This is a genomic window from Pseudomonas fortuita (assembly GCF_026898135.2).
GTDB lineage: Bacteria > Pseudomonadota > Gammaproteobacteria > Pseudomonadales > Pseudomonadaceae > Aquipseudomonas > Aquipseudomonas fortuita.
This window is the reverse complement of the sequence record NZ_CP114035.2, coordinates 396,133-511,475: the sequence shown is the minus strand read 5'-3', so window position 1 is coordinate 511,475 and position 115,343 is coordinate 396,133. Positions and strand designations below refer to the sequence as shown.

At 61.7% G+C, this 115,343-nt stretch carries 96 protein-coding genes, 1 tRNA gene and 3 pseudogenes (2 of these 100 only partly in view); 61 read left to right on the top strand and 39 right to left on the bottom strand.

Annotated features, from left to right (window positions below; translation table 11 throughout):
• The 5 genes from OZ911_RS02255 to OZ911_RS02235 form a co-directional block, all read right to left on the bottom strand.
• On the bottom strand, positions 1–169 hold the 5' portion of the coding sequence (locus OZ911_RS02255) for an ABC transporter permease (RefSeq protein ID WP_016484624.1). It extends 1,079 nt beyond the left edge of the window; 169 of the gene's 1,248 nt are visible here — the first part of the coding sequence; it begins with the start codon at positions 167–169; its stop codon lies off the left edge, out of view.
• Between the two features lie 202 nt (positions 170–371).
• A complete protein-coding gene (locus OZ911_RS02250; protein ID WP_016484623.1) occupies positions 372–1,406 on the bottom strand; it encodes an ABC transporter substrate-binding protein in 1,035 nt (344 codons plus the stop codon).
• A gap of 40 nt (positions 1,407–1,446) precedes the next feature.
• Entirely contained in the window at positions 1,447–2,571 is a 1,125-nt protein-coding gene (locus OZ911_RS02245) for an ABC transporter ATP-binding protein (protein ID WP_016484622.1), read from the bottom strand.
• 295 nt (positions 2,572–2,866) lie between these two features.
• Positions 2,867–3,499 carry a response regulator gene (locus OZ911_RS02240; RefSeq protein WP_172455960.1) on the bottom strand — a complete coding sequence of 211 codons (633 nt, stop codon included), beginning with the start codon at positions 3,497–3,499 and terminating at the stop codon, positions 2,867–2,869.
• Between the two features lie 7 nt (positions 3,500–3,506).
• Positions 3,507–5,894, bottom strand: a complete 2,388-nt coding sequence (locus tag OZ911_RS02235) for a PAS domain-containing sensor histidine kinase (protein WP_023048198.1) — start codon at positions 5,892–5,894, stop codon at positions 3,507–3,509.
• A gap of 95 nt (positions 5,895–5,989) precedes the next feature.
• Here OZ911_RS02235 and OZ911_RS02230 point away from each other — a divergent pair, with 95 nt between their 5' ends.
• Positions 5,990–6,985 (top strand): alpha/beta hydrolase family protein, encoded by a 996-nt coding sequence (locus tag OZ911_RS02230; protein WP_016484619.1) that lies wholly within the window; start codon positions 5,990–5,992, stop codon positions 6,983–6,985.
• 134 nt (positions 6,986–7,119) lie between these two features.
• Here the strand turns inward: OZ911_RS02230 and OZ911_RS02225 are convergent, their stop codons facing one another.
• The 3 genes from OZ911_RS02225 to OZ911_RS02215 are packed head-to-tail and all read right to left on the bottom strand — an operon-like array spanning position 7,120 to position 9,576.
• The gene (locus OZ911_RS02225) at positions 7,120–7,887 is read right to left on the bottom strand and encodes a TerB family tellurite resistance protein (RefSeq protein ID WP_016484618.1); all 768 of its coding nucleotides are present in this window, start codon (positions 7,885–7,887) and stop codon (positions 7,120–7,122) included.
• A gap of 1 nt (position 7,888) precedes the next feature.
• Positions 7,889–8,560, bottom strand: a complete 672-nt coding sequence (gene murU, locus OZ911_RS02220) for an N-acetylmuramate alpha-1-phosphate uridylyltransferase MurU (RefSeq protein ID WP_023048200.1) — start codon at positions 8,558–8,560, stop codon at positions 7,889–7,891.
• Positions 8,557–9,576 carry an aminoglycoside phosphotransferase family protein gene (locus OZ911_RS02215; protein WP_023048201.1) on the bottom strand — a complete coding sequence of 340 codons (1,020 nt, stop codon included), beginning with the start codon at positions 9,574–9,576 and terminating at the stop codon, positions 8,557–8,559. The genes murU and OZ911_RS02215 overlap by 4 nt, the downstream gene beginning before the upstream one ends.
• 130 nt (positions 9,577–9,706) lie before the next feature.
• On the opposite strand from OZ911_RS02215, the gene OZ911_RS02210 reads away from it, so the two are divergent.
• From OZ911_RS02210 to OZ911_RS02160, 11 genes are all read left to right on the top strand, one after another.
• Positions 9,707–12,514, top strand: a complete 2,808-nt coding sequence (locus tag OZ911_RS02210) for an LPS-assembly protein LptD (RefSeq protein ID WP_024717956.1) — start codon at positions 9,707–9,709, stop codon at positions 12,512–12,514.
• The gene (gene surA / locus OZ911_RS02205; RefSeq protein ID WP_033731906.1) at positions 12,495–13,814 is read left to right on the top strand and encodes a peptidylprolyl isomerase SurA; all 1,320 of its coding nucleotides are present in this window, start codon (positions 12,495–12,497) and stop codon (positions 13,812–13,814) included. Before OZ911_RS02210 ends, surA begins: the two co-directional genes overlap by 20 nt.
• A complete protein-coding gene (pdxA, locus tag OZ911_RS02200) occupies positions 13,811–14,800 on the top strand; it encodes a 4-hydroxythreonine-4-phosphate dehydrogenase PdxA (RefSeq protein ID WP_016484613.1) in 990 nt (329 codons plus the stop codon). The genes surA and pdxA overlap by 4 nt, the downstream gene beginning before the upstream one ends.
• Positions 14,797–15,597 (top strand): 16S rRNA (adenine(1518)-N(6)/adenine(1519)-N(6))-dimethyltransferase RsmA, encoded by an 801-nt coding sequence (rsmA, locus tag OZ911_RS02195; protein WP_016484612.1) that lies wholly within the window; start codon positions 14,797–14,799, stop codon positions 15,595–15,597. The genes pdxA and rsmA overlap by 4 nt, the downstream gene beginning before the upstream one ends.
• A gap of 205 nt (positions 15,598–15,802) precedes the next feature.
• Complete coding sequence (gene apaG / locus OZ911_RS02190) at positions 15,803–16,183, top strand: Co2+/Mg2+ efflux facilitator ApaG/CorD (protein ID WP_016484611.1); 381 nt, start codon at positions 15,803–15,805, stop codon at positions 16,181–16,183.
• Positions 16,183–17,058 (top strand): symmetrical bis(5'-nucleosyl)-tetraphosphatase, encoded by an 876-nt coding sequence (locus tag OZ911_RS02185; protein WP_016484610.1) that lies wholly within the window; start codon positions 16,183–16,185, stop codon positions 17,056–17,058. Before apaG ends, OZ911_RS02185 begins: the two co-directional genes overlap by 1 nt.
• Positions 17,059–17,063: 5 nt before the next feature.
• Complete coding sequence (glpE, locus tag OZ911_RS02180) at positions 17,064–17,396, top strand: thiosulfate sulfurtransferase GlpE (protein WP_016484609.1); 333 nt, start codon at positions 17,064–17,066, stop codon at positions 17,394–17,396.
• Between the two features lie 284 nt (positions 17,397–17,680).
• A complete protein-coding gene (locus tag OZ911_RS02175; protein ID WP_016484608.1) occupies positions 17,681–19,603 on the top strand; it encodes a PrkA family serine protein kinase in 1,923 nt (640 codons plus the stop codon).
• Between the two features lie 141 nt (positions 19,604–19,744).
• Positions 19,745–21,019 (top strand): YeaH/YhbH family protein, encoded by a 1,275-nt coding sequence (locus OZ911_RS02170; protein WP_016484607.1) that lies wholly within the window; start codon positions 19,745–19,747, stop codon positions 21,017–21,019.
• Positions 21,016–22,584 carry a SpoVR family protein gene (locus tag OZ911_RS02165; RefSeq protein WP_023048249.1) on the top strand — a complete coding sequence of 523 codons (1,569 nt, stop codon included), beginning with the start codon at positions 21,016–21,018 and terminating at the stop codon, positions 22,582–22,584. Before OZ911_RS02170 ends, OZ911_RS02165 begins: the two co-directional genes overlap by 4 nt.
• A gap of 55 nt (positions 22,585–22,639) precedes the next feature.
• Complete coding sequence (locus OZ911_RS02160; protein WP_016484605.1) at positions 22,640–23,746, top strand: multifunctional CCA addition/repair protein; 1,107 nt, start codon at positions 22,640–22,642, stop codon at positions 23,744–23,746.
• Between the two features lie 48 nt (positions 23,747–23,794).
• On the opposite strand, the gene folK is transcribed toward OZ911_RS02160, so the two are convergent.
• Together folK and folB are read right to left on the bottom strand one after the other, a co-directional pair.
• Positions 23,795–24,304 (bottom strand): 2-amino-4-hydroxy-6-hydroxymethyldihydropteridine diphosphokinase, encoded by a 510-nt coding sequence (gene folK / locus OZ911_RS02155; protein ID WP_023048250.1) that lies wholly within the window; start codon positions 24,302–24,304, stop codon positions 23,795–23,797.
• Entirely contained in the window at positions 24,295–24,651 is a 357-nt protein-coding gene (folB, locus tag OZ911_RS02150) for a dihydroneopterin aldolase (RefSeq protein WP_016484603.1), read from the bottom strand. The genes folK and folB overlap by 10 nt, the downstream gene beginning before the upstream one ends.
• A gap of 74 nt (positions 24,652–24,725) precedes the next feature.
• Here folB and plsY point away from each other — a divergent pair, with 74 nt between their 5' ends.
• Entirely contained in the window at positions 24,726–25,295 is a 570-nt protein-coding gene (gene plsY / locus OZ911_RS02145; protein ID WP_016484602.1) for a glycerol-3-phosphate 1-O-acyltransferase PlsY, read from the top strand.
• A gap of 17 nt (positions 25,296–25,312) precedes the next feature.
• Here plsY and tsaD read toward each other — a convergent pair whose 3' ends face one another.
• A complete protein-coding gene (gene tsaD, locus OZ911_RS02140) occupies positions 25,313–26,338 on the bottom strand; it encodes a tRNA (adenosine(37)-N6)-threonylcarbamoyltransferase complex transferase subunit TsaD (protein WP_016484601.1) in 1,026 nt (341 codons plus the stop codon).
• Between the two features lie 204 nt (positions 26,339–26,542).
• Here tsaD and rpsU point away from each other — a divergent pair, with 204 nt between their 5' ends.
• From rpsU to OZ911_RS02090, 11 genes and pseudogenes are all read left to right on the top strand, one after another.
• Entirely contained in the window at positions 26,543–26,758 is a 216-nt protein-coding gene (rpsU, locus tag OZ911_RS02135; RefSeq protein WP_003255575.1) for a 30S ribosomal protein S21, read from the top strand.
• 303 nt (positions 26,759–27,061) lie between these two features.
• Positions 27,062–29,047 (top strand): DNA primase, encoded by a 1,986-nt coding sequence (gene dnaG / locus OZ911_RS02130; protein WP_016484600.1) that lies wholly within the window; start codon positions 27,062–27,064, stop codon positions 29,045–29,047.
• A gap of 67 nt (positions 29,048–29,114) precedes the next feature.
• Positions 29,115–30,965 carry an RNA polymerase sigma factor RpoD gene (rpoD, locus tag OZ911_RS02125; RefSeq protein WP_016484599.1) on the top strand — a complete coding sequence of 617 codons (1,851 nt, stop codon included), beginning with the start codon at positions 29,115–29,117 and terminating at the stop codon, positions 30,963–30,965.
• A gap of 229 nt (positions 30,966–31,194) precedes the next feature.
• Entirely contained in the window at positions 31,195–34,938 is a 3,744-nt protein-coding gene (locus OZ911_RS02120; protein WP_016484598.1) for a bifunctional diguanylate cyclase/phosphodiesterase, read from the top strand.
• Between the two features lie 16 nt (positions 34,939–34,954).
• A tRNA-Ile gene (locus OZ911_RS02115) sits at positions 34,955–35,031 on the top strand.
• 126 nt (positions 35,032–35,157) lie between these two features.
• Complete coding sequence (locus OZ911_RS02110) at positions 35,158–36,249, top strand: site-specific integrase (protein ID WP_023048251.1); 1,092 nt, start codon at positions 35,158–35,160, stop codon at positions 36,247–36,249.
• Between the two features lie 206 nt (positions 36,250–36,455).
• Positions 36,456–36,674 (top strand): helix-turn-helix domain-containing protein, encoded by a 219-nt coding sequence (locus OZ911_RS02105; RefSeq protein ID WP_028633554.1) that lies wholly within the window; start codon positions 36,456–36,458, stop codon positions 36,672–36,674.
• Between the two features lie 113 nt (positions 36,675–36,787).
• Positions 36,788–37,573 carry a helix-turn-helix domain-containing protein gene (locus OZ911_RS02100; RefSeq protein ID WP_175444008.1) on the top strand — a complete coding sequence of 262 codons (786 nt, stop codon included), beginning with the start codon at positions 36,788–36,790 and terminating at the stop codon, positions 37,571–37,573.
• Positions 37,574–37,590: 17 nt separating this feature from the next.
• Positions 37,591–37,833, top strand: a complete 243-nt coding sequence (locus OZ911_RS28855) for a TraK family protein (protein WP_158002890.1) — start codon at positions 37,591–37,593, stop codon at positions 37,831–37,833.
• A gap of 303 nt (positions 37,834–38,136) precedes the next feature.
• Entirely contained in the window at positions 38,137–38,262 is a 126-nt protein-coding gene (locus OZ911_RS02095) for a hypothetical protein (protein ID WP_256549402.1), read from the top strand.
• A gap of 106 nt (positions 38,263–38,368) precedes the next feature.
• A pseudogene (locus OZ911_RS02090) lies at positions 38,369–38,549 on the top strand (phage integrase); the annotation flags it as partial.
• On the opposite strand, the pseudogene OZ911_RS02085 reads toward OZ911_RS02090, so the two are convergent.
• Positions 38,504–38,878, bottom strand: a pseudogene (locus OZ911_RS02085) (hypothetical protein); the annotation flags it as partial. The pseudogenes OZ911_RS02090 and OZ911_RS02085 sit on opposite strands and share 46 nt — an antisense overlap.
• Positions 38,879–39,357: 479 nt before the next feature.
• On the opposite strand from OZ911_RS02085, the gene OZ911_RS02080 reads away from it, so the two are divergent.
• From OZ911_RS02080 to OZ911_RS02060, 5 genes are all read left to right on the top strand, one after another.
• A complete protein-coding gene (locus tag OZ911_RS02080) occupies positions 39,358–40,554 on the top strand; it encodes an IS256 family transposase (RefSeq protein WP_087534779.1) in 1,197 nt (398 codons plus the stop codon).
• A gap of 294 nt (positions 40,555–40,848) precedes the next feature.
• Positions 40,849–41,394: a hypothetical protein gene (locus OZ911_RS02075; RefSeq protein ID WP_023048254.1), complete on the top strand. Its 546-nt coding sequence runs from the start codon at positions 40,849–40,851 to the stop codon at positions 41,392–41,394.
• A gap of 11 nt (positions 41,395–41,405) precedes the next feature.
• Positions 41,406–42,524: a hypothetical protein gene (locus OZ911_RS02070; RefSeq protein ID WP_031312040.1), complete on the top strand. Its 1,119-nt coding sequence runs from the start codon at positions 41,406–41,408 to the stop codon at positions 42,522–42,524.
• Positions 42,491–42,820, top strand: coding sequence for an AAA family ATPase (locus tag OZ911_RS02065; protein ID WP_311124159.1), 330 nt, complete (start codon positions 42,491–42,493; stop codon positions 42,818–42,820). Before OZ911_RS02070 ends, OZ911_RS02065 begins: the two co-directional genes overlap by 34 nt.
• A gap of 15 nt (positions 42,821–42,835) precedes the next feature.
• Positions 42,836–44,290: a hypothetical protein gene (locus tag OZ911_RS02060; RefSeq protein ID WP_268968559.1), complete on the top strand. Its 1,455-nt coding sequence runs from the start codon at positions 42,836–42,838 to the stop codon at positions 44,288–44,290.
• Between the two features lie 380 nt (positions 44,291–44,670).
• Here the strand turns inward: OZ911_RS02060 and OZ911_RS02055 are convergent.
• Positions 44,671–44,852: pseudogene (locus tag OZ911_RS02055) on the bottom strand (serine acetyltransferase); the annotation flags it as partial.
• A 169-nt stretch (positions 44,853–45,021) separates the two neighbouring features.
• Here OZ911_RS02055 and OZ911_RS02050 point away from each other — a divergent pair.
• Positions 45,022–45,483, top strand: a complete 462-nt coding sequence (locus OZ911_RS02050; protein ID WP_016484597.1) for an Lrp/AsnC family transcriptional regulator — start codon at positions 45,022–45,024, stop codon at positions 45,481–45,483.
• A 4-nt stretch (positions 45,484–45,487) separates the two neighbouring features.
• On the opposite strand, the gene OZ911_RS02045 is transcribed toward OZ911_RS02050, so the two are convergent.
• Positions 45,488–45,778, bottom strand: a complete 291-nt coding sequence (locus tag OZ911_RS02045) for a hypothetical protein (protein ID WP_016484596.1) — start codon at positions 45,776–45,778, stop codon at positions 45,488–45,490.
• 635 nt (positions 45,779–46,413) lie between these two features.
• Between OZ911_RS02045 and OZ911_RS02040 the strand changes: the two genes are divergently transcribed.
• The 10 genes from OZ911_RS02040 (at position 46,414) to OZ911_RS01995 (ending at position 57,605) form a co-directional block, all read left to right on the top strand.
• On the top strand, positions 46,414–48,096 hold the full coding sequence (locus tag OZ911_RS02040; protein ID WP_070086409.1) for a flavin monoamine oxidase family protein: 1,683 nt from the start codon (positions 46,414–46,416) through the stop codon (positions 48,094–48,096).
• A 14-nt stretch (positions 48,097–48,110) separates the two neighbouring features.
• Entirely contained in the window at positions 48,111–48,905 is a 795-nt protein-coding gene (locus OZ911_RS02035; protein ID WP_016484594.1) for a carbon-nitrogen hydrolase family protein, read from the top strand.
• Between the two features lie 57 nt (positions 48,906–48,962).
• On the top strand, positions 48,963–51,251 hold the full coding sequence (gene pqqF, locus OZ911_RS02030; RefSeq protein ID WP_070086410.1) for a pyrroloquinoline quinone biosynthesis protein PqqF: 2,289 nt from the start codon (positions 48,963–48,965) through the stop codon (positions 51,249–51,251).
• A gap of 171 nt (positions 51,252–51,422) precedes the next feature.
• Positions 51,423–51,494 (top strand): pyrroloquinoline quinone precursor peptide PqqA, encoded by a 72-nt coding sequence (gene pqqA / locus OZ911_RS02025; protein WP_008365141.1) that lies wholly within the window; start codon positions 51,423–51,425, stop codon positions 51,492–51,494.
• Positions 51,495–51,573: 79 nt separating this feature from the next.
• Entirely contained in the window at positions 51,574–52,485 is a 912-nt protein-coding gene (gene pqqB / locus OZ911_RS02020; protein WP_016484592.1) for a pyrroloquinoline quinone biosynthesis protein PqqB, read from the top strand.
• A gap of 73 nt (positions 52,486–52,558) precedes the next feature.
• Complete coding sequence (gene pqqC / locus OZ911_RS02015) at positions 52,559–53,314, top strand: pyrroloquinoline-quinone synthase PqqC (protein ID WP_012270176.1); 756 nt, start codon at positions 52,559–52,561, stop codon at positions 53,312–53,314.
• Positions 53,311–53,586 carry a pyrroloquinoline quinone biosynthesis peptide chaperone PqqD gene (pqqD, locus tag OZ911_RS02010; protein WP_016484591.1) on the top strand — a complete coding sequence of 92 codons (276 nt, stop codon included), beginning with the start codon at positions 53,311–53,313 and terminating at the stop codon, positions 53,584–53,586. Before pqqC ends, pqqD begins: the two co-directional genes overlap by 4 nt.
• Positions 53,558–54,718, top strand: a complete 1,161-nt coding sequence (gene pqqE / locus OZ911_RS02005; protein WP_023047100.1) for a pyrroloquinoline quinone biosynthesis protein PqqE — start codon at positions 53,558–53,560, stop codon at positions 54,716–54,718. The genes pqqD and pqqE overlap by 29 nt, the downstream gene beginning before the upstream one ends.
• On the top strand, positions 54,684–56,522 hold the full coding sequence (locus OZ911_RS02000) for a S9 family peptidase (protein ID WP_070086411.1): 1,839 nt from the start codon (positions 54,684–54,686) through the stop codon (positions 56,520–56,522). The genes pqqE and OZ911_RS02000 overlap by 35 nt, the downstream gene beginning before the upstream one ends.
• 156 nt (positions 56,523–56,678) lie before the next feature.
• Positions 56,679–57,605 carry a heparin lyase I family protein gene (locus OZ911_RS01995; protein ID WP_016484588.1) on the top strand — a complete coding sequence of 309 codons (927 nt, stop codon included), beginning with the start codon at positions 56,679–56,681 and terminating at the stop codon, positions 57,603–57,605.
• 64 nt (positions 57,606–57,669) lie between these two features.
• On the opposite strand, the gene OZ911_RS01990 is transcribed toward OZ911_RS01995, so the two are convergent.
• Positions 57,670–57,828 carry a YqaE/Pmp3 family membrane protein gene (locus OZ911_RS01990; protein ID WP_003177654.1) on the bottom strand — a complete coding sequence of 53 codons (159 nt, stop codon included), beginning with the start codon at positions 57,826–57,828 and terminating at the stop codon, positions 57,670–57,672.
• Positions 57,829–57,980: 152 nt separating this feature from the next.
• Complete coding sequence (locus tag OZ911_RS01985) at positions 57,981–59,261, bottom strand: aspartate aminotransferase family protein (RefSeq protein ID WP_023047099.1); 1,281 nt, start codon at positions 59,259–59,261, stop codon at positions 57,981–57,983.
• A 210-nt stretch (positions 59,262–59,471) separates the two neighbouring features.
• Between OZ911_RS01985 and OZ911_RS01980 the strand changes: the two genes are divergently transcribed.
• Positions 59,472–60,395, top strand: a complete 924-nt coding sequence (locus OZ911_RS01980; protein ID WP_016484586.1) for a LysR family transcriptional regulator — start codon at positions 59,472–59,474, stop codon at positions 60,393–60,395.
• Positions 60,396–60,675: 280 nt separating this feature from the next.
• Here OZ911_RS01980 and OZ911_RS01975 read toward each other — a convergent pair whose 3' ends face one another.
• From OZ911_RS01975 to bioB, 9 genes are all read right to left on the bottom strand, one after another.
• Complete coding sequence (locus OZ911_RS01975) at positions 60,676–62,454, bottom strand: acyl-CoA dehydrogenase C-terminal domain-containing protein (RefSeq protein ID WP_023047098.1); 1,779 nt, start codon at positions 62,452–62,454, stop codon at positions 60,676–60,678.
• 124 nt (positions 62,455–62,578) lie between these two features.
• Positions 62,579–63,862, bottom strand: a complete 1,284-nt coding sequence (locus OZ911_RS01970) for a GGDEF domain-containing protein (RefSeq protein ID WP_016484584.1) — start codon at positions 63,860–63,862, stop codon at positions 62,579–62,581.
• A gap of 177 nt (positions 63,863–64,039) precedes the next feature.
• Positions 64,040–65,845, bottom strand: coding sequence for a phenylacyl-CoA dehydrogenase (locus tag OZ911_RS01965; RefSeq protein ID WP_016484583.1), 1,806 nt, complete (start codon positions 65,843–65,845; stop codon positions 64,040–64,042).
• Between the two features lie 288 nt (positions 65,846–66,133).
• Positions 66,134–66,430 carry a hypothetical protein gene (locus OZ911_RS01960; protein WP_016484582.1) on the bottom strand — a complete coding sequence of 99 codons (297 nt, stop codon included), beginning with the start codon at positions 66,428–66,430 and terminating at the stop codon, positions 66,134–66,136.
• Positions 66,431–66,622: 192 nt separating this feature from the next.
• A complete protein-coding gene (bioD, locus tag OZ911_RS01955; RefSeq protein WP_016484581.1) occupies positions 66,623–67,303 on the bottom strand; it encodes a dethiobiotin synthase in 681 nt (226 codons plus the stop codon).
• A 10-nt stretch (positions 67,304–67,313) separates the two neighbouring features.
• Positions 67,314–68,132 carry a malonyl-ACP O-methyltransferase BioC gene (bioC, locus tag OZ911_RS01950; protein ID WP_016484580.1) on the bottom strand — a complete coding sequence of 273 codons (819 nt, stop codon included), beginning with the start codon at positions 68,130–68,132 and terminating at the stop codon, positions 67,314–67,316.
• Positions 68,125–68,856, bottom strand: coding sequence for an alpha/beta fold hydrolase (locus OZ911_RS01945; protein WP_016484579.1), 732 nt, complete (start codon positions 68,854–68,856; stop codon positions 68,125–68,127). The genes bioC and OZ911_RS01945 overlap by 8 nt, the downstream gene beginning before the upstream one ends.
• The gene (gene bioF / locus OZ911_RS01940) at positions 68,849–70,021 is read right to left on the bottom strand and encodes an 8-amino-7-oxononanoate synthase (RefSeq protein ID WP_023047097.1); all 1,173 of its coding nucleotides are present in this window, start codon (positions 70,019–70,021) and stop codon (positions 68,849–68,851) included. The genes OZ911_RS01945 and bioF overlap by 8 nt, the downstream gene beginning before the upstream one ends.
• A gap of 1 nt (position 70,022) precedes the next feature.
• The gene (bioB, locus tag OZ911_RS01935) at positions 70,023–71,081 is read right to left on the bottom strand and encodes a biotin synthase BioB (RefSeq protein WP_016484577.1); all 1,059 of its coding nucleotides are present in this window, start codon (positions 71,079–71,081) and stop codon (positions 70,023–70,025) included.
• A gap of 89 nt (positions 71,082–71,170) precedes the next feature.
• Here bioB and OZ911_RS01930 point away from each other — a divergent pair, with 89 nt between their 5' ends.
• The 4 genes from OZ911_RS01930 (at position 71,171) to rarD (ending at position 74,816) form a co-directional block, all read left to right on the top strand.
• Positions 71,171–71,902, top strand: coding sequence for a ComFC family protein (locus OZ911_RS01930; protein ID WP_070086412.1), 732 nt, complete (start codon positions 71,171–71,173; stop codon positions 71,900–71,902).
• Between the two features lie 58 nt (positions 71,903–71,960).
• The gene (locus OZ911_RS01925; protein ID WP_016484575.1) at positions 71,961–72,725 is read left to right on the top strand and encodes a TOBE domain-containing protein; all 765 of its coding nucleotides are present in this window, start codon (positions 71,961–71,963) and stop codon (positions 72,723–72,725) included.
• Positions 72,726–72,889: 164 nt separating this feature from the next.
• Positions 72,890–73,864: an SrkA family protein kinase gene (locus OZ911_RS01920; protein ID WP_070086413.1), complete on the top strand. Its 975-nt coding sequence runs from the start codon at positions 72,890–72,892 to the stop codon at positions 73,862–73,864.
• 64 nt (positions 73,865–73,928) lie between these two features.
• Positions 73,929–74,816, top strand: a complete 888-nt coding sequence (rarD, locus tag OZ911_RS01915; protein ID WP_016484573.1) for an EamA family transporter RarD — start codon at positions 73,929–73,931, stop codon at positions 74,814–74,816.
• 249 nt (positions 74,817–75,065) lie between these two features.
• Here the strand turns inward: rarD and OZ911_RS01910 are convergent, their stop codons facing one another.
• On the bottom strand, positions 75,066–75,584 hold the full coding sequence (locus OZ911_RS01910; RefSeq protein WP_016484572.1) for a glycine cleavage system transcriptional repressor: 519 nt from the start codon (positions 75,582–75,584) through the stop codon (positions 75,066–75,068).
• A 449-nt stretch (positions 75,585–76,033) separates the two neighbouring features.
• Here OZ911_RS01910 and OZ911_RS01905 point away from each other — a divergent pair, with 449 nt between their 5' ends.
• The gene (locus tag OZ911_RS01905) at positions 76,034–78,211 is read left to right on the top strand and encodes a malate synthase G (RefSeq protein WP_023047096.1); all 2,178 of its coding nucleotides are present in this window, start codon (positions 76,034–76,036) and stop codon (positions 78,209–78,211) included.
• Positions 78,212–78,331: 120 nt separating this feature from the next.
• Here the strand turns inward: OZ911_RS01905 and OZ911_RS01900 are convergent, their stop codons facing one another.
• Complete coding sequence (locus OZ911_RS01900; RefSeq protein WP_024717961.1) at positions 78,332–78,775, bottom strand: response regulator; 444 nt, start codon at positions 78,773–78,775, stop codon at positions 78,332–78,334.
• Between the two features lie 213 nt (positions 78,776–78,988).
• Between OZ911_RS01900 and OZ911_RS01895 the strand changes: the two genes are divergently transcribed.
• The 8 genes from OZ911_RS01895 (at position 78,989) to OZ911_RS01860 (ending at position 90,125) form a co-directional block, all read left to right on the top strand.
• Positions 78,989–80,926 carry a DUF294 nucleotidyltransferase-like domain-containing protein gene (locus tag OZ911_RS01895; protein WP_070086414.1) on the top strand — a complete coding sequence of 646 codons (1,938 nt, stop codon included), beginning with the start codon at positions 78,989–78,991 and terminating at the stop codon, positions 80,924–80,926.
• Positions 80,923–81,633, top strand: a complete 711-nt coding sequence (locus OZ911_RS01890) for a 3'-5' exonuclease (RefSeq protein WP_016484568.1) — start codon at positions 80,923–80,925, stop codon at positions 81,631–81,633. Before OZ911_RS01895 ends, OZ911_RS01890 begins: the two co-directional genes overlap by 4 nt.
• A gap of 235 nt (positions 81,634–81,868) precedes the next feature.
• Positions 81,869–82,387, top strand: a complete 519-nt coding sequence (locus OZ911_RS01885; RefSeq protein ID WP_016484567.1) for an RNA polymerase sigma factor — start codon at positions 81,869–81,871, stop codon at positions 82,385–82,387.
• Complete coding sequence (locus OZ911_RS01880; protein WP_016484566.1) at positions 82,384–83,340, top strand: FecR domain-containing protein; 957 nt, start codon at positions 82,384–82,386, stop codon at positions 83,338–83,340. The genes OZ911_RS01885 and OZ911_RS01880 overlap by 4 nt, the downstream gene beginning before the upstream one ends.
• 148 nt (positions 83,341–83,488) lie before the next feature.
• Positions 83,489–85,921 (top strand): TonB-dependent siderophore receptor, encoded by a 2,433-nt coding sequence (locus tag OZ911_RS01875; RefSeq protein WP_016484565.1) that lies wholly within the window; start codon positions 83,489–83,491, stop codon positions 85,919–85,921.
• A 55-nt stretch (positions 85,922–85,976) separates the two neighbouring features.
• Entirely contained in the window at positions 85,977–87,089 is a 1,113-nt protein-coding gene (locus OZ911_RS01870) for a PepSY-associated TM helix domain-containing protein (protein ID WP_016484564.1), read from the top strand.
• Positions 87,086–87,271: a hypothetical protein gene (locus OZ911_RS01865; RefSeq protein ID WP_016484563.1), complete on the top strand. Its 186-nt coding sequence runs from the start codon at positions 87,086–87,088 to the stop codon at positions 87,269–87,271. Before OZ911_RS01870 ends, OZ911_RS01865 begins: the two co-directional genes overlap by 4 nt.
• A gap of 67 nt (positions 87,272–87,338) precedes the next feature.
• Entirely contained in the window at positions 87,339–90,125 is a 2,787-nt protein-coding gene (locus OZ911_RS01860) for a dermonecrotic toxin domain-containing protein (RefSeq protein ID WP_070086415.1), read from the top strand.
• An 18-nt stretch (positions 90,126–90,143) separates the two neighbouring features.
• On the opposite strand, the gene OZ911_RS01855 is transcribed toward OZ911_RS01860, so the two are convergent.
• From OZ911_RS01855 to glnE, 8 genes are all read right to left on the bottom strand, one after another.
• On the bottom strand, positions 90,144–91,586 hold the full coding sequence (locus OZ911_RS01855) for a lipopolysaccharide kinase InaA family protein (protein WP_023048017.1): 1,443 nt from the start codon (positions 91,584–91,586) through the stop codon (positions 90,144–90,146).
• Positions 91,586–92,338 (bottom strand): lipopolysaccharide kinase InaA family protein, encoded by a 753-nt coding sequence (locus tag OZ911_RS01850; RefSeq protein WP_016484560.1) that lies wholly within the window; start codon positions 92,336–92,338, stop codon positions 91,586–91,588. Before OZ911_RS01850 ends, OZ911_RS01855 begins: the two co-directional genes overlap by 1 nt.
• On the bottom strand, positions 92,335–93,069 hold the full coding sequence (locus OZ911_RS01845; RefSeq protein ID WP_016484559.1) for a lipopolysaccharide kinase InaA family protein: 735 nt from the start codon (positions 93,067–93,069) through the stop codon (positions 92,335–92,337). Before OZ911_RS01845 ends, OZ911_RS01850 begins: the two co-directional genes overlap by 4 nt.
• Positions 93,069–93,875 (bottom strand): lipopolysaccharide core heptose(I) kinase RfaP, encoded by an 807-nt coding sequence (rfaP, locus tag OZ911_RS01840; RefSeq protein ID WP_023048018.1) that lies wholly within the window; start codon positions 93,873–93,875, stop codon positions 93,069–93,071. The genes OZ911_RS01845 and rfaP overlap by 1 nt, the downstream gene beginning before the upstream one ends.
• Complete coding sequence (locus OZ911_RS01835; RefSeq protein WP_016484557.1) at positions 93,872–94,996, bottom strand: glycosyltransferase family 4 protein; 1,125 nt, start codon at positions 94,994–94,996, stop codon at positions 93,872–93,874. Before OZ911_RS01835 ends, rfaP begins: the two co-directional genes overlap by 4 nt.
• Positions 94,996–96,054: a lipopolysaccharide heptosyltransferase I gene (gene waaC / locus OZ911_RS01830; RefSeq protein WP_016484556.1), complete on the bottom strand. Its 1,059-nt coding sequence runs from the start codon at positions 96,052–96,054 to the stop codon at positions 94,996–94,998. Before waaC ends, OZ911_RS01835 begins: the two co-directional genes overlap by 1 nt.
• On the bottom strand, positions 96,055–97,104 hold the full coding sequence (gene waaF / locus OZ911_RS01825) for a lipopolysaccharide heptosyltransferase II (RefSeq protein WP_016484555.1): 1,050 nt from the start codon (positions 97,102–97,104) through the stop codon (positions 96,055–96,057).
• Between the two features lie 226 nt (positions 97,105–97,330).
• The gene (glnE, locus tag OZ911_RS01820; protein WP_060518010.1) at positions 97,331–100,264 is read right to left on the bottom strand and encodes a bifunctional [glutamate--ammonia ligase]-adenylyl-L-tyrosine phosphorylase/[glutamate--ammonia-ligase] adenylyltransferase; all 2,934 of its coding nucleotides are present in this window, start codon (positions 100,262–100,264) and stop codon (positions 97,331–97,333) included.
• A gap of 383 nt (positions 100,265–100,647) precedes the next feature.
• Here glnE and aceE point away from each other — a divergent pair, with 383 nt between their 5' ends.
• From aceE to OZ911_RS01795, 5 genes are all read left to right on the top strand, one after another.
• Positions 100,648–103,293: a pyruvate dehydrogenase (acetyl-transferring), homodimeric type gene (gene aceE / locus OZ911_RS01815; protein ID WP_016484553.1), complete on the top strand. Its 2,646-nt coding sequence runs from the start codon at positions 100,648–100,650 to the stop codon at positions 103,291–103,293.
• 13 nt (positions 103,294–103,306) lie between these two features.
• Complete coding sequence (aceF, locus tag OZ911_RS01810) at positions 103,307–104,947, top strand: dihydrolipoyllysine-residue acetyltransferase (protein ID WP_016484552.1); 1,641 nt, start codon at positions 103,307–103,309, stop codon at positions 104,945–104,947.
• A 313-nt stretch (positions 104,948–105,260) separates the two neighbouring features.
• A complete protein-coding gene (locus OZ911_RS01805) occupies positions 105,261–107,948 on the top strand; it encodes a putative bifunctional diguanylate cyclase/phosphodiesterase (RefSeq protein ID WP_016484551.1) in 2,688 nt (895 codons plus the stop codon).
• A gap of 167 nt (positions 107,949–108,115) precedes the next feature.
• Positions 108,116–108,784, top strand: a complete 669-nt coding sequence (gene msrA, locus OZ911_RS01800) for a peptide-methionine (S)-S-oxide reductase MsrA (protein ID WP_016484550.1) — start codon at positions 108,116–108,118, stop codon at positions 108,782–108,784.
• A 3-nt stretch (positions 108,785–108,787) separates the two neighbouring features.
• Entirely contained in the window at positions 108,788–109,411 is a 624-nt protein-coding gene (locus OZ911_RS01795) for a glutathione S-transferase (RefSeq protein ID WP_016484549.1), read from the top strand.
• A 142-nt stretch (positions 109,412–109,553) separates the two neighbouring features.
• Here the strand turns inward: OZ911_RS01795 and creD are convergent, their stop codons facing one another.
• The 4 genes from creD to rloA2 form a co-directional block, all read right to left on the bottom strand.
• Positions 109,554–110,882, bottom strand: a complete 1,329-nt coding sequence (creD, locus tag OZ911_RS01790) for a cell envelope integrity protein CreD (RefSeq protein ID WP_023047809.1) — start codon at positions 110,880–110,882, stop codon at positions 109,554–109,556.
• A gap of 107 nt (positions 110,883–110,989) precedes the next feature.
• Positions 110,990–112,426: a two-component system sensor histidine kinase CreC gene (gene creC / locus OZ911_RS01785; protein ID WP_060518016.1), complete on the bottom strand. Its 1,437-nt coding sequence runs from the start codon at positions 112,424–112,426 to the stop codon at positions 110,990–110,992.
• Positions 112,426–113,106 (bottom strand): two-component system response regulator CreB, encoded by a 681-nt coding sequence (gene creB / locus OZ911_RS01780; RefSeq protein WP_023048955.1) that lies wholly within the window; start codon positions 113,104–113,106, stop codon positions 112,426–112,428. Before creB ends, creC begins: the two co-directional genes overlap by 1 nt.
• A 92-nt stretch (positions 113,107–113,198) precedes the next feature.
• On the bottom strand, positions 113,199–113,699 hold the full coding sequence (gene rloA2, locus OZ911_RS01775; RefSeq protein ID WP_016484545.1) for a retropepsin-like aspartic peptidase RloA2: 501 nt from the start codon (positions 113,697–113,699) through the stop codon (positions 113,199–113,201).
• A gap of 182 nt (positions 113,700–113,881) precedes the next feature.
• On the opposite strand from rloA2, the gene yihG reads away from it, so the two are divergent.
• On the top strand, positions 113,882–114,769 hold the full coding sequence (yihG, locus tag OZ911_RS01770) for a 1-acylglycerol-3-phosphate O-acyltransferase, YihG family (RefSeq protein ID WP_016484544.1): 888 nt from the start codon (positions 113,882–113,884) through the stop codon (positions 114,767–114,769).
• A 242-nt stretch (positions 114,770–115,011) separates the two neighbouring features.
• Positions 115,012–115,343, top strand: the 5' end (the start) of a protein-coding gene (locus OZ911_RS01765; protein ID WP_268968555.1) for an APC family permease. Its footprint extends 1,018 nt past the window's final position; the window shows 332 of its 1,350 coding nt (coding positions 1–332); the start codon lies at positions 115,012–115,014; its stop codon lies beyond the right edge, outside the window.

Below are 115,343 nucleotides of genomic sequence, written 5' to 3'. Positions count from 1 at the left end.
CACTCTTGTACAGCAGCGCCGCAATCGGCACCAGGAACACCAGCAGAAGAAACAGCGCCAGCGGCGCGATCAACGCCTGCGCCTTCCAGCGGTTGACCCGCTCGGCGTGTTTCAGGCGCTGCTTGAGACTTGGACCTGCGCCTTCGTTGAGGGGCACTGCAATGGCCATGGCGAACTCCGCGATACGAACTGAAAATGGGGCTGCTGTGCAGCCCATCGCCGGCAAGCCAGCGCCCACAGGAACTGCACCGGCTTCAAGACTTCTGATCCCTGTCCCTTACAGGCACTGCACCGGCTTGGGGGATTACACGTTCCCTGTGGGAGCTGGCTTGCCGGCGATGGGCCGCATGGCGGCCCTGCTTTGCGGTTTGTTACTTCTTCGCCGCCCAGGCGTTGAAGCGTTGCTCCAGCTGCTCGCTGTTGTCGGCCCAGAAGGCCACGTCGATCTGCACCTGATTGGCGATGTTTTCAGGCGTGGTCGGCATGTCCTTCTTCACCTCGTCCGACAGCAGGCTCACGGCCTTGGAATTGGCCGGGCCATAGGCGATGTTCTCGGAGTAGATCTTCTGCTGCTCGGGCTTGACGCTGTAGGCGATGAATTTCTTCGCCTCTTCGACGTTTTTGGCACCTTTAGGAATTGCCCATGCGTCAAAGTCGTAGATGCCGCCGTTCCACACCACCTTGAGGTTGCTCTCTTTCTGCACAGCGGCAATACGGCCGTTGTAGGCAGAGCTCATGACCACGTCGCCTGAAGCCAGGAACTGCGGTGGCTGTGCGCCAGCTTCCCACCACTGGATGCTGGGCTTGAGTTCATCGAGCTTCTTGAACGCGCGGTCTTGGCCTTCCTTGGTCGCCAGCACTTTGTAGACGTCCTTGGGCGCAACGCCATCGGCCATCAATGCGAATTCCATCGTGTATTTGGCGCCCTTGCGCAGGCCACGCTTACCTGGGAACTGCTTGGTGTCCCAGAAATCGGCCCAACTGGTAGGTGCGGTCTTGAGTTTGTCGGCGTTGTAGGCCATGACCGTGGACCAGACGAAGAAGCCAACGCCGCAAGGCTGGATGGCACCCGGTACATAATCGGCCTCGTTGCCGAACAGGGCGGGGTCGAGCTCTTCGAACATGCCCTCATCGCAACCGCGCGCCAGCTCTGGCGACTCAACCTCTACCAGGTTCCACGACACGCTCTTGGTGTCGACCATGGCCTTGACCTTGGCCATTTCGCCGTTGTATTCACCGGCGACGATCTTGCCGTTACCCGCCTTCTCCCATGGCTCGTAGAACGCTTTGACCTGGGCGGCCTTGTTGGCGCCTCCGAACGAGATCACGGTAAGGTCTGCGGCCATGGCCTGGCCAGCGGCGAACAGCCCCAGGGCCAGGGCGGTCAATTTCAACTGCTTGCGCATTCTTATTCTCTCCACAGTACAGGGTTGGTGAAGCAATCCATCAATGGGCTTCGGCAATCGGATCGAGCGCGCGGGCGTGCTCCACCTCCCAGCCCAGCGGTACCACATCGCCCACGGCCAGGGCCGGGTCGAGCTCGGCAATCGGCTGTTTCACGAAGAAATCGGCCTTGCCGCAAACTTCCAGACGCACCCGCACGTGGTCGCCCAGGTAAATGAATTCGGCCACCCGGCCAGAGAAGCGGTTGACGCAGCTCTCGCTGTGGCCATTCAGGCGCACACGCTCCGGGCGGATCGACAGGGTGACCGGCTCGCCGGCCTGGCCGACGTTCACCGCCAGCGCCTCGACCCGCTCGCCACGCGGCAGCTGCACCTGGCAGCGCTTGCCATCGCTGGCCAGCAGGGTGCCGTTGATGCGGTTGTTCTCGCCGATGAAGTTTGCAACGAAGGTATTGCAGGGTTCTTCGTACAGCGTGCGCGGGTCGGCGATCTGCTGGATCTCGCCCTGGTGGAACACCGCCACGCGGTCGGACATGGTCAGCGCTTCGCCCTGATCGTGGGTCACGTACACCACGGTCACACCGAGGCGCTGGTGGATGTGCTTGATCTCCATCTGCATGTGTTCACGCAGTTGCTTGTCCAACGCGCCGAGCGGTTCGTCCATCAGCACCAGTTGCGGCTCGAACACCAGCGCACGGGCCAAGGCCACCCGCTGCTGCTGGCCACCGGAAAGCTGGCCGGGGTAGCGCTTGGCGAAAGCATCAAGCTGGACCATGTTCAGCACGCGTTTGACCCGCTCGCTGACGTCGGTCTTGCTCAGGTTGCGTACGGTCAGCGGAAAGGCCAGGTTCTCGGCCACGGTCATGTGCGGGAACAGCGCGTAGTTCTGGAACACCATGCCGATGTCGCGCTTGTGCGGCGGCACGTTGTTGATCGAGCGCCCGGCCAGCTGGATTTCACCGGCGGTAGGGGTTTCGAAGCCGGCCAGCATCATAAGGCTGGTGGTCTTGCCGGAGCCGGACGGGCCAAGCAGGGTGAGGAACTCGCCCTTGCGGATGTCCAGGTTGAGGTCTTTGACGATCAGCGACTCGCCGTCGTAGCTCTTCTGCACACCACGGAAGCTGACCAGCGTTTCGCTGGTTGCAGCGTTCGACTTCGCCTCGCTCATGCCTGCACCTTCTTGTTGGATGACTGCGTAGGCCAAAGCGTAGAAGAGGCGCAAGCGCCCGGAAATCGGGGGCACTGAGAGAATGCCATCATCCGGATGGAAGATTTGTTGTAGGGATTGCCCTACAAAGATGGCGGGATTGGAATGCCCTTGCGAGCCAACCACTAAACCTGTGGGAGCGGGCATGCTCGCGAAGAGGCCGGCTCAGCCATAGAGATCAGCAGGCCAGGCCCTTTCGCGGGCATGCCCGCTCCCACGGAGGGTTCGGCAAGCTTCGGGCACGGGGATGTCGCAATCAGACCAGCTTGTGTTCCATGGCGTACTTCACCAACTCCGCCAGCGAGTTCACTTTCAGCTTTTGCATCAAGCGCGCCTTGTGGGTGCTGATGGTCTTGCTCGACAGCGCCAGCTGCTGGGCAATGTCGTTGACGTTGGCCCCTTGGGCCAGGCGCTCGAACACCGAGAACTCCCGCTCCGACAACAGCGTGTGCAATGGTCGGGACTCGGTCAGGCCCACTTCGAACACCATGCGGTCGGCCAGCGACGGGTCGATGTAACGCCCACCCCCCGCTACCCGGCGAATTGCAGTCAGTAGCAGCGCCGGGTCACTGTCCTTGGTGGCATAGCCCGCTGCACCGGCTTTAAGCGCCCGCGCCGCCATCTGGGCCTCGTCGTGCATCGACAGCATCAGGATTGCCGGGGCATCGTGCAATGCACGGATCCGCGGGATCGCCTCCAGGCCGTTCACACCTGGCATCGAGATATCCAGCAGCACCACCTCGCACGGTGTGTAGCGCAGGGTTTCGAGCAGTTGCTCGCCATTCCCGGCCTCCCCTACCACCTGCATGTCCTTGGCCAGGCCAATCAACTGCTTGATGCCTTCACGGACAATGGTGTGGTCTTCGGCCACCAGTACTCGAATCACGATTGCTCTCCTACTCCAACGGAATGGCCACACTCAGGCTGGTGCCTTCGCCTGGTTCACTGTCCAGCACCATGCTGCCCCCCAGCATCAGCACCCGCTCGCGAACACCCACCAGGCCAAATGAAGTGGGCCGGGTCTGCTCGCGGCAAAAGCCTCTGCCATCATCGCTGACCGTCATACGCAGCCGCCCCTCTTCACGCACCAGTTCGATCTCCACGCTGTGCGCCTGAGCGTGACGCATCACGTTCGTCAGCGCCTCCTGCAGGATACGAAACAGGCCGGTGGCCTTGGCATCGCTCAATGCTGGCAGATTATCCGGCACTTGTACCAGGCAGGGTATCTGCGTGCGGGCTTCGAAGCGCCGTGCCTGCCATTCGATGGCCGAAGCAATGCCGGCGTCGAGGATCGGCGGACGCAAGGCAGTGGCAACATCACGTACCAGCTGGAACAGCTGGGCGATCAAGCGCTTCATGCTTGCCAGGCGCTCATTCAGGCCGGCGTCCAACTCGGCAAACGCCAGCTCGCACATCGACACCTCCAGCTTGAGCACAGTCAGCATCTGCCCCAGCTCGTCATGCACTTCCCGGGCGATGCGGGCTTTTTCTTCCTCGCGCACGCTTTCCAGGTGGGCCGACAGCTCGCGCAACTGTTCCTGGGAACGGGCCAGTGCCAGTTCTGCCCGTTTGCCCTGAGTGATGTCCCATACCACACCGTCCCATACCACCTGGCCGTTGGCCAGTCGCCGGGTACTGGCCTTGATGTCCGCCCAGCGTTGTTCACCCTGGCGAGTCAGGATGCGCCCCTGCCAGGACCAGTCCTGGTCGCTGGCCAAGGCCAGGTCCTGGACGCGGTGGTAATCGGCGCGGTCTTCGGGGTGAACCAGGTTGCGCAGGCCCATCTGTGGGTGCTGGATCTCGGCCGGCGCATACCCCACCAGCGCCTCGCTGCCCTCACTGATGTAGGGGAATTCCAGCTCGCCCTCGGCCGGGTCACGCTCCAGGCGAAACACCAGCCCCGGCACGTTGCCGGCAATGCCCTTGAGCCGCGCCTCGCTTTCTCGCAGTGCCGCCAGGGCGCGGTGGCGCTCGGTGACATCGGCAAGGTAGACCACCAGATATTCGGAATCACGAAAGCGCAGAAAGCTCAGGGACAGCTCGACCGGCAACAGGCTGTGGTCGGCCCGCCGGCACTGCGCCTCGAACTGGCCGACACCGCCCTCCCCCGTGCGAGCGCCTTTCCACAACTCCAGCCAACGGTCCATGGTCAGGCTTGGCTCAAAGGCGCTCAGCGGCCGCTCCAGCAGCTCGCCGTCGCCATAACCCAGCATGCGCTCGGCGGCATGGTTGGCGTAGCGTACGTGGCTGTCCCAGTTGACCCAGAGGATGCCCACCGTGCTCTGGTCGATGGCGAACTGGCTCAGGCGCAAGGCCTCTTCACGCACCTGTCGCTCCGCCAGGCTTTCCCGCGTGGCCAGCAGGCTGCGCTCCAGCTGGCGCTGCTGCCGGCGTTGCCACACCAAGGTGGCCAAGGCACACAACAGCAACAAACCGAACAGCAACGCCAGGTTCTGCCAGAAGCCCGGCGACTCACTCAGGCGTGGGTATTTCGGCTGTAGCCAACGTTGGTGCAGCTGCTCCAGCTCTTTCGCCGGCAGCGCCTGCAGGCCACGTTCGAGCACATCGGCCAGCAGCGGCCAGTCGCGTCGCGAGCCGATGCGCAGCAGCTGCGGCAGGCCGATATCGCCGACTACCGCCAGCTCACTGAACTCACTCTCGCGCGACAAGCGGCTGAGCTGGGCTTCATCCAGCACCGCAAAACTGGCCTGGCCACCCACCACCAGTTGCAAGGCCTCGCGCTCGTTGGGCACCCCCTGCAGGTTGAGGTTGCTGTAGTTGCCGCGCAGGTAATCGGCCAGCTGGCTTGGCATGCGCACGGCCACCCGCTGCTCGGCTTCAAGCTTTTCCAGCTCCACCGCCATGGCGCCGGTGCGCGGCCCCACCACCAGCTGCGGCACGCGCATGTACGGGTCGCTGAACAACCATAGGCGCAGGCTGGCCGGCGTCTGGGTAAGGCCAGGGGCGAAGTCGATTTCACCGCTCTGCAGGGCGTGTTCAAGGCTGGCCTGGTCGTTGAAGTTGCGCCAGGTGAGGTCCAGGTGCAGTGCCTGCGCCAGGCTGTTCACCAGTTCTACGTTGGCCCCGTACAGTTGCTGCAGGCGCCGGTCGAACTGGGCGTAGGGTGCCTGCAGCACCAGGCCGACGCGCACGTTGCGGTGCGCATCCAGCCACTGCTGCTGCGCAGGCTCCAGCGTAACGGTGGGCACCGCCTCGGGCCTGGCCAATGCAATCAAGGGCAGCCACAAGCAGCCGATAACCAACAGGCGACGTACTCGCTTCATCTAAACGCTCGTCTTGGCAAAGGCGGCCATGCAGCATGGCCGTCACGGGCAAATACTATTAGGCTGCCGGTATCATTCTGGCCCTGGGTTGACTCATGTCCACACTTTATCGCACGACGCTGGCAATGTGCTGCCTGGCCTCGATCCTTCCACTCGGCGCCTTGGCCGCCGATGCCGAAAAAACCACTACCACCGAGGCTCCAGCCGCCGAAGCCCCGCGCCCGCCCCTGCTGGAGCGCAGCCAGGAAGATGCCCAGGCGCTGGAGCGGCTGGTGCCAAAGGCTGAGCAGCAGACCCTGCAGGCCGGTGCCGACAGCTTTCTGGCCCTGTGGAAACCGGCTAACGACAACGACCCGCAAGGGGCCGTCATCATCATCCCAGGTGCAGGCGAGACCGCCGACTGGCCCAATGCGGTCGGCCCGCTGCGGCAGAAATTCCCTGATGTCGGCTGGCACAGCCTGAGCGTCAGCCTGCCCGACCTGCTCGCCGACAGCCCGCAAGCGCGGGTCGAGGCCACCCCGCCTGCCGAGCCTGCGAAAGACCAAGGCGAAAGCGCCCCGGCCAAGGACGTGCCGGCCGATGCCAATGCCAACGTCGCCCAGGCCACGGCGGCCGATGCCGATGCGGCAGAAAGCACTGACGCCGAACAGGCCAGCGAGCAGGCGGACCCTGCAGATGCCGAGCGTATCTTCGCCCGCCTGGATGCCGCCGTGGCGTACGCCCAGCAACACAACGCTCGCAGCATCGTGCTGATCGGCCATGGTAGCGGTGCGTATTGGGCGGCCCGCTATCTGAGTGAGAAGCAGCCACCCCAGGTACAAAAACTGGTGATGGTGGCCGCACAGACACCGGCGCGGGTTGAGCATGACCTGGAAAGCCTGGCGCCGACCTTGAAGGTGCCGACGGCCGATATCTATTACGTCACCCGCAGCAGCGACCGCAACGCGGCCGCGCAGCGTCTGCAAGCCAGCAAGCGGCAGAAGGACAGCCAGTACCGGCAGTTGTCGTTGATTGCCATGCCGGGGAACAAGGCTGCGGAACAGGAGCAGTTGTTCCGCCGGGTGCGGGGGTGGATGAGCCCGCAGGGTTGAGCTGAAACCGATGGGGTGCCGTGCACCCCCATCGCGACACAAGGCCGTTCCCACAAGTACTGCGCCCCCTCGGGCTTTGCGCGAACTTGTGGGAGCGGCCTTGTGTCGCGATGGGCCGCACAGCGGCCCCATTTTCACAGGCCCCGGCGCTTACGGATCATGGCGTAGGCCTGATGCAACTCACGGGTACGCTCGGTCGCCTCACGCACCTGCACCTCGCTGGCACCGGTACCCGCCAGCTTGTCCGGGTGATGCCGGCTGACCAGCCGGCGATACGCCTGCTTGACCTTGTCCACATCCGTGTCCGCCTCAACTGCCAGCAAGCGCAACGCTGCGGCATAGGTCATGGCTACCCCTTCCGTTCCGGCTACCTTGCGCGGCTCGTACTCCAGCGACATCGCCTGCACCTGGCGCCGGCTGAGGCCCAGCTTCTGCCCCCAATCCAGCAGCAACTCACGTTCCTTGTTGCCCATCTTGCCGTCGGCCCAGACCATGCGCCAACACGCACGCAGGGTGCCTTCAGCCGCATGCGGCTGCTGGCGAATGCGGCGCAAATGGCTGCCCAGCCGGTCCTTGCCTGCCTTGCCGCGATTGAACGCGGCTATCGCGCGTAGCCGGGCCGCTTCGGCCAGGTCCAGGCGCACCATTTCTTGGCGCGCCTGCCGGATATGCTGCTCGACCACCCGGCCATCGCACTTGGCCAGGCGCCCGAGCATCACGAACAGCAGCTCGTCGTCGCGCAACGCCGAGCGACCGCCCAGGCGTTCGCGCATGTCTTCCCAGCCTTGCAAGCGCAGGCGGCGGTCCATGGCTTGCCCTAACAGCCCCCCGAGCAAGGCCCCCGGAATGCTGGCAACAGCAAAACCGGCACCCATTCCAATCACCGTGCCTGGCCACCACATGTCAGGCGCGCTCGCCAATCAAACGCTCAGCCTCGGCCAGGCGCTCAGGCGTGCCAACATCTACCCAGTGTCCACGGTAGTGCTCGCCAGTGACCTTGCCCTGCGCCATGGCCTGACGCAGCAGCGGCGCCAGCTTGAAGGCACCCGGCCGACAACCGTCGAAGAGCGCCGGGTGCAGCACCGAAAGGCCACTGAAGGTCAGCGTGCCCGGTGCGGCATCACCATCGACAACCTGCTCGCCTACCAGGCAGAAGTCACCGCGCCCGTGATGGCCAGGGTTGTCGACCAGTACCAGGTGAGCAAGGCCTCGCAAGGGGGCCTGCAGGCCTTTGAAGTCGTAGTCGCTCCAGACATCGCCGTTAACCAGCAGGAACGGCGCGTCACCCAGCAATGGCAAGGCCTTGAAGATGCCGCCACCGGTTTCCAGCGGCTCGCCCTCGGGTGAATAACGGACACTCAACCCGAAGCGGCTGCCATCGCCCAGGTGGTCTTCGATCTGCTGGCCGAGCCAGGCATGGTTGATCACCACCTCGGTAACGCCCGCCGCGGCCAGGGCGTGCAGGTGGTACTCGATCAGCGGCTGGCCGGCGACCGGGATCAGCGGTTTGGGGGTATGCAGGGTCAACGGGCGCATGCGCTCGCCTTTGCCCGCTGCCAGGATCATTGCCTTCATGCACGCGCTCCGGCCTGCAACTCGGCAATCAGCTCACCCAGCTCCGCCAATTCGGGCCGGCGGCCGATCACTTCTTCTATATAGGCGAAGAAACGCGGCACGTCGCCCAGGTAGCGTGGCTTGCCATCACGGTGGCAAATGCGGGCGAAAATGCCGATGACCTTCAGGTGGCGCTGCACCCCCATCAGGTCGCTGGCACGCTGGAATGCTTCAAAGTCACCCTGCACCGGTATGCCGGCTGCCTTCGCCCGCTGCCAGTAGTCTCGCAGCCAGCCTTCGACCCGTGCTTGCGGCCAGCTGAGGAAGGCGTCCTTGAACAGGCAGGTGATGTCGTAGGTGACGGGGCCGTACACCGCGTCCTGGAAGTCCAGTACACCGGGGTTGGGGGTGCTTTGCATCAGGTTGCGCGGCATGTAGTCGCGGTGCACCAGCACTTGGGGCTGGGCCAGGGCGCTGTCGATCAGCAACTGGCTGACGCGCTGCCAGGTGGCTTTCTGTGCTTCGCTCAAAGCTACGCCAAGCTCCCGCCCCACGTACCACTCGGGGAACAGCTCGACTTCACGGCGCAGCAGGGCATCGTCGTAGCTGGGCAGCGGCGCGCCCATTGGCAGGCGCTGGAAGGCAAGCAAGGCCACGATGGCATCGGCGAACAATCCGTCGGCGTTGTCGGCATTGATAATGTCGAGGTATGTCTCGGTACCCAGATCGCCAAGCAGCAGGAAGCCGCGCTCCAGGTCCTGGGCATGGATCAGCGGCACATGTACACCAGCGGTGGCCAGCAGGTGATCGATGGCGACGAACGGTCGGCAGTTTTCCTGCGGCGGGGGTGCATCCATGACCACGAAGCTATGGCCCGCGCCCTGCCAACGGAAGTAGCGGCGGAAGCTGGCGTCACTGCTGGCGGCGGTCAGGCTGCCTGCAGGCACTTCGCCCCAGGCGTTGTTCCGGAAAAGATCATTGAGCTGCTCATCGAGCCAGACCGTCAGTTGTTGCAGGCGTACATCGTGTTCAGGCATTACAAGGGTCTCCGACGGCCCTAGCCGTCAAGCGGGTCATGCTTTATTATCCAGCATCTTTTTCAGACCATCGAGAGGCGTGCGGCCCCACACGCGGGCAGATGGCACGCAGGAAGCCCGGACTAATAAGATGGCATTGAAATCCCCCGCGTTTCGTAGAAAGTTTCCGTTGCTGGTAACCGGCGGTCTGCTGGCCCTGCAACCTCTGGCCACCTCATATGCAGTGGCAGCCGAACAATTCGACTGCCAAGTGTCCGCCTCCGGTGGTTGGGACTGCAAGCCCAAAGCGCCAGTCAACAACCTGCCACCGCGCCCGGTGCACGAGGGTGCGGCCGTCAGCTCCGGCACAGAAGCCGCGAGCGAAGCCGACACCGCAGACCGGCCGATGCTGGTCACCGAGGCCAAAGGCCGCGGCCTGAAGTCGCGCAGCGAAGACTACAGCCACCTGGACTGGGTACCGCGTGAAAAGCTCACCGCCGCGCAGCTGGCCGAAACCGGCCCGTACTGCGGTGGCGCGTATGTCGAGCCAACCCGCCCGGGCATGGCTGATACCACGCCGAAGGACGAGTCGCCGACCTACATCAACGCCAAGGTGTCCAAGTACCAGCAGGAGCAGCAGATTGCTACCCTCGCCGGTGACGTGGTGATGCGCCAGGGCAGCATGCAGGCCGAAGCCGACGAGGCAAACCTCTACCAGACCGAAAACCGTGGCGAGCTCAAGGGTAACGTCAAGATTCGTGACAACGGTTCGCTGGTGGTCGGTGACCAGGCACAGATCCAGCTCGACACCGGCGAAGCCCAGGTCGACAACGCCGAATACGTGATGCACAAGTCGCACATCCGCGGCAGTGCGCTGTATGCCAAGCGTGGTGAAAACGCCATCATCCGCCTCAAGGACGGTACGTACACCACCTGCGAACCGGGCAGCAACGCCTGGCAGCTGAAGGGCAACAACATCACCCTGAACCCGGCCACCGGTTTCGGTACCGCGACCAACGTTACGCTGCGGGTCAAGGATTTCCCGGTGTTCTATACACCGTACATCTACTTCCCGATCGACGACCGTCGCCAGTCCGGCTTCTTGCCGCCATCGTTCAGCAGCAGCAGCGACACCGGCTTCATGCTGGTCACGCCGTACTATTTCAACCTGGCGCCTAACTACGACGCCACGTTGTACCCGCGTTACATGACCAAACGCGGCTTGCTGATGGAAGGCGAGTTCCGCTACCTGACACCTTCGAGCGAAGGCCAGTTCGGCGGCGCCTACCTGAACGACAAAGACGACGACCGCAAAGACCAGACTGACTACAAAGAACAGCGCTGGATGGTCAACTGGCAGCACAAAGGCGGTTTGGACGAGCGCCTGATGACCGAGGTGAACTACACCGACATCAGCGACCCGTTCTACTTCCAGGACCTGGAATCCGACCAGATCGGCGTTGAAAGCAAGGACTTCCTTGACCAGCAAGGTGCGTTGACCTACCGCGGCGACAGCTACACCGCGCGGTTGAACGTGCACGCCTACGAGGCGGCGACCATTTCGCAGATCACGCCTTATGATCGCCTGCCGCAGATTACCTTCAATGGTGTACTGCCCTATCAGCCGGGTGGGTTGAACTTTGCTTATGAAACCGAGGCGGCACGCTTCGAACGTGACTTGAAGAATGACTTCGTTCGAGACAAAGATGGCAACCCGGATTTCTCTGCCGGGGCAGCCGGTCGCCGGCTTGACGAAAACATCCAGGGTATTGAACGTGCCAACGGAACACGTCTGAACGTCGCGCCGTCCATCAGCTACCCGATGACAGCCAGCTACGGTTTCATCACACCCAAGCTGAAGTATGCCTATACCCAGTACGACCTCGACCTGGACAGCAAAGGCAAAGCAGATGCAATCGCCTTGCAGAACGCGAACCCAAGCGCCTACGGCAGCTATGACAGCTCCGTGAATCGCGATGTACCGATCTTTAGCGTGGACAGCGGACTGTACTTCGACCGCAACACGTCGCTGTTCGGTACCAATTACAAGCAGACCCTCGAGCCGCGCCTGTACTACCTCAACGTCCCGTACAAGGACCAGAAGGACATTCCGCTGTTCGATACGGGCGAAACCCTGTTCAGCTACGACTCGCTGTTCCGGGACAACCGCTTCAGTGGCACCGACCGCATCGGCGACGAGAACAAGCTGTCGCTGGGTGTGACCACCCGCTGGATCGAAGACAACGGCTTCGAGCGCCAGAACTTCAGCATTGGCCAGGCTTACTACTTCAAGGACCGCAAGGTCCAGTTGCCTGGGATCGACTACCGCACCCGCAAAGATTCGCAGTCTGACGTGTCGCCGTATGCACTGGTGTACAACTACTACTTCAACCGCGACTGGCGCTTCAATTCGGACTTCAACTGGGACCCGGACAGCCGCAGCACCCGCTCGGGCAGCGCGATGTTCCACTACCAGCCTGAAGACAACCCGAACAAGGTGGTCAACCTCGGCTATCGCTACCGTAATGACACCATTGCCTTCGACTCGACCACAGGTACCTGGAAAGTGGGTGGCGGTGACTACGGCACCCCGGGCGATCCGAACTACATCAAGGACTACTACAAGATCCAGCAGCATGACTTCTCGGTCATCTGGCCGATCGTTCCGCAGTGGAGCGTCATCGCCCGCTGGCAGCATGACTACAACCGCAACCGCACCCTGGAAGCCATGGGTGGTTTCGAGTACGACAACTGCTGCTGGAAGCTGCGCCTGATCAACCGTTACTGGATCGATTACGACGACTTCAGCCAGGCGCTTCCGCAGAACGAAAAAGGCGACCACGGCATCTTCCTTCAGATCGTTCTGAAAGGCCTCGGTGGCGTAGTGGGCAACAAGGTCGAATCTTTCCTCGACCAAGGCATTCAAGGTTACCGTGAACGTGAAGACCAAGCTTATTGATCGTCTGCGCCCAGTGTTGCTGGGCGCCGCTTTGCTGAGTGGCGCGGTGCATGCCGCGGTACAACCTCTTGATCGCGTGGTGGCCATCGTCGACAACGACGTGGTCATGCAAAGCCAGCTGGACCAACGCGTCCATGAGGTACAGCAAACCATCGCCAAGCGCGGCGGCGGCGTGCCGCCGACCAGCGCTCTTGAACAGCAGGTACTGGAACGCCTGATCGTCGAAAACCTGCAGCTGCAGATCGGCGAGCGCTCTGGCATCCGCATTACCGACGAAGAGCTGAACCAGGCCATCAGCACCATTGCCCAGCGCAATGGCATGTCGCTGGACCAGTTCCGCGCCGCCCTGGCCCGTGACGGCCTGTCGTTCGATGACGCTCGCGAGCAGGTCAAGCGCGAGATGATCATCAGCCGCGTGCGTCAGCGCCGTGTGGCCGAACGCATTCAGGTGTCGGAGCAGGAAGTGAAAAACTTCCTCAATTCCGACATGGGCAAGATGCAGATGTCGGAAGAGTACCGCCTGGCCAACATCCTCATCCCGACCCCGGAAGCCGCCAGCTCGGATGATATCCAGAAGGCAGCGCGCAAGGTGGGTGACGTGTACCAGCAGCTGCGCCAGGGCGCCGACTTCGGCCAGATGGCGATTGCCAACTCCGCCAGCGAAAACGCCCTGGAAGGCGGCGAGATGGGCTGGCGTAAAGCCGGCCAGCTGCCACCCGACTTCGCCAAGATGCTCAGCAGCATGCCGGTCGGTGAAATTACCCAGCCTATTCGCATCCCTAACGGCTTCATCATCCTCAAGCTCGAGGAGAAGCGCGGCGGGAGCGAGAACGTGCTGCGTGACGAAGTGCATGTACGCCACATCCTGATCAAGCCAAGCGAAATCCGCAGCGAAGCGGCCACCGAGCAACTGGCCGAGCGCCTGTACGACCGCATCAAGAACGGCGAAGACTTCGGCGAGCTGGCGAAAAGCTTCTCGGAAGACCCGGGTTCGGCGCTCAACGGCGGCGACCTCAACTGGGTAGACCCGAACAGCCTGGTACCGGAATTCCGCGAACAGATGGCCAACGCCCAGCAAGGCGTGGTCACCAAACCGTTCAAGACCCAGTACGGCTGGCACGTTCTGGAAGTGCTGGGCCGCCGCGCCACCGACAGCACCGAACAGGCACGTGAGCAACAGGCCCAGAGCGTCCTGCGCAACCGCAAGTACGACGAAGAGCTGCAAACCTGGCTGCGCCAGATTCGCGACGAAGCCTACGTTGAAATCAAGCTGCCTGGCGCTGACCAGGCCGCCCAGTGAAGCCCCTGCGCTTCGCCGTCACCCCCGGCGAGCCGGCCGGCATAGGCCCTGACCTATGCCTGCTGCTTGCCGCAGACGCCCAGCCCCACCCCCTGATCGCCATCACCAGCCGTGACCTGCTCGCCGAGCGGGCCACGCAGCTGGGGCTGGCTGTCAGCCTGCTGCCAGTCGTCCCGGGTCAATGGCCCGACCGACCGGCACCGGCGGGCAGCCTGTACGTGTGGGATACCCCTCTCGCCGCCCCGGTGGTGCCAGGCCAGCTCGACAAAGCCAACGCGGCGTTCGTGCTGGAAACCCTGTCCCGCGCCGGGCAAGGCTGCCTGGATGGGCATTTTGCCGGGATGATCACCGCCCCTGTGCACAAGGGCGTGATAAACGAAAGCGGTATTGCCTTCTCAGGGCATACCGAATTCCTTGCCGAGCTGACCCACACCGCGCAGGTGGTAATGATGCTGGCCACCCGCGGCCTGCGCGTGGCCCTGGTGACCACCCACCTGCCGCTGCGTGATATTGCCGACGCCATCACTGCCGAGCGCGTCGAACGTGTAACCCGTATCCTGCATGCCGACATGCGCGACAAGTTCGGCATTGCCAACCCGCGCATACTGGTATGTGGCCTTAACCCGCACGCGGGCGAGGGCGGCCACCTGGGCCGCGAGGAAATCGACATCATCGAGCCGACCCTGGCCCGCCTGCGCACCGAAGGCATGGACCTGCGCGGGCCGCTGCCGGCCGATACCCTGTTTACCCCCAAATATCTGGAGCACTGCGACGCGGTGCTGGCGATGTACCACGACCAAGGCCTGCCTGTACTCAAGTACAAAGGCTTCGGCGCTGCAGTCAACGTGACCCTGGGCCTGCCGATCATCCGTACGTCGGTCGACCACGGCACCGCCCTGGACCTCGCCGGCACCGGCAACGTCGACACCGGCAGCCTGCGCGTCGCGCTGGAAACCGCCTACCAGATGGCCGAGAACCGACCATGAACGAGCAATACCAACACCGGGCGCGCAAGCGCTTCGGCCAGAACTTCCTGCACGACGCCGGCATCATCGACCGCATCCTGCGTGCCATCAATGCCAAGGCTGGCGAACACCTGCTGGAAATCGGCCCAGGCCAGGGCGCCCTGACCGAAGGCCTGCTGGGCAGCGGTGCACAACTGGACGTGGTGGAGCTGGACAAGGACCTGGTGCCGATCCTGCAGCACAAGTTCGCTGGCCGCACTAACTTCCGCCTGCACCAGGGCGACGCCCTGAAGTTCGACTTCAACCAGTTGGGCGTACCGCCGCGCAGCCTCAAGGTGGTAGGCAACCTGCCCTACAACATTTCCACCCCACTGATCTTCCACCTGCTCAGCCATGCCGGGCTGATCCGCGACATGCACTTCATGCTGCAAAAGGAAGTGGTCGAGCGCATGGCCGCAGGCCCAGGCGGTGGTGACTGGGGGCGCTTGTCGATCATGGTGCAGTACCACTGCCGCGTCGAGCACCTGTTCAACGTGGGCCCTGGTGCCTTCAACCCGCCGCCAAAAGTGGACTCGGCCATCGTGCGCCTGGTGCCGCACGAGGTGCTGCCGTTCCCGGCCAAGGACCACCTGCTGCTGGAGCGCGTCGTTCGCGAAGCGTTCAACCAGCGTCGCAAGACACTGCGCAACACCCTCAAAGGCCTGCTCGACAGCGCGGCCATCGAGGCAGCCGGCGTGGATGGCAGCTTGCGTCCCGAACAGCTGGACCTGGCGGCCTTTGTGCGCCTGGCTGACCAGTTGGCTGATCAGCAAGCCTGATATCGCTTGTACCGGCCTCTTCGCGGGTAAACCCGCTCCCACAGGTACGCCACAGCCTTCGAATACTGTGCAATTCCTGTGGGAGCGGGTTCTCCCGCGAAGAGGCCGGCGCTGACAACAAAGACCACAAGCCCCACACCGCTGGCCCTCCCCCCTCCCAATGGCCTAGACTGCATTATTGCGTCAGCTCGCCCAAGGCCCTTGCATGTCCGACCCCCGCTATCAAATCGACGTCAACGTCGTGACTCGCTACCTGAAAGAACAATCCGACCCGGAAAACAGTCGTTTCGCTTTCGCCTACACCATCACCGTCCAGAACAAAGGCTCGCTGAAAGCCAAGCTGCTGTCACGCCACTGGCTGATCACCAATGGTGACGGCGAGGTCGAGGAAGTACGGGGTTCAGGCGTGGTGGGCCAACAGCCCAACATCGACCCGGGCCAGAGCCATACTTACAGCAGCGGTGCGGTGATCACCACCCGGGTGGGCACCATGCAAGGCAGTTATCAGATGTTCGCCGAAGACGGTAAGCGCTTCGACGCCGAGATCGCCCCCTTCCGCCTCGCAGTGCCCGGGGCGCTGCACTGATGGCAACCTACGCCGTCGGTGATCTGCAGGGCTGCCTGCAGCCCCTCAAGTGCCTGCTGGAACGTGTCAGTTTCAACCCGGCCGTTGACCGCCTGTGGCTGGTCGGTGACCTGGTCAACCGCGGCCCCGAATCACTGGAAACCCTGCGTTTTCTGTATTCGATACGCCAGTCGCTGGTGTGCGTGCTCGGCAACCATGACCTGCACCTGCTGGCCGCCTGGTACAACGTCGAGCGCCTGAAGAAAAGCGACACGCTGCGCGAGATCATCGAAGCACCGGATGCCGACCAGCTGTTCCACTGGCTGCGCCAGCAAAAACTGCTGCATTACGACGAGGCAAGGGGTATCGCCATGTCGCACGCCGGCATCCCGCCGCAGTGGACGCTCGGCCAGGCCCTTGGTCTTGCGGCTGAGGTGGAAGAAGTATTGCGCGACGACGGCCGCCTGAAGCTATACCTCGACGGCATGTACGGCAACGAGCCGAACAAGTGGAGCAAGAACCTCTCCGGCATCGAACGCCTGCGGGTCATTACCAATTACTTCACGCGCATGCGCTTCTGCACCGCCGAGGGGAAACTTGACCTCAAGAGCAAGGAAGGCCTGGGCACCGCGCCCAAGGGCTACAAGCCCTGGTTTGCCCACAAGGACCGCCGCTCGCGGCATGTGAAGATCATTTTCGGCCACTGGGCTGCCCTCGAAGGCCGGGTCAACGAGCCAGGCGTCATCGCCCTGGACACCGGCTGCGTGTGGGGCGGCGCCATGACCTTGTACAACGTCGACAGCGGCGAATACCACCGTTGTGACTGCGCCGACGACGGCACCCTGCGCCAGCCGGCACAACCCACTACACTCAACGACCACACCCGAAGGAAGTAGTACCCATGAGCGAATTCAAGCGCATCCCTCCCGAGCAGGCCTTGGAGCTTCGCAAGCAAGAAGGTGCGGTCGTCGTCGACATTCGCGACTCCCAAGCCTTCGCCGCCGGTCATATCACCGGTGCCCGGCACCTGGATAACCATTCGGTTGCCGATTTCATCCGCAACGCCGACCTCGATGCACCTACCCTGGTGGTCTGCTATCACGGCAATTCCAGCCAGAGCGCTGCCGCCTACCTGGTCGGCCAGGGCTTTTCCGACGTGTACAGCGTGGACGGCGGCTTTGAACTGTGGCGCGCCACCTACCCGGCCGAGACCGCCCAAGGCACCGCCGAATAAAAATTTTCATTTCTACTGCAGCCCGCGCCCTGTGCGGGCTTGCGGCTTATCTGACGAACGGTAGTTCGCAACTTCTCCGCCCCTCCCCCTTGAACTTGCCGATAACCAACTATTCTTAAGCGCAGGCCATCCAGAAAAAGGGGAGAGCCGGTACACCGGCGTGCGGGTCATCGGTAGCGTTACAGGGTGTTCTGGGGGGTATACAGCAGCCGGCAAAACCGGTTGCATGCCAGCATCAGCTGACTGATCCGGCGTCGTCTCCACGTATCGAGCGAGGTGACGTCATGAGTATTTTTAGCCACTTCCAACAACGTTTCGAGTCCACGCGCCAGGAAGAACTCTCGCTGCAGGAGTACCTCGAGCTGTGCAAAGAGGATCGCAGTGCCTACGCATCGGCGGCCGAACGGCTGTTGCTGGCCATCGGTGAGCCAGAGCTGATCGACACCTCTACCAACTCCAGGCTGTCGCGCATCTTCTCCAACAAGGTTATCCGCCGCTATCCGGCCTTTGCCGACTTCCATGGCATGGAAGAGTGCATCGACCAGATCGTGTCTTATTTCCGCCACGCCGCCCAAGGCCTGGAAGAAAAGAAACAAATCCTCTATCTGCTGGGCCCGGTGGGCGGCGGTAAATCGTCGCTGGCCGAAAAACTCAAGCAGCTGATGGAAAAGGTACCGTTCTATGCCATCAAGGGCTCGCCGGTATTCGAGTCGCCCCTGGGGCTGTTCAACGCTACCGAAGACGGGGCCATCCTCGAGGAAGAGTACGGCATCTCGCGGCGCTACCTGAACACCATCATGTCGCCCTGGGCCACCAAACGCCTGCAGGAGTTCGGCGGCGACATCAGCAAGTTCAAAGTGGTCAAGCTGTACCCGTCGATCCTCAACCAGATCGCCATCGCCAAGACCGAGCCGGGCGACGAGAACAACCAGGACATTTCCGCCCTGGTCGGCAAGGTCGATATTCGCAAGCTTGAGGAATTCCCGCAGAACGACGCCGATGCCTACAGCTATTCGGGCGCGCTGTGCCGGGCCAACCAGGGCCTGATGGAATTCGTCGAGATGTTCAAGGCCCCGATCAAGGTCCTGCACCCACTGCTCACGGCCACCCAGGAAGGTAACTACAACAGTACCGAGGGGCTGGGTGCCATTCCGTACACCGGCATCCTGTTGGCCCACTCCAACGAATCGGAGTGGCACACCTTCCGCAACAACAAGAACAACGAGGCGTTCATCGACCGGATCTACATCGTCAAGGTGCCGTACTGCCTGCGCGTCAGCGATGAGATCAAGATCTACGACAAGTTGCTGATCAACAGCTCGCTGGCCAAGGCCCACTGCGCGCCAGACACCCTCAAGATGCTCGCCCAGTTCACGGTACTTTCGCGCCTCAAGGAGCCAGAGAACTCCAACATCTACTCGAAGATGCGCGTCTACGACGGCGAGAACCTCAAGGACACCGACCCCAAGGCCAAGTCGATCCAGGAGTACCGGGACTCGGCAGGCGTCGACGAGGGCATGAACGGCCTGTCGACCCGCTTCGCCTTCAAGATCCTTTCCAAAGTCTTCAACTTCGACCCACACGAAATTGCGGCCAACCCGGTTCACCTGCTGTATGTGCTTGAACAGCAGATCGAACAGGAACAGTTCCCTGCCGAAGTGCGCGAACGCTACCTGCGCTACCTGAAGGAGTACCTGGCACCGCGCTATATCGAATTTATCGGCAAGGAAATCCAGACCGCCTACCTGGAGTCCTACAGCGAATACGGCCAGAACATTTTCGACCGCTACGTGCTGTACGCCGACTTCTGGATCCAGGACCAGGAGTACCGCGATCCGGAGACCGGCGAAATCCTCAACCGCATCGCCCTCAACGAAGAGCTGGAGAAGATCGAGAAACCGGCCGGTATCAGCAACCCGAAAGATTTCCGCAACGAAATCGTCAACTTCGTGCTGCGTGCCCGTGCCAACAACAACGGGAAGAACCCGAGCTGGCTGAGCTATGAAAAGCTGCGGGTGGTGATCGAGAAGAAAATGTTCTCCAACACCGAAGACCTGCTGCCGGTCATCAGCTTCAACGCCAAGGCCAGCAAGGAAGACCAACAGAAACACAACGACTTCGTCACGCGCATGGTGGAGCGTGGCTACACCGACAAACAGGTTCGCCTGCTGTCGGAATGGTACCTGCGGGTCAGGAAATCGCAATAAAGCGGCAAGCTTCTAGCCGCAAGCTGCAAGCTGCCCGGCGTCGGCGCTTCTGTCTACGCCACAGCTTGCAGCCGCGGTGGCTGCTCTTTCTTGCAGCTTGAAGCTCGTGGCTTGCAGCTGCATCCAGTCACCGGAGGGACCATGAGCTACGTTATAGACCGACGCCTGAACGGCAAGAACAAGAGCACGGTCAACCGCCAGCGCTTCCTGCGGCGGTACCGTGAACACATCAAGAAAGCCGTCGAAGAGGCGGTAAGCCGCCGTTCCATCATGGACATGGAACATGGCGAGCAGATCAGCATTCCGGGCCGCGACATCGACGAACCCGTGCTCCACCACGGTCGTGGGGGTAAACAGACCGTTGTGCACCCCGGCAACAAGGAATTCACTGCCGGCGAACATATCCCCAGGCCCCAAGGTGGCGGCGGGGGTGGCGGCGGCCGCGGCAAGGCGGGCAACTCCGGCGACGGCATGGATGACTTCGTCTTCCAGATCACCCAGGAAGAGTTTCTCGAGTTCATGTTCGAGGATCTCGAACTGCCCAACCTGGTCAAACGTCACCTGACCGGCACCGACACCTTCAAGACCGTACGCGCAGGTATAGCCAACGAGGGCAATCCGTCACGCATCAACATCGTGCGCACCCTGCGCTCGGCGCATGCCCGGCGTATTGCCCTGACCGGCAGCAGCCGCGCACTGTTGCGCGAAGCACAAAAGGAACTCGACCGCCTGCGGGTCGAGGAGCCGGACAACTTCACCGATATCCAGGAAATCGAACAGGAAATCGAGCGCCTGAAGGCACGCATTAACCGCCTGCCCTTCCTCGACACCTTCGATCTCAAATACAACCTGCTGGTCAAGCAGCCCAACCCCAGTTCCAAGGCGGTGATGTTCTGCCTGATGGACGTCTCCGGCTCCATGACCCAGGCCACCAAGGACATCGCCAAGCGCTTCTTCATCCTCCTGTACCTGTTCCTCAAGCGTAACTACGACCGCATCGAAGTGGTGTTCATCCGCCACCACACCAGCGCCCGGGAAGTCGACGAGGAAGAGTTCTTCTACTCACGGGAAACCGGCGGCACCATCGTCTCCAGCGCGCTCAAGCTGATGCAGGAGATCATGGCCGAACGCTACCCGGCCAGCGACTGGAACATCTACGCCGCCCAAGCGTCGGACGGCGACAACTGGAATGACGACTCGCCAATCTGCCGCGACATCCTCTCCAAGCAGATCATGCCGCACGTGCAGTACTACACTTACGTCGAGATCACTCCCCGTGAGCACCAGGCGCTGTGGTATGAATACGAGCGCATCGGCGAAGCATTCCCCGACACGTTCGCCCAGCAGCAGTTGGTATCGGCCGGCGACATCTACCCGGTCTTCCGTGAACTCTTTCAGCGCAGGTTAGCCACATGACCGCCAGAGCACAGAGACGCCAACCCATTTCCACCGGGTCCGAGTGGACGTTCGAGCTGATCCAGACCTACGACCGGGAAATCAGCCGCCTGGCCGAACGTTACGCCCTGGACACTTACCCCAACCAGATCGAGGTCATCACGGCCGAGCAGATGATGGACGCCTATGCCTCGGTCGGGATGCCGCTGGGTTACCACCACTGGTCCTACGGCAAGCAGTTCCTCAGCACAGAGAAGTCCTACAGCCGAGGCCAGATGGGCCTCGCCTACGAGATCGTGATCAACTCCGACCCGTGCATCGCGTACCTGATGGAAGAAAACACCATGTGCATGCAGGCACTGGTGATTGCCCACGCCTGCTACGGCCACAACAGCTTTTTCAAAGGCAACTACCTGTTCCGCACCTGGACCGACGCCAGCTCGATCATCGACTACCTGGTGTTTGCCAAGCAGTACATCGCCCAGTGCGAAGAGCGCCACGGCATCGACGCTGTGGAAGACCTGATCGACTCCTGCCATGCCCTGATGAACTATGGCGTGGACCGCTACAAGCGGCCCTACCCTATCTCCGCAGAAGAGGAACGGCGCCGACAGAAAGAACGCGAGGAGCACCTGCAGCGCCAGATCAACGACCTGTGGCGCACCATCCCGAAAAGCGCCGAGCGGGGTAATGAACGCGATGATGCGCGCTTCCCCGCCGAACCACAGGAAAACATCCTCTATTTCATCGAGAAGAACGCCCCGCTACTCGAACCCTGGCAGCGTGAGGTGGTGCGCATCGTGCGCAAGATCGCCCAGTACTTCTACCCGCAGCGCCAGACCCAGGTAATGAACGAAGGTTGGGCAACCTTCTGGCACTACACGCTGATGAACGACCTGTACGACGAAGGGCTGATCACCGAAGGCTTCATGATGGAGTTCTTGCAGTCGCACACCAGCGTGGTGTTCCAGCCCGGCTTCGACAGCCCCTATTACAGCGGCATCAACCCCTACGCGCTGGGCTTTGCGATGTACACCGACATCCGCCGCATGTGCGAGAACCCGACCGATGAAGATCGCCACTGGTTCCCCGACATTGCAGGCAGTGATTGGCTATCTACCATCAAGTTCGCCATGAGCAGTTTCAAGGACGAGAGCTTCATCCTGCAGTACCTGTCACCCAAGGTGATGCGCGACCTCAAGCTGTTCAGCATCCTTGATGACGACCAGCGCGACGACCTGCTGGTGCCAGCCATTCACGATGAAGCCGGCTATCGGGTGATTCGTGAGCTGCTGGCCGCGCAGTACAACCTGGGCAACCGTGAACCGAACGTGCAGATCTGGAGCGTCGACCGTCGCGGTGACCGCTCGCTGACCCTGCGCCACCAGCAACACAACCGCAAACCGCTGGGCGACTCTACCGAGGAAGTGCTCAAGCACCTGCATCGCCTGTGGGGCTTCGATATCCACCTGGAGACCGTGCAGGGCGAGCAAGTGATGAAAACCCACCACATGCCACCCCGTGGCGAGCATGGCGAAAGTGCGGACTACGGGCGCATGGACCTGGCAGTCATTCACCATCTCTAGTGCACCGCCATAACGGCCGACGGGTTATCCTGTCGGCCGTTATGGAGAGTTGCACATGCACATCTACAAAGTCGGCGGCGCCGTGCGCGACCGCCTGCTCGGCCGCCCCGTCAGCGATATCGACTGGCTGGTGGTAGGCGCCACCGTCGAAGAAATGCACGCCAAAGGCTATAGGCCGGTAGGCGCAGACTTTCCGGTATTCCTGCACCCGAAAACCGGCGAGGAATATGCCCTGGCCCGTACCGAGCGCAAGAGCGGGCGCGGTTATGGCGGGTTCACTTTTCACGCCAGCCCTGACGTCACCCTGGAAGAAGACCTGATCCGCCGTGATTTGACCATCAACGCGATGGCCGAGGACGAAGCGGGGACGGTGTACGACCCCCACCATGGCAAAGACGATCTGGAAAATCGAATTTTACGCCACGTTTCTCCGGCATTCGCCGAAGATCCCTTGCGCGTTCTGCGCGTTGCGCGCTTTGCTGCCCGGTATGCACCGCTGGGTTTCCGGGTTGCCGAAGAAACGCTTGCACTGATGCGCCAGATCAGTGCCTCTGGCGAACTGCAGGCGCTGACTGCCGAGCGCAGCTGGAAGGAGATCGAGCGGGCGCTGATGGAGGCAAAACCCCAGGTTTTCTTCCAGGTGCTGCGCGATTGCGACGCCCTGCCGGCCATGCTGCCTGAGCTTGTTGACGATGCACAGGCCTTGGCGGCGCTGGAGCAGGCAGCAGCGCATGAACAGCCCCTGCACGTGCGCTGGGCCTGCCTGTTGCGCGGGCTGGCACCGGCCTCGATAAAAGCCGTCAACCAGCGTCTGAAGGCACCGCGTGAGTGCCAGGAACTGGCCCTGCTGACAGGCGAATGCCTGGCGCAGGCGAATCAGGCGCTGGAGCTGCCTGCCACGGCACTGCTGGAACTGTTGCAGAAGTTCGATGTTTACAGGAGGCCGCAGCGGTTCGAGGACTTTGTGGTGGTCTGCGAGATGGCGGCGCTGGGCGATGGCGAGCAAGGTTATCCACAGGCCGATTACCTGCGAGGCGCAGCAGCGGCGGCGCGAGCGGTGGATGTGAAACCACTGGTACAGGCCGGGCTGACTGGCCAGGCCCTGGGCGAAGCGCTCAAAGCCGAGCGGCTGAAAGCGCTTGAGGCTTACCAACTCGTCTGACCTTCCCGGCCCTTTCGCGGCTTTAGCCGCGAAAGGGCCGAAACTGGCTTAAGCGGGGGTCAGCTGCAAACCGCGCCACTCGAAGGCGACCGGGGCCAGTACCTGGTCAATCTGTGCCTCTTGCCACAACCGGGCCATGGTCTTGCCCGCGCCCGGATGCATCAGCTGAGGGGCCAGTAACGACAGCGGCCACAGCACAAAAGCGTTCTTCAGGATCTCGGCCCGAGGCAACACCAGCCCATCAAACGTGCCGTGCAGATCGTCATACATCAGCACGTCGATATCCAGCGGCAGCCCTTTGCGGTCCGGCGCGTAACGGCCATTCTCGGCCTCGATGAACTTCAATCGACGGTCCAGTTCGATCAGCGGCAGCGCGGTTTGCCCGGTCACCACGAAATTGATGAACGGCCCGCTCTTGATCCCCACCGCCTGGCTTTCGAACACCGGCGAGCAGCGCATGTCTGTGAGGATGCCCGTCAACGCATCGAGCCCGGCGCACAAATGCGCCTCACGGTCGATGTTGCTGCCAAGGCCCAGGTAAACCGTGCTCAGAGACATCCGCGCTCGATCTCCACGCCAACACCGCCACGGGCCGCTGGTACCGCACCCGGCTTGGTCAGCTTCAGCCGCACCCAAGGGATATGGAATTCTTCCATGAGCGTTGCCACCAGGCGCTCGGCAAAGGTTTCCACCAACTCGAAACGCGCCTGCTCGGCAAACGCCTGGATGCGCGCCGACACACTGGCATAGTCCAGCGCCAGGCTCAGCTCATCACCCGCTGCGGCCGGGCGGTTGTCCCAGGCAAAGCTCAGGTCCAGGCGCAAGCACTGGCGAATATCCCGCTCCCAGTCATAGGCACCGATGACGGTATCGACTTCCAGGCCTTCGATGAACACTCTGTCCAAGCACTTCTCTCCACAGCACGACAAGGGCGACTGGCGCCGTTAGAATCAGGGCGTCCTCGCCCGGAATAGTTAGCATGTTTTGGTTACTGGCGTTGCTCGCCTACCTGCTCGGCTCGCTGTCCTTCGCCATTCTCCTCAGCCGCCTTTCGGGCAGCCCGGACCCGCGTTCCAGCGGCTCAGGCAATGCCGGCGCCACCAACATGCTACGCCTGGCGGGCCGCAAAATGGCGATCCTGACCCTGCTTGGCGACCTGTGCAAGGGCCTTTTGCCGGTATTGCTCGCCCGCCTTGCCGGGCTGGACCTGCACGCGCAGGCCTGGGTGGGCGTATGCGCGGTACTGGGCCACCTGTTCCCCCTGTACTTCCGTTTCCAGGGCGGCAAGGGCGTGGCGACGGCTGCCGGCATGCTCATGGGCCTGTATTTTCCGGCCGCGCTGCTAGCGATCGGCGCCTGGCTGCTGACCTTCTACCTCACCCGTACCAGCTCGCTGGCGGCGCTGATTGCCACGCCATTGACCTTGCCATTGCTGGCCTGGCGCGAGCCCGAAGCCTTGCTGCCGATCACCGTGCTGACCGTGTTGATCGTATGGCGCCACCGCAAAAACCTGCGCGACCTGTTCGCGGGGCGCGAACGGCACTTCTGATCGTTCGCCATCAAACACTACAGCGGCGGTAACTGCTCCATCGGCCAGCGTGCCTGCACGCTGATCGCCAGGTCCTGCTGCTGCCCGGCCAGCAGGCGCTGGCAACCGGCGTAAGCGATCATCGCGCCGTTGTCGGTACAGAACTGCGGGCGCGCGTAGTACACGTTGCCCTTGATGCTGCCGAGCATGTCCTCGAGCGACGCACGCAAGGCCTTGTTGGCACTCACGCCACCCGCGATGACCAGGCGTTTGAGGCCAGTCTGCTTGAGCGCCCGCTTGCACTTGATGGTCAAAGTCTCCACCACCGCCTGCTGGAATGCCAGGGACAGGTCGCAACGGGTTTGCTCACTGTCGTCGCCAGCATTCTTGCATTGCTGCCAGGTGTTGAGGGCAAAGGTCTTGAGGCCGCTGAAGCTGAATTCCAGCCCCGGGCGGTCAGTCATCGGCCGCGGGAACACGAAGCGCCCAGGTACGCCCTGCTCGGCCAGGCGCGCGATTTCCGGGCCGCCGGGGTAGTTAAGGCCGATCAGCTTGGCGGTCTTGTCGAACGCTTCGCCGGCGGCATCGTCCAGGCTCTCGCCCAGCAGCTCGTACTGGCCGATGCCATCGACGCGTACCAGCTGGGTGTGGCCGCCCGAAACCAACAAAGCGACGAACGGAAACTCAGGTGGGTTTTGTTCCAGCATGGGCGCCAGCAAGTGGCCTTCCATGTGGTGCACGCCAATCGCCGGAATGTCCCACGCAAAGGCCAGCGCCTGGGCGCACGAGGCGCCCACCAGCAATGCCCCGACCAGGCCAGGACCCGCGGTGTAGGCGATGGCGTCGATCTCGGTGGCGACGCAACCCGCCTCCTCCAGCACCTGGCGGATAAGCGGCAACATGCGCTTTACGTGGTCACGCGAGGCCAGTTCGGGCACCACACCGCCAAACACGCGGTGCAGGTCAATCTGGCTGAACAGTGCGTCGGCCAGCAGGCCGCGCTCGCTGTCGTATAATGCGACGCCAGTTTCGTCGCAAGATGTTTCCAATCCCAGTACTAGCATGGGCTCGTCCCTTGTGGGGGCTGAATTCGAAGGCGCGCATGATAGTCCCCGTGTCGGACGCCGACCAGCGGTTTTCGATCAGAGGCTTTGCATTCCGGCTTGCTAAGGGTTAACATCCGCAACCCTTGAAAACCGACGTTCTCCAGCACACCTTTGTTTTGCCAGGAGCACGTCTACCCCGGTAATGAATTAAGGTAGCCCTGGATGCCAGCCGTCAAAGTTAAAGAGAACGAACCCTTCGACGTAGCTCTGCGTCGTTTCAAGCGCTCCTGCGAAAAAGCCGGTGTACTGGCTGAAGTTCGTAGCCGCGAGTTTTACGAGAAGCCGACCGCAGAGCGTAAGCGCAAAGCAGCTGCTGCTGTTAAGCGTCACGCCAAGAAAGTTCAGCGCGAACAGCGCCGCGCCGTTCGTCTGTACTAATACAGGCGTTCTACGCAAAGCTTCTGCCCTGCCCGGTTAACCACCGGGCGATGGCAGCGGTCGCTTCAAACTTGAGCAGCTAGCTCAAGGCCCTGCACAAGCTCATGCGAACTGCATACGGGGCAACCTGCCTGAAACGTCAGAGCTGGTCTTTCTTGTTGTATGACCAGACGTGCACGTCCGACTGACGGGCCCTTAGGGGCTGGCGACGAGCGCACACTCCCTCACACTTCCCCAATCAGCACTCGCCCTATTCGGCGCGTGAGCGATTAGACTTGCCAGTTGCCAGATGACGAGACTGCCATGGCCGGGCTGATTCCCCAGAGCTTCATTGACGACCTGATCAACCGCCTCGACATCGTCGACGTGGTGAGTTCGCGCGTCCAGCTGAAAAAAACCGGCAAAAACTACTCCGCCTGCTGCCCGTTCCACAAGGAGAAGACCCCTTCCTTCACGGTCAGCCCCGACAAGCAGTTCTACTACTGCTTCGGCTGCGGCGCCGGCGGCAACGCCCTGGGCTTCGTCATGGACCACGACAACCTGGACTTCCCCCAGGCTGTCGAAGAACTGGCCCGCGCCGCAGGCATGGAAGTGCCCCGCGAGCAAGGGCGCCGCGACCAGAAGCCTCGCCAGCCAACCGACTCGCCACTGTACCCGCTGCTGGACGCCGCCTCGGAGTTCTATCGCCAGGCCCTGCGCAGCCACCCGACCCGCAAGGCCGCAGTGGACTACCTCAAAGGCCGCGGCCTGTCCGGAGAGATCGCCCGCGATTTCTGCCTGGGTTTCGCCCCGCCCGGCTGGGACAACCTGCTCAAGCACCTGGGGGCCGACACCCTGCAGCAAAAGGTGATGATCGATGCCGGCCTGCTGATCGAGAACGCCGAAAGCGGCAAGCGCTACGACCGCTTCCGCGACCGGGTAATGTTCCCCATCCGTGATAGCCGCGGGCGCATCATCGCCTTCGGCGGCCGGGTACTGGGCGACGACAAACCCAAGTACCTGAACTCCCCGGAAACCCCGGTGTTCCACAAGGGCCAGGAACTGTACGGGCTGTACGAGGCGCGCAAGCACAACCGCAACCTCGACGAAATCATCGTCGTCGAGGGCTACATGGACGTCATCGCGCTGGCTCAGCAGGGCCTGCGCAACGCCGTGGCCACCCTTGGCACCGCCACCAGCGAAGAGCACCTCAAGCGTTTGTTCCGGGTAGTGCCCAGCGTGCTGTTCTGCTTCGACGGCGACCAGGCCGGGCGCAAGGCCGCCTGGCGTGCGTTGGAGTCAACCCTGTCGAACCTGCAGGACGGCCGCCGCGCGCGCTTTCTGTTCCTGCCCGAGGGCGAAGACCCAGACAGCCTGGTGCGTGCCGAAGGCACCGATGCCTTCAAGGCCCGCATCAACCAGCACGCCCAGCCGCTGGCCGATTACTTCTTCGAGCAACTGGGCGCTGAAGCCGACCCGCGATCACTGGAAGGCAAGGCGCACATGGCGACCCTGGCCGCACCGTTGATCGAAAAGATCCCCGGGGCCAACCTGCGCCAACTGATGCGCAACCGCCTGAAAGAAATCACCGGCCTGGACCCACAACAGGTCGAGCAACTGGCGCAACAAGCTCCGCCAGCCAGTAGCGTGCCGGACTACGACCCTGGCTACGACTACGATGCCATGGCCAGCTACACCCCTGATTTCGGCGACATGCCGCCGCAGCACGACTTCGCCCCCGCTCAGCAGGAACCGGCATGGAAGCCGAACAAGGGCGGCGGTAAAAAGCAGTGGAGCGACAAACCCTGGGACAAGAACCGCAAGGGCGGCAAGCCCTGGCAGCAACGTGACGAAGCGCCACCGCGCGTGCCAGCACCGGTCGAACCACCTACCCTGGCGGCCCTGCGCACCCTGCTGCACCACCCGTTGCTGGCCGGAAAGGTCGAAGATGCCAGCCACTTTGCCGACGAAGAACACCTGTACAGCCAGCTGTTGGTGGCATTGATCGAAGCCGCACAGAAAAATCCTGGGCTAAGCTCAATGCAGCTGATTGCACGTTGGCATGGCACCGAACAGGGCCGCCTGCTGCGGGCCCTGGCGGAAAAGGAATGGCTGATCGTGGCCGACAACCTTGAACAACAGTTTTTCGACACTATAACTAGCTTGTCCGCCCGCCAACGCGAGCGCAGCCTGGAACAACTGCTCAGGAAATCACGTCAAAGTGAATTGACCAGCGAGGAAAAAACCCAGCTCCTCGCCTTGCTGAGCCGGAAAGTTCCCGCACAAACGCCGACCTCATCTGGCGCGTGAGGCCCATGCTCGGGTATAATCCTCGGCTTGTTTTTTGCCCGCCAAGACCTTCAGTGGATAGGGTGTTATGTCCGGAAAAGCGCAACAGCAGTCTCGTATCAAAGAGTTGATCACCCGCGGTCGTGAGCAGGGCTACCTGACTTACGCGGAGGTCAACGACCACCTGCCTGAGGATATTTCAGATCCTGAACAGGTGGAAGACATCATCCGCATGATCAACGACATGGGGATCAACGTATTCGAGAGTGCTCCGGATGCGGATGCCCTTCTGTTGGCGGAAGCCGACACCGACGAAGCCGCGGCCGAAGAAGCCGCTGCTGCGTTGGCGGCAGTTGAAACCGATATCGGCCGCACGACTGACCCGGTGCGCATGTACATGCGCGAAATGGGTACCGTCGAGCTGCTGACCCGCGAAGGCGAGATCGAAATCGCCAAGCGTATCGAGGAAGGCATCCGTGAAGTGATGGGCGCCATCGCCCACTTCCCGGGTACTGTCGATTACATTCTCAGCGAATATGACCGCGTCACCACCGAGGGTGGCCGCCTGTCCGACGTGCTCAGCGGCTACATCGACCCTGACGACAACATCGCCGCGCCGACCGAAGAGGTGCCGATCCCTGGCGCCAAGGCCGCAGCCGCGAAGGAAGAGTCCGACGACGAAGAGGAAGAGTCCGAAGGCAGTGACGACGAGGAAGAGACCGAGAGCGGTCCGGACCCGGTAGTCGCAGCCCAGCGTTTCGGTGCGGTATCCGACCAGCTTCAGGCGACTGTCAAGGTCGTGAAGAAGAACGGTCGTGCCCACAAGGAAAGCATCGAGGCCCTGCAAGCCCTCGCCGACCTGTTCATGCCGATCAAGCTGGTACCCAAGCAGTTCGAGGTGCTGGTAGAACGTGTTCGTGATGCACTGAACCGTCTGCGTCAGCAAGAACGCGCCATCATGCAGCTGTGTGTGCGTGATGCCCGCATGCCGCGTGCCGACTTCCTGCGCATGTTCCCCAGCAACGAAACCGACCAGACCTGGAGCGGTGACCTGGCCAAGCGCAACACCAAATGGGCTGCCGCCCTGGGTGAAAAGGACGCCGCCATCGTTGCTTGCCAGCAGAAGCTGATCGACCTTGAGACCGAAACCGGCCTGACCGTTGCCGAGATCAAGGACATCAACCGTCGCATGTCGATCGGCGAAGCCAAGGCCCGCCGCGCCAAGAAAGAAATGGTCGAGGCGAACCTGCGTCTGGTGATTTCCATCGCCAAGAAGTACACCAACCGTGGCCTGCAGTTCCTTGACCTGATCCAGGAAGGCAACATCGGCTTGATGAAGGCGGTGGACAAGTTCGAATACCGTCGCGGCTACAAGTTCTCGACCTACGCCACCTGGTGGATCCGGCAGGCGATTACCCGCTCGATCGCCGACCAGGCACGCACCATCCGTATTCCGGTGCACATGATCGAGACGATCAACAAGCTCAACCGTATTTCCCGCCAGATGCTGCAGGAAATGGGTCGCGAACCGACCCCGGAAGAGCTGGGCGAGCGCATGGAAATGCCTGAGGACAAGATCCGCAAGGTACTGAAGATCGCCAAAGAGCCGATCTCCATGGAAACCCCGATCGGTGACGACGAAGATTCGCACCTGGGCGACTTCATCGAGGACTCGACCATGCAGTCCCCGATTGATGTGGCCACGGTCGAAAGCCTCAAGGAAGCCACCCGTGACGTGCTCTCGGGCCTGACTGCACGCGAAGCCAAAGTGCTGCGCATGCGTTTCGGTATCGACATGAACACCGACCACACCCTCGAAGAGGTGGGCAAGCAGTTTGACGTAACGCGTGAGCGGATCCGTCAGATCGAAGCGAAGGCGTTGCGAAAACTGCGCCACCCGACTCGCAGCGAGCACCTGCGCTCCTTCCTCGACGAGTGATGACAAAACCCCGGCCCAGGCCGGGGTTTTTCTTTTCTGCCTTTTGAAGCACTCGCGGTCCCTGTAGAAGCAGCCTTGTGCTGCGAAGAGGCCATCCGGGTCACCGAACACCTCCGCCCATACCGGCCCTTTCGCAGCACAAGGCTGCACCTACACGTATCTCGCTTACCCCACGCTTGCGCAATGCCCGTCTACACTCGACGTCAGACCCCAAGAATGCGAGGCTGCTATGCCACTTATGCCGGCCATTCTGTTGCTGCTCCTGATTCTGTGGAACACGACGGCCGGCGCCCTGACCCTGACAGACGAGGAAAAAGCCTGGTTGGCTGCCCACCCGCAGCTGAGCCTGGGTGTAGACGCCTCTTGGCCACCGTTCGAGTTTCGCGACCAGGAGGGCCGGTACCAGGGATTGGCCGCCGATTACATCGCTGCGATCCAGCAACGCCTGGGCGTGACGCTCAAACCGGTCGAGCCCAGCAGCTGGACCGAGGTACTGGCGCAGGCACGGGATAACCGCATCGACCTGCTGCCAGGCATCATGTCCACGCCCGAACGCCAAGGCTACCTGGCCTTCACCCGTCCGTACCTCGACTTCCCGATCGTCATCCTCGCCCACAAAGGCGGTGTCCAACCGCGCAAACTGGACGACCTGTATGGCCTGAAGATTGCCGTAGTCGAAAATTACGCCCCGCACGAACTGCTGCGTACCCATCACCCCGACCTCAACCTGGTGGCGCTGCCCAATGTCAGCTCCACACTGCAGGCCTTGGCTACCGATCAAGTGGACGCGGTGGTCGGCGACCTGGCGTCAAGCATCTGGAGCCTGCGACAGCTCAAGCTCGACGGCCTCTACGTCAGTGGTGAAACGCCCTACCGCTATCAGCTGGCCATGGCCGCACCACGTGACAACAAAGTGCTGGTGGGCATTCTGGACAAAGTCATGGCTGACATGAGCAGCGGCGAAGTCAGCCAGATCCAGCAGCGCTGGGTGGGTAACGTGGTCGACCAACGGATGTTCTGGTCCGACCTGCTGGTATATGGCTTGCCAACAGTCCTTTTGCTGATGGCCGTTCTGGCCGTGGTCATCCGTATCAACCGCCGCCTCAGCTCGGAAATTTCCCGGCGTATCGCCCTGGAGCAGGAGCTGCGCAGCAGTGAGTACCACTACCGCGGCCTGGTCGAGAGCCTGTCAGCCATCGCCTGGGAAGCCGACGCCAACGACTTCACCTACAGCTATGTCTCACCGCACGCCGAAGACTTGCTGGGTTACCCGCTTGGCGACTGGCTCAAACCGGGCTTCTGGCGCAGCATCCTGCACCCGGAGGACGCGCTCTGGGCGCAGGCATACTGCGACAGCGAAACCGCAGCCGGACGCGACCACAGCCTGGACTATCGGGTGATACGGGCCGACGGTCAGCCATTGTGGATACGCAACATTGTCAGCATGATCGAACACGGGCACCAGCCGGTGATGCGCGGGCTGATGATCGACATCAGCGAAACCAAGCGCACCGAGGACGCCCTGCGTCTTTCCGAGCAAAAGTTTGCCTCGGTGTTCCAGCAGTGCCCCGACATTCTACTGATTGCCCGCCACAGCGACGGCTGCCTGCTGGAGGTGAACGAAGCCTTCGAAGAGCAGATTGGCCTGAACCCGGACCAGGTGCTTGGCCGCAGCGCCACCGACCTGAACCTGTGGGGCGTCGAAGGCTCCGGCCCGCCGCTGCTTGAGCGCCTGCACCAAGGTGGCATCCGCAACCTTGAGATGAGCTTTCGCCGCAGTAATGGCCAACTCTTCACCGGCCTGACTTCGGCCGAAACCTTCGAACTGGACGGCACCCCCGCGCTGGTTGTGGCAGTTCGCGACATCAGCCAGCTCAAGGAGACCCAGCAGCAGCTGCAAACTTCAGAAGAAAAGTTCGCCAAGGCCTTCCACGCCTCGCCCGACGGCCTGCTGCTGTCGCGCCAGAGCGACGGTTTGCTGCTTGAGGTGAACGAAGGCTTCTGCCGTCTGACTGGCTATGACCTGAACCCGACTATCGACCAGACCTCGCTGGACCTGGGTATCTGGGTCGACCTCAACGAACGCAAACGCCTGGTCGACCAGCTCAACCGCGACGGTTTCGTGCGTGACTTCACCTGCCACATCCGCCGCAGCGACGGGCAGGTCCGCCTGTGCGAGCTGTCCGCCAGGCCCCTGCCGATTGCCGGCGTCGACTGCATGCTGACCATCGCCCGCGACATCACCGAGCGCCACCTGATGCAGGAAAAACTGCAACTGGCCGCCACCGTGTTCGAGAACACTGCCGAAGGCGTGCTGATCACCGACATCGACCAGCGCATCAGTGCCGTCAACCGTGCCTTCAGCGAAATCACCGGCTACAGCGAAATCGAAGCCCTCGGCCAGACCCCGCGCCTGCTTGCCTCCGGCCAGCACGACAGCGCCTTCTATGCCGCCATGTGGCACCAGCTTACCGCCGAGGGTCACTGGCAAGGCGAGATCTACAACAAGCGCAAGAACGGCGAACTGTACCCCGGCTGGCTGACCATCAGCGCCGTGCGCAACAGCGACCGCGAGATCACTCACTTCGTGGCTGTGTTCGCCGACATTTCCAGCCTCAAGCATGCCCAGGCCAAGCTCGACTACCAGGCCCACCACGACCCGCTGACCGGCCTGCCCAACCGTGCCTTGTTCGAGAACCGCCTGCAGGCCGTGCTCACCTGCGCGCAGGTGTCCAACCGCCAAGGTGCGGTGCTGTTCCTCGACCTCGACCGCTTCAAGCACATCAACGATAGCCTTGGCCACCCGGTCGGCGACTTGCTGCTCAAGGGCATTGCCCAGCGCCTGAAGGAGCAGGTGCGTGACGTCGACACCGTGGCCCGCCTGGGCGGCGACGAGTTCATCATCCTGCTGCCCGGCCTGCACAAGCCCAGTGACGCCAGTACCATCGCCAACAAGCTGCTGGCCTGCTTCATCGCACCGTTCCAGGCCGGTGAGCATGAGTTTTTCACCAGCGCCAGCATCGGCATCAGCCTTTATCCACAGGATGGCAGCGACGTTGCCACACTGATCCGCAACGCCGATGCTGCCATGTACCGCTCCAAAGCCAAGGGCCGCAACCGCGTCGAAGCCTACACCCGCGACCTCACCGCCCAGGCCAGCGAACGCATTGCTCTGGAACACGAACTGCGCCGTGCCGTCGAACGCAACGAAATGAGCCTGTGCTTCCAGCCCAAGCTCAGCCTCAAGACCCAGAGCCTGGTCGGCGCCGAGGCGCTGATCCGCTGGAGCCACCCGACCTTTGGTGAAGTGCCCCCGGAGCACTTCATCCACCTGGCGGAGGAGAACGGCACCATCCTCCAGCTCGGCGACTGGGTATTGGAACAGGCCTGCCAGCAGATGCAGGCCTGGAAGCAGCACTACGAACCCTTCGGCCCCTTGTCGATCAACCTCGCGGGCGCCCAGCTACGCCAGCCGCACCTGGCACGGCGCATCGAACAGTTGCTCAAGCATCACCAACTCAAGGCAGGTGACTTGCAGCTGGAGATCACCGAAAACTTCATCATGAGCCAGGCTGAAGAGGCCCTGGCCGTGCTGTACCAGTTGAAAAAACTGGGCGTGCAACTGGCCATCGACGACTTTGGCACCGGCTATTCATCGCTGAGCTATCTCAAGCGCCTGCCGCTGGACATTCTGAAGATCGACAAGTCGTTCATCCGCGGCCTGCCCGACGACCCGCACGATGCCGCCATCGCCCGTGCAATCATTGCCCTGGGCCGCAGCATGCAACTGACCATCATTGCCGAAGGTGTGGAAAACCAGGCCCAGCAACGCTTCCTGGCGGCCGAGGGCTGCGAGCAGATCCAAGGCTACATCGTCAGCCTGCCACTGCCGCCCGAGGAGTTCGCCACAGCGTTTCTTCGCATAGCACTATCGGATCTTTCAGATGGCACAGGTGCGAAACCCCCGTTATAATCCGGCCACTTACTGAGGGCCTATAGCTCAGTTGGTTAGAGCAGAGGACTCATAATCCTTTGGTCCACGGTTCGAGTCCGTGTGGGCCCACCATATTCAAAGCCGCGCATAGCGCGGCTTTCGTGTTATTGGCGGAACCACCTCAGATACAGTCCTTTGGTCTAAAGGTACAAATTAGGTACAGTGCGGCTTCGCTTGCACGCCTTTGGAGTCCTTCAGATGGCTACAATCGTCAAAACCCCTGCCGGCACCTGGAAGGCCGTCATCCGCAAGACCGGATGGCCGACCAACGCCAAAACCTTCCGCACCAAACGCGACGCCGAGGATTGGTCACGACGCACCGAAGACGAGATGGTGCGCGGTGTGTACATCCAGCGCAGCGGCTCAGAGCGCATGACGCTGGAAATAGCGCTCAAGCGCTACCTGACCGACATTACACCTACAAAGAAGCCTACGACTCAACGCGGTGAGATCTCCAAGGCTAAAAAGCTAACGGAGCATCTGGGCAAGTATTCTCTCGCAGCCCTTTCCGCTGACACCATTGCCAACTATCGCGACAAGCGCCTTAACGAGCCGGGCCGCGCAGGCACGACCAGCAACAACACCGTTCGCCTGGAGCTGGCTCTACTGAGCCACGTTTTCACGGTCGCGATCCAGGAATGGGGGCTGGGCCTGACGTTTAACCCCGTGTTGAATATACGCAAGCCAAGCCCCGGAGAGGGTCGCAATCGTAGGCTCTCGCCGGATGAGGAACGTCGGCTGTTCGCAGAGGTGAATCGGCATAGCAATCCAATGCTTGGGTGGATCGTTGGCATCGCTCTGGAAACTGGTATGCGCTCAGGTGAAATCGCGTCGCTACGCAGACCTCAGGTGGATACAGAGCGACGCATCGTAAGACTCGTTGACACGAAAAATGATGGTCAACGAACTGTTCCACTGAGCAAGCGAGCGACTACGCTTTTCAAAGCCGCGATGATAAACCCCGCTCGCCCTAGCGACTGCAACCTGGTGTTTTTTGGTGAACCTGGGAAGGACGGGAAACGTCGCCCCTACGCGTTCACAAAAATCTGGGGACTACTGGTCAAGAAGCTACAGCTATCCGACTTCAGATTTCACGACTTGAGACATGAGGCGGTAAGCCGCCTTGTGGAGGGCGGTCTCTCCGACCAAGAGGTATCGAGCATCAGCGGCCATAAATCAATGCAAATGTTGAAGAGATATACGCACTTACGCTCAGAGGATTTAGTTGCCCGGCTAGATAGCATGTCAAAAAGAAAGAAAAGTTTAGCTAAACCTCCAAAGGCAGTTTAGCTAAAGTCCTAGTTATTTAGTCGTGACTCTCAAGCGGAAACTGAATTTTAGCCGCTAAAAAATCACAACTCTGGAAGAAGTTTAACTAAATAACCACGGAGCACTATAGCTAAACTTTTCCAATGTCAAGCAGAGTTTGAAAAAAGCCTTTTAAAAATAGCATTAAGTGTCATAGGATATCCGAAATTAAGCGGAGGACACCTAACATGACCACGGAAGAATACATACGTGACTTATTCTCTGGGGCTCCACTTTTGTCCCTTGAGCAGCTTGCAGAGGTACTACATAGAAGCAAGGACGGCCTGAGAATCAGCCTGAGTGGCGACAATGAAGTATCGAGAAAATTTCTTCCTTGCAAGGTCAGAATTGGCAGAAGGATTTACTTTAGAACCGCAGATGTAGCCAAGGTTCTCGAGCAGGGCTGACGAAGATGTCTATATCCCTAATTGTAAAAAGGAAGGTGTCCAGTCATTTCACAATTATCCCTAACGATGTAATAAGTGACCAAAACCTGAGTTGGAAATCGTTAGGACTATTGGTGAAATTGCTGTCCCTACCCCCAGGCTATCCATATCTGACAATGGAATCGCTATCCAAGAAAAATGGTACTGGCGCAGCCGCAACCAGGAGCGGACTGCAGGAGCTTGAGACAGCAGGCTATTTGAGCATCGAGCGCACCCACGACTCACGAGGTCGGTTCGCAAAAACGGTGTGGCATATCTCTGACGAACCGGCTGAAAAGGCCGACTCTGCACCATATTGCGAAAACCCAAACGTGGATAAACCGAAGACGGTGCAGCCGCACCCGGACAAACGAGCACATATAAATACTAAACAAACAATAAAACCAAAAAATGAAAATACTACTACGTCGCCCGCCCCAGCCCCGACGGTCGGGGATCCTCCGCTGCGGTTGACGGCATTGGTCTCCGCGGAAACCAGGAGCCAGATTTTCAAGGCGCTTGCGCAGGTTGCGCCCGTTGACCAGCAGCGGATGCTGAACGAGCTGTCAGCTGCCATCAAAGCAGGATCAATCAAAACCACAGCGATCAGGTGGTTCCACGGAGTGATCAAGCGCTACCGAGATGGCAGTTACAACTTCAAGGATCAATCATCTGCATGGGAGTCAGCGAGTGCCGATACCGCGCTCCCCAAAACCCCGACAGCAAGTCCGAAAGAAAGCCCCTCAACTGTCAAGAATGAGAGTCGGTCTACCGTAGGAAAGGAATATTTAAAGAAGTTAAAGATAAACAAGTCTAGCTCTGGCTTATCACCAGTTCAAGTTTTGACAATTGAGCGGCCAGACCCTAGCTCTGAATCATAGTCGTCCAAGAGGTTGATATGAAGCCACTTACTGTACGGATCGCGGAGCGAGTAGCTGCAACCTATCCGCCCACAAGCCCTGCTACAAACCTAGCTAATTTCATCCTGCTACGTGAGGATATTCTACAGGCGATTCAAGGTGGTTGGTCTTTGTTAAGGATATGGACGACTTTGCATGATGAGGGATCTATCAGCTTTGGCTATCAAGCGTTTCGTCGCTACGCCAACACGTTGCTACCCGTGCACTGCGGTGATCAATAAACATCCCGCACCGTTGCTTGACCGAACAATCGTTGCCCTAGCGTTCAATATCCGATCACTGCCGTTGTTTCAGCGACCAGCTCATAACTGAACGCTATAGCAACCCTATCGTTTACTCGAGATCACTGCTGACAGACATGCCAGCAACACGAATACTCAGGGCAAGACAGGTGAAGTTAGCTAACCGACAAGTCGGCTATCTAATTTCACTCTCACGTATTCGCGCCTTCGGCGCTCAATGCTGTCTTGCTCTGCGAGGCAGTCGCTACCGCGACGCTGTGAACACCAAAGAGAGGTCAGACCATGAACCGCAATGAAACTGAGAGAGATACACTTAAACACGGAAAGCATTTACGTGTGCCGGTATTGCCGAGTGAGGAGCTAACCATTAAAGAAAACGCATCCGAGGCGAGCCTGCCGGTCGGTTAGTACCTGCGGCGCCTGAGCCTCGGCTATGAGATTACAAGCACTCTAGACTCCCAGTACTTAGCGCAGATCGTAAAACTCAACGCTGACCAAGGCCGCTTTGGTGGGCTTCGCTAGTCACTACATGCGCAATGGTGGAGACATCCTCACGCTGCAGCGAGTACTTGGTCATGCCACCCTGGCCATGCGCCTACTTCAGCCCTGGGCACCTTGCTGATGTGGTCAGGTTAAATCCCCTTTCGGGCACCCCTTCCGAGCCCAGCCAGGTTTTCGGTGCCAGCAGGCGCTGACTCTTACCGACCACACTCGCACGCAGCCGCTCGATACGCTCCTGCAGGTCGCCGCCGATCGTCGCGCTCAGCTTCTGCCCGACTACCAGGTTCAAGTCGCGGCCCGTGGCCTGGTGCAGGTCATCAATAGCCGCGATACTCGCGGATCCACCGGTCAGCAGCTTGAGTGCCTCCAACGCCTCGATCTTCTTCACCCCGCCCACCGACTCGGTCGAATGGTCATCCAAGGTCGCGGTGTGGCCCTCGTACTGCTCGCGGTTCTCCAGGGCCTCCACCTCGCGCTCAATCGCCTTGTACTGGATCTTGCCGTCAGTCTGGCGCAGCCAGTTTACCCTTGTTGGCCTCGATGAATTCCCAGAGGAAGTTGATGCAGCTGATGGTCGCGATCGACTTTTAGCCTGCCAGCCAAAGCGCGATGGCGTGGAAAATCCCTTCGACGATGAATACCTGGTCGTCTTTCTCGTAGGCCTGGCCCTTGGGCTCCCAGCCCTTGCCAGCGTACCGCATACCGTTGCGGAGAGCGGCCTTATCACCCTTGTTCGCCACGACTGAGCTTAAATCGATGATGCGTTCTGAAGTTCATAGGTGGGTCGTCAACAACCAAGTTGACTGTGTTGTCTACTATGGGCGGACGACGCGCAGCGCCGGCAAGCTTGCGACCATCGGACAGGATCCAAGCCGGATCGTGTCCCGGGAAGTGGTGTAACTGAACCAGCCGAAGGTGCCCTGCGGGCCAAAGAGGATGGTCATCGTGGTTCTTGGCTAACGTTGAGTTTGCGAAGACCAAACACTCACCAGAGAAACCACGATGACCAAGCCCACTATCGCATTGACCGAGTTGGTTGAGAAAGGGGCAGACGCTGATCTGCTCAAGCAAATGATCCAGTTCGTTGCCCAGCGCATGATGGAGTTCGACGTCGAAGGCCTGTGCGGCGCGGGCTTCGATGTCAAAAGCCCAGACCGGACAAATAGCCGTAATGGCTACCGCGATCGTCTTTGGCAAACCCGCGCAGGCGACGTCGACCTTAAGATTCCCAAGCTGCGCCAAGGCAGCTATTTCCCTGGTTTCCTTGAACCTCGACGCACCGCTGAGAAAGCCATGGCGGCAGTCATCCAGGAGGCCTACATCCAAGGCGTTTCAACGCGTTCGGTGGACGAGCTGGTCAAGGCCATGGGCATGACCGGTATCTCTAAAAGCCAGGTCTCACGGCTAGCCGGTGAGATCGATGAGCGCGTTCACGCCTTCCTTGACCGCCCGCTTGAGGGCGACTGGCCCTATCTCTGGATCGATGCCACCTACGTCAAAGTGCGGGAGGCCGGACGCATCGTCTCGGTCGCCGTAATAATCGCCGTGGCCGTGAACACCGACGGTGGCCGCGAAGTCCTGGGCATGCGGGTTGGGCCGTCAGAGGCTGAGCCGTTCTGGACAGACTTCCTGCGCAGCCTCATGCGACGTGGCTTGCGGGGCGTGAAGCTGGTCATCTCCGACGCCCACGAAGGCCTGAAAGCAGCTGTATCCAAGGTCTTCAATGCGACCTGGCAGCGCTGCCGTGTGCATTTCATGCGTAATGCCATGGCCCACGTCGGCAAAGGTCAGCGCACCATGGTGGCGGCTCTACTGCGCACGGTCTTCGCCCAGGACAGCCGTGCCGAATGCCATCAGCAATGGCGTTTGGTCGCAGATCAGCTACGCGAAAAATACCCCAAGATCGCGGCGCTCATGGATGGTTGCGAGGATGAAGTGCTGGCGCACATGGCGTTTCCCAAGGCTCATCGACAGCAGTTGCACAGCACCAACCCGCTTGAGCGGCTCAACGCTGAAATCAAACGCCGCACCGACGTCGTGGGGATTTTCCCCAACGATCCGGCCATTACGCGTCTGGTAGGCGCGATGCTGCTGGAGCAGAACGACGAGTGGTGCCTGCAACGGCGTTACATGCAGTTGGAGGCCTTTGAGGCAGTCAGCGATAATCCACAGGCCAAGCTGTCGGCCGTGATCAACTAAACGGCAAACTCAGTGGCCAGAGCCATGATGAGTTACACCACTTCCTGGGACACGATCCCAAGCCGCACCCCCAAAAGCGCAGCCCGGCACTTAGCTGCTGCCCCGGTAGCTGAACCGCCACATGGAATCGGGCGGTCCCTCGAATGAAGGTCTGCGTTATGAGTCTGCATGGAAGCGTCGTAGCACCGACCACAAGGCCGGTCCGGCCTAACGCGCAAGCCTGCAATCTTATCGTGCCACTATGCCAAATTTCGGTAATATTCGGCTATGCAGGATTCTCCGAAAGGTCGCGAAATGGACTTCACCCTTGTTGTTTCCCATGCGCAGGGCACGCTGAAGCTCTACTTGAGCACAGACAGGCTCCAGAACCTGCTCCGGAAGAGGTGCCAATACATCGTTAGTTTTGTAAACCCACCTCAGAGTCAATCCAAAGCATCAGTGCTTGAGCATCACCCTGACAAGTGGTCGTCCTTGCAAGACCTAAACGTCGCTCACGTCACCCAAAACTTTGACCTTTCGAACGTAAGCGCGGCAATGCTCGAGATGCGAAAACGCGCCACACGTATGGGCCATAAAGTTGGATACAAACGCAGGTCCGCCATCTTTAGACTGTTAGGGTTTCTCCAGCTTTCCACAGAAGCAGAGCAATTTAACGATACAGAATTTGGACCTAAAAAGGCGAACTCCTTTTTGACAAAAAAGCACAACGCCCACGCTATTAGCTTCTTGGCCCGAGGTGCAAAAAAAATAGAAATGAGTGGATCATATGCTAACTCCTTACTGCGCAGCGTGCTGCACTTAAGCGCACAGAGCCAAAGTAAATTAATGTTTCTGGCTTAAAAGGTGAGACCTTGACCAAGACAAATAAAGCAGCGAATTCCGGCGTAGATGCCCTGCTAGGTTTTGAGTTTCAACGTAATTGCGCGCTGTACTTATTGCTCACTAACTACACGCAAATCAGCAGCCGAGAATTTTTCTTATGCATAGAACATCACGATGACTTTTTATTCTGCTATAGATCGGACTGCCTGAGCAACATAGAATCGATTGACTCATACCAAGCAAAAAAACTTTCAGGCGGAATGTGGACGATTGATGCGCGATTCGCTGAAATCATAGCTAAGATGCTTGACGTTGGCAACGATCTAAAAAACGATCCCGCACCAAAGTGCAAGGACTACTCGCATAGCTTAACTTTCATATCAAATACCGACATAAAATTAAGCTATGTACCAAAAAAAGCAGAAAAGCAAAAAGGCAAAACCGACGTAATCCACCTGCTCAATGAGCAAAACAGCAAAAGCCGTTACGATGACATCCCTGAAGAAATAAAAAACAAAATAAAAGAGAAGGTACGCGAACACTGTAGCAAGGAATCAAGCACCTTCAACGAGGCAGAGTTTAGCAATCTACACATCCAGTGGGTAGATTTCCCCCGCAACAAAAACTCTCAAAAAGACATATTAGTCGGCTTGATGCATAGAAAATTCCCTCATATTCCAGACCATCTGGCAGCGGTCGAGCTTCTTCTAAGTCTCTTTAGAGATGTCGAAGCCGTATACAACCAGGGCAAAATCATCAACCTGCTCGACAATGCCAAAAGGGTTGAGGGCATCGAGATAAAGAAAGCAATTAATGTTATTGAGACAGAGCAAAAAGCTTTCAAACTATGGCGTGCCAATTCAGCAGAGCTAACACGAAAGTTTCGCGTCCCTCTAGGAATTCAAAGAAACCACGAAAACTATATACGAAATACTTTCGAACTCCTAAAAGACATGAGCAACAACGAACACCAAATAATTAAAACCTTCATCAAAGAAAATGATTACACTCTCGACTTTCACTCTTATGAAGAAATGTTTGACGCATACATAAACAGCATTAAAAATACTATCAACATAAACCTAAAGGACATTGATATCTTCTTTGCTGCGCTATGTGCGTTTGTAGAATACTACGGCGAGAATTAAAAATGAGTACAACCCTAACGTTTGACCGGTTATTTGTCAGCTCTGAAATACATGACGCCTGCTTCTACAGTGAATTTTCGCCAGGTGCGAATATAATCAGCGGCCGTAATACTTCGGGGAAGAGCTCACTCATACAGAGCTTACTTTACACATTTGGCGTTAATGATCTCAAAGAGAACCTTAGTGAAATCCTTAACTGCCAGCCAACATTCAGAGTAGACTTCTCCAAGACAACTGAAGACCAGAAAGAAAAATACTCAATCATAAGAACACAAGGCTCGATTTACGTTAAATAACCTACTGGCAAAGTAGTGCCTTTCCATGGAATTAATGCTGACAATAGTGCCGAGCACATCGCTCTGAAGGAATACGTTCGTAACCTGGTCGGATTTAATCTGCAGCTTGAGCAGAAAGGGGAGCTAAAATCAGCTCCACTCGAATGCATGTTCCTGCCGTATTATATTTCTCAGTCTGTAGGCTGGGTGTATTTGCGAGAGTCGTTTTCAAACCTTCAATACTACAAAGGGTTCAAAGACGACTATCTAGACTACTACCTAGGCGTAAGCAATAATTTTGATCGTGTAGAGCACAGACAGCTTACACAAAGAAAAGACAAACTATCATCCGACATTAGCAATCTCAGACGATACGGAAAAAAAGCGGAATTCCAATTCGCCAACCTTGTCGACGAAGAGTTCGGAGCGCAGGCAGAGGAGTATATTGACAGCTATGTAAAACTGTCGAACTCACTGGATGAGGAAAGAAGAAAGTACATAAACCTCTGCAACAAACTTTCCTTACTGCAAAATCACCACAAGATCCTTAAAAGAACAAAAAGCAATATTAAGAAACAAAAATACAATGATGTAGACCGCTGCCCGGCCTGCACACAAATTCTCACCTACTCGCTGGAGGGCTTATACAGCCATTATCAAAAATACAATGATACCGTAGAACTTGAGTCACACATCACAGAGCAGCTTACAGACAGGAAATCAGAGATCCACACGTCCAGCAAAAAAATCACGAACATATCCAAAGAAATAATTGAAAACTATGGCACACTATTAAACAACACCATCGATGGCGTCTCTTTTGATCAGTGGATATCGAATAAAGCTAACGTTGTGCTATACAGAAAAATGCAAGCCGACATTCAGGGATTCGAGGATGAGCTTGAAAGTATAAAGACTTCTCTTGATTCAATGACTACAGAAAAGGAAACATTAACCAAGCGAATCAGTAGAGAAGCTGAATTTAAAAAGCTTTTTGTAAAATACATGTCGCTATTGGAGCTCAAACCGCTGACCGACAGTAGATATCTAGATCTTTACAAAATTAGTTCTTTCCCTAGGCAAGGGGTTGAACTTCACAAGACTGTCATGGCTTATCACTTTGCGCTTAACTCCTTAATCGCAAACTCAAAATCTGCTCATAGACTACCTTTCTTGCTAGATGCGATTCTCAAAGAAGATATTGACGAAACCAACCTCAATATTATCCTGTCATTCATTGGTAACAATTTACCCTCGGACACTCAGGCTTTCATTTCTATATCTGAGCACGTCAGAGACGAGGCCGGTTCTGATGAGACTTTAAAGCCTATAGAAAGAATAAAAGTCAGCATTATAAAAGATACTTACTTCCCGGAAAACTCGAAGCTTATTTACATTGGAGGAGGCAAATCAGAACGTAGCTTCCTTTCTCAGCCTCTCGATAAGCATCAAGAGATGCACATGAATACCATTGAGATAACGGCATTTTGATATTCAAAATAGACCTACTAATGAGAAGACAATTTGCTCTGACCCTAGGTCTCAGCCTGCTGAACCGCGAGGAACGGACTGATTACCGTTTCTCGGCGCAGAAAGGTACACTTACGGTACACTTTCAGACTTCTGCGAATTTCACAAAACTACGCTCAAACCTAGTGATTACGCTAGCTACAGCTTATTTTACCTGCTCTATACTACTTCCAGTTTCATTAGGTTTGCAGCGTTCACAAGCAACTCATAATCCTTTGGTCCACGGTTCAAGTCCGTGTGGGCCCACCACATACGAAAGCCGCGCAAATGCGCGGCTTTTTTTTGCCTGTAGACCAACTGCGCAAACACGCCCGCTTTTTCCGTGCACACCCTGCCCCGGGTCGCTGCTGCATGTGCCGGGCATGACGCCGGGCCAGGCCGCCGCGGGCGTCAAGAGAAAGCGCAGCTTGTTGTCCTTGAGTACACGGCACAGCACATTCAGCAGCAGGCTGGTACGGCGTCCGGGCCTTTTCTTGTTGGAGACCTCCAGTCGCCAGCATTCGAGCAGGTGGTCGAAGCTCACGCTGAGGTTCGCGATGAACTGGGGCTTCATCATGCCGAATACAAAAGACGCAGCCTCCACCACACCCGCGATTCCTCTGTGGGACCGCGTCAGATTTGCCAGCTGTGCCCGGCCTTGCCCTGATTGCCACTCGCTGGCTAGGCTAGCAGGCCAACCGAAGAGACTCGCCATGTCGGATTCCCGCTCCATCACGCTGGATGAAATCGATCGCCAACTGATCGCCCTGCTGCAAATCAACGCCCGCGAAAGTGTCGCCACCCTCGCCCGCCAGCTGGGTATCGCCCGCACCACCGTCAATTCGCGCCTGGAGCGTCTGGAGAAGAACAAGGTCATCTCCGGTTATGGCGTACGTCTGGGTCAGCGGGTGCTGGGTGGCGGGCTGCAGGCGTATGTGGGGATCAAGGTGCAGCCGCGCTCCGGCAAGGAAGTGGTGCGGCGCTTGAGTGCCATGGGACAGGTGCAGCAGCTGTGCGCGGTAAGCGGCGAGTTCGACTATGTGGCCTGGCTGCTTACGGACTCACCTGAGCAACTGGACCAGTTGCTCGACCAGATCGGCAGTGTCGACGGGGTGGAGAAGACCACCACGTCGATCATTCTCAGCAGCAAGGTGGATCGCGGTCAGCCGCTCTGATCAATCAGGCCTCCTGGCCGTCGAGCAGCCCCTCCAGAATCGCCGAAAGGCTCTCGGCAGAATGCTGCATCGACCAGACGATGTCTCGGCTACGCTCGGGGGCGTGGTGCTGGGCGTAGTCAGTGGCAATCTGGTTGAGGCCACGGGCCAGCAGGCAGGCGTGGACTAGAGCGTCGGCGGCGTCGATGCCAGGACGGATGGCGAATAGCGGCGGGTGGCTGGATTCGCAGTTGCAGAAGGGCTTTTCAGCGGTGGGTTGCAGTTTTACAGGTTGATCGGGCAAACGGTCAGTCATGGTATAGCCTCCAGATCACAGGGATGACTGGCGGCCAATCGCTTCCTTCTCACGGGAATTGGGTGGCAGCCATGCGCGAGGTGAGAACCGGCGAACTTGGAGGCGCATACCCGGCCAGGCAAAGCCTGCCCGCGCACAGCTGCCATAACAGTGCGCCTCTAGAAAGATCAGCGGGTTCTCACGCCCGATCACCGAATTTCCGGCGACCCGGTGAAGTTAACGATGAAGCCGTTCCCGCGATGCCAGACTGAGGCGATAGCGAGCGTAGGGTAATTCTTTATTTCGAGCGTTGGGTGTAGGAATTGGCTGATCAGACCCCGTCCAAAGTGTACTTATGCCCGCCAGAGAGGCCGCATGAGGCCACTAGGTGCTTGCCTTGCAATTTACTGCGCCTATCAGATCGAGCGCCGCCCGCGCGGCGCATCGCGAGCTGCGCTCGACCTGATAGGCACAGCAAATCGCACTACAAGCACTTCGTCATAAATAATTTTAAACTTACTTTTTCGACGAAAAGTAATACATTAAGACACCAATATGTACCTTAATTACGATTCCCCCACGCCTTAAAATGACCTCCAGGCACCTCCTATACTCAGGCTCCGCCACCCGCGCAGCCTCTCTGGCAAGGTCACTTCATGAACAAGAAAAACCGCCACCCCGCCGACGGCAAGAAGCCGATCACCATCTTCGGCCCGGACTTCCCCTTCGCTTTCGACGACTGGCTGGAACACCCCGCAGGCCTGGGCAGCATCCCAGCTGAGCGTCACGGTGAGGAAGTGGCAATCGTGGGTGCTGGTATCGCCGGCCTGGTGGCGGCCTACGAGCTGATGAAACTGGGCTTGAAGCCGGTGGTGTACGAGGCCTCCAAGCTGGGTGGCAGGCTGCGTTCGCAAGCCTTCAACGGCACCGACGGAATCATCGCCGAACTCGGTGGCATGCGCTTTCCGGTGTCGTCCACTGCCTTTTACCACTACGTGGACAAGCTGGGCCTGGAAACCAAGCCCTTCCCCAACCCGCTGACCCCGGCCTCGGGCAGCACAGTGATCGACCTGGAAGGCCAGACCTACTACGCCGAAAAAACCACCGACCTGCCCAAGCTGTTCCACGAAGTAGCCGACGCCTGGGCCGATGCGCTGGAAAGCGGCGCCCAGTTCGCCGACATCCAGCAGGCCATCCGCGACCGGGATGTACCGCGCCTGAAGGAACTGTGGAACAAGCTGGTCCCACTGTGGGATGACCGCACCTTCTACGACTTCGTCGCCACCTCGCGCTCGTTCGCCAAACTGAGCTTTCAGCATCGCGAAGTGTTTGGCCAGGTCGGCTTCGGCACCGGCGGGTGGGACTCGGACTTCCCCAACTCGATGCTGGAAATTTTCCGCGTGGTGATGACCAACTGCGACGACCACCAACACCTGGTCGTGGGCGGAGTGGAGCAGGTGCCGCAAGGTATCTGGCGCCATGTGCCTGAGCGCTGCGCCCACTGGCCGGAGGGCACCAGCCTGAGTGGCCTGCACGGCGGTGCGCCGCGCACCGGGGTCAAGCGCATTGCCCGTGCCGCTGATGGCCGCCTGGCGGTCACCGACAACTGGGGCGACACCCGCTACTACGGCGCCGTGCTCGCCACCTGCCAGACCTGGCTGCTGACCACCCAGATCGACTGCGAGGAATCGCTGTTTTCGCAAAAGATGTGGATGGCGCTGGACCGCACCCGCTACATGCAGTCGTCGAAGACCTTCGTCATGGTCGACCGGCCGTTCTGGAAGGACAAGGACCCGCAAACCGGCCGCGACCTGATGAGCATGACCCTCACCGATCGCCTCACCCGCGGCACCTACCTGTTCGACAACGGCGACGACAAGCCGGGTGTGATCTGCCTGTCCTACGCCTGGATGAGCGACGCGCTGAAAATGTTGCCGCACCCCGTGGAAAAGCGCGTCCAGCTGGCCCTGGATGCGCTGAAGAAGATCTACCCCAAGACCGATATCGCCGGGCACATCATCGGCGACCCAATCACTATTTCCTGGGAGGCAGACCCGCACTTCCTCGGCGCCTTCAAAGGCGCACTGCCGGGCCACTACCGCTACAACCAGCGCATGTACGCGCACTTCATGCAGCAAGACATGCCTGCCGAGCAGCGCGGCATGTTCATCGCCGGTGACGACGTGTCGTGGACCCCGGCGTGGGTGGAAGGCGCGGTGCAGACATCGCTGAATGCGGTGTGGGGTATCATGAACCACTTCGGTGGCCAGACCCACCCGGACAACCCCGGCCCGGGCGATGTGTTTGACGAGATCGGCCCGATCGCCCTGGCAGACTGACACAAGGAGGCACCATGCGCATTGCTCTGTTCCAGGGCGCTCCCAAGCCACTGGACGTGCCCGGTAACCTGCAACGGCTGCACCACCAGGCCCAGCTGGCTGCCGAGCGCGGCGCGCAACTGCTGGTGTGCCCGGAAATGTTCCTGACCGGCTACAACATCGGCCTGGCCCAGGTAGAGCGGCTGGCCGAAGCCAGCGATGGACCGGCGGCGATGGGCGTGGTGGAGATTGCCCAGGCGCACCGTATCGCTATTGTCTACGGCTATCCCGAGCGCGGCGATGATGGTGCGATCTACAACAGTGTGCAGTTGATTGATGCGCACGGCCGCAGCCTGAGCAACTACCGCAAGACCCATCTGTTCGGGGATCTGGACCGCTCGATGTTCAGCGCAGGCCCCGACCACTTCCCGGTGGTGGAACTGGACGGCTGGAAAGTCGGGCTGCTGATCTGTTACGACATCGAGTTCCCGGAGAACGCCCGACGCCTGGCGCTGGACGGTGCCGAACTGATCCTGGTGCCGACGGCGAACATGACCCCGTACGACTTCATCTGCCAGGTGACCGTGAGGGCGCGGGCGCAGGAAAACCAGTGCTACCTGGTGTATGCCAACTATTGCGGCTCGGAAGACCCGATCCAGTATTGCGGGCAGAGCAGCATCATCGGCCCGGATGGCAGCCTGCTGGCCATGGCCGGGCGGGATGAATGCCTGCTGCTGGCGGAGCTGGAGCATGAAAGGGTGGTGCAGGGGCGGGAGGCGTTTCCTTACCTGACAGACCTGCGCCAGGAACTGCACTTGCGTAAAAGCTGACTGGGGCCGGGCCTGCAAACAAATGGGTTAGCATGGACCGCAGTTACCGGAGTCCCCATGCCTGACACCACTCGCCATCTCACCCTCGCCAACGGCCTGCAGCTGACCCTGCGCCACGCCCCGCGCCTGAAGCGCTCGGCTGCTGCATTGCGGGTGCACGCGGGCAGCCACGACGCGCCCGCCAGGTGGCCCGGCCTGGCCCACTTCCTCGAACACCTTTTCTTCCTCGGCACCGCGCGGTTCCCCTTGGACGACGGCCTGATGCGCTACGTCCAGGCTCTCGGCGGCCAGGTCAACGCCAGCACCCGGGAGCGCGCCACAGACTTTTTCTTCGAAGTCCCGACCAATGCCTTGGCCGGAGGGCTTGAGCGCCTGTGCCAGATGCTGGCCGAGCCCGACCTGGGCATCGAGCGCCAACGCCGCGAACGCGAAGTGATCCACGCCGAGTTCATTGCCTGGTCGCGCGACCCGCAGGCTCAGCAGCAGTTCGCCTTGCTGCAATCGGTGTCGCAGGGCCATCCGCTAGGCGCTTTTCACGCCGGTAACCGGCACACCCTGGCCTTGCAGAACCCCGCCTTCCAGCAAGCCCTCGAAGGTTTTCACCAACGGTATTACCAAGGCGGCCAGATAACCTTGAGCCTGTGTGGCCCACAGTCTCTGGATGAGCTAGAACAGCTGGGCAGGCAGCATGCCTGCCTGTTCGCAACGGGCACGCCGGTGCCACAAACGCTGCCACCGTCATTGTCGCCAACGCGCGCGCGCCTGGTCTTTACCCATGAACAGCTCCCGGCAGGTGCCGAGCAGGCGCTGGAATTACTGATCAGCTGCCTCGGTGACAACCGCCCAGGTACCTGGCTGGATGCGCTGCGCCAACGTGGCTGGCTGCAAAGCTTCAAGGCCGAGATGCTGTACAACTTCGCCGGGCAGTTACTTTGGCGCATTGACTTGCAACTGAGCGCAAGCGCCAACCAGGAGGAAGCAGATGCCCTGCTGCAAGGTTGGTTCGGCTTCATCCGCCAGGCCGACCTTGAGCAGATCAACCACGCATTCGGCCTGCTGCAGCGCAGCCGCGCACGCAGCGCCGGCGCGCTTGAGCTGGCCCGCCGGGACAGCACGGGCCAGCCGTTCGCCAAACTGGACGCGCAAGGTCTGCTGGCCCTCAGTGCACTGCTGAAGGGCCTGCCGAGCCAAGCGCACGGGCAATGGCAGCTGCCCCCGGTCGACCCCTTGCTCATGGCAGATGTGCCCAATGCCCCAGCGCAACCTCTACCGCCGGCCCTGAAAACCAGCGACGTGCTGCCTGGTACCCGTCAGTGCGCTGCGCTGTACCTGCGCTGGCACGTGCCTTCGCCCTTGCGCCAGCGCATGCAGGCGGTGCTGGAACAAGCGCTGGCCCCATTGCAGGAGCGTTGCGAGCGCGCGTCGGTGCAACTGCTGTTCAGTGCTGTTGGCGAATACTGGCAATTGCGCTGCGCAGGGCAACCGGCAGCAGTGCTTCGGGCTGTGGAGCAGGCCCTGGCACTCATGCTCATGCCAGGAGAAAACTGCTGGCGGCCCTACGCGGCAACGGCACCGCCACTGATCCCCATCAGGGCCTTGCTCAAGCAACTGCCCGATGCGGTACTGGGCGCCCACCCCGCCAGTATGCCTGCCTGCACGCCGGCACAGCCGCAACTCGACAGCCTGTGGCAGCACACACACTGGCATGGCCTTGCCACAGGGTTCGACGATGTCGCTCTGGGCGCCTTGGGCACCGCGTTGCAGCAGTGCCCTGGGCAAGGCTCGCTGCCTGGCCCCTTGCCGAAATGGGCCAGACACCGTTGGCAGCACGCAGAAGTACCGGGAAGTGAACACGCCCTGCTGCTGTTCTGCCCGCTACCTGCGGCCAGCGAAGCCAGCGGGCGGCTGCTCGCACAACTGCTGCAAGGCCCGGTTTACCAAAGGCTGCGGGTAGAGCTGCAACTGGGCTACGCGGTATTCAGTACCTTTCGTCAGGTCGAGGGCGTCGGCGGCCTGCTGTTTGGCGTGCAGTCGCCGCATACCCGCCAGGCGCAGATCCTCGACCACCTGTTTACCCTCCTGCGCCAAGGCATCACGCTGGATCCGGGCGCTCGCCTGGCCTTGGCCGGGCAATTCGACGAGCCCGCCATGGCCAACGCCGACGTTGCCGAATGGGCATGGCAGACACACCTGGCTACACAACCTGGCAGGCTGGATGAGCTGCGCAAGGCTATCTTGAAGACGCGGCAGACGGATCTGGACCAGCTGCTGGGCACCCTGCTCGATAAGGATTGCCCTTGGCTCTGCTTGGCCAACGCTGCCGCGCCAGCCCTCGAATGGCCGTGAACAACCTCTCGATTGTTACGCCAATCGCAACGGCGCTTTTCGAATAATTAACCTTTCAGTACAAATTTTTCTTGTAAGATAGCGCAATCCCAGTTTCAGGGAACTGCCGAGCCATGGCGGTACCCAAGTAGTAGCTGAGCAACCCAACCCTCATTCGGAAGGAGTAATTCCATGTGGACCAAACCTGCTTACACTGACCTGCGTATCGGTTTCGAAGTCACCATGTACTTCGCAAGCCGCTAAGCCAGGCTTGCGCCTCAACGCCTCGGCCCGCCGGGGCGTTTTCGTTTTTACGATACGGTTTTCTGCATAGAGAGTGGCCATGTACATCCAGGTTCTCGGCTCCGCCGCCGGTGGTGGGTTCCCGCAGTGGAACTGCAACTGCGTCAACTGCAAGGGCTACCGTGACGGCACCCTGCGGGCAACGGCGCGCACTCAATCATCCATCGCCCTGTCCGACGACGGCGTGCACTGGGTGTTATGCAATGCCTCGCCCGACATCCGCGCCCAACTGCAAGGCTTTGCGCCAATGCAGCCGGCCCGGGCCCTGCGCGACACCGGCATCAACGCCATCGTCCTGCTGGACAGCCAGATCGACCACACCACCGGCCTGCTGAGCCTGCGTGAGGGCTGCCCACACCAGGTGTGGTGCACCGACATGGTCCACCAGGACCTGACCACCGGTTTCCCGCTGTTCAACATGCTCAGCCACTGGAACGGTGGCCTGCAGTGGAACCGCATCGAGCTGGAAGGCAGCTTCGTGATCGACGCCTGCCCCAACCTGCGCTTCACTCCGTTCCCCCTGCGCAGCGCCGCGCCGCCCTACTCACCACACCGCTTCGACCCGCACCCGGGCGATAACCTGGGCCTGCTGGTCGAGGACACTCGCACCGGCGGCAAGCTGTTCTATGCCCCAGGCCTGGGGCAGGTAGACGACAAGCTGCTGACGATGATGCACGGTGCCGACTGCCTGCTGGTCGACGGCACCCTGTGGGAAGACGACGAGATGCAGCGCCGCGGTGTGGGCACCCGCACCGGCCGCGAAATGGGTCACCTGGCGCAGAACGGGGCCGGTGGCATGCTGGAAGTCCTCGACGGCTTCCCGCGCCAGCGCAAGGTACTTATCCACATCAACAACACCAACCCGATTCTCGACGAAGACTCACCCGAGCGCGCCGAAGTCCTGCGCCGGGGCGTCGAAGTTGCCTTCGATGGCATGAGCATCGAGTTGTAACAACGAGCTCGCACAAGCAACTTAGTTCCCCTGTGGGATCGAGCCGAGACTCAGCTTTACAGGAGCCAGCCGAATGAGCGACGCACTGCCAATGTCACCTGCCGAATTCGAGCAGGCCCTGCGCGCCAAGGGCGCCTATTACCACATTCATCACCCGTACCACGTGGCGATGTACCAGGGGCGCGCCACCCGCGAGCAGATCCAGGGCTGGGTAGCCAACCGCTTCTACTACCAGGTCAACATCCCGATGAAGGATGCCGCGATCCTGGCCAACTGCCCGGACCGCGAAGTACGCCGCGAGTGGATCCAGCGCCTGCTCGACCACGACGGCGCACCCGGCGAGGACGGTGGCATCGAAGCCTGGCTGCGCCTGGGCCAGGCCGTCGGCCTCGACCCGGACCAGTTACGCTCCCAGGAGCTGGTACTGCCAGGCGTACGCTTTGCCGTGGACGCCTACGTCAACTTCGCCCGCCGCGCCAGCTGGCAGGAAGCGGCCAGCAGCTCGCTGACTGAACTGTTCGCCCCGCAAATCCACCAGTCGCGCCTGGACAGCTGGCCGCAGCACTACCCGTGGATCGACCCGGCCGGCTACGAGTACTTCCGCACCCGCCTGGGCCAGGCCCGCCGTGACGTGGAGCACGGCCTGGCGATTACCCTGCAGCACTACACCACCCGCGCGGGCCAGGAGCGTATGCTGGAGATCCTGCAGTTCAAGCTGGATATCCTCTGGAGCATGCTCGACGCCATGAGCATGGCCTACGAGCTGAACCGCCCGCCTTATCACTCCGTCACCCAGGACCGGGTGTGGCACAAGGGGATCACCCTATGAGTTTTGATCGCAAGCAGGTGCCGAACTGGCGCCCTGGCTACCGCTTCCAGTACGAGCCAGCGCAAAAGGGCCATGTGTTGCTTTACCCCGAGGGCATGATCAAGCTCAACGAAAGCGCCAGCCTGATCGGTGGCCTGATCGACGGCCAGCGTGACGTGGCAGCAATCATCAGCGAACTCGAACAGCAATTCCCCGATGCTCCGGACGTAGCCGAAGACATCGAGCAGTTCATGGAGGTGGCCCGTGCCGAACACTGGATCGTCCTCGCCTGAGTTACCGCCCACGCCCGAGGTCGGGCTGCCGCTGTGGTTGCTGGCCGAGCTCACCTACCGCTGCCCACTGCAGTGCCCGTACTGCTCCAACCCGCTGGACTTCGCCGCCCAGGGCCAGGAGCTGAGCACCGAACAGTGGTTCAAGGTGATGGCCGAAGCGCGGGAAATGGGCGCCGCGCAAATCGGTTTTTCCGGCGGTGAACCGCTGGTGCGCCAGGACCTAGCCGACTTGATCGGCGAAGCCCGCCGCCTGGGTTACTACACCAACCTGATCACCTCGGGTATCGGCCTGACCGAAGCGCGCATCGCCGACTTCAAGAAGGCCGGCCTGGACCATATCCAGATCAGCTTCCAGGCCAGCGACGAGCAGGTCAACAACCTGCTGGCCGGTTCGAAGAAGGCCTTTGCGCAAAAGCTGGAGATGGCCCGTGCGGTAAAGGCCCACGGCTACCCGATGGTGCTCAACTTTGTCACCCATCGGCACAACATCGACAAGATCGACCGCATCATCGAGCTGTGCATTGCCCTGGAAGCCGACTTCGTCGAGCTTGCCACCTGCCAGTTCTACGGCTGGGCGCACCTCAACCGCCTGGGGCTGCTGCCGACCCGCGCACAGCTGGAGCGGGCCGAACGCATCACCAATGAGTACCGGGACAAGCTCAAAGCCGAGGGCAGCCCGTGCAAGCTGATTTTCGTCACCCCGGATTACTACGAAGAGCGCCCCAAGGCCTGCATGAATGGCTGGGGCAACCTGTTCCTCACCATCACCCCGGACGGCACCGCGCTGCCCTGCCACGGCGCCCGCCAACTGCCGGTGCAGTTCCCCAATGTACGCGACCACGACCTGCACCATATCTGGTATGAGTCGTTTGGCTTCAACCGCTTCCGTGGTTATGAGTGGATGCGCGAACCATGCCGCTCCTGCGACGAAAAAGAAAAGGACTTCGGCGGCTGTCGCTGCCAGGCCTTCATGCTGACCGGCGATGCCAGCAACGCCGACCCTGTGTGCGCCAAGTCGGCCGACCACGGCATCATCCTCAAGGCCCGCGAGGAGGCGGAAACCGCCCAGCTCGCCATTGAACAGATGACCTTCCGCAATGATCGAAACTCCCGTGTCATCGCCCGCGGCTGAATTCAGCGCGGCCCAGGCGGTAGCCGCCGGCACCGACTTCACGGAACTCAAAGTCAGTGCCGACGGGCTGTTCTGGATTGAATTTCGCCCGGCCGATGGTGCTTGCCGTATCTGGCACTGGCTGTACCACCAGGCTAGATGCCTGACCCCGGATGGCTTCAGCGTGCGCAGCCGGGTCTACGAGTATGGCGGGGGCAGCTTCTGCCTGGGTGGCGACGGGCTGGTGTTCGTCAACGAAAAGGACCAGCAGGTCTACACCCAGCCGCTGGACGATTTGCCACCGCGTGCGCTCACCCAGGACGGCAGCTGCCGCTACGGCGATGTGCAGTGGCACGGTGGCCAGGTGCTGGCCGTCGAGGAACGCCATGCCGAGCAGGTAGAGCATCGTCTGGTTGCGTTGGGTGACAGCAGCCGCGAGGTGTTGGCCGAGGGCGCCGATTTCTATGCCTCACCCACTGTGAGTGCCGATGGCCAACGACTGGCATGGGTCGAATGGGACCGCCCGGCACAGCCTTGGACCGTCACCCGGCTGATGTGCCGCGTCCGCGACAGCAGTGGCCATTGGGGGCCCGCGCAGTGCGTGGCCGGCGATGACGAATCGCTGCAGCAGCCGCGCTTCGATGACGAAGGCCGTCTCTACTGTCTGTCCGACCGCAACGGCTTCTGGCAGCCCTGGGGCGAAGTCGATGGCCACTGGCAGGTGTTGCCTGCGGAGCTTGCCGACCACGCGGCAGCGCCTTGGCAAATGGGCACCTGCACCTGGTTGGCGCTGGGGCCGCAAAGCTACCTGGCCAGCTGGTTCAAAGACGGCTTCGGGCAATTGGGGCTGCGTGCTGAAGATGGCCGCATGGCGCGTTACGCCAGTGCCTACACACGCTTTCGCAGCCTGGCCATGGACAGCGAACACCTGTATGCCATCGCCGCCTCGCCCATCAGCCCGCCGGCAGTGATTGCCATTGACCGCCGCAACCACGAGGTACGCGTGCTGGCCGGTGGTGCCGAAATACTGCCGGCGGAACAGATCAGCCTGCCGCAGTCTTTCCACTACGGCAGTGAAGGCGAGCAGGCGCATGGTTTCTTCTACCCGCCATCACAGTCGCAGGGCGCTGCACCGCTGGTGGTGTTCATCCATGGCGGGCCGACGTCAGCCTGCTATCCCGTGCTGGACCCACGCATCCAGTACTGGACTCAACGCGGCTTTGCCGTGGCCGACCTGAACTACCGGGGCAGCACCGGCTATGGCCGTGACTACCGCCAGGCACTGCACCTGCGCTGGGGTGAGAGCGATGTGGCCGATGCTTGCGCGGCGGTCGAATACCTGGCTGCTCAGGGCTTGGTCGACCAGCACAAGGCGTTCATCCGCGGCGGCAGTGCTGGGGGCTACACCACCCTGTGCGCCTTGGCGTTCCATGACGTGTTCCGCGCCGGCGCCAGCCTCTATGGGGTCAGCGACCCGGTTGCCCTGGGCCGTGCTACCCACAAGTTCGAAGGGGATTACCTGGACTGGCTGATCGGCGACCCGCAGCAGGATGCCGAACGCTATCGCCAACGCACCCCTCTTCTGCATGCAGACAGCATCAGGGCGCCAGTGATTTTCTTCCAGGGTGAACTGGATGCGGTAGTGGTACCGGAGCAGACCCGAAAAATGCTCGCAGCACTCCAGGCCAAGGGTGTTCAGGCAGAGGGGCATTTCTATGCACTCGAACGGCACGGCTTCCGACAGGCAAATAACCTGGCGCATGCGCTGGAACAGGAGTGGCTGTTCTTTAGCAACGTGATCAACCCTCAACACAATAAAGTTTAAGTGTGCTTTGCATTCGGCAAACCCACGATTACCTGGCAATTCTGTCAGTAGACGTGTCTTGGTTCAGGCCCTAACGTCGCGGTATTCGCGCCGCCCTTGAATCTGAATGGATGCGCTATCAGGGCGGCGGCTATTGTAAATTGACAATGGGCCGCCATGATGGAAAAAGACGAACACGAAGCACTCCTCAAAGATCAAAAAAATGGCCATAAGCCTTTTGTAATGCGGGCATGGGCGCTATGGCTGCAATGGTTATCACCGTATAAAACCCAAGGTGCAATCCTTGAAAAGAACCAGCCGGAAGTTAAAGAGGAGCGCTGCCCACCCAGTGTCCCTGACAACTTTCTGATGTGGGTCGGGTCAACCACACCCCTCGACCGCACCCAGGAAGATGAGCAGAAAGCACCCAATGACCTGTTCAGAATGGTCGAAACAGGCGGTTCGGACACGGGTGCCAGCCTCAAGGTAGTCCACGATACCGAGCGAGGAAAAGTCTGGCTGTTTGACAAACCCGCCCACCCGACCAATTACCGGTGCGAGTCAAACTCCATCAAAGTGAATGTGGCACCCTACGAGGTCTATGAAGGCTGGGAAGAAAATCAGATTTACGACTTCTGTTGGAGCAGCAAGTTTCCGGACGTCGACAACGCGCCCTATGGCGATTATGTAATCTTTCAGTGGAAGTCCGAGGGCAGCAATATCTACCCTTTCTTCATGAAGGTGCAGGCCGGCCGGTTTGAAATGACGCACTACAACACCCGGCTTGATGGTGAAAAACACAAGGTGGTCTGGTGGACGCGAATTGAAGCGGACAAGTGGTACGACATCCGAATTCGGGTTCTGCTCTCCAGTGACCAAGATATCGGTACCGTTCAGCTCTTTCTGGATAATGCGCCCCAGAAATTCACGGCCGACCGGGAAGGAAAACCCAGGGAACCCGATGAAAAAGATCCTTGTACCCTCGTGTGCCAGACATTCTCCCCTGCCCGGCATTACTTGAAATGGGGCGCTTACAATACCGGGTTCCCACTGAACGCGCTGAAACACTACGTCGACAAACTCATGGTAAAACGCATTGCATAGTCAGCTTCGAAACTGATGGCTGTTGCGGGGGTGGAAGACCGGCATGTCTTCAACCCCCGGCGCCTCAGCGCTTGGCGATGATGTATACCGCGTGCACGATCCCTGGAATGTATCCCAGCAGGGTCAGCAGAATATTCAGCCAGAACGCCCCGCCAAACCCCACCTGCAGAAACACCCCCAGCGGAGGCAAAAGAATGGCAATGATGATGCGAATAAAGTCCATGCGAGTCTCTCCTGAAGGGTTACATCAAAGACTAGCCGCTCGCCACAGAGGTTCCACCAGCCAAAAAAAACGCCCCGGGCCGAATGAAACAGGCCAGGGGCGATGCGCAGGAACGCCAGACGGTTCGTAGAATTCTCGGTCTTGCTAAACAGCTACGCCGGCACCTCGCGGCGGGCCTGCTGCTGGGCATGCAGGCGCGCAAAGGCGCGTGCCAGGCGCAACAGCATTTCATCGATGTTGCCCTTGCTCACGGTCAGCGCTGGCGAAAAACGCACCACATCCGCTTGCGGCGCATTGAGCAGCAGGCCTTCGTGCAGGGCGGCCGCCACCAGCTCGCGGGCCAGGCTTTCCTTTAGCTGCAGGGCCCACAGCAGGCCTTGCCCGCGTACTTCACCCTGGCCATAGCGCCCGGCCAGGCGGCTCAGGCCTTCGCGCAGGTGGCGGCCGTTATCCTGCACCTGGGCAAAAAAGCCCGGCTCCAGCACGGTGTCCAGCACCGCCATGCCGGCGGCGCACATCAGCGCATTACCGTGGTGGCTGCCTTCCAGTTCGCCAGGCGCGGCGCAGCATGCTGTACCCCGGGCAAGCAACGCAGCCAGTGGCACCCCGCCGCCCAGGCCTTTGCCCAGGGTGATGATGTCCGCGCGCACTCCGTAGAGCTCCTCGGCCAGCAGCGCGCCACAACGACCGATACCGGTCTGCACTTCATCGAGGATCAGCAGGATGCCCAGTTCACGGCACAGCCTTTCCACACCCTTGAGGTACTCCAGCGTGGCGGGGATAACACCCGCCTCGCCCTGGATGGGCTCCAGCATGATGGCCACGGTGCGCGAATCCACTGCGGCGTGCAGGGCAGCCAGATCATTGAACGGCACCTTGCTGAAGCCCGGCAGGCCAGGCTCGCAGCGGTTGCACGGCAACGGGTCAGACGCCGACAACGCACCCAGGCTGCGGCCGTGGCAGGCCTGGCTGGCAGTGATGATGTGGTAAGCGCCGTTGCGGTGCAGTTGGCCCCACTTGCGGGCCAGCTTGATCGCACCTTCACAGGCCTCCGCACCGCTGTTAAGCAGGTAGGCCTGCTCGCTGCCGGTGCTCTGGCACAGGCGGTTGACCAACCCCAGCAAGCCACGGCTATGAAAGCCCGAACCCGGGTTGATCAGTGCCTGGGCCTGGTTGCCCAGCGCTTTCACCAGCACGCTGGGGCTGTGGCCCAGGCTGTTGACCGCACCGCCCTGGGTAAAGTCCAGGTAGGCATGCCCTTCGTTGTCCCACAACCAGGAGCCCTGCCCTCGCACGAACACCTGCGCTGCACGTTCGGCGCCGGGCATCAGGCGATCACGCGACAACTCATCAGCCTGCGGCACGATCACCGGCGCACGCTTGGGCTCGGCGACAGCGGCAGGTGCCGAACGGCGCAGGTTGAACAGGTTCATCAGGGCTCCAACCAATCACGGTAAAGGGCGGCCACGGTGCGGTCTTGATGCCGACACTCTATATTTTGCCTTGCCTATCAAAAGTGTTTTTCATCCTGGGTAACAATCAGCCTGATGACTGCTGTAACCCTTTGGAATACGGCGATAGACTAGGCTTCACGAGGGTTTTCGACCATTTCGTTTTTCCAGCATTTTCGATAAGTGTTACTTATGGATTTCCGCCAACTGCGTTATTTCGTCGCGGTGTACGAAGAAGGTCACGTGGGCCGCGCCGCCGAGCGCCTGTCGCTTTCCCAACCGGCGCTCTCCCAGCAGATCCGTCAGCTGGAACACAGCCTGGACCTGAGCTTGTTCGAGCGCAGCAACAAGCGCCTGCTGCCCACCCTGGCTGCCCATACCCTGTACAACCACGCCTTGCCATTGCTTGATGGCCTGCAACGCGCCCACGAGGCCATGCGCAACTTCAAGGGCCAGTCGCTGCGCACCCTGGCTATCGGCGTGTTGCAGACCGTGCGGCCCAGCCTGGTGCCACAGTTGCTCGAACGGCTGCGCAAGGCACAGCCGCACCTTGTCGTGCAGATATACGAGTTGTCGGGGCTGGAGATAGAACGGCGGCTGCTCAACGGCAGCCTGGATATCGGCATCAGCTACCTGCCACCGCGCCAGCCAGGGCTGCATGGCCTGCTGCTGTACGAAGATGAACTGCAACTGGTCATACCCGATACCCACCCCCTGAAGGATTTCAAGAAGGTGTCCATCCGCCAAGCCGCCGAGTTGCCCATGCTGATGCTGGGTGAGGAGTTCCAGATCCGCCAGATCTGGCAGGCGCAACTGGCCAGCCAAGGCCGACGGCCACACGTGCAGGCAGAGATGAACAACATGGCGGGCATTCTCGACAGCCTGGCGCACACGGCACTGGCCACCATTTTGCCGGGGCGGGCCAAGGAGGCTGCCGAGGATGATCAAGGGCTGCTGTGGAAGCCTTTGAGCGAGCCGCGGGTGCCGCTTAAGGTTGGCCTGGTGTTCCGCGATGCACAGCGCCAGCAGGCCTCTGTGGAACTGCTGCGCACGCTACTGGAGGAGGAGACGGACGCCCGCCTGTTGGGGGCGTCGCCGCTGGATGTGCTGGCCTGAAAAAACACGCGCACAAAGAAAACCCCGCCGAAGCGGGGTTTTCCAGACTGTTTCCCTGTGACATCCGTATCGCCCCGCCATCCTGGCAGGTGGTCCTTCGTCGTCTTCCTTGATCTGTCCTTTGCGCTTCCTGCGCAACGTCCATGTGGTAAAGATTAACCGTGGATCCAATCTTAGAACAGTGGTGAAAAGTCACCACGTCGTGTAGGAAAATGCTTACAAAGAGGATTCGTTCCCAGAAATGCCATGGCTGGGGGCCGCAAAGCGGCCCAAAAACATGTCAGAACTGCTCGGCATCCAGCAGGAACAGCGACTCACTCCCCGCCTTCACCGAAGCCACCAGCGAATCCACACGTGGCAACAACCGTGCAAAGTAGAACCGCGCCGTCCCCAGCTTGCCCGAGTAGAACGCCTCGTCCCCCTCACCCGCCTGGGCCGCCCGCGCCATCAGTGCCCACATGTAGGCATAGGCCACATAACCAAAGGCATGCAGGTACTCGACCGACGCCGCGCCGATTTCATTCGGGTTGCCTTTGGCCTGCTCCAGCACCCATTCGGTCAGCCCGTCGAGCTGGTCGAGGCTGGCAGCCAAGGGCTTGGCAAACTCGTCCAGTTCGCTGCCTGCGCTGGCAATGAACTGGCGAATCTCGTCGGAGAACAATCTGTAGTACGCCCCGCCGCTGGCCACCACCTTGCGCCCCATCAGGTCGAGGGCCTGGATGCCGTTGGTGCCTTCGTAGATCTGCGTAATGCGCACATCACGCACCAACTGCTCCTGCCCCCACTCACGGATGTAACCATGCCCACCAAATACCTGCTGGCCGTGCACAGTGCTCTCCAGCCCCAGGTCGGTGAGGAACGCCTTGGCCACCGGTGTCAGCAGTGCCACCAGCTCTTCGCTGCGCTTGCGCACGGCGGCGTCTTCGCTGTACTTGGCACTGTCCAGCTGCATGGCCACATAGGTCGAGAAGGCGCGGCCACCCTCGATCTGCGCCTTCATGGTCAGCAGCATGCGGCGCACGTCCGGGTGGACGATGATCGGGTCGGCGGCCTTGTCCTTGGCGTGCGGGCCGGTCGGGGCGCGGCTCTGCAGGCGGTCGCGAGCATATTCCACTGCGTTCTGGTAAGAGCGTTCGGCGGAGGCCAGGCCCTGGATACCCACGCCCAGGCGCTCGTAGTTCATCATGGTGAACATGGCCGCCAGGCCCTTGTTCGGCTCACCGACGATGTAACCGATCGCTTCGTCGAAGTTCATCACACAGGTGGCCGAGGCCTGGATGCCCATCTTGTGCTCGATCGAGCCGCATGTCGCCGGGTTGCGCGCGCCCAGGCTGCCGTCTTCATTGACCAGGAATTTGGGCACCAGGAACAGCGAAATGCCTTTCGGCCCCGCCGGGGCATCCGGCAGCTTGGCCAGTACCAGGTGGATGATGTTCTCGGTCAGGTCGTGCTCGCCGCCGGTGATGAAAATCTTGGTGCCGCTGACCTTGTAGCTGCCGTCGGCCTGAGGCTCGGCCTTGGTGCGGATGATGCCCAGGTCGGTACCGGCATGCGGCTCGGTCAGGCACATGGACCCAGCCCACACACCCGCATACATGTTCGGCAGGTACTTGGCCTTCAGCGCTTCGCTGGCGTGGGCATTGATCGACAGGCAGGCACCTGCAGTAAGCATCGGGTACAAGCCAAAGGCCAGGCTGGAGGCATTGACCATTTCCTCGACCTGAGCCGAGATGGCCTTGGGCATGCCCATGCCACCGAACACCGGGTCGCCGCCCACGCCTACCCAGCCGCCTTCGGCGTAGGTGTTGTAGGCCTCGATGAAACCGGCCGGTGTGCTTACCGCACCGTTGTCCCAGCGGCAACCTTCTTCATCGGCGGCGCGGCTAAGCGGCGCGATGGTCTTGGCGGTGACCTTGCCGGCTTCTTCCAGCACGGCCATGGCGGTGTCGGCATCGACTACCTCTGCCAGCCCGGGCAACTGCGCCCACTGCTCGGCCACGTTGAAGACTTCATTCAGTACGAAGCGCATGTCGCGCAGGGGCGCTTTATAGTCAGCCATGACAACCTCTCACTAGTCGGGTCGGGGCGGTCTCGGGGAACCGCGACACTGGGGTTGATGGCAGTGTAACCGAACAACTTTTACGAGACATAGGGTCATCACTTGACCGTACAGTCTTCTACGGTCACGCCGTACGCACCGCCCCACGCTGCGATTGCTGCCCATGCACCATGACACAATTGCGCCCCGCGCCTTTAGCGCTGTACAGCGCCTGGTCAGCAGATTTCAGCACCGCTTCGGGGTTACGGTGGTCAACCTGGCGCTCGGCTACACCGATGCTGATGGTGACCGACACCGTCCCGCCGCTGCTGCCCGCCCGCCGCTGGCGCCCGCTGGTATCGTCCTGTGGACGGCTGTTCTGGTCGCGCAGGTGCATCACATAGTTGGCGATCACCTCGCGCACGGCCTCCACGTGGGGCACGCATTCCTCGGCCGTCTTGCCGGCGAACACCAAGGCGAACTCCTCACCGCCATAGCGATACGCGCGGCCACCGCCGGTCACCTTGGACAAGCGGCTGGCAACCAGGCGCAACACCTGGTCACCCACATCATGCCCGTGGGTGTCGTTGAATTTCTTGAAGTGGTCCACATCGGTCATGGCGATTACGTAGTTGCGCCCCAGGCGCTGCATGCGCTCGTTCAGCGCACGGCGCCCCGGCAAGCCGGTCAGTTCGTCACGGAAGGCCATCTGGTAGGCCTCGTGCGCAACCGCTGCGGCGATCATCAACATCACCTGGCTGCACATGATGTTCAGGGTGAACGGCAAGATGAAGGTTTGCGGCAGCATCCAGAAAATACCCAGCAACCCGGTTATCAACGCGGCGTGCAACGGCCGCGGTGCGCGCAGGTATTGCACCACCAGCAGGAGGAAAACGCCGATGAACAACGGGTAGACCATCTGGATCAGACTCATCCACTGGCCATGCAAGGTGGGCCAGCGGATTTCCGCCAGCCAGGTCAGCAACGCTTCAGGGTAGCTTTGTTCAAGGGCTACCGCCACGCTGCCCACTGCGAACAGCACGGCGCCGCGAGCGACCATGTCCTGTAGCAGGTGGGTACGTTCTTGCCAGGCGCCGTATAGCCCGAACAGAGCGGGCAGCAGCAGGCACACCAGGTGGAAGATCACGGCCGCGTCCTCGCGCACGCGGCCATGGTCACGGTAGAAGTCGGTCTGGGTGTCGAGCAGGTAGTAGGCGATGTACACCGTGAGCATCATGAACAACTCACGCTGGCGACGGTAAACCGCGCAGTAGGCACCGCCCAGCAACAGGACCAAGGTGGGCAGGACGTTGAACAGCGATGTGAAAAAGACACTGAGGTCTCTCACATAGGCTGCGGCGAGCCCTGCCAGCAACAGGAACAGCGAAGGCAGGAAGTGGCTTGCGCGAACAGCGTTAAGACGAAACAAGGGTAATCTCCAACCCGGCAGATCAATAGTGGCATTGTGCCCTCACTTCATCGGCAGCGCACATGAACAGTTGAATTTCGTTTCAGATGCCATCCGGTGCAGGAACGCGCTAAACCTGAAAAATAAAAAAACCCGCCTGCCGGTGAGGGCAGGCGGGTTTTCGCTACAGCGGATAGATCAGTACGACAGGCCGAAGTGCTCTTCGTCCATCGCCATCAGGTTGTTGGCACCCGACAGCATGGTCGCCACATGCGTACGGGTACGCGGCAGGATACGTTGGAAGTAGAAGCGCGCAGTCTGCAGCTTGGCAGTGTAGAAGGCCTCTTCGCTGGTGCCGGCTGCCAGCTTCTCGGCTGCCAGGCGGGCGATGTCGGCCCAGAAGTAGGCCAGGCAAGCGTAGCCGGAGTACATCAGGTAGTCGACCGAGGCCGCGCCCACTTCCTCGCGGTCCTTCATGGCGGCCATGCCCACTTTCATGGTCAGCTCGCCCCACTCCTTGTTGATGGCCGCCAGCGGTTCGACAAACTCCTTGACCGCTTCATTGCCTTCCTGCGCCTGGCAGAACTTGTGCACGATCTTGGTGAAGCCCTTCAGCGCCTCGCCTTGGGTCATCAGCACTTTACGGCCGAGCAGGTCGAGGGCCTGGATGCCAGTGGTGCCTTCGTACAGCATCGAGATACGGCTATCGCGTACGTTCTGCTCCATGCCCCACTCGGCAATGAAGCCGTGGCCGCCATAGATCTGCACGCCGTGGTTGGCCGCTTCGAAACCGACTTCGGTCATGAACGCCTTGGCGATCGGGGTCAGGAACGCCAGCAGGGCATCGGCCTTCTTGCGCTCCTCTTCGTCCTGGCTGTACTTGACGATATCCACCTGCTTGGCGGTGAAGTACACCATCGCGCGGTTGCCTTCGGCAAAGGCCTTCATGGTCAGCAGCATGCGGCGCACGTCAGGGTGCACGATGATCGGGTCAGCGGCCTTGTCCGGGGCTTTCGGGCCAGTCAGGGAGCGCATCTGCAGGCGCTCGCGGGCGTACTTCAGGCCACCCTGGAACGCCACTTCGGCGTGGGCCAGGCCTTGCAGCGCGGTACCCAGGCGAGCCGTGTTCATGAAGGTGAACATGCAGTTCAGGCCCTTGTTGGCCGGGCCGATCAGGTAGCCGGTTGCAGCATCGAAGTTCATCACGCAGGTCGCGTTACCGTGGATGCCCATCTTGTGCTCGATGGAGCCGCAGCTCACGCCGTTGCGCTCGCCCACACCGCCTTCGGCGTCAGGCAGGAACTTCGGCACGATGAACAGCGAAATACCTTTGGTACCGGCCGGTGCATCCGGCAGGCGGGCCAGGACGATATGGACGATATTGCCGGCCATGTCGTGCTCACCGGCCGAAATGAAAATCTTGGTGCCCGACACTTTGTAGCTGCCGTCGGCCTGTGGCTCGGCCTTGGTGCGCAGCATGCCCAGGTCGGTACCGCAGTGCGGCTCGGTCAGGCACATGGTGCCGGTCCATTCGCCGGACACCAGCTTGGTCAGGTAGGTGTGCTGCTGCTCGGCAGTGCCGTGCGCAGAAATGGTGTTCATCGCACCGTGCGACAGGCCAGGGTACATGCCCCACGACCAGTTCGAACCGCCAACCATTTCGCTCAAGGCCAGGCCCAGCGACTCCGGCAGGCCTTGGCCGCCATGCTCGATGTCATGCGCCAGGCTCGGCCAGCCGCCTTCGACGAACTGCTCGTAGGCTTCTTTGAAGCCGGTCGGGGTTTTAACACCCGATTCGCTCCAGGTGCAGCCTTCCTGGTCACCCACACGGTTCAGCGGGGACAGCACCTGCTCACAGAACTTCGCACCTTCCTCAAGGATCGCGTCGACCATGTCAGGCGTGGCGTCCTGGCAGCCCGGCAGGCTCTGATAGTGCGCCTCATAGCCAAGCAGTTCGTCGCGAACGAAGCGGATATCACGCAAGGGGGCTTTGTAATCAGGCATTGCGATGAACCTCTGGGTCAGTTCTATGGGGGTGACCAGCTCTTGGCGGCCGTCTATCAAACAGTTGTTTGAAACTTACGTTTAGCTCCGCCTTCTGTCAAGGTTGGACTATGGTGCCATTTACGCCACCAAAAATGGCGTTTACGCCACACCCAGAAAAATCGCCGCCTCTGTGGGAGCGGGCGTGCCCGCGAAAAGGGCCCGGCCAGACATTAAAGAAGCCTGACCTGACGCATTCGCGGGCACGCCCGCTCCCACAGGGGCTGTGTTTAATTGAAGGGGGATCTGTCAGGCGTAGGTGTCGATGATCCGGCCGAGCATTTCGTCGGATGCCTTGACCACCTTTGCGCCAAGTTCGACTTCGGTTTTGCCTACGGCCATTTGCACCACGCTGGTGGCCATGTCCATCTGCTGGCTGCGGTCGACCGAACGCAGGCGTTCGGCCTGAAAATCGCTGGACTGGCTGGTGGCGGTACGTTCGGCGGTGGTGTTGGCGATCTGGCCGGCGGCCTGATCGACGCGGTTCTGGCCGGTCTGGATAGCGCTCAGGCCCGCGTAATAAGCGGAGCTACCGGTGATTTCCATGTCAGGACTCCATTGACGCTGGATGACGAACAGGCCTAATTAAAACAGGCTGGGCGCGAAAAGGCCCGTTTAAAAGCATAATGGCCTGGTGCCAGTTGATAGGCCTTGGGTATTCCCGCACCGGCCCTATCGCCGGCAAGCCAGCTTCTACAAGAGCGGTTTCCCCCGCGAAGGGGCCGGGCGTGGAAACGGCTAATCCAGCAGATCCAGCTGAAGGTGTTCAGCCACCATATCGGCACTGGCTTGCTTCAATTTGGGCACCCGCCCAAGGCAAGGCGCCGGCAAGCGCTCCGCCAGGCTCGCCAGATTCTCTTCAAGTCGCGAAGTACGGGGCTCGATGATGTTGGCCACCCACCCGGCCAGTTGCAGCCCGTCACGCTCGATGGCCTCGGCGCTGAGCAAGGCATGGCTGATGCAACCCAAGCGCACCCCAACCACAAGAATCACCGGCAACTGCAGCGCAACGGCAAGGTCGGAAAGATTCTCCAGGCCCGACAGTGGCACGCGCCAGCCACCTGCCCCTTCGACCAAGGTGAAATCGGCATTTTGTTGCAGCACATTGCGCATTGCCGCCAGCAGCTCCGGAACAGCCAACGTGACCCCCGCCTCACGCGCCGCCACATGCGGGGCAATCGCAGGCTCGAAGGCAAACGGGTTGACCTGCTCATAGGGCAACTTGATCGTGCTTTCGTCGATCAACGCCTGGGCATCGCTGTTGCGCAAGCCTTTCGCTGTCATCGTGCAGCCGGAGGCCACCGGCTTGGCACCCAGAGTACTCATGCCCTGCAAGCGCGCCGCATGCAAAAGCCCGGCGGCGATGGTGGTCTTGCCGACATCGGTGTCGGTACCGGCAATGAAATAGGCCTGGCTCATCTCGCTCCCCTTACGCCTGTGGCTTGCGCAACACACCATAGACCACCTGATAGGTGGCTGGCAGCCCCTCGGGCTGGCGAAATGCCTCATAGGCCTGCAACAGGCCCTGCATGCGGGCGCGGCCGGTGAGGCCTGAGGGGCGACCCGGGTTGAGGTTGTGTGCGCCCAGCGCCTTCAGTTCATGGGTCAGGCTGCGTACATCCGGGTAGTGCAGCACATGGGGGCAGCGCTGCAGCCCAAGTTGTGCAAAGCCACTGTCGGCACACAGGCGCTGGTAATCTTCAAACCGGCGGAAGCGGTTTACATGCACCAGGCCGTCCACCGCCTGCCAGCTGGCACGCAATTCGCCCAATGTCCCCACGCACAGGCTGCTGAAGGCCATTACGCCTCCCGGGCGCAGTACCCGCAACGCCTCGGCCAGCACACTGGCGAACTGGTCGCACCACTGCACGGCCAGGCTGGAGAACACAAGGTCGACACTGGCATCTCGCAGCGGTAAACGCTCGGCGTCACCGGCCACGTAGTAGCGCGCCCCACCCTGTTCATGCCGGGCGTGGCGCAGCATGCCTTCGGCGATGTCCACTGCCACACCGCTGGCCTGTGCGAAACGCTCGGCCAGCTTTCGGCTGAAATGGCCAGTGCCACTGCCCAGGTCCAGCCAGTGCGACGGCTGCATGCCTGCTGGCAACTGCTCCAGCAGGTTCAAACCGACAGCGCGCTGCAAGGCTGCCACGCTATCGTAGCTGGCCGCAGCGCGGGAGAACGAAGCCGCCACCTGGCGTTTGTCGGGCAATGCGCCGGGCAGGGTCGGACGGGAAAGGTCAGTCATCGCCACTCTCATGCAGGAAACTCTTGATGCCCGCCGCCAACTCCTGTGGGTACTCCAGCAGGAACGCGTGGGAACTGTCTTCGACCAGGCCCACTTCCACATCAGGCAGCAGCTCGCTCAACGCCGTCGCTGCCTCTGCCGGCACCAATGCATCGCTGCCTGCGAACAGGTGCAATTGCGGGCCGCCATAGGCCTGCAGTGCTTCGCGGGTGTCCAGCTTGGCCAGCACCTCAAGGCCGGTGCCCAGGTACAGCGGGTCGGTGTCCGGCACACCAACACCCAGTTGGCGTAGCAACGTGCGCGGCTGCAGGGCGCCATCACTGCATAAGGTACGGAAGCGTTTGAGGGTCACCTGTGTATGGCTGCGGCAGCCATCGAGGAAGGTGCCGAAGGTGTCTTCGGGCATGCCATGGGGCCAGTCTGGCCGGGCGACGAAACTGGGGTTGCTGGCCAGGGTAAGCAGGCCACAGCAGTAATCGCCGCGCTGTTTCGCCAGCGCGCTGGCCAGCATGCCACCGAGCGACCAGCCGCCCAGCCAGACATTGCTGGGCAGCTTGCGGTCCAGGTGATCCACCCAACCCTGCACATCGCTGTGGTCCAATTCCGGCAGTGGCATCAGCTCTACCTGCAGGCGGGTATCCTGGGCGCGCAGGCTGGCCGCCAGCGGCTCCAGTGAAGCAGTACCCAGCCCCCAGCCGGGCAGCAGTACAAGACGATTACGCATCGGCGTTCTCCAGTTGTGGATAACACTCGGCCAATGCATTCAACAATAGCTGCACCTGCGCCTCGCTGTGCGCGGCGCTCAGGGTTACCCGCAGGCGTGCGCTGCCGGCCGGTACGGTGGGCGGGCGGATGGCGGTCACCAGCAAGCCGCGCTCGCGCAACATACGCGACAGGCGCAGGGCCTGTGCGCTGTCGCCAATCATGATCGGCTGGATCGGCGTCGGGCTGTGCATCAACGCCAGCCCGATCTGCTGCGCACCTTCGCGGAACTGGCGAATCAACGCTGTCAGGTGCTCGCGACGCCAGGTTTCACGGCGCAGCAGCTCCAGGCTCTTGAGCGTGGCGCAGGCCAGCGCAGGTGGCTGGCTGGTGGTGTAGATGTAGGGGCGGGCGAACTGCACCAGTGTCTCGATCAACGCTTCGCTGCCGGCAACAAAAGCGCCAGCCGTACCGCAAGCCTTGCCCAGCGTACCGATCAGCACCGGCACATCTTCCAGGCCCAGGCCGAAGTGCTCGACGATGCCGCCGCCCTGTGCGCCGAGGGTGCCCAGGCCATGGGCATCGTCGACCATCAGCCAGGCACCGCGGGCGCGTGCGACCTTGGCCAGCGCCGGCAGGTCGGCCACGTCGCCGTCCATGCTGAACACGCCATCGGTCACAACCAGCGTATTGCCAACGGCCTTCTCCAGGCGGCTGGCCAGGCTGGCCGGGTCGTTGTGAAGGTAGCGGTTGAAGCGTGCACCGCTGAGCAGCCCGCCATCCAGCAGCGAGGCGTGGTTCAGGCGGTCTTGCAACACCGTATCGCCCTGCCCCACCAGCGCGGTGATGGCGCCCAGGTTGGCCATGTAGCCCGTGGAGAACAACAACGCACGCGGGCGCCCAGTCAGTTCGGCCAGCGCCTCTTCAACCTGATGGTGCGGCGTACTGTGGCCCACCACCAAATGCGAGGCCCCTCCCCCCACACCCCAGCGCTCGGCGCCGGCCTGCCAGGCGGCGATCACCTCAGGGTGGTTGGCCAGGCCCAGGTAGTCATTACTGCAGAAGGCCAGCAGCCGCTGGCCGTCGACCACCACTTCAGGCCCTTGCGGGCTCTCCAGCAGTGGCCGCTGCCGATACAGGTCTGCGGCGCGCCGTTCGGCCAGGCGCGCCGCCAGGTCGAAGGCCATATCAGGCCGATGCAGCGTTGTAGAACATCTCGCTGCTGCGCTGTTCGACCAACGCCTGCTCGATGGCCGCCTGATGCACTTCGTCGGCATGCTCCTCACGCGCTTCTGGCTTGATGCCCAGGCGTGCGAACAATTGCATGTCTTTGTCGGCCTGTGGGTTGGCAGTGGTCAGCAGTTTTTCGCCGTAGAAGATCGAGTTGGCGCCAGCCATGAACGCCAAGGCCTGCATTTGCTCGTTCATCTGCTCGCGGCCGGCGGACAGGCGCACGTGCGACTTGGGCATCAGCAGGCGGGCGACGGCCAGCATGCGGATAAAGTCGAACGGGTCGACGTCCTCTTCTTCGGCCAGCGGCGTGCCGGCAACCTTGACCAGCATGTTGATCGGCACCGACTCCGGGTGCTCGGGCAGGTTGGCCAGCTGAATCAGCAGGCCGGCGCGGTCGTCCAGCGACTCGCCCATGCCCAGGATGCCGCCAGAGCAGATCTTCATCCCCGCATCGCGCACATAAGCCAGGGTCTGCAGGCGCTCGCTATAGGTGCGGGTGGTGATGATGCTGCCGTAGAACTCCGGTGAGGTGTCGAGGTTGTGGTTGTAGTAGTCCAGGCCGGCCTGGGCCAGGGCCCGAGTCTGCTCCTCGTCGAGCTTGCCCAAGGTCATGCAGGTTTCCAGGCCCATGGCCTTCACGCCTTTGACCATTTCCAGCACGTAGGGCATGTCTTTGGCCGACGGGTGCTTCCACGCCGCGCCCATGCAGAAGCGGGTAGAACCGATGGCTTTGGCGCGGGCAGCCTCTTCCAGCACCTTCTGCACTTCCATCAGCTTCTGTTTTTCCAGCCCGGTGTTGTAGTGGCCGGACTGTGGACAATATTTGCAATCTTCCGGGCAGGCGCCGGTCTTGATCGACAGCAGGGTCGACACCTGCACCCGGTTAGGGTCGAAATGCGCGCGGTGCACGGTTTGCGCCTGGAACAGCAAGTCATTGAACGGTTGCTGGAACAGCGCCTTGACCTCGGCCAGGGACCAGTCGTGACGTGTTGTTGCAGTTGTGCTGGCGCTCATCGGCGTTTCCTTGTTTAGGCTGAAGCTGGCGCCGGGACAGGAAAGCCCACAAGCGCATCACGGATAGCTCGCATAGTTACGGAAGGCCCATGAACTGTCAACCACACTGGAAAAGACTGGTTTACAAGTGCTCACTTATTAATCAATCGTGTTTATTGTGCGATGAGCCTGTCGAGCAGCACTACCCGTTGTGCATCGCCTGCGAGCAGGAACTGCCATGGCTGGGTGACCACTGCCTGCGTTGTGCCTTGCCCTTGCCCATGGCCGGCCTGACCTGCGCCCAGTGTTCCCAGCGCTTGCCGGCCTTCGATAAGGTCGTTGCGCTGTGGCATTTCGGTTTTCCGGTGGACACGTTGATCAGCCGCTTCAAGCACAACCGTCAGTGGCCTCTGGGCCGGCTGATGGCTGAATTGTTGGGGCATGGGCTAATGCATCGCTTTGCCGAAGGGCTGCCCCGTCCTGACCTGCTGTTGCCTGTACCCCTGGCCAAGCGTCGACTGCGCGAGCGTGGGTTCAACCAGGCAGGAATGCTTGGGCGGTGGCTGGGGTCGCAATTGGGGGTAAATTGCGATGAGCGAATACTGGCGCGCACGCGCGAGACACCGGCACAGCAACGTCTGGACGCCAAGGCACGGCGGCACAATTTGCGTCAGGCGTTTGCTGTAACCCGTGAACTGGAAGGCAAGCATGTCGCCATCGTCGATGATGTATTGACCACCGGTGCCACTGCCCAAGCTATTGCCCAGGCACTACGCAGGGCAGGCGCGCGGCGGGTGGATGTGTATTGCCTGGCACGTACGCCCAAGCCGGGGTATATCTGACCAGGCGCGGATCGCCGCTCCTGCACACTATCCATTCTGACTATAACGACGAACGCCCATGCCCCTACCCACGCTTCTCACCCAGCACATCGCCCGCCGCCCCCAGCGTATCGCTCTGCTGCAGCACATTGCCGAGCAAGGCTCGATCACCCGCGCAGCGAAGGCAGCGGGTATCAGCTACAAGGCTGCCTGGGATGCCATCGACGAGCTCAACAACCTGGCCAGCCAGCCGTTGGTCGAGCGCAGCACCGGTGGCCGTGGCGGTGGTGGTGCGCGCTTGTCGCCGGAAGGCGAGCGGGTGCTGCGCTTGTATCAACGGCTGCAGACACTGCAGGCGCAAATGCTTGAAGCCGCCGAAGAATCCAGCGACCTCGACCTGCTCGGGCGCCTGATGCTGCGCACCAGTGCGCGTAACCAGCTGCAGGGCCAGGTCAGCGGCCTGCGTCGTGAAGGCCGATATGATCGCGTCAGCCTGGCATTAGGCGGCGGGCTGGAGATTGATGCGCTGATCACCCACGACAGCACCGCGCGGCTGGAGCTGACACTGGGGACGATGGTGGTGGCGCTGCTCAAGGCGGGATGGGTACGGTTGCTGGCGGAGGGGGAAGCCCCCGAAGCGGGCAGCAACTGCTTGAACGCAACGGTGGAAGAGGTGCTGGCAGAGGATGACGGGCCCAGTGAGCTCCGGCTGGCGTTGGGCAATGGGCAGACATTGTGTGCCATTGCCGAGGCGCACTGGTTGGCTGGGCAGCCGGTGGCGGCGGGCAGTGCGGTGCAGGTGCAGTTTCATCCGTCCTATGTGTTGATCGGGGTTCCTGCATAGCCTGGCCGCGCTTCAGCGCGGTTCGCGGGTAAACCCGCTCCCACAGGGAACGCGCCGCCTGAGACATGTGCACAAAACCTGTGGGAGCGGCTTTAGCCGCGAAGAGGCCGGTACAGGCATAACGCGTTACCATGGCCCCACGCTGCTTACCCTCCGGAGTCACCATGTCCCACCCCTTCGACACCCTCACCCCCGACCTGGTCCTGGACGCAGTGGAAAGTATCGGCTTTCTCAGCGACGCCCGGGTGCTGGCACTGAACAGCTACGAGAACCGCGTCTATCAGGTGGGCATTGAAGACGCTCAGCCGCTGATCGCCAAGTTCTATCGCCCAGGCCGCTGGACCGATGCGGCGATCCTCGAAGAACACAGCTTCACCGCCGAACTCGCCGACTGCGAGGTGCCTGTGGTTGCGCCGATGCAGCACGACGGCCGCACCTTGTTCGAGCACCAGGGCTTCCGTTTCACTCTGTTCCCGCGCCGCGGCGGCCACGCTCCGGAGCCGGGCAACCTCGACCAGCTCTACCGCCTTGGCCAGCTGCTCGGCCGCCTGCATGCCGTAGGCGCCACCAAACCATTCGAGCACCGTGAGGCCCTGGCTGTGGAGAACTTCGGCCACGCCTCGCTGAACACCCTGCTGGACGGTGGTTTTGTCCCGCGCGAACTGTTGCCGGCCTTCGAGTCCGTAGCACGCGACGTGCTCAAGCGTGTCGAGGACATCTACGCCCGCACACCGCACCAGCTCATCCGCCTGCACGGCGACCTGCACCCCGGCAACCTGATGCACCGAGACGAGGTGTACCACGTGGTCGACCTTGACGACTGCCGCATGGGCCCGGCAGTGCAAGATCTGTGGATGATGCTGGCGGGCAACCGCGAGGAGCGCCTGGGGCAACTGGCCGAACTGATCGACGGTTACAACGAGTTCCACGATTTCGATCCGCGCGAACTGGCCCTGATCGAGCCGTTGCGTGCCCTGCGCCAGCTGCACTATAGCGCCTGGCTGGCGCGGCGCTGGGACGACCCGGCATTCCCGCCCAGCTTCCCCTGGTTTGGCCAGCCACGCTACTGGGGCGACCAGATTCTTGCGCTGCGCGAGCAGATGGCTGCGCTGGATGAGCCACCCCTGAAATTGTTCTAGAGGTAGGGACGTCTCTGTCTACAATAGGGGTCGCTATATTTAGCTACCTAAGCAAGGATTCTGCATGCACGCCGCAAACCCGCGTCGCGGGTACATATTGGGCCTGAGCGCCTACATCATCTGGGGCCTGTTCCCCATTTACTTCAAGGCAATCCAGAACGTCCCGGCAGTGGAGATCATTGTCCACCGGGTGCTCTGGTCGGCACTGTTCGGCTCGCTGCTGCTACTGGTGTGGAAACACCCCGGCTGGTGGCGCGAACTGCGTGACAACCCGCGCCGGCTGGGCATTCTGGCGCTGAGCGGTGCACTGATCGCCGGCAACTGGCTGACCTATGTGTGGTCGGTAAACAACGGCCGCATGCTCGAGGCCAGCCTGGGTTACTACATCAACCCGCTGATCAACGTGTTGCTGGGCATGCTGATACTTGGCGAGCGCCTGCGCCGCCTGCAATGGCTGGCGGTGGGCATGGCCGCCTTAGGCGTAGCACAGCAGGTGTGGCAGGTAGGCAGCCTGCCTTGGGTGTCGCTGGTGCTGGCGTTGAGCTTCGGCTTCTACGGGCTGATTCGCAAACAGGCGCCAGTGGCGGCATTGCCGGGCCTGGTGGTGGAAACCTGGATGCTGGTGCCGCTGGCCCTTGGCTGGCTGCTGCTGCACCCGGCGGCGATGAGTGCCCAAGGGGCGTTTTACACCAGCAGCGAAGCCTTGTGGTTGATGGCTGCCGGGCCGGTAACGCTGATACCGCTGGTGTGCTTCAACGCTGCGGCGAGGCACCTGCCGTATACCACCTTGGGCTTCCTGCAGTACCTGGCGCCCACCTTGGTGCTGTTGCAGGCCGTCCTGCTGTTCGATGAACATTTGTCGTCGAGCACCCTAGTGGCGTTCATGTTCATCTGGGCGGGTCTGGCGATTTACAGCGTTGATGCGTGGATGAGTTTGCGCAAGCGAAGCTGATCAATAAATGATCAAAACCATGCAGGCCACGTGGTTCGTGGCCTGCAGCGACATCTCCAAAGGTTATCCACACCCTCGTCCCCGTGCTTTGTGCACAAGCGGCTGAAACTTGAACGTTTTTTGATCAAAACCGTGCAAGGCACAGGGTACCTGGGCTGGAGCGCTACACCCCCAGGTTATCCACAGGGCCTTCCCCGTGATATCGGGATAACCGCAAGGGGCTGCAATGCAGCCCCCGGCAATGTCGGATCAATCCTCCGCCCGCAACTTCAACTCCACCATCAAATCATCCGCCAGGCTCTCCAGCTTCTGCTGCAGTTCATCCAGTGAAAGGGTCAACGGCAGCGCCAGCAAGGCATCTGCATGAAACAGTGGTTCGCTGCTCATCGGTGCCGGCCGTACCTCAGTGGTAAACCGCTCAAGGTTCACGCCCAGATCCGCCAGCAACCGGGTAATGTCGCGCACGATCCCCGGCCGGTCATTCCCCACCAGCTCCATGGCAATCGGCTTCCAGGTGCACGACGGTTCAATACCGCTCTCGGCAATCAGCACCCGAATGTCATACCTCGCCAACCCCTGCAACGACGCCACCAGTTCAGCATAATTCTCTGCCGGCACCGCCACCCGCAAGATGCCGGCAAACTGCCCGGCCATGCGCGACATGCGGCTTTCCAGCCAGTTGCCACTGTGGTCGGCGATGCACTGGGCAATGCGTTCGACCTGGCCGGCCTTGTCAGGGGCGATAACAGTCAGTACAAGATGATCCACAAGCCCTTCCTCGTGTCGGACCGCGCCCGGCGGCAGTAAATCGGGGGATCGACTCAGTATAGGCAAGGCGCGGCAACCTGCCGCAGGGCGGCCAGCACAACGAATCGTGTACTGTTTCAAGATTTATCTGGAACAATCCACCTGTTTTTTGCGAACATACCCACTCCCAGCGTGACCATACGCGACCAACGGGTCGCATAACGGCGCTTTTAGTCTGATTTTGCCCCGCCTACTGCTTCATGTAGTATCCCGTGGCGCGGACTACAAAACGTCGTTTGGATGTCTGCCAAGGCGCCTGTGAAAATACGCACACTGCCTGCCGGCCTGTCTGGCAAGCCGCACCCAGCCGCGCCCGGTACAACCCGGGGGCACGCACTGGTGCCGTGTTTAGAGAAGCGCTACAGGCTTAATACAGAAGAGCGAAATAGCTGAGCAGAGTGAGGCAAGCAATGACTGGATACGTTCAAGTCGGTGGCCTTCAGGTCGCCAAGGTCCTGTACGACTTCGTGAACAACGAAGCCATCCCCGGGACCGGCATCGTCGCCGAGCAGTTCTGGGCGGGTGCAGAGAAGATCATCAATGACCTCGCTCCAAAGAACAAAGCCCTGCTCGCCAAGCGCGACGAGCTGCAAGCCAAGATCGACGCCTACCATCAGGCACGCAAAGGCCAGGCCCACGACGCCGTCGCCTACAAAGCATTCCTCCAGGAAATCGGCTACCTGCTGCCACAAGCCGACGATTTCCAGGCCACCACCCAGAACGTGGACGAAGAAATCGCCCACATGGCCGGTCCGCAGCTGGTTGTTCCGGTGATGAACGCCCGTTTCGCCCTGAACGCCGCCAACGCCCGCTGGGGTTCGCTGTATGACGCCCTGTACGGCACCGACGCCATCAGCGATGAAGGCGGCGCCGAAAAAGGCCAGGGTTACAACAAGGCCCGTGGCGACAAGGTCATCGCCTTCGCCCGCGCCTTCCTCGACGAAGCCGCGCCACTGGCTGCCGGCTCGCACGTCGACTCCACCGGCTACCGCGTCGAAGGCGGCAAGCTGATTGTTGCCCTCAAAGGCGGCAGCAACACCGGCCTGCGTGACGATGCCCAGCTCATCGGCTTCCACGGTGATGCTGCTGCACCGACCGCCGTGCTGCTCAAGCACAACGGCCTGCACTTCGAGATCCAGGTTGATGCCAGCACTCCGGTTGGCAGCACCGACGCCGCTGGCGTCAAAGACATCCTGATGGAGTCGGCGCTGACCACCATCATGGACTGCGAAGACTCGGTTGCCGCCGTCGACGCCGACGACAAGGTCATCGTCTACCGCAACTGGCTGGGTCTGATGAAAGGCGACCTGGCCGAAACCGTGACCAAGGGTGGTAAAACCTTCACCCGCACCATGAACCCGGACCGCGAGTACGCCGCGCCCAACGGCGGCAGCGTGACCCTGCATGGCCGTTCGCTGCTGTTCGTGCGCAACGTTGGCCACCTGATGACCAACCCGGCGATCCTCGACGCCCAAGGCAACGAGATCCCCGAAGGCATCCAGGACGGCCTGTTCACCAACCTGATCGCCCTGCACAACCTCAACGGCAACACCAGCCGCAAGAACACCCGCAGCGGCAGCGTGTACATCGTCAAGCCGAAGATGCACGGCCCGGAAGAAGTCGCCTTCGCCGCGGAAATCTTCAGTCAGGTCGAAGACCTGCTGGGCATGCCGCGCAACACCGTCAAGGTTGGCATCATGGACGAGGAGCGCCGTACCACGGTCAACCTCAAGTCCTGCATCAAGGCAGCCGCCGAGCGCGTGGCGTTCATCAACACCGGTTTCCTTGACCGCACAGGCGACGAAATCCACACCTCGATGGAAGCCGGCGCCGTGGTGCGCAAGGGCGCCATGAAAAACGAGAAGTGGATCGGCGCCTACGAGAACAACAACGTCGACGTTGGCCTGGCCACCGGCCTGCAAGGGCGTGCGCAAATCGGCAAGGGCATGTGGGCCATGCCCGATCTGATGGCCGCCATGCTCGAGCAGAAGATCGCTCACCCGCTGGCCGGTGCCAACACCGCCTGGGTACCGTCGCCGACGGCCGCTACCCTGCACGCCCTGCACTACCACAAGGTGGACGTCCAGGCGCGTCAGCGTGAACTGGCCTCGCGCACCCCGGCATCGGTGGACGACATCCTGGCCATCCCGCTGGCCGCCGACACCAACTGGTCGGACGAAGAAATCCGCAACGAGCTGGACAACAACGCCCAGGGCATCCTCGGCTACGTGGTGCGCTGGATCGACCAGGGTGTGGGTTGTTCGAAGGTGCCAGACATCAACAACGTCGGCCTCATGGAAGACCGTGCCACCCTGCGCATTTCCGCCCAACTGCTGGCCAACTGGCTGCGCCATGGCGTGGTCAGCCAGGAGCAGGTGCTGGAAAGCCTCAAGCGCATGGCCGTGGTGGTCGACCAGCAGAACGCCGGTGACGCACTGTACCGCCCGATGGCGCCGAACTTCGACGACAACATCGCGTTCCAGGCGGCTGTAGAGCTGGTGGTGGAAGGTGGCAAACAGCCGAACGGCTATACCGAGCCTGTGCTGCACCGCCGTCGCCGCGAGTTCAAGGCGCGTAACGGGTTGTAAACCGCAAGGGGCCGCTTTGCGGCCCATTCGCGGCACAAGGCCGCTCCTACAGGGGAACGCATAACCCTTGTAGGAGCGGCCTTGTGCCGCGAATGGGCTGCAAAGCAGCCCCTTTCTGCATCACTCTATTTTCAGTTCTTTCTTCACCAGTTCCAGCAGCTTGCCCAGGTCGACCGGCTTGAGCAGGAAATCCACCACCCCCAGGTGCATCACGTCCACCGCCTCTTTCACATCCGTGTCGCCCGACACCACGATGATCGACAACGCTGCGCGCTCCGACTCGCGAATCTGCCGGATCAGGTCCAGACCGTCCTCTGGCTGCATGCGCAAATCGGTGATCATCAAAGCAATCCGTTGCTGGTAATGCAGGTACAACCTGGCTTCTTCTGCCCCGTCCGCCCCCACCGCATCGATGCCCCGGCTTTTCAGGTACACGATTAGCGCCTCGCGGTTAACCGCGTTGTCATCTACCACCAGCACCAACGGCCTGGGTGCCACAGGCGCACTCACCACGGCCAATGCCTCACGCTCGGCGTCGCTCAAGATGTCGGTGTGCTCAGGCATGCTCATCTCGTCAAAAAAATTCCGCTTCAGCCTTAGGACCACATTACTCGCGTAACCCGTTTCGCCTTTCGTCGGGTCTTTGACAGGGGGCCTTCATAGACTTACGTCCAATGGGCACCACCCCGCCGCAAGCCGACCATGGAGGCAGAAAACAACAGGGCCGGCACCTATATATAGATATATATAGTTCGGCATAGCGATACGGTCAGTTTCATGAGCAAAAAGGACGCCTACAGCCAGGCGGGCAGGACAGCAGTACTGCAGAACATTCAGGGCACCCTGCAGTTCCTGCAGCGCTTTCCGCCGTTCAACCAGATGGAGCACAGCCACCTGGCCTACCTGGTCGAGCAGTGCCAGCTGCGCTTCTATGCCTGCGGCGAGAGCATCGTCAAGCCTGCCGACGGGCCGATCGAGCACTTCTACATCGTCAAGCAGGGCCGCGTGGTTGGCGAGCGCCAGCACCTGGTCAAGCCTGGCGTGGAAACCACCTTCGAAATCACCAGTGGCGAGTGCTTCCCGCTGGCGGCCCTGCTGGGCGAGCGGGCCACCCGCACCGAGCACCTGGCCGGTGAAGATACCTTCTGCCTGCAGTTGAACAAGGCCGCGTTCATCCGCGTGTTCTCGATGTCTGAAGTGTTTCGGGATTTTGCCCTGCGCGGAGTCAGCAGCCTGCTCGACCAGGTCAACCAGCAGGTGCGACAGCGTGCCGTGGAAACCCTCGGCACCCAGTACTCGCTGAACACGCCATTGGGTGAACTGGCCATGCGTCATCCGGTGGTGTGCAGTGGCGACATGTCTTTGCGCGAAGCCGTGCGGCTGATGCACGAGCAGCAGGTCGGCAGCATCGTGGTGGTCGACCCGCAGCGCTACCCCACCGGCATTTTCACCCTGCGCGACCTGCGCCAGGTGGTGGCCTCGGCGGATGCCGACCTGGGCGCCCCCATCGAGCGGCACATGACAGTCAAACCCTTCTACCTCAGCCCTCAGGCCAGCGCTTTCGACGCGGCCATGGCCATGACCGAGCGGCATATCGCCCATGTGTGCCTGGTGGAAAACCGGCGCCTGTGCGGTGTGGTTTCCGAGCGTGACCTGTTCTCGCTGCAACGGGTCGACCTGGTGCACCTGGCGCGCACCATCCGCCATGCGCCCCGGCTGGACACCCTGGTCTCGCTGCGTGGGGAAATCAGCCAACTGGTCGAGCGCATGCTCGCCCACGGCGCATCGTCCACGCAGATCACCCAGATAATCACCCTGCTGAACGACCACACCGTGTGCCGGGTGATCGAGCTGGCGCTGGCCGAGCGCGGCGACCCGGGCGTGCCGTTCAGCTGGTTGTGCTTTGGCAGCGAGGGGCGCCGCGAGCAGACCCTGCACACCGACCAGGACAACGGCATCCTCTTCGAAGCGCTAGACCGTACCGAAGCCGACGCCATCCGTGCCCGCCTGCTGCCGCTCGCGCAATACATCAACCAGTGCCTGGCCCAGTGCGGCTTTACCCTGTGCAAGGGCAACGTCATGGCGGGCAACCCTGACTTGTGCCTGTCGCGCAGCGAGTGGGCACGGCGCTTTGCCGGCTTTGTGCGCGAGGCCAGCCCGGAGAACCTGCTGGGTTCGAGCATCTACTTCGACCTGCGGGTGGTGTGGGGCGATGAGCAAGGTTGCGAGCAACTGCGCCAGGGCCTGCTGGAGCAGGTGGCCGACAACCGCATCTTCCAGCGCATGCTGGCCGACAATGCCCTGCGCCAGCGCCCGCCGGTGGGCCGCCTGCGCGAATTCGTGCTGACCCGACAGGGCAACGACAAGGCCGCCACCCTCGACCTCAAGGTCCAGGGGCTGACACCCTTCGTCGACGGCGCCCGGCTGCTGGCGTTGGCCAATGGCGTCGGTGCTTGCAATACCCTGGAACGGCTGCGCCAGCTGGTAGCCAAGGGCGTGATCGAGCCACTGGACGGCGCGGCCTATGAAGAGGCTTACCATTTCATTCAGCAAACCCGAATGCAGCAGCACCAACGCCAGGCGCGCGACAACCTGCCCTACTCCAACCGGCTCGACCCGGACAGCCTCAACCACCTGGACCGGCGCATCCTGCGCGAGTCCCTGCGCCAGGCCCAGCGCCTGCAAAGCAGCCTGGCCTTGCGGTACCAGTTATGAGCCTGTTCGCGTGGCTGCGCCCCAGCGCGCCCGAGCTGGACCACAGCACACGCCAGCGCCTGGCCCGGTTACCCAAGCCCACGCCGCTGGGGGTGTGTACCCTGCGCGAACAACGCTGGGTAGTGCTGGACCTGGAAACCAGCGGGCTCAACCCCAACCGGGACCAGGTGCTGTCGATTGGAGCAGTGGCCATCGAAGATGGCGCCATCGATTTTGCCCAGCAGTTCGAACGTACCCTGCACCGGCCTTTGCAGAAGACCAACGCCAGCGTGCTGATCCACGGCCTGGGCCCGAGCGCCCTGGCCGCCGGTTGCGACCCGGCCGAGGCCTTGCTCGATTTGCTCGACTTCATTGGTGACAGCCCGGTGCTGGCGTTTCATGCGCCATTCGACCAGCGCATGCTGGCCCGTGCGCTGAAAGAGAGCCTTGGGTATCGCTTGCAGTCACCGTTCCTCGACGTTGCCGAACTGGCGCCGATGCTCAACCCCGACACAGTGTTGCGCGAGGCCGGGCTGGATGACTGGGTGGCGCGGTTTGGTTTGCAGGTGGAGGAACGCCACCATGCCAGTGCCGATGCCCAGGTGACGGCAGAGCTGGCGCTGATCCTGTTCAGCCAGGCCCGGCGCCAGCAGCTGGACAGCCCGTTGCAGCTGGAGCAGCGGTTGCGTGGGTGGCGCAGGCGTAACGTGCAGAGTCACGGCCTTTAGCTTTGTATTGGCCTTGCTGGCCTCTTCGCGGGCACGCCCGCTCCCACAGGGATCTCACAGCCTTGAATACTGTGGAGTACCTGTGGGAGCGGGTTTACCCGCGAAGAGGCCGGCACAGGCAACACATCCCTAGTGGTGGCAATCCGATAAGCGTCCATTGCACCCACCCCCTCCCCTCTGCAACAATCGCGAATAATTATCGTTAGTTAATGCATTCGTTCCGGGGGGACGCTGCTTGTCTTCTGCACAGAGCCCACACGCCGATCTGGTCGGTGCGCTGTACCGCGACCACCGCGGCTGGCTGCTCGCCTGGCTGCAACGCAGCATGGCCTGTCGCCAACGTGCCGAAGACCTGAGCCAGGACACCTTCGTGCGCCTGCTCGGCCGAGACCAGCTGGATACCCCCCGCGAACCCCGCGCCTTTCTGGCCGCCGTGGCCAAGGGGCTGATGTTCGACCATTTCCGCCGCGCCGCACTGGAACAGGCCTACCTCGCCGAGCTGGCACTGATCCCGGAAGCCGAACACCCCTCACCGGAAGCGCTGCACCTTATCCTTGAAGACCTCAAAGCCATCGACCGCCTGCTCGGCAAGCTGTCGAGCAAGGCCCGCGCAGCGTTCCTGCACAACCGCCTGGACGGCATGGGCCATGCCGAAATCGCAGAGCGCCTGGGCGTTTCAGTATCACGGGTGCGCCAGTACATCGCCCAAGGCATGCGCCAGTGCTATGTGGCCCTGTACGGGGAGCCGACGTGAGCAATGCACCGGTTTCGTCCCAGGTCCTGGAAGACGCCATCGCCTGGAAACTCAGCCTCGGCGACGCCAGCGGCACGCCGGATGAGCGCAACGCGTTCATGCGCTGGCATGCCGCCAGCGAAGAACACGCACGTGCCTGGCGTCAGCTCGGGGCCATGGACCAACGCGTCAGCGCTGCGGCCGGCCCGGCACGCCAGGCTTTGCTGCAATCGCGCGCCGGCCTGCGTCGACGCATCGGTAAAGTTGGCAGCGGGCTGGCCAGCATGGTCCTGCTCGGTTCGTTGCTGGCCTGGGTCGGCGCACCGTCACTGGCCCCCAGCTACTGGCTGGCCGACCAGCGCACGGCCACGGGTGAGCTGCGGACCTTGCGCCTGGAAGACGGCACACTGCTGAGCCTGAACACCCACACCGCGGTAGACATCGACTACGCAGGCGAGCAGCGGGTCATCGTGCTGCATCAGGGCGAAATCTCGGTCGAAACCGGCCACCAAGACCCCCGCCCGCTGCTGGTACGCACCGACGACGGTCGCCTGCGTCCCCTTGGCACGCGTTTCCTGGTGCGCCGCGAAGCCGGCGGTACACGCCTGGAAGTGCTGCAAGCCTCGGTCGCCGCCATGCCGCATAACAGCGGCGACGAACAAGTGCTGCGTGAAGGCCAGCAAGTGCTGATGAACGCCAACGGCCTCGGCCAGGTCGGCGCAGTACCGGTCGGGGCCGATGCCTGGACCCGTGGCATGCTGGTGGTGGACAACGTGCGCCTGGGCGAACTGCTGGCCGCGCTGGGCAAATACCGCAGCGGCTACCTCGGGGTAGACGAGCAAGTCGCAGACCTGCGCGTGACTGGCAGCTTCCCGCTGACCGACACCAACCTGGCGCTGGAGTCGCTGGTGCCGGCCTTGCCGGTAAAGATCGAGCGGCATACCCAGTGGTGGGTGAACGTCGTTCCCAAGTAAACCTTCACTGCCCTGTTCGCGGGCTTGCACGCGAACAGGCCACTACACACTCCAAATAATTCTCAATATTTTTCAGATTCGCCCTGTCACTTTTCAGATCTCGCTCGGCAAGGAAGCAGCAAGCACTTACCCGTCGAGGAACCGCCGCATGTCCCGTGCCGTTGATCGTATCCTGCGCCCCAGCCTCATGGCCCTGGCCATCGGCTTGGCTGCCCCGCTGTCCAGCCCTGCCTTGTTCGCCGCCGAGCCATCCACTGCGCGCGCCTACAACCTGCCCAGCGCGCCGCTAGCCACCACCCTCAACCAGATCGCCAGCCAGGCGGGCATCGCCTTGGCCATCGACCCGGCACTGGTCAGCGGCCGCACTTCGGCCGCGGTGAGCGGCCAGTACGACGGCCTTGGCGCCCTGCAAGCCGCCCTGCGCGGTACCGGCCTGCAACTGCAACAGAGCACCGTGGGCAGCTACAGCCTGGTGGCGGTGCCGGATGGCAGCCTGGCGCTACCAGAAACCACCGTGAACGCCGCCAGCGTTTCTGAAAGTGCCTGGGGGCCGGTAGAGGGTTACCTGGCCAAACGCACCGCCGCTGGCACCAAAACCGACACCGCACTGGTGGAAGCCCCCCGCTCCATCTCCATTGCCACCCGCGAGCAGATGAAAGACCGTGGCGTGCACAGCCTGGATGACGCCGTGCGCTACATGCCGGGCATCGTGTCGGCCAGTTTCGGTAGCGACACGCGGTATGACTGGATGCGCGTGCGCGGCTTCGAGCCCACCCAGTTCCTCGATGGCCTGCCGCTGCCACGCGGCGTGTACGCCAACCCCAAAGCCGAAACCTGGAACCTCGACCGCCTCGCCCTGCTGCGTGGCCCGGCCTCCTCGATCTATGGCCAAACCCCGCCCGGCGGCCTGCTCGACATGGTCAGCCGCCGCCCGCAGGCCGAAAGCGCCCATGAGATCGAGCTGCAATATGGCAGCGACAACCATCGTCAGATCAACTTCGCCAGCACTGGCAAGATCGACGACGACGGCCGCTTTCTGTACGGCGTCAGCGGCGTGATCCGTGACAGCGGCACACAAATCGACCATATCGACAACAAGCGCTACAACATCGCGCCAAGCCTGACCTGGAACATCGACGAAGACACGACGTTGACCTTGTTGACCCAGTTCACCCGCGACGATACCGGCGCCACCAGCCAGTTCCGGCCCATCCAGGGCACCAAGATCGACATGCCGTTCGGCAAGATCTCGCACCACAAGAACCTGGGTGACCCGGATTACGAGTTCTACGACCGCACTTACTACGCGCTGGGCTACGCCTTCGAACACCGCATCAACGACGTATGGCAGTTCCGCCAGAACCTGCGCTATACCAAGTCGGACCTGTCGTTCCAGACCATCACCCCTGGCAGTTACTATTCGCCGGGCGGCCCGGTGCAAGACGACGGCACAGTCAGCCGCATGTCGACCAATACCGATGAAGACATCAGCCAGTTCGCGGTGGACAACAACTTCCAGGCCGACTTCGCCACCGGTGACATTACCCACACCCTGCTGATCGGCCTGGACCACCAGCGCGTCAATACCAACTACCTGTCGATCTTCGGCTTCAACGTGCCGGACAGCAACGTCAACAACCCGGTCTACGGGCTGCCGATCACCCGCCCGGATCGCTCGACCGCGTTTTATGACTACAACCAGAAAACCCGTCAGACCGGCCTGTATGTGCAGGACCAGATGGCACTCGGCAACTGGCGCCTGACGCTGGGCGGTCGCGAGGACTGGGTGCATACCGGCACCAAGTTCTTCAACCAGGACGATGCCACCAGTACCCAGCGGGACAAGAAGTTCAGCGGCAACGCAGCCATCAGCTATGTGTTCGACTCGGGCTTCGTGCCGTACCTGTCGTATGCCGAGTCGTTCCAGCCCTCCAGCAATGCCAGTGTGTCGGCAACGAACCCGCTCAAACCCACCGAGGGCAAACAGTGGGAGCTGGGCGTGAAGTACCAGCCGCCAGGCTCCAACACCCTGCTGTCGGCAGCCGTGTATGACCTGACCCAGAAAAACGTCGCGGTCACCGACACCGTTGGTGGGGTGACCATCACCAGCCAGACCGGCGAAGTGAAAGTCCGCGGCCTTGAGCTGGAAGCGGTTTCCGATGTGACCGAAAACCTGAAGGTGATTGCCGCCTACACCCTGGCCAAGTCCGAGGTGCAGGACGGCGATTTCAAAGGCAACCGCCTGCAGCTGATGCCGAACCAGCAGGCGTCCATCTGGGGCGACTACACCTGGCACTCGGGCGTGCTCGACGGCTTCGGCATCGGCCTGGGCGCGCGTTACACCGGCAACACCTACGGTGACCAGGCCAATACCTACCTGGGCAAAGCCAAGGCCTACACCGTATTCGACGCGTCGGTGCATTACGACCTGGGTCGCCTGAACAGCAGCCTGCAAGGCGCCTCGGTGGCGGTCAATGCCACCAACCTGCTGAACAAGGATTACCTCTCTACTTGCGACGGGTACTACTGCTACTACGGCGATGAGCGCAGCGTTGTCGCCAGCGCCACTTACAAGTTCTGAATGAGCGGGGGCCGCCTTGCGGCCCCAGGTTCCAACAGACAAAATCGGTACCGTGATGAAAAGCCCCACCATCCGCCGCTGGTCCGTGGTCCACACCTGGAGCAGCCTGGTCTGTACCCTGTTCCTGCTACTGCTGGCACTCACCGGCCTGCCGCTGATCTTCCACCACGAACTCGAACACCTGCTCGGCGACGCCCCCGAGCTGCGCGAAATGCCAGCAGGCACCCCGCACCTCGACCTGCAGCAGCTTGTAGTGAAAGCCGAACAGCATCGCCCCGGCGAGGTCATGCAGTACTTCGGCTACGACGAAGACGAACCCAACGGCGTGGTCGCCATCACCGCCGCCACTGCGGGCACCGACCCCAACCTGTCGCACACCTTCATGCTCGACGCCCGTACCGGCGAGGCAGTGGCCATGCCGGCCGCCAATGGTGGTTTCATGATGGTCATGCTGCGCCTGCACGTGGACATGTTCGCCGGCCTGCCCGGCAAGCTGCTGCTGGCCTTCATGGGCATACTGTTCATCGTCGCGATCGTCTCCGGCACCGTGCTGTATGCGCCGTTCATGCGCCGCCTGGCGTTCGGCACCGTGCGCCACGAAAAATCCCGCCGCCTGCGCTGGCTCGACCTGCACAACCTGCTCGGCGTGGTTACGCTGGCGTGGGCGTTGACAGTGGGCGTGACCGGTGTGATCAGTGCCCTGTCCGACCTGGTCATCGCCGCCTGGCGCAACGACAGCCTGGCAACCATGGTCGCACCGTATCGCAATGCCCCGCCGCTCACCGACCGCGCGCCAGCCACACGCCTGCTGCAGATTGCCGAACAGGCCGCCCCTGGCATGCGCCCGGACTTCATTGCCTTCCCCGGCACGCGCTTTTCCAGCGAGCACCACTACGCGGTGTTCATGAACGGCTCCACCCATCTGACCTCGCACCTGTTCACGCCGGTGCTGATCGACGCCCGTACCCTGGCAGTGACTGCCGTAGGCGATCGCCCTTGGTACATGGACGCCATGGGCCTGTCGCAGCCGCTGCATTTTGGCGACTACGGCGGGCGGCCGATGCAAATACTGTGGGCGGTCCTGGATGTGCTCACCCTCATCGTGCTCGGCAGCGGCCTCTACTTGTGGTGGGGCAAGCAGCGCAAACCCAGGGAGGCGCGGACATGAGCCACCAGTCGCAATCCACTGTGCGCCTTTTCGCCTGGCCAGCGTTGATTGCCCTGCTGGGCTTCGTGGGCCTGTTCGCCGCGCTGCTGGGGGACGGTGGTTGGGACGTGCTGGCCTGGGCCGGCCTGGGCCTTCCAGCCCTGCTGAGCGTGCGCGGGCTGTTCTGGCGTCGGCGGCGCTAGCCCGCTACCACCACGCAGTTGCGGGTATTGCCAAGCATGGGGTTTTCCTCAACCAAGGATCAGCCCCATGCGCCCCCTCGAACACCTGGAACAGATCGACCGACACATCGGTGACCTGCTCGACGGCCTCCCCACCATCGCCCTCAACCAACCCATCACCTCCGGCACGCGCACCTGGCTACACGGCGAGCTGGCCAGTTTCTGGGCCACAGCCGATGAACAGGGCAACACGCCCAGGCAGCAATTGCTGATACTGCGCAAGGCGCTGATGCTGGCCGAAATCGAATTGCGCGTGGCCGACCAGACCTTGAGCAACGGGCAAGCCGAACTCTTGCGCACCTGCCTGGAGAAGCCATTGCCCTCACAACGCAGGCACTTGCCTCTGGCCGAACGGCCACAGGTGTACCGCGTACTGCTGGAAGACCGGCGGCCCAACTGGCGCAGCTACCTGCCAGGCACTCTGGTCATCGTTGCCAGTACCGTCGAGGGCCACATGCTCACGGCAGAAGACGCCGCAGGCAGCGCCTTGCTGTGCAGCCTGTCACAGGGTATCGAAGCATTCGATTCCCTTGCCGCACTGCACAAAGAGCTCTGCGAACGCCTGGAGGATCCGCTCCAGAGCCGGCCACTGCTGCACCTGTACCTTGAGGAACAGGCAGACCGCGCGCGCCGGTCGCATCGCCTGCGCTATGACTGGTATGCCGACAGCCTGCTGGAGGCTCAGGTCGACAGTGTGATCGAAGCCCAGCGCCAGCGGTTGAGTGATCCCGGGTTATGGAGCGTCGACATAACCGACCAGCACGCCCGGCTGAACAGGGCCATGGCGCTTCGGCACGAAGTCGGCGCCAAACCCATCCTGCAGACGCGCTATTCGCAACTGCTTGAAAAGAACCTGCCGAACTGGCTGCGCAATACCTCCGCGCAAGGCCTGAGCCATATCATGCAGGCCATGCAGGAGCTGGTGGCAACTGCCGAGCGGGCTGCAGCCCCCGGCGTGCTTAGCCTCAACGACTTCAAGCAACGCAACAGCCTGCTGAGCTGGGCCAATGCACGCCTGCGCGAGCGCCTGAGCTACGACCTGGGGTACGACGCGGATCCGGGCGAGATTCAGGTGAGTATCGTCCGCGCCCGCCGTACCGGCGCTGTCATGCATCCCTTCGCCACCTCCTCCTACGTCACCTACGCCGGCATGCAGCGCGTGGGCGATGAGATGGTGGAAATGGTCGAGGAAAGCAACACGCTCGAACAGCTGGCGCTGAAGAACCTGCCATGGTTCGACACCGACTACTGGCTTACCGCGCGCATGGTCCATGCCCGAGGGTGTGCCATACCACCTGGCCTAACGGCGGAGTATGTGAAAAACATGATCCGGGAACTGAACGTGGGCGACAGCTACGCAATGTACCTGCATACCCAACTTATCGGTTCCAGAACCGGCAAGTGGCGCCAGGCCGCACACAGCCGGGTAAACCTGGCGCGCATGCGTGCAGAAGCAGTCAAGGCACGCTACGCCGGGCACTTCGGCGAAGACCCTTTCGAGCACGGTTACAACTGGGTGTGCGCCGTGCTGGATCAACCGCACAATACCTTGCGCGCCCCGGTGGCGGGCTACCCGGTCACGGTTCGACAATTGAACATCATGGGCCACACCCTGCAGGGTGTGCTGCTGCTCAACAGTACCCCCTACAAGTCCCAGGCATGCGTGTTGTATACGCCGGATGCCCCGGACCGCAGGGCATGGCGCCGTTTTCGCACCACCCGCGAACTGCTTCGTACTGTGCGCCAGCAGCCCGGGCTGAAGGCGTACATTGCACAGCGCCTGCCATTGCTACCCGCAGCCACGGTGCAGCGCCTTCTGGACAAGGGGCGCCTGGGCACACATGTAAAAACCCCTGCAGTGAACGATGACCTGTTTTTTGTCTATTACCGGGCCGAGGTCCAGGCGCTGATCGCCCAGGCCGATGCCGACAGCATGACCACCCAGGAAGTGAATGCGCAAACGATCATCGCGCTGAGCTGGCGCCTGGTGGACTTCATCAGCCTGCTGCTGCCCAACCAAGCCCTGTTGGCATTGTCGATCGGCCGCATGGCCATCGACATCTGGGACGGCGTGCAGGCCTTCAAGCAGGAGGATGTGGAAGGGGTGATGCGCCACGCCTACAACGCCTTCAGCCACCTCAATGATGCAGCGATCAGTTATGTAGGCTCTGGCCTGCTGCGCCGTTCGCTGCGTGGCATGCCCAAGCAACCGCCATTGCCGTTGCCCGCGCGCTTCCAGGCGCAACCGGACAGCACCAACCTGCGCTATCGCATAGACGGCATCTACGGTGAAGGGGTATACGAACAGCCCACGGCCTTTGGCGGGCTGTCGCTGTACTTCGTCAAGGATAACGACAACCGCTACTACAAGGTCAGTTTCGACGGCTACCGCTGGCGGGCCATCGACCCTGACCAACCGGATGCCTACCTGCATCAGCCGCTCAAGCGCAGAGCCGACGGGCAATGGGTAATCGACTCATCGGTGCACTGGTACGACGGGCTGCCCGACCTGACGCAGCTGCTGCAGGACTGCTACCTGCAAGCGCCACTGGCGGGCACACCTTTGAACATCGAACAGGGGCTCTACCAGGCTGAAGATCAACTGTACCTGGCGCTCATGGGCGGGCAGCTACCTTTGCGCCGCCACTTGCTGCCAGACCGTTACCACTTGCAGATGGCAGCCGCCAGCAGCGCTGGCGCGGCGCCGTGGGCGGTATTGCGCCACGAGAATGGCCAGTGGCTGATACGCGTTCGCCAGGCGGGGCGCAGCAGCGACTGGCTGGCATTGCCAGATCAGCCACTGCCAGCCCGCTGACTGCCCGCATCGACAGCCTTAATCGCCCAGCTTGGGCAATAACCGGTCCAGCCGCTGGTACAAGGCACTGCCACTCGGCCAGTTTCGCAACAGCCGCGCCCGATCCCGGGCGTAGGCCGGGGCGAAGCTGAGCTGGGTCGCGTGCTGGCACATGGCATCGAGGTCAATCAGCGACCACCGGCCATTGTCCCAGAACAGGTTATGGCCCTTGAAGTCGCCATGGCTGATGCGCTCGCGAATCAGCTGCTGCATCACATGCACCAGCGCATCCACCTGTTCCTCGGGCGCATCGCCATTTTCGACGTAGGGCGCAAAGCATGCCGTCAGGTCCGGGCCATCGACATACTCGGTGACCAGATAGGCACGGCTGCGCAGCCCCATGACCCGTTGCTCCAGCACCGCCAACGGCTTGGGCGTAGCGATGTCGAGGAACTCCAGGCGGTGACCTTCGATCCACGAATGCCAGGCACGGCTCGGACGCCAGAAGCGCTTGAACCAGTGCGCGGTGTTCTTGATGTTGTAGCGTTTGAGCACAAGCTTGCGACCGTTCACCTCGATGCGCGCCACACTGGCGGCGCCACCGGTCTTGTACAGGTGGCCCCTGTCGATCAGTGCATCGGCCTGCTCCAGTACCGGCTGCATGGCCTCGACCTCACTGCGACGGATCGCCTGCAACCCCGAGAGTGTGCGCTGGACACTGAACAGGCTGCACTCGCGGCCCGCTTTGTCCAGGTAGTCCTTCTGGCGCCAGTTGCGCACCTTGTCCACCTGCTTTTGCAGGGCTTCCAGTGGCAACGCATGTTCGGCGTTGGCCAGCAGGTAGTGGACCAGCAGCTCTTCGATGAAAGGTTCCAGGCGCTTGGGCAGCTGGGCAAAGAACACGCCGAGGTTTTCCAGTACACGTGGGCGCGACAGCTGCTGGCCTGGCGTTTCAGCCTTGATACCGGCGCCATCGATCAGGTACAGCTTGCCGCCATGGCGCAGCAGGTTGTCCAGGTGCAGGTCTTCCTGCCAAAGGCCCTGAGCGTGCATGTGCGCGACAGCCGTGAGCGCTTCGCCCAGCACCAGGTGTTGTTCGTCGGCCAGCACCGGCTGGCTTTCCACCGCCGCCCAGGCATCGGCCAGGCTCTCAGCGCCGTCGAGGAATTCGAAGAGCAGCCAGCCGCCCTCGCCTTCCTTGAGGCCGTCGGCCAGCAGCTTCGGCGTGGTCAAGCCATGTTCGGCCAGCAATTTCACACCTTGCAGTTCGCGCTGGAAATGCCGGGCGGCGTTGCCGCCCACCAGCAGCTTGGCCAGCACCGGGATACCGCGCCACACACCAGCGCCCACATAGCGCTGCCCGGGCAGGACGCGCAGCAGGCTGAGCAGTTGCAGTTCGGCGCTGCCGGCGGCGTCCGCCAGGGTGATGCTCAGGGGCAACGACGGGCTGCGCCCGGCGTCCTTCAGTTCAGACAAACGCATCAGCGGGCCTCTTTTTCACGACGCCGTTGCGTCAGGCGTTGCAGCCAGGTATCGACCAGCGTGCTGTCAGCCGGCTGCGCCAGGTAAGTCGCCAGCATCGTGCGCACATCAGCCTCGCTCCAGGCGCGGGCGCGACGCAGCAGCGGCTCCAGGTCCTTGAGGCGGTCACGCATGCCAAACAGCAATGGCCGGGTCTTCTCCAGGTCGATCAGTTGTGCATCCCAGCCTTCTCGTCGCTGGCGCAGGAAAATGTGCTTGGGATAGAAGCAGCCATGCACCTGGCCGGCGCTGTGCAGGGTACGCGCCAGTTGGCCGCACGCCTGCAGGATGCCATTGCGTTCGGCATCGCCCAGCTGTGGCCAGTGGGCCAACAGGCTGTCGAGATCGGCCCACTCGTCCAGCGCGCGGGTCATCAGGATGGCGCGGTGCTTGCCGCCTTGCTTGCGCTCGCCATAGAACACCGCCTGCAAGGCCGGAATGTGCAGCTTCTGATAGCGGCTGATGTTGCGAAACTCGCGGGCAAAAGTGGGCTCGCCAAACGGCCGGTGCAGGGTGCGCGTCAGGTAGTCGCTCTGGCGCTTGAGGTAGTACCCCTTGCCTTCGAGTTCCAGGCGGAACACGCTGCTCCAGCCACCACGGCCGGTGTTGGGTTCATCCACCGCCTCCAGTTGCAGCGCCCACAGCGCCTCGAAGTCGTCCAGGCCATGGCGTTTGAGCAGCGCGAGGTCCGCGCTGGCCAGGTAATCGGTCATTCCCTTCCCTCGAAAAAGCCCAGCACCTGGCGAATGCGCTTTTTGTCGCGCACATTCAGCCGGTCGCGGCCACGGTATTGCAGATAGAAACGCAGGCGCTGGGTGGCCGACAGGTGGTATTTGGCCACCTTGTCCAGGCACGCCAGGTCCTTGATCATCCGGTGCCGCCACATGAAGCCGCGCCAGAAGTCGCCGGTGGGGCAATCGATGAAGAATAGCGTGCCCTGGTCGTCGACCAGCAGGTTGCGCCACTTCAGGTCATTATGGGCAAAGCGGTGCTCGTGCATGACCCGGGTGTGGCGCGCCAGCTGACGACTGAGATGGTCGACCCAGGCCCGGTCGGCCAGGCGTGTATCGTTGCGTTCGGCCAGCGCAGACAAGTCTTCGGTGTTCGGCAGCTCGCGGGTGATCATAGCCCCGCGCCCAAAGGCCAGGCCGTTGCGTTCCAGGCCCCAGGCCACCACTTCGGCAGTAGGGATACCCCACTTGGCGAACAGCTTGAGGTTCTGCCATTCGGCTTTGATGCGCGGCCGCCCCAGGTAGCGGCGCATGTGCTTGCCAGCCCCGGTGTAGCGCTTGACGTAGTAATTGACCCCGTCACGCTCGATGCGCACCACTTCGCTGAGCGGGTCGCGGGTCAGGCGCTCGCCTTGCAGGGCAAATACCGCATCGAGGCTGCCAAAGTCCGCCGCCAGGTGTTCGTAGCCTGGCGCCAGTGTCCAACCCGCCATCAGAGCGCGTCCCCATAGCGTTGTTTGCGATCGTAGAGTTTCTGCGCCTTGCACTCCAGCCAGGCGAGCAACCGGGCCTCGTCTTTGAGCACTTGCCGCAGCGGGCGCTGGAAGTACCCCTGCAAAAAGCGCAGCTTGTCGCGCCGGGTGAGGCCGATGTCCAGCGCTGAGAAGTACAGCGCGGCCAGGTCCTTGTCGCGCCAGCGGCGGCTGATTGTCGCCCGGGTCTGGGCGCGGTGCAGATCAATGACCGACAGTTTGAAGTCATCCGCCGTCACCGGGCGGTCGGTGTGCAGCAGGAAATGGCAGATGTAGCAATCGCGGTGGTTGACGCCGGCACGGTGCATGCCGCCGGTCATTTTTGCCACTTCGGCGATCAGCGCACGCTTCAGACGCGGTTCGGGCGGCTGCTTGAGCCAGTCGATACTGAAGTCTTCCAGGCTGATGGTCGGCGCCAGCTCTTGGGTGATGATGAACGAGTGCTGCGTGGCCGGATTACTGCCACGCTCGCCATAGGCGACTGCGGTCATGGTCGGCACGCCCACCTCGTGCAGGCGCTGGATAGCCCGCCATTCCTGGCCGGCACCCAGCACCGGCAGCTTGGCGGTGAGCAGGTTTTTGAAGATCTCGCCCCATCCGATGCCGCGGTGGATCTTGACGAAAAAGCCCTCGCCAGCCACTTCGGTACGCAGTGTGCGCCGCCCTTCCAGCTCGCGATAGACCTCACCTTGCAGCGCCTCTACGGCATCGAAGGCATCACGCCCGGCCCACAGGCGCTTGAACGGTTCGGCCAGTATCAGCTTCATGCGGTTTTCTGCCCCAGGATCACGTCGGCAGCATGCTGCGGCATGCTGTACAGATCGGCGGTTTCAGCAAACGCCAGGCCGTTGCGCGACCAGCTGGCGCGGGCCTGCGGGTCTTCCAGCATGCGTTGCAGGTAGCCGTTGAGCTGTTCCTGTTCGAATGGCTCGTCCAGCACCAGGCCACAGTCGGCCTCGGCAATGTAATGGGCGTAGCCGCACACCTTGGACACCAGCACCGGAAGGCCAGCCACCAGCGCTTCAAGCAGCACCGTGCCGGTGTTCTCGTTGTACGCCGGGTGAATCAGCAGGTCGGCACCCAGCAGGAAACGCGGGATGTCGCTGCGGCCCTTGAGGAACTGCACCTGCTCACCCAGCCCCAGGGTGGCGCTCTGCAACTGGAACACCTTGGGGTCGTCCTGGCCGATCACCATCAGCTTCGTGCGCTTGCGCAGGGCCGATGGCAGCGCGGCCAGCGCCTTGAGGCTGCGGTCCACACCCTTGGTCTTGAAGCCCGAGCCAATCTGTACCAGCAACAGGTCGTCATCGCCCAAGTCGAATTCCTTGCGGAATTCGGCACGGATCTCGGCAGCATTGGCCGGCGCGCGGCGATCCTGGGAAATACCCGGTGGCAGCAGGTGGAAGCGCTCCACCGGGGTGCCGTAATGCTTGATGAACAGCGGCTGCTGCACCTCGGAAATCATCAGCACTTCGGTGTGGGCGTCCTTGGCGAACACCGCACGCTCGTACTCGGCAAAGTGCCGGTAGCGGCCCCAGCGGCGGTACAGCCCACCGCGCAGGGTCTGCGCCTTGTCTTCGAAGCAGCCGTCGGCGGCGTAGTACACGTCCAGCCCCGGCATCTTGTTGAAGCCGATCAGGCGGTCGACCGGGCGCTTGGCCAGGTCGGCGGCCATCCAGGCGCTAAGCTTCTCGTTGCGACGGTGGTTGAAAATGGCCTTGACCGGCGCCACCAGCACCTCGAAGCCAGGCGGAATGTCACCCTCCCAGATCAGCGTGTACACACGGATCTGGTGGCCCCGCTTCTGGCATTCCAGGGCAATGCGCATGAAATCGCGCTGCAGCCCGCCGAAGGGGAAATATTTGTAAAGCACGAAAGCCAGTTGCATCAACGGACATCCTCAGCCAGCAGCAACGCGCTCAAGCGGCCCGCCACATGCTCGGGATTCAGGCGAGTGAAGCACAGCGGCCACTCGCGTTTCAGATCGAACCGGCGCAGGTCGTCGGCGCTCGGTTTATAGGTGCACTTCTTCTGCAGGCAGGGAGCGCAAGGCCAGTCACTGGCCTGGTGAATCTGGGTCCGTCCGTAGGCACCGGTCAGGCCCGGGTTGGTCGGGCCGAACAGCGAAATGGTCGGCACATCGAGTGCCGCAGCCAAGTGGCCAAGGCCGGTATCGACCGCCACACAGGCTTTTGCCGCCGCCAATACACGGGCAACCCCGGCAAGGTTCAATTTGGGGAGCACCTGGCAGTTGTTCAAGCCCTGTGCAATGCGCTCGGCCCGCGCCTTCTCGGCGGCGTTGCCCCAAGGCAGGCGCACTTCCAGCTTGCGCCGGCCCATGCGCTCGGCCAGCTCGCGCCAGTAGGCTTCGGGCCAATGCTTGGTCGCCCAGGTGGTGCCATGCAAAAACACCACGTAAGGCGCTGCTGGCGGCAGCTGCAGGCGCTCCAGGTCCAGCCCGTAATCGCCTATGCCCTCTGGCAAGTCGTAGGCCAGGGCCATGGCAAACAGCTGGCGCACCCGCTCCACCGCGTGCTGGCCGGTGGCAACCGACAGGCGCCGGTCATAGAAGCGGCTGGCCCAGCCTTCGCGAGCCGAGTAGCGGTCCAGGCCGGCGACCGGGGCCTTCACGTAGCGGGTGAGCCAAGCCGACTTGACCAAGCCCTGGGCGTCAATCACCAGGTCGTACTTGCGCTCGCGCACACGCTGTTTGAACGCCTTCCACTCGCCACTCTTGAGGGTCTGCCAAAGGTTCTTGCGCCAGCGGCGGATGGCCACCGGTATAACCTGGTCGACCGCAGGGTGCCAGCCGGGGATTTCAGCGAAGCCTTCCTCCACCACCCAGTCGAAACGGATGCCCGGGATGGCATGGGCGGCATCGGTGAGCGCCGGCAGGGTGTGGATCACATCACCCAACGACGAAGTCTTGATGATCAGTACCCGCACTTAGTCGACCTCGGCCACGGTATCGATCAGGTCCGGCCCGCTCAGGCTGTGCAGGGCGGCGATGACTTTGCCCGGGTCCAGCAGGCGCAGGCAGTTGTAGTGGCCGAAACGGCAGGTCCGGTCGAAGCATGGGCTGCACTCGATACCGGTGCGCACCACCTCCACCTGGTCGGCCAGCGGCGGAGTAAAGCCGGGCGATGTGGAGCCGTACACCGCCACCAGCGGGCGGTTCAGTGCGGCGGCCACGTGCATCAGGCCGGAGTCGTTGGACACCACGGCATGGGCACAGGACATCAGGTCGATGGCCTCGGCCAGCGAGGTCTCACCGGCCAGGTTGGAGGATTCTTCGCGCAATCCCGGGATCAGCCGGTCACGGATCTGCTCGCCGACCGGGTGGTCGTTCTTCGAGCCGAACAGCCATACCTGCCAGCCCTGGCGGATCATCGCATCGGCCACGGCCGCGTAATGCTCGACTGGCCAACGCTTGGCCTCGCCGAACTCGGCGCCAGGGCACAGCGCCAGTACCGGGCGGTCCAGCTCCAGGCCGAACTTGGCCAGCGCAGCCTCGCGGCTTTGCGCTTCGATCTGCAGGCTGGGGCGCGGGTACGGCTGCGGCAACTCGGCCCCGGGCGCGTACGCCAAGGCCATGAAGCGTTCGATCATCAGCGGGTAGCGGGCCTTGTCCAGCTTGCGCACATCGTTCAGCAGGCCGAAGCGCATTTCGCCGCGCCAGCCGGTGCGCTTGGGGATGCCAGCGAAGAACGGCACCAATGCCGACTTCATCGAGTTGGGCAGCAGGATGGCCTGGTCGTACTGGCCGACCAGGGATTTGCCGATGCGCCGCCGCGTGGCCAGTTCCAGCGCGCCGTGGCCGAGCGGGAAGCTCAAGGCCTGACGGACTTCGGGCATACGCTCCAGGATCGGCCGGCTCCACTCGGGGGCCAGCACGTCGATCACGCAGTCGGGGTGCTGCTGTTTCAGGCACTGGAACAAGGTCTGCGCCATCACCATGTCGCCGACCCAGCTGGGGCCAATGATCAGTATTCTCATGCTTAGTCCAGAAACGCTCGGGGAGGCTACAGGCTGCGGTACAGCCTGGCCTCCCCTCTTTATATTCAGGCTATGTGGCGGACAGTGTACCACCGGTGGTGAGGCATGAGCCTTTAGGGCTGCTTTGCAGCCCATTCGCGGCACAAGGCCGCTCCTACAGGAGATCGCATTCCCATGTGGGAGCGGCCTTGTGCCGCGAATGGGCCGCAAAGCGGCCCCAACAATCTCAAGTCAACCCCAGTTCACCCCAGATCCGCCGCACTTCACGGCGTTCATCGGCAAACTGCGTCGCATCGATCACCCCGGCCTGCTTCTGCAGGGCCTGGCGGTGCGAAGCCGAGCGGAACGCCTTGTACACTTCACGCAACAGCACCGCGTCACTGGCCGGCATCAGGTTCGCCTGCTCCAGCTCTTCCAGAATGCGGATGTTATCGGTCCATCGGAGTATGGCCGGGTGGTCATGAGACCAGGCCAAAGCGGCGTATTGCACCATAAATTCGATATCGACGATACCGCCGGCATCCTGCTTGATATCGAAGGGCACACCGGCCTCGAAGGCGTTGGCCGCAGTACCGGCAGCCGTGGCCTTGGTACCGAGGTTGCCGCGCATCTTGGCGCGCATTTCACTCACTTCGGTGCGCAGTTTTTCCAGGTCGCGCGCCTGGCCCAGTACCTTGGCGCGCACGCCTTCGAACGCCGCGCCCACCTGTTTGCAACCCACCAGTACGCGGGCCCGCACCAGGGCCTGATGCTCCCAGGTCCAGGCTTCGTTCTGCTGATAGCGCTCGAAGGCGCCCAGCGAACTGACCAGCAGGCCGGCAGCACCGGACGGGCGCAGGCGCATGTCCACATCGTACAGCTGGCCCGAGTTGGTCTGGGTGGTCAGCAGGTGAATGATGCGCTGGCCCAGGCGGGTGAAGAACTGGGCACTGTCGATGGGCTTGGTGCCGTCGGTTTCCGCCTGCGGGTCGCCGTCGTGGATGAACACCAGGTCCAGGTCCGAGCCGTGGCCCAGCTCCAGGCCGCCGACCTTGCCGTAACCAATGATGATGAACCCTGGGTCGCACAGGCTGCCGTCGCTGCGCTTGGGCTGGCCGTGGCGGGCCACGGTCTGGCGCCAGGCCAGGGCGAGCACCTGGTCGAGGATGGCCTCGGCCAGCCAGGTCAGGTAGTCGCTGACTTTCATCAACGGCAGGTTGCCGCTTATTTCCGAAGCAGCCACACGCAGGCTGTGCGCCAGCTTGAAGTGGCGCAGCGCTTCCATCTGCTGCTCCAGGTCGTCCTCGGGGATGCGCGTCAGGCGTTCGCGCAACTCGCTGGCCAGCTCCGGGGCCAGTGGCGGGCTGAACAAGCGGCCTTCATTGAGCAGCTCGTCGAGCAACAGCGGGTACAGCGCAATTTGCTCGGCAATCCACGGGCTGGCAGCGCACAACGTCAGCAGACGGCGCAAAGCGCCGGGGTTTTCGGTCAGCAGTACCAGGTAGGCAGACCGCCGCGCCACCGCCTCGACCAGCGGCAACACACGCTCAAGCACCAGGTCAGGATTGTCATGCTCCACCGCCTGGGCCAGCAGCCGTGGGATGAAGGCATCCAGGCGCTCACGGCCGATACGCTGCATCGAGCGCAGCTGCGGGCTGGAGCGCAGGCCGGCCAGACGCCGCAGGGCTTCGACGGGCTGCTTGAACCCGGCCTCTTCCAACTGCCGGCCAGCGGCTTCCTCGTCCTGCGCCTGCTCCCATAGCGGCGACCATTCGCCCCCCACCACCAGTTCGCCCTCACCGTCTTCGTCATCCGGGTCGGCGATCACCTGGCGGAAGTGCCAGTCGATACGGCCACGCCAGTACATCAGCTGGTCGTGGAAGCTGTGCCAGTCGGCAAAGCCGAGCATATAAGCCACCCGCGCCTGGTCCGTTTCGCCTTCAGGCAACATTTGCGTCTGCCGGTCGGCGATGGCCTGGATGGCGTGCTCGGTATAACGCAGGAACTCATACCCCTCGCGCAGCTCGGCCACCACCGCCGGCGGCAGGTAACCCTGCCCCTCGAGGGTGGCCAGCACCTTGAGCAACGGCCGTTGCTGCAGGCTGAGGTCGCGCCCGCCGTGGATCAGCTGGAAGGCCTGGGCGATAAACTCCACTTCGCGGATGCCGCCGGCACCCAGCTTGATGTTGTCGGCCATGCCCTTGCGCCGCACCTCCTGCTGAATCAGCTGCTTCATGGTGCGCAGCGCTTCGATTGCGGAAAAATCCAGGTACCGGCGGTACACGAACGGCCGCAGCATTTCCTGCAACTGCGCGCCGGCCGCCTGGTCGCCCGCCACCACCCGTGCCTTGATCATCGCGTAGCGTTCCCAGTCACGGCCCTGGTCCTGGTAGTACTGCTCCAGGGCATTGAAGCTGAGCACCAGTGCGCCGGCCGAGCCATAGGGGCGCAGACGCATGTCGACGCGGAACACGAAGCCGTCGACGGTCACCGGGTCCAGCGCCTTGATCAGCCGCTGGCCAAGGCGGGTGAAGAACTCCTGGTTTTCCAGCGAGCGCTTTACCCCTTCGGTTTCACCGCCTTCGGGGAAACCGAAGATCAGGTCGATGTCCGACGACAGGTTCAGCTCCACCGCCCCCAGCTTGCCCATGCCCAGCACCACCATGTGCTGCGGCTGGCCGCTGCGGTTGCCGATGGGGGTGCCGAACTGCTGGCAATGGCGCGGGTACAACCATTGGTAGGCTTCGTCGATGGCGGCATCGGCAAGGTCAGACAGGTCGCGGCAGGTTTCGCCAAGCGCCGCCTGGCGGGTGATGTCGCGCCAGATGATGCGCAACTGCTGGCGGTTGCGCGCGCGGCGCAGGTTACGTGCCAGCTCGTCGTCGCTTTGCGCAGCCTGGGCAGCCGCCGCGATTTGCCCGCGCAGTTGCCCCGGCGCATAACCCCGCTCCAGCTCGCCACTGGCCAGCAGATCGAAGAGCATGGCTGGCTCGCGCTGGGCCAGGCCCAGAACAAAGTCGCTGGCGGCAGCAACCTGATCGAATTGTTGCCGGTGCACCGTGCTCCAGGCGTTCAGGTCGAGGTCAGGGTGAGCGGCCACTGCATCGCTCAGGAATTGCTGGTTGCGAGCGACCAGTGGCTGGAGGGTGGCGGGCAGATCGGACGGCAAAGGCAGGCGCATGGTCTATCCTTGATCGGCGTGAAATAGAAGGGAAAAAGCGGCCAAGGGGAAGCCGGACCACGGTTGGACTGTCGTACAAAAGTTGGAAATAGCTGAAAAAAACGAAAACTTGGCAACAAACATCAAGAAGTACCCGTTCGCATCACAATGCCAACCACCATGAACGTTTTTCCTCACAAGCCAAGGTGCGACCAAACGTCGCAGAAATGTAGTTTTACTACTACTCATGTCGTGCAAAAGCATGAAATGCGCAAGCAAATGTAGTAAAACTACACGGCGCCGGATGACACCCCGGTAATCCAAGAATTCACGACGTCTGCCCATAAGGCCAGTCGCAATCTCAGGCAATCGATTCTGGTTGCCTTTCCGCCCTGGAGCAAGCCATGCAAGACCTCGATCCAATCGAAACCCAGGAATGGCTGGATGCCCTGGAGTCGGTCCTCGACAAAGAAGGCGAAGACCGCGCTCATTACCTGATGACCCGTATGGGCGAGCTGGCCACCCGCAGTGGCTCCCAGCTGCCGTATGCGATCACCACGCCATACCGCAACACCATCCCTGTCACCCACGAAGCACGCATGCCTGGCGACCTGTTCATGGAACGCCGCATTCGCTCGATGGTGCGTTGGAACGCCTTGGCCATGGTCATGCGCACCAACCTGAAAGACTCGGACCTGGGCGGACACATCTCCAGCTTCGCCTCCAGCGCCACCCTGTACGACATCGGTTTCAACTACTTCTTCCAGGCCCCGACCGAAGAACACGGTGGCGACCTGATCTTCTTCCAGGGCCACGCTTCGCCGGGCGTCTACGCTCGCGCCTTCATGGAAGGCCGCATCAACGAAGACCAGATGAACAACTTCCGTCAGGAAGTCGACGGCAACGGTCTGTCTTCGTACCCGCACCCATGGCTGATGCCTGACTTCTGGCAGTTCCCGACCGTATCGATGGGTCTGGGCCCGATCCAGGCTATCTACCAGGCGCGCTTCATGAAGTACCTGGAAGCCCGTGGTTTCATCCCGGCCGGCAAGCAGAAGGTCTGGTGCTTCATGGGTGACGGCGAGTGCGACGAGCCGGAATCCCTGGGCGCAATCGCCCTGGCCGGCCGCGAGAAACTGGACAACCTGATCTTTGTCATCAACTGCAACCTGCAGCGCCTCGACGGCCCGGTTCGTGGCAACGGCAAGATCATCCAGGAACTCGAAGGCGTGTTCCGTGGCGGCGGCTGGAACGTCAACAAAGTGGTCTGGGGCCGTTTCTGGGACCCACTGCTGGCCAAGGACACCAACGGTGCCCTGCAGCGCCGCATGGACGAAGTCATCGACGGCGAGTACCAGAACTACAAAGCCAAAGATGGCGCGTACGTTCGTGAGAACTTCTTCAACACCCCAGAGCTCAAGGCCATGGTCGAAGACCTGTCCGACGACGAGATCTGGAAGCTCAACCGTGGCGGCCACGACCCGTACAAGGTCTACGCGGCGTACCACCAGGCTGTGAACCACAAAGAGCAGCCGACCGTCATCCTGGCCAAGACCATCAAGGGTTACGGCACCGGTGCTGGCGAAGCCAAGAACACTGCGCACAACACCAAAAAGGTCGACGTTGAGAGCCTGCGTCACTTCCGTGACCGCTTCGACATCCCGGTCAAGGATGCCGACCTTGAGAACCTGCCGTTCTTCAAGCCGGAAGAAGGTTCTGCCGAAGCCAAGTACCTGGCCGAGCGCCGCGCAGCCTTGGGTGGCTTCGTACCACAGCGCCGTGCCAAGAGCTTCAGCGTACCGACCCCATCCCTGGAAACGCTGAAAGCGATCCTGGACGGCTCGGGCGACCGCGAAATCTCCACCACCATGGCCTTCGTGCGTATTCTGGCGCAGCTGGTCAAGGACAAGGAAATCGGCCAGCGCATCGTGCCGATCATCCCGGACGAAGCCCGTACCTTCGGTATGGAAGGCATGTTCCGCCAGTTGGGCATCTACTCGTCGGTCGGCCAGCTCTACGAGCCAGTCGATAAAGACCAGGTGATGTTCTACCGCGAAGACAAGAAGGGCCAGATTCTCGAGGAAGGCATCAACGAAGCCGGCGCCATGTCGTCGTTCATCGCTGCCGGTACCTCGTACAGCTGCCACAACCAGCCGATGCTGCCGTTCTACATCTTCTATTCGATGTTCGGCTTCCAGCGCATTGGCGACCTGGCCTGGGCCGCTGGCGACAGCCGCACCCGTGGCTTCCTGATCGGCGGTACCGCCGGCCGTACCACCCTGAACGGTGAAGGCCTGCAGCACGAAGACGGTCATAGCCACATGATGGCGGGTACCATCCCGAACTGCCGCACCTACGATCCGACCTACGGCTATGAGCTGGCGGTGATCATCCAGGACGGCATGAAGAAGATGACCGAAGAGCAGCAGGACATCTTCTACTACATCACCGTGATGAACGAATCCTACCAGCAGCCAGCCATGCCGGCCGGTGTCGAGGAAGGCATCATCAAGGGTATGTACCTGCTGGAAGAAGATACCCGCGAAGCCGCGCACCACGTACAGCTGATGGGCTCCGGCACCATCCTGCGCGAAGTCCGCGAAGCGGCGAAGATCCTGCGTGAAGAGTTCAACGTCGGTGCCGACGTGTGGAGCGTCACCAGCTTCAACGAACTGCGTCGCGACGGCCTGGCCGTAGAGCGCGCCAACCGCCTGAAGCCTGGCCAGAAGCCACAGCAGACCTACGTCGAGCAGTGCCTGAACGGTCGCAAAGGCCCGGTCATCGCCTCCACCGACTACATGAAGCTGTTCGCCGAGCAGATTCGCCAGTGGGTGCCGAGCAAAGAGTTCAAGGTCCTGGGTACCGACGGTTACGGTCGCAGCGACAGCCGCAAGAAGCTGCGTCACTTCTTTGAAGTCGACCGCCACTTCGTGGTACTGGCTGCCCTGGAAGCCCTGGCTGACCGTGGCGAGATCGAACCCAAGGTTGTGGCTGACGCCATCGTCAAGTTCGGCATCGACCCGGACAAGCGCAACCCACTGGACTGCTGAGGAGTATTTTTAAGTGAGCGAACTCATTCGCGTACCTGACATCGGCAGCGGTGAAGGTGAAATCATCGAGCTGTTCGTCAAGGTCGGTGACCGTATCGAGGCTGACCAGAGCCTGCTGACCCTGGAGTCCGACAAGGCCTCCATGGAGATCCCGGCTCCCAAGGCCGGCGTCATCAAGGAACTGAAGGTCAAGCTGGGCGACCGCCTGAAAGAAGGCGACGAGCTGCTGGTGCTGGAAGCTGAGGGTGCCGCTGCTGCGGCGCCTGAGGCTCCGGCCGCGGCCGCTGCCCCGGCAGCTGCGCCAGCGCCTGCCGCTGAGGCCGCTCCTGCTGCTCCGGCCGCAGCCCCGGCTGCTGCCAGCGTGCAGGACATCCACGTGCCGGATATCGGTTCGTCGGGCAAGGCCAAGATCATCGAAGTGCTGGTCAAGGTCGGCGACACCGTCGAAGCCGACCAGTCGCTGATCACCTTGGAATCCGACAAGGCCTCCATGGAGATCCCGTCGCCTGCCGCTGGCGTGGTCGAAGAAGTACTGTGCAAGCTGGAAGACGAAGTCGGCACTGGCGACCTGATCTTCAAGCTGAAAGTGGCGGGCGCTGCCCCGGCTGCTGCCCCGGCCCCAGCTGCTGCCCCGGCGCCAGCCAAGGCCGAGGCTGCTCCGGCCGCCGCGCCTGCAGCTGCTGCCCCTGCTGCTGCCCCTGCACCGGCTGCTACCGCACCGGCTGCTGGCAACAACGCCAAGGTTCACGCAGGCCCGGCTGTTCGTCAGCTGGCCCGTGAATTCGGTGTCGAGCTGGGCGCAGTTGCTGCGACCGGCCCGCACGGCCGCATCCTGAAAGAAGACGTGCAGGTTTACGTCAAGGCGATGATGCAAAAGGCCAAGGAAGCCCCGGCTGCCGCCGGTGCAACCGGTGGCGCTGGCATCCCGCCGATCCCTGCAGTGGACTTCAGCAAGTTCGGTGAAGTGGAAGAAGTGGCCCTGACCCGCCTGATGCAGGTCGGTGCCGCCAACCTGCACCGCAGCTGGCTGAACGTACCGCACGTTACCCAGTTCGACTCCGCCGACATCACCGAGCTGGAAGCCTTCCGCGTTGCACAGAAGGCCGTGGCCGAAAAAGCTGGCGTGAAGCTGACCGTGCTGCCACTGCTGCTCAAGGCCTGCGCCTTCCTGCTCAAGGAACTGCCGGACTTCAACAGCTCGCTGGCACCAAGCGGCAAAGCCATCATCCGCAAGAAATACGTGCACATCGGCTTCGCCGTGGACACCCCGGACGGCCTGCTGGTCCCTGTGATCAAAAACGTCGACCAGAAGAGCCTGCTGCAACTGGCTGCCGAAGCCGCTGCACTGGCCGAGAAGGCGCGCACCAAAAAGCTGTCGGCCGACGACATGCAAGGTGCCTGCTTCACCATCTCCAGCCTCGGCCACATTGGCGGCACCGGCTTCACGCCGATCGTCAACGCGCCGGAAGTGGCTATTCTGGGCGTCTCGAAGGCGACCATGCAGCCAGTGTGGGATGGCAAGGCCTTCCAGCCGAAGCTGATGCTGCCGCTGTCGCTGTCCTACGATCACCGTGTGATCAACGGCGCTGCCGCCGCGCGCTTCACCAAGCGTCTGGGCGACGTGCTGGGCGATATCCGCACCATGCTGCTGTAAGGCAGCCCGCTGCCCCTCCCCGGAGGGGCGGTACCCTTTTCGAGCTGCCACGCTCGTACCTCAACCCCGTCAATTGGCGGGGCTTTTTTTGTCCGGCGAAAGTATTCGGCGCCTGGGAGATCGAGCGCCGCCCGCGCGGCGCTCGATCTCCCAGGCGGCAAAAACCCCAAGGCGATCTAAGTTTTCCGCCCCACCCGCCGATAACCTGTCCACAGCATCAAGCATGGCCGCTTGCCAGCCCTCGGGACATGATGCAACCTTGCCGAATCCGCTGCCGCTACATGGCCGCGCTCCCTGTTCAAGCGAGTCTTCGATGAAAAGCCAAACCGATGCCGCCAGCCGTGTGGCGGCCGAGGTCGTCACGCCGTTACCCGTGCCCTCGCGGCTCGGTATGCTGCGTTTCGAAAGGCTCAACGAAGCCACCTGGGCCATGCTCTATCTGGACCCGGCCTGCGAGCGCCATTTTGGCCTGCACGCCGCCGACCTGTGTGCCCTGGTGGACGCGCCGTACGCCAGCCTGATGGAACCCGAGGCCCGTTACCGGCTGCACGACGAGATCCAGCTGCAACTGGCCCAGCGCGGCTACTACCGCGTGCGCTACTCCCTGCACACGCCAGGCAAGTTGCTGCGCCTGCTGGAGACCGGTGAAGCCTACAAGCAGCACAACCGCCAGCTGTTGCGCGGCTACATGAGCGTGCTCGACGACCAGCCCGACGACCCTGGCGAGAGCGCCAGCGACCTGGAGTCGCGCAACAACCGCCTGCAACTGGCCCTGCAACTGAACCAGCGTGCCCAGCAAGAACAACTGGAACACCTGGAGCGCGTACGCGGTCAGCAGGACCTCATCCTGCGCCTGGCGCGTCAGCGCTACAGCGCCGAGAACTCCCTGCTGGAAGCCGCCCAGCTGATCACCCAAAGCGCCTGCGAAATCTACAAGGTCGACAGCGCCAGCATCTGGCACCTGGACGACCAGCGCCTGGAACCGATCACCGCCTGGTACCGTGACGCACAGGAGCATCGCCAGCCTGAAGCTATCGATGCCAGCCGCTTCCCCGACTACCTCGAGGCGCTGCACGCCAGCCGCGCCATCGACGCCCACAACGCCGGCCACGACCCACGCACCCGCGCCCTGACGCAAAGCCTGCGCCCGGAAAACAAGGCCATGCTCGATGCCAGTATCCGCGTTGATGGCCAGGTGGTCGGCGTGCTGTGCCTGGAGCAGAGCGGCCAACCACGGGCCTGGCAATCGGACGAAATCGCCTTTGCCGGGGAGCTGGCCGACCAGTTCGCCCAGGTCATCACCAACCACAACCGGCGCGCTGCCGCCAGCGCATTGCACTTGTTCCAGCGTGCAGTGGAGCAAAGCGCCAGCGCCTTCCTGCTGGTCAATCGTGATGGCCGGGTGGAATACGTGAACCCGAGCTTCACCGCCATCACCCAGTACAGCACTGACGAAGTGCAAGGCCGCCACCTGGGCGAACTGCCTGCACTGGAAAACCTGAGCGAACTGCTGTTCGACTCGCCCTCCAGCCTGGCCATGGGCAATAGCTGGCAGGGTGAGTTCAAGAGCCGGCGCAAGAACCTGGAGCCCTACTGGGGCCAACTGTCGATTTCCAAGGTGTACGGCGACAATCGTGAGCTGACCCATTACATCGGCATCTACGAAGACGTCACCCAGACCAAGCTGGCCCAGCAGCGCATCGAGCGCCTGGCCTACACCGACAACCTGACCAACCTGGGCAACCGCCCGGCGTTCATCCGCAGCCTGGACGAGCGCTTTGTCCGTGATGGCGAAAGCGCGATGTGCCTGCTGCTGGTGGACATCGACAACTTCAAGCGCATCAACGACAGCCTCGGCCACCAGACCGGCGACAAGCTGCTGATCAGCCTGGCCCGGCGCCTGCGCAACAGCCTGCACAGCGGTGGCATCCTGGCGCGCTTTGCCAGTAACGAGTTCGCCGTGCTGCTCGACGACACCAGCCTGCAAGATGGCCAGGGCGTTGCCTTGCAGTTGCTGAGCACACTCGACAAACCCATGTTCGTCGACAACCAGCTGATCAACGTCACCGCCTCGGTAGGCCTGGCCTGCGCGCCGCTGCATGGCACCGACCCGGCCAGCCTGATGAAGAACGCAGGCCTTGCGCTACACAAGGCCAAGGCCAACGGCAAGCACCAGGTGCAGGTGTTTACTGAAGTGCTCAACGCCGAGGCCAGCTACAAGCTGTTCGTCGAGAACAACCTGCGCCGCGCCCTGACCCAGAACGAGCTGGAGGTGTTCTACCAGCCCAAGATCTGCCTGCGCAGCGGCCGCCTGCTGGGGCTGGAAGCGTTGTTGCGCTGGAACCACCCCGAGCGCGGCATGATCCGCCCGGACCAGTTCATCAGCGTGGCCGAGGAAACCGGCCTGATCATACCCATCGGCAAGTGGGTGGTCCGCCAGTCGTGCCGCATGAGCAAGCAACTGCGTGAGGCCGGCCTGGGCAACCTGCACGTGGCCATCAACCTGTCGCCCAAGCAGTTCTCCGACCCGGACCTGGTGGCATCAATCAGCAGCATCCTCAAGGAAGAAGCCCTGCCCCCGCACTTGCTGGAGCTGGAGCTGACCGAAGGCCTGCTGCTGGAAGCCAGCGAAGACACGCACCGCCAGCTGGACGAGCTGAAGGCCTTGGGGCTGACCCTTGCCATGGACGACTTCGGTACCGGTTATTCATCGCTGAGCTACCTGAAGAAGTTTCCGATCGACATCCTCAAGATCGACCGTAGCTTCATCAACGAAATCCCGGATAACCAGGACGACATGGAAATCACCTCGGCGGTGGTGGCCATGGCCCACAACCTCAAGCTGAAGGTGGTGGCCGAGGGTATCGAGACGCCGGAGCAACTGGCGTTCCTGCGCCGGCACCGCTGCGACGTGGGCCAGGGCTACCTGTTCGACCGGCCGATCCCTGGGCGCGAGCTGGCCGAACGGCTGAAGCGTTATCCGCGCGGACCAGTGGCCTGACAGCGGCGTAATCCTCGGGCACTATAGAACCTATTCGGGCCCTATCGCCGGCAAGCCAGCTCCCACAGGGACCGCACAGATTTCCAGACCTGTGATATCCCTGTGGGAGCTGGCTTGCCGGCGATGGCCCAACACCTATCCCACTGAAAAAACACAGAGGAACGGCCATGGTCCTGCGTTCGGAAATCCTGGTGAACAAAAACGTCATGCCAACTGCGGAGCAGGCCCTGCCTGGCCGCGAAACGCCAATGAGCCTGCCCGAGTTCCACTACGTGTTCGAAGGCACCCCGCTGCTCGGCCCCTTCTTTGAAGGCGCCATCGACTTCGCCATCTTCGGCCTGGGTTGCTTCTGGGGCGCGGAGCGGCGCTTCTGGCAGCGCGAAGGCGTGGTCAGCACCGTGGTCGGCTACGCCGGCGGTTTCACCCCGCACCCTACCTACGAAGAAGTCTGCTCGGGCCTGACCGGCCACACCGAAGTGGTGCTGGTGGTGTTCGACAAAGACAAGGTCAGCTACCGCGAGCTGCTGGCGATGTTCTGGGAACTGCACAACCCCACCCAAGGCATGCGCCAGGGCAACGACGTCGGCACCCAGTATCGCTCGGCCATCTACTGCACCAGCCCTGAACAGCTGGAACAGGCCAAGGCCAGCCGCGACGCCTACCAGGCCGAACTGACCAAAGCCGGCTTTGGTGAAATCACCACCGAAATCGACCAGGCACCGACCGTGTATTTCGCCGAGGCGTACCACCAGCAGTACCTGGCCAAGAACCCGGACGGCTACTGCGGCATCGGCGGCACCGGTGTATGCCTGCCACCCAGCCTGCAAGGCAACTGAACCATGACCACGATGACCCTGTTCCACTCGCCCTTGTCACCTTTTGTGCGCAAGGTCATGGTGGTGCTGCACGAGACCTCGCAGCTTGAGCGCGTAAAGCTGCAAGCGGTAAACATCAGCCCGGTGAGTGGCGACCCGCAGCTCAACCAGGACAACCCGATCGGCAAGATCCCGGCCCTGCGCCTGGACGACGGCACCGTGCTGCATGACAGCCGGGTGATCTGCGAGTACCTCGACCTGCAACACGTCGGCCTGCCACTGCTGCCCCGTGAAGGCTCGGCGCGCTGGCGGCGCATGACCCTGGTGTCGCAGGCCGATGCGATCATGGATGCGGCGGTGTCGTCGCGCTATGAAAGTTTCTTGCGGCCAGAGGACAAACGCTGGGATGGCTGGTTGCAGGCGCAGAGCGACAAGATCCGCCGTAGCCTGGCCAACCTGGAGCAGGAGCACCTGCCCGAGCTGATGTCCGGGTTCGACCTGGCGGCGATTGGCGTGGCCTGTGCGCTGGGGTATCTGGATTTGCGTCAGCCGGAGTTTGGTTGGCGGGAACGCCAGCCAGGCCTGGCTGCATGGTATGCAGAGGTGGCCAAGCGGCCTTCGATGGTCGCCACATCTCCAGTTGCCTGACAGGGCCTCTTCGCGGGCACGCCCGCTCCCACAGGTAGAGTGCTGTGGGAGCGGGCGTGCCCGCGAAAGCTTCACCTAGGTAATGCAGGAAACAGCTGCCCAATCCTCAGGGCCAGCCACCGCCCGATTTCTCTGTCCTCCCTCATGCCGACCTCCCCACCCGCGCCCAGTCCAGCCGACGGGTCAGCACCATGAACACCCCCAGCAAGCCAAAGCACAGCAGCGATCCCATCAGCAGTGCATAGTCTTCGGCACTCAGCAGCCCATAAAGCAGCGCATACAGCGCCGCCAGCCCAGCCGCAAACCCGACCCCTCGTCCCAGGCTGCGCAACACATGGCTCAGGTAGAAGCCGATCAGCAGCACACACGCCGAAGCCGACAGCCCGTACGCCAGGCCAAAGCCAATGTGCTCGGACAAAGACAGCAGCAGCAGGTAGAAGAACGCCAGCGCCACGCCGACCAGGATGTACTGCACCGGGTGCACACTCAGGTTCTTCAACACCTCGAACAGAAAGAAGCCGGCGAAGGTCAGCGCAATGAACAGCAACGCGTATTTGATCGCCCGCTCACTTTTCAGGTACTGGTCCACCGGGTCGACAAAGCTCACGCCGAAGCTGCGCTCGCTGAAATCTGCGCACTGCCCGGCGGTGGCGCACTGGCGCAGGGCATCCTCAAGGTTGGTGGCGAAGAACGACGTCTGCCAGTGGGCGCTGAAGCCCTGGGCATCGATGTCACGGCGGTTGGGCAGGTAGTTGCCGACAAAACTCGGATGCGGCCAGTTGGCGCGCATGTCCACGTTGCTGGTGCGGCCCACCGGCACGATGTGCAACTGGCCGGTGCCCTGCAATGCAAGGTCGAAGCCGTAGCTGAATTCCCGTGCCTGCATGCCGTCCAGCCCCGGCAGGCTGGCATGCACGCCACCGCGCATCCAGTCGAGCTGGGTGCCTGCCTCGAACGGCACCTTGTGTTCGTCCAAGCTCAGCTCCAGGCCATTCTCGATGCCGCGGATATCGCTGATGCCCACCACCAGGAAGGGTTTGTCGAAGCGGTAGTCGTCGAAGTCCTTGTCGATACCCCAACGCTCCGGGAGCTTGAAACGGCCGCTGATACGCCCCTTGGCGTGGAACAGCCGGGCCTGGTAGATGCCGCGGGCACGCAGTTCGGTGTCCACCCCCAGGTCGGCGTCGAACGTTTCCGGCAGGAAGTACAGGTGGCCGGCAATGGTGCTGGTTTCCTGGGTGCGCTCGCCGTCCTTTTCGATCCAGCGGCGCTGGTACTTGCGGTACGGCACCACCAGCAGCGGGCCGCTGAGCTGTTGGTCGAAGCTGGCACTTTGGGCAATGTCGCGCAGCACGTTGTCGCGCAGGGCCTGGCGTTCATCGATCAGGCCGTTGATCAGCAGCAGCGGAATGAGCAGCAGCAATATAAGTACGGCGATCATGCCGAGTTTGTAACCGAGGGTCTTGGTCATGGGGCCTCCTGTGGCAGTGGGCGCAGTGTCTGCGTCTTGCGTGGAGGCTGTGTGGAGAGCCTGTGTGGTTTGAGTGTATTTGGGGCTGCTGTGCAGCCCCGGCAATCTCAGCTGATACGCCGCACCGGCAGCCACAACCGCACCCGCACCCCGCCATCGACGTTATCCACCGCCAACGCCCCGCCATGCAGTTGCATCACCTCGGCCACAAAATTCAGCCCCAGCCCGGTGCTCTTGCGCCCGCTACCCGGCCGCGGCAGCGAGTAGAACCGCTCGCTGACCCGCCCGATGGCATATGCCGGTATCGCCTGCCCCTGGTTGAACAGGCTCAATGCCACCCGCTCGCCGTCGCGCTCCAGGTCAAACAGCAGGGCGCCACCTGCGGGGGTGAAATCCAGTGCGTTATCCAGCAAGTTGGCCAGCGCCTGGCGCATCAGGAACGGATCACACAGCAAGCGCAAACCCGCCGGCACCCGCTGACGCACGTGCAAACCGGCGCCTTCGATCCGCGCCCCATGAGCCAACAGCAACTCGTCCACCAGCGCCGCCAGCGCCACCTGCTGTTCATCCTCCAGGGCCTGCATCTGCTCGACCCTGGCCAGGTTGAGCAGGCGCTCGACCATCTGCTGCAAACGCTCGCTCTCGCGCTCGATGTTGCCGGCAAAGCGCGCGCGCTGGTCGGCGGGCATGCCCTCGTCCTGCAGCAGCTCGCAAGCCCCACGAATGGCCGCCAGCGGGCTTTTCAGTTCGTGCGTCAGGGTATGCACATAGCGCTCGACATAAGCCTTGCCCTCCAGCTGGGTGCGCATGCGTTCCACCGCCTGGGCCAGGTGCGCCAGCTCGCCGCCCTTGTAGTGCGGCAACGCGGCACGCTCGCCCTCGCTGACCGCCTGGGCATAACGCGCCAGCCGGCGCAGCGAGCGCGCCAGCCACCACGACAGCGCCGCGCCAATCAGCAAGCCCAGGCCGATCAGCCCCAGACCCAGCGTGAGCAGGCGCCGCTCGGAACGGTCGATGTACGGCTGCAGCGAGCTGTTGGGTTTGGCCACGGTGACCACGCCGATGATCTTGCCGTCGTCGATGATCGGTGCGCCGACGTGCATCACCGAGGTGCTTTCATCATTGGGGTCGCTGCGGGTGGAGCGGGCGCCGTACTGGCCGCGCAGGGTCAACAGCACGTCATTCCACTGCGAGTAATCTTTGCCCAGCGCCTCACCGCTGGAGTCCAGCAGCACGATGCCCTTGGCGTCAGTCACATAGATGCGGTGGCTGACCTGGTTCTTGGCCAGGCCCCAGATCTGCGCGCCCGGGCTGCGCGAGCCGTAGGCCTTGAGTACTTGCGGCAGGCGGCTCTGGCTCAAGGTGCCGGCCTTGACGTCATCGCGCAGGATCTCGGCCAACAGGTTGGCGGTGTCGACCAGTGTTTCTTCGGATGACTGGCGCACCACCGGGCGGATCTGTTCACGCACCGTGTTGAGCAGGAAATAGCCCGCCAGGCCGACGAACAGGAAGTACACCAGAAAAATCCGGATGCCCAGGCGCATCAGGCGTGGTCCGGGCTGTAGCTGTAGCCGAGGCCGCGGTGGGTCTGGATCGGCTCGGCGTCACCCGCTACCTGGCGCAGCTTGGCGCGCAGGCTTTTGATATGGCTGTCGATGGTGCGCTCGTAGCCTGCATCGGAGGCCACCCCCAGGGCATCAAGCAGCTGTTCTCGGCTGAATACCCGCTGCGGCTGCTCCAGCAGGGATTGCAGCAGGCGGAATTCGTGGCGGGTCAGCGTGAGTGGCTGGCCGCGATAGGTGATCTGCATGCGCAGGGTGTCGAGCTGGAACAACGCCGCATCGGTGGCAGACTCGGCCCTGGGGCCCATGCGTTTGAGGATCGCCCGCACTCGCGCAGCCACTTCACGCGGGCTGAAGGGTTTGACCACGTAGTCGTCGGCACCGATTTCCAGGCCCACCACCCGGTCGATTTCACCGTCGCGGGCACTGAGGAACATCACCGGCACTTCGGTGAAACGGCGCAATTGGCGGCAGGTTTCGAAGCCACTGATGTCGGGCAGGCCGATGTCCAGGATGATCAGGTCGGCTGGGCGCTGTCGCTGCTGGTCGAGGGCGGCGCCGCCCAAGGTCACCCATTCGGTGCTGTGGCCGTCGGCCTGCAGGGCATAAACCAAGGTGTCGGCGATCGCGGCTTCGTCTTCGACGATGAGGATATGGGGCATCGAGCTACAAGCCTCAAGCTGCAAGCTTCAAGTGAAAGCGGATCACGTGAACTTACACTGATCTGTTCTCACTTGCAGCTTGCAGCTACTGCTTAGCAGTCAGGCTTGCCAGCGGTAAACTTCTTGGCCGGGTTGACCGCGGCCTTGAACTCGCGCAGCGCCTTGGAGCCCACGAGCAGCGGGTAGTTGAAGCTGCTGCGGTCGACCAGGTTCACCTCCACGGTGCGTTTCACATCACCCAGACATAGCTCCAGGTCCACTACCGGGCGCTTGGAGATTTCCGGCGCATCGCCTTCTTCCTCTTCATCGGCACGGCCTTTGATCTTGCTGATGCGCGAGACCTTGTGCTCATACACCTTGCCATCGGAATCCTTGGTCGCCAGGCGGAAGCGCACCCATTCCTCGCCATCGCGGGTGAACAGCTCGATGTCCTTGGCCGACAGCGACGCGGTGAAGGCACCGGTGTCCATCTTGGCTTTCAGGGTTTCGCCCAGCTCGGGCAGGGCGATGTTCTCGTACCGGCCGTATATCGTAGGCTCGGCGGCCATGACTGGCAGCGCCAACAGTGACAACATGGCAAACAGAGATTTCACAAGCAGGCTTCCTTGAGAAGGGTCAGTGCTTAGACTGCACTGGCAGGATAGGTTCGCTGTGCCAAGCCTAATCAACATAATGTGAAACATTTGTTGCCGCCGCAGGGCATTGGACATTTGGCGTAGGCCACGGCCCTGCTTATCATTGCCAACCGTTAATCTCCCACAACAAGAGTCTCTTTATGCGTCGCCTGCTGACCGGCATTCTCACTGCCACTCTGCTGCTGCTCAATACGGTGGTGTTGATCTGCCCGCTGCTGGTCTTCGCCCTGCTCAAGCTGGTGTTGCCGGGCCGTGGCCGCGACTATGCCTCGTGGGCGGTGATGTGGGTGGCCGAAACCTGGTCGGAAATCGACAAGGCCATCTTCGCCCTGTGCATTCCTACCCAGTGGGACATCCGCGGCGTGGAGAACCTGCGCAAGGACACGTCCTACCTGGCCGTGAGCAACCACCAGAGCTGGGTCGATATCCCTGCGTTGATCGAAAGCCTCAACCGCCGCACGCCGTTCTTCAAATTCTTCCTCAAGAAGGAGCTGATCTGGGTGCCGCTGCTCGGCCTGGCCTGGTGGGGGCTGGATTACCCGTTCATGAAGCGCTACAGCAAGGCGTTTCTGGAAAAGCACCCCGAGCTCAAGGGCAAGGACCTGGAAATCACCAAGGCGGCCTGCGAGCTGTTCAAGCGCCAGCCGGTGACCGTGGTGAACTACCTGGAGGGCACCCGGTTTACCGAAGCCAAGCGCCAGCAGCAACAGTCGCCGTATCGCTACCTGCTCAAGCCCAAGGCAGGGGGCGTGGCGTTTGTGCTCGCGGCATTGGGCGAGCAGCTGGATGCGTTGCTGGACGTGACCATCGTGTACCCCGGCAACCAGGCACCGGGGTTCTGGGCGTTGCTCAACGGCAGCATTAGCCGGGTGATTATCGACATTCAGGTGCGAGAGCTGGACCCGGCACTCTGGGCGGGGGATTACGAGAATGATCCGGCCTTCCGCCAGACTGTGCAGGCCTGGGTGAATCAGGTGTGGGTGCAGAAGGACCAGCGGATCGAGCAACTGCGCTCGGAGATTGGCTAAGCCGTCATCCTGGACCGGCCTCTTCGCGGGGCAAGCCCGCTCCCACAGATACTCCACCCTTCCCAAGGTGTGTGCGGTACCTGTGGGAGCGGGCTTGTCCCGCGAAGAGGCCAATGAATACCCGACAAATGCCCGATTAAAACCCAGGCTAATAATCGACATTAGGATTACTTCTTTGTCACACCCCACCTAAGTGGATAAAAATCGATCAAAGCACAATTACAAAAAGCCTGGATCGATCAATGGCCAACCCATCTAGCTCCACCCCCGCCCAGCTTCGCCGTGTCCTCGGCCTGCCCGCTCTGGTGTTCTTCGGCCTGGTCTACATGGTCCCACTGACCATCTTCACCACCTACGGCATCGTCACCGAACTCACCGGTGGCCGCACCGCCGGCGCCTACCTGGTCACTCTGGTGGCCATGCTGTTCACCGCTGCGTCCTACAGCTTCATGGTCAAACGCCTCCCGGTTGCAGGCTCGGCCTATTCCTACACCAACATGGCCTTCGGCCCCAACATCGGCTTTCTCGCCGGCTGGTCGTTGCTGCTCGACTACCTGTTCCTGCCGATGATCAA

What these genes read in the sequence shown, in the direction of transcription:
- OZ911_RS02250 (WP_016484623.1), bottom strand. Translation starts at nt 1,406, where the DNA reads ATGCGCAAGCAGTTGAAATTGACCGCCCTGGCCCTGGGGCTGTTCGCC.
- OZ911_RS02245 (WP_016484622.1), bottom strand. Translation starts at nt 2,571, where the DNA reads ATGAGCGAGGCGAAGTCGAACGCTGCAACCAGCGAAACGCTGGTCAGC.
- OZ911_RS02235 (WP_023048198.1), bottom strand. Translation starts at nt 5,894, where the DNA reads ATGAAGCGAGTACGTCGCCTGTTGGTTATCGGCTGCTTGTGGCTGCCC.
- OZ911_RS02230 (WP_016484619.1), top strand. Translation starts at nt 5,990, where the DNA reads ATGTCCACACTTTATCGCACGACGCTGGCAATGTGCTGCCTGGCCTCG.
- OZ911_RS02225 (WP_016484618.1), bottom strand. Translation starts at nt 7,887, where the DNA reads ATGTGGTGGCCAGGCACGGTGATTGGAATGGGTGCCGGTTTTGCTGTT.
- murU (WP_023048200.1), bottom strand. Translation starts at nt 8,560, where the DNA reads ATGAAGGCAATGATCCTGGCAGCGGGCAAAGGCGAGCGCATGCGCCCG.
- OZ911_RS02215 (WP_023048201.1), bottom strand. Translation starts at nt 9,576, where the DNA reads ATGCCTGAACACGATGTACGCCTGCAACAACTGACGGTCTGGCTCGAT.
- OZ911_RS02210 (WP_024717956.1), top strand. Translation starts at nt 9,707, where the DNA reads ATGGCATTGAAATCCCCCGCGTTTCGTAGAAAGTTTCCGTTGCTGGTA.
- rsmA (WP_016484612.1), top strand. Translation starts at nt 14,797, where the DNA reads ATGAACGAGCAATACCAACACCGGGCGCGCAAGCGCTTCGGCCAGAAC.
- apaG (WP_016484611.1), top strand. Translation starts at nt 15,803, where the DNA reads ATGTCCGACCCCCGCTATCAAATCGACGTCAACGTCGTGACTCGCTAC.
- OZ911_RS02185 (WP_016484610.1), top strand. Translation starts at nt 16,183, where the DNA reads ATGGCAACCTACGCCGTCGGTGATCTGCAGGGCTGCCTGCAGCCCCTC.
- glpE (WP_016484609.1), top strand. Translation starts at nt 17,064, where the DNA reads ATGAGCGAATTCAAGCGCATCCCTCCCGAGCAGGCCTTGGAGCTTCGC.
- OZ911_RS02175 (WP_016484608.1), top strand. Translation starts at nt 17,681, where the DNA reads ATGAGTATTTTTAGCCACTTCCAACAACGTTTCGAGTCCACGCGCCAG.
- OZ911_RS02170 (WP_016484607.1), top strand. Translation starts at nt 19,745, where the DNA reads ATGAGCTACGTTATAGACCGACGCCTGAACGGCAAGAACAAGAGCACG.
- OZ911_RS02165 (WP_023048249.1), top strand. Translation starts at nt 21,016, where the DNA reads ATGACCGCCAGAGCACAGAGACGCCAACCCATTTCCACCGGGTCCGAG.
- OZ911_RS02160 (WP_016484605.1), top strand. Translation starts at nt 22,640, where the DNA reads ATGCACATCTACAAAGTCGGCGGCGCCGTGCGCGACCGCCTGCTCGGC.
- folK (WP_023048250.1), bottom strand. Translation starts at nt 24,304, where the DNA reads ATGTCTCTGAGCACGGTTTACCTGGGCCTTGGCAGCAACATCGACCGT.
- plsY (WP_016484602.1), top strand. Translation starts at nt 24,726, where the DNA reads ATGTTTTGGTTACTGGCGTTGCTCGCCTACCTGCTCGGCTCGCTGTCC.
- tsaD (WP_016484601.1), bottom strand. Translation starts at nt 26,338, where the DNA reads ATGCTAGTACTGGGATTGGAAACATCTTGCGACGAAACTGGCGTCGCA.
- rpsU (WP_003255575.1), top strand. Translation starts at nt 26,543, where the DNA reads ATGCCAGCCGTCAAAGTTAAAGAGAACGAACCCTTCGACGTAGCTCTG.
- dnaG (WP_016484600.1), top strand. Translation starts at nt 27,062, where the DNA reads ATGGCCGGGCTGATTCCCCAGAGCTTCATTGACGACCTGATCAACCGC.
- rpoD (WP_016484599.1), top strand. Translation starts at nt 29,115, where the DNA reads ATGTCCGGAAAAGCGCAACAGCAGTCTCGTATCAAAGAGTTGATCACC.
- OZ911_RS02120 (WP_016484598.1), top strand. Translation starts at nt 31,195, where the DNA reads ATGCCACTTATGCCGGCCATTCTGTTGCTGCTCCTGATTCTGTGGAAC.
- OZ911_RS02110 (WP_023048251.1), top strand. Translation starts at nt 35,158, where the DNA reads ATGGCTACAATCGTCAAAACCCCTGCCGGCACCTGGAAGGCCGTCATC.
- OZ911_RS02105 (WP_028633554.1), top strand. Translation starts at nt 36,456, where the DNA reads ATGACCACGGAAGAATACATACGTGACTTATTCTCTGGGGCTCCACTT.
- OZ911_RS28855 (WP_158002890.1), top strand. Translation starts at nt 37,591, where the DNA reads ATGAAGCCACTTACTGTACGGATCGCGGAGCGAGTAGCTGCAACCTAT.
- OZ911_RS02095 (WP_256549402.1), top strand. Translation starts at nt 38,137, where the DNA reads ATGAACCGCAATGAAACTGAGAGAGATACACTTAAACACGGAAAGCAT.
- OZ911_RS02080 (WP_087534779.1), top strand. Translation starts at nt 39,358, where the DNA reads ATGACCAAGCCCACTATCGCATTGACCGAGTTGGTTGAGAAAGGGGCA.
- OZ911_RS02075 (WP_023048254.1), top strand. Translation starts at nt 40,849, where the DNA reads ATGGACTTCACCCTTGTTGTTTCCCATGCGCAGGGCACGCTGAAGCTC.
- OZ911_RS02065 (WP_311124159.1), top strand. Translation starts at nt 42,491, where the DNA reads ATGTGCGTTTGTAGAATACTACGGCGAGAATTAAAAATGAGTACAACC.
- OZ911_RS02050 (WP_016484597.1), top strand. Translation starts at nt 45,022, where the DNA reads ATGTCGGATTCCCGCTCCATCACGCTGGATGAAATCGATCGCCAACTG.
- OZ911_RS02045 (WP_016484596.1), bottom strand. Translation starts at nt 45,778, where the DNA reads ATGACTGACCGTTTGCCCGATCAACCTGTAAAACTGCAACCCACCGCT.
- OZ911_RS02040 (WP_070086409.1), top strand. Translation starts at nt 46,414, where the DNA reads ATGAACAAGAAAAACCGCCACCCCGCCGACGGCAAGAAGCCGATCACC.
- OZ911_RS02035 (WP_016484594.1), top strand. Translation starts at nt 48,111, where the DNA reads ATGCGCATTGCTCTGTTCCAGGGCGCTCCCAAGCCACTGGACGTGCCC.
- pqqF (WP_070086410.1), top strand. Translation starts at nt 48,963, where the DNA reads ATGCCTGACACCACTCGCCATCTCACCCTCGCCAACGGCCTGCAGCTG.
- pqqB (WP_016484592.1), top strand. Translation starts at nt 51,574, where the DNA reads ATGTACATCCAGGTTCTCGGCTCCGCCGCCGGTGGTGGGTTCCCGCAG.
- pqqC (WP_012270176.1), top strand. Translation starts at nt 52,559, where the DNA reads ATGAGCGACGCACTGCCAATGTCACCTGCCGAATTCGAGCAGGCCCTG.
- pqqD (WP_016484591.1), top strand. Translation starts at nt 53,311, where the DNA reads ATGAGTTTTGATCGCAAGCAGGTGCCGAACTGGCGCCCTGGCTACCGC.
- OZ911_RS02000 (WP_070086411.1), top strand. Translation starts at nt 54,684, where the DNA reads ATGATCGAAACTCCCGTGTCATCGCCCGCGGCTGAATTCAGCGCGGCC.
- OZ911_RS01995 (WP_016484588.1), top strand. Translation starts at nt 56,679, where the DNA reads ATGATGGAAAAAGACGAACACGAAGCACTCCTCAAAGATCAAAAAAAT.
- OZ911_RS01990 (WP_003177654.1), bottom strand. Translation starts at nt 57,828, where the DNA reads ATGGACTTTATTCGCATCATCATTGCCATTCTTTTGCCTCCGCTGGGG.
- OZ911_RS01985 (WP_023047099.1), bottom strand. Translation starts at nt 59,261, where the DNA reads ATGAACCTGTTCAACCTGCGCCGTTCGGCACCTGCCGCTGTCGCCGAG.
- OZ911_RS01980 (WP_016484586.1), top strand. Translation starts at nt 59,472, where the DNA reads ATGGATTTCCGCCAACTGCGTTATTTCGTCGCGGTGTACGAAGAAGGT.
- OZ911_RS01975 (WP_023047098.1), bottom strand. Translation starts at nt 62,454, where the DNA reads ATGGCTGACTATAAAGCGCCCCTGCGCGACATGCGCTTCGTACTGAAT.
- OZ911_RS01965 (WP_016484583.1), bottom strand. Translation starts at nt 65,845, where the DNA reads ATGCCTGATTACAAAGCCCCCTTGCGTGATATCCGCTTCGTTCGCGAC.
- OZ911_RS01960 (WP_016484582.1), bottom strand. Translation starts at nt 66,430, where the DNA reads ATGGAAATCACCGGTAGCTCCGCTTATTACGCGGGCCTGAGCGCTATC.
- bioD (WP_016484581.1), bottom strand. Translation starts at nt 67,303, where the DNA reads ATGAGCCAGGCCTATTTCATTGCCGGTACCGACACCGATGTCGGCAAG.
- bioC (WP_016484580.1), bottom strand. Translation starts at nt 68,132, where the DNA reads ATGACTGACCTTTCCCGTCCGACCCTGCCCGGCGCATTGCCCGACAAA.
- OZ911_RS01945 (WP_016484579.1), bottom strand. Translation starts at nt 68,856, where the DNA reads ATGCGTAATCGTCTTGTACTGCTGCCCGGCTGGGGGCTGGGTACTGCT.
- bioF (WP_023047097.1), bottom strand. Translation starts at nt 70,021, where the DNA reads ATGGCCTTCGACCTGGCGGCGCGCCTGGCCGAACGGCGCGCCGCAGAC.
- bioB (WP_016484577.1), bottom strand. Translation starts at nt 71,081, where the DNA reads ATGAGCGCCAGCACAACTGCAACAACACGTCACGACTGGTCCCTGGCC.
- OZ911_RS01930 (WP_070086412.1), top strand. Translation starts at nt 71,171, where the DNA reads ATGAACTGTCAACCACACTGGAAAAGACTGGTTTACAAGTGCTCACTT.
- OZ911_RS01925 (WP_016484575.1), top strand. Translation starts at nt 71,961, where the DNA reads ATGCCCCTACCCACGCTTCTCACCCAGCACATCGCCCGCCGCCCCCAG.
- OZ911_RS01920 (WP_070086413.1), top strand. Translation starts at nt 72,890, where the DNA reads ATGTCCCACCCCTTCGACACCCTCACCCCCGACCTGGTCCTGGACGCA.
- rarD (WP_016484573.1), top strand. Translation starts at nt 73,929, where the DNA reads ATGCACGCCGCAAACCCGCGTCGCGGGTACATATTGGGCCTGAGCGCC.
- OZ911_RS01905 (WP_023047096.1), top strand. Translation starts at nt 76,034, where the DNA reads ATGACTGGATACGTTCAAGTCGGTGGCCTTCAGGTCGCCAAGGTCCTG.
- OZ911_RS01900 (WP_024717961.1), bottom strand. Translation starts at nt 78,775, where the DNA reads ATGCCTGAGCACACCGACATCTTGAGCGACGCCGAGCGTGAGGCATTG.
- OZ911_RS01895 (WP_070086414.1), top strand. Translation starts at nt 78,989, where the DNA reads ATGAGCAAAAAGGACGCCTACAGCCAGGCGGGCAGGACAGCAGTACTG.
- OZ911_RS01890 (WP_016484568.1), top strand. Translation starts at nt 80,923, where the DNA reads ATGAGCCTGTTCGCGTGGCTGCGCCCCAGCGCGCCCGAGCTGGACCAC.
- OZ911_RS01875 (WP_016484565.1), top strand. Translation starts at nt 83,489, where the DNA reads ATGTCCCGTGCCGTTGATCGTATCCTGCGCCCCAGCCTCATGGCCCTG.
- OZ911_RS01870 (WP_016484564.1), top strand. Translation starts at nt 85,977, where the DNA reads ATGAAAAGCCCCACCATCCGCCGCTGGTCCGTGGTCCACACCTGGAGC.
- OZ911_RS01865 (WP_016484563.1), top strand. Translation starts at nt 87,086, where the DNA reads ATGAGCCACCAGTCGCAATCCACTGTGCGCCTTTTCGCCTGGCCAGCG.
- OZ911_RS01860 (WP_070086415.1), top strand. Translation starts at nt 87,339, where the DNA reads ATGCGCCCCCTCGAACACCTGGAACAGATCGACCGACACATCGGTGAC.
- OZ911_RS01855 (WP_023048017.1), bottom strand. Translation starts at nt 91,586, where the DNA reads ATGCGTTTGTCTGAACTGAAGGACGCCGGGCGCAGCCCGTCGTTGCCC.
- OZ911_RS01850 (WP_016484560.1), bottom strand. Translation starts at nt 92,338, where the DNA reads ATGACCGATTACCTGGCCAGCGCGGACCTCGCGCTGCTCAAACGCCAT.
- OZ911_RS01845 (WP_016484559.1), bottom strand. Translation starts at nt 93,069, where the DNA reads ATGGCGGGTTGGACACTGGCGCCAGGCTACGAACACCTGGCGGCGGAC.
- rfaP (WP_023048018.1), bottom strand. Translation starts at nt 93,875, where the DNA reads ATGAAGCTGATACTGGCCGAACCGTTCAAGCGCCTGTGGGCCGGGCGT.
- OZ911_RS01835 (WP_016484557.1), bottom strand. Translation starts at nt 94,996, where the DNA reads ATGCAACTGGCTTTCGTGCTTTACAAATATTTCCCCTTCGGCGGGCTG.
- waaF (WP_016484555.1), bottom strand. Translation starts at nt 97,104, where the DNA reads ATGAGAATACTGATCATTGGCCCCAGCTGGGTCGGCGACATGGTGATG.
- glnE (WP_060518010.1), bottom strand. Translation starts at nt 100,264, where the DNA reads ATGCGCCTGCCTTTGCCGTCCGATCTGCCCGCCACCCTCCAGCCACTG.
- aceE (WP_016484553.1), top strand. Translation starts at nt 100,648, where the DNA reads ATGCAAGACCTCGATCCAATCGAAACCCAGGAATGGCTGGATGCCCTG.
- OZ911_RS01805 (WP_016484551.1), top strand. Translation starts at nt 105,261, where the DNA reads ATGAAAAGCCAAACCGATGCCGCCAGCCGTGTGGCGGCCGAGGTCGTC.
- msrA (WP_016484550.1), top strand. Translation starts at nt 108,116, where the DNA reads ATGGTCCTGCGTTCGGAAATCCTGGTGAACAAAAACGTCATGCCAACT.
- OZ911_RS01795 (WP_016484549.1), top strand. Translation starts at nt 108,788, where the DNA reads ATGACCACGATGACCCTGTTCCACTCGCCCTTGTCACCTTTTGTGCGC.
- creD (WP_023047809.1), bottom strand. Translation starts at nt 110,882, where the DNA reads ATGACCAAGACCCTCGGTTACAAACTCGGCATGATCGCCGTACTTATA.
- creC (WP_060518016.1), bottom strand. Translation starts at nt 112,426, where the DNA reads ATGCGCCTGGGCATCCGGATTTTTCTGGTGTACTTCCTGTTCGTCGGC.
- creB (WP_023048955.1), bottom strand. Translation starts at nt 113,106, where the DNA reads ATGCCCCATATCCTCATCGTCGAAGACGAAGCCGCGATCGCCGACACC.
- yihG (WP_016484544.1), top strand. Translation starts at nt 113,882, where the DNA reads ATGCGTCGCCTGCTGACCGGCATTCTCACTGCCACTCTGCTGCTGCTC.